Below are 113,462 nucleotides of genomic sequence, written 5' to 3'. Positions count from 1 at the left end.
CATCCGCAGGCGCCCCGCGATCTGCGCGTTGGTCGCGCCCCGCCCGATCTCGACCAGGACCTCGCGTTCTCGTCCGGTGAGGCCGCCCAGCCGGGCCAGGGCCTCGCGCCGGCGGCGGGTGCGGTCGTCCGCGGTGATCCGTGCGATGACTTGCCGGGTGACGCTGGGTGACAACATCCCGTCTCCCGTCGCGGCCAGGCGTACCGCGCGCAGCAGTTCGGTCGGCGGTGTGTCCTTCAGCAGGAAACCGCTGGCACCGGCCTCCAGGGCCCGGAACACGTCGTCGTCGGTGTCGAACGTGGTCAGCATGATCACCGGCGGTGGGTTCGTCCGGGTCTGGAGTGCCGCCGTCGCGGTGACACCGTCCATCCCGGGCATGCGGACGTCCATCAGGACGACATCCGGACGGTGCCGGGTCACCGCGTCCAGCGCGGCGCGTCCGTCTTGCGCGTCGCCGACGACGGTTAGATCGTCCGCGGTCTCCAGAATCAGCCGCAGACCCGCACGCACCAGCGCCTCGTCGTCGACGAGCAGGACCGAGATCATCGGGCTTCCACGTCCCGCGGCTCTCCCGCCGGAAGCACCACGAAATCCCTGGCGGACATCACGACCGGCAGCTGCGCCCGCAGCCGCCACCCGGTCCCGGCCGGGCCGGCCGTCAGCGTTCCACCGGCCAGGCGCACGCGTTCCGCCAGCCCCACCAACCCCACCCCGGAACCCGGCAGGTCCAGCGCCGCCTCGCTCACCGGGTTGGCCACGGTCACCGTCACCGCGTCGACCGACCGTACGACGGTCACGGTCACCTCCGCACCGGACGCGTGCTTCCGCGCGTTCGTCAACCCCTCCTGCACGACCCGCTGCACCACCCGCGCCGCCGGCGCCGGCAACGGCCCCGCACTGTCGCGCACCACCACGCGCTGCCCGGCCGACCGGGCGTCGGCGACCACGGAGTTCAGGTCCGCGTACGGCTGCGCGTCGGCCCGCAGAACACCGAGCACGCTACGCAGCTCGACGAGCGCCTCGCGGGCGGTCACCCGGATCAGCCCGGCGCCTTCCCGGACGCGTTCGACGCCACCGTCCACGGTCAGTTCCAGCGCCCCGGCGTGCAGGGCGATCAGCGAAACCTTGTGCGCCAGCACGTCGTGCATCTCCCTGGCGATGCGGTTGCGCTCCACGATACGGGCACGTTCCTCGCGTACCGCCAGGTCGGCGTCGGCCCGCTCGGCCCGCTCGCGCCACGCTTCCCGCAGTGCCCGGCGGGTGCCCAGGTGGACGCCGAGCCCGACGGTCGCGGCGGCCACGACGGCGGCGAACTCGGCGTCCCACCAGTCCAGACGCCCGGCCTTCACCGAGTTCAGGCCGCTCGCCCCGGCCCAGCCGACCACCACCAGCCACCAGACGTGGCGGCGGGATGCGTAGAGCCCGGCGGCGAACAGTCCGACCAGCAGCGGCCCCTCGTTGCCCGACAGCGCGTAACCCAGCGCTGCGATCACCACGACGGCGTACGGGTGGCTCCGGCGCCACCACGTGGCGAGTGCGGCCAGCGTGCCCGCGGCCCCGACGACCGGCAAGGGAAGCGGCGACCACGGCGTCGTGACCGCCAGCGTGGTGAGGACCAGGCAGGCGGCCACGATCAGCGCGTCACCCACCCGCTGGCGGCCGAACCAGGATCGTGCCGTTCGCCAGGACGTCAGCCGCATGGATCGCAGCATAGGCATGCCGCGCCCCGCGTCACCTGCCCCTCAGGTCTAGGCCGTACTCCGACTTTGATCGCGGTCCGGCCTCGACCGCGCGGCGATGCGCCCGGCTCGGGCCGACCGCGACACTGGCTGCGCCCTGCCCCCGGAGAAGGAGGACCTGTGCGTCTTCGAAGCGACTCGACCCCACCGTCCGCGCCTGGCGGAACACTCCCCCGGCGGCAACAGCCGGCCCGGCGAAGACCGCAGGGCGGTGCCGGCACGGTGCAGGCGCTGGTGGCGGGCGTGGTGGGGCTGGGGTTGGTGGCGGGCGTGTTGGGGGCATTGGTTGCGGGCGTGGCGGGCGTGGTGTGGGCCGCCCCCGCGTACGCAGCCCCGCCCCGTTGTGCCGCACCGACCACGAGCGCGGCCTCCGCGTACTTCGAGTCCGTGATGCCGGAACAGTTGCGTAGGACGGGGACGCCGGGAGCGGTCGTGTCGGTGGTCTCCGGTACAGACGTCGCATACGCCCACGGCTTCGGTCACGCCGACGTGGCTGCCGGCACCGGGATGGATCCGGAGCGGACCCTCGTACGTATCGCGTCGATCACGAAGTTGTTTACGGCGACGGCGGTGATGCAGCAGGTCGAAGCCGGTCGACTGGACCTGGACGCGGACGTGAACTCGTACCTCACCACGTTCCAGATCCCGCAGACCTACCCGCAGCCGATCCGGCTGCGTGACCTGATCGACCACACCGCGGGTTTCGAGGATCGCCTCATCGGCACCGGCGCCCGCACCGCCGACGGCGTCGTGCCGCTGGGCGAGTACCTGGCGAAGAACGTCCCGGCGCGGATCCGGCCGCCCGCAGTGGTGCCGGCGTATTCGAACTACGGGGCGGCACTGGCCGGTTATCTCGTGACGCAGGTCAGCGGTGAGCCGTGGGACGCCTACGTGCAGCGGCATCTGCTGACGCCGCTGGGCATGACGCACAGCACCGCGTCCGAGCCGTTGCCCGCGGCGCTGGCCCCCGACCTCGCGAAGAGCTACGGCGAGGGTGGCGCGCCGGTGCCGTTCATGTTCGACCAGCTCACGCCGGACGGCTCGATCAGCGCGACGGCATCGGACCTGGCGAAGTTCATGATCGCGCAGCTCGGCCGGGGCGAAGGCATCCTGAAGCCGCAGACGGCCGCGCTCATGCGGACCCGGTCGTTTCCCGCGGATCCCCGGGTCGGTGGGTACGCGCACGGCTTCATGGACCGGGTGCTCAACGGGCATCGGGTGCTCATGCACGGCGGCGACTGGGAGGGTTTTGAAAGCGTGCTGGTGCTGGTGCCGGACTGCCGGCTGGGGCTCTTCCTGTCGGTCAACTCGCTGGAGGGGGCCGGCGCGCTGAACGAGGTCGTTCACGGGTTCCTCGACCGGTTCGCGCCCGGATCGCCGCCGGCGGTGTCCGGGTCGCAGCGCGCCGTGGTGCCGCAGGCGGGCTTCTACGCCCCGGCCCGGCGTAACGTCACCGGCATCGAGAAACTGCTCACATTGCTCGATCCGGCGCGTCTGACGGTGACCGACGCCGGAGCGCTCCGGTTCAGGGAAAAGACGTGGACGCCCCAGGGTGACGGTTCCTACCGGGCCGGCGACGACCGTCTGGTGGTCGTGGACGGGGGCCGGTACGTGATGACCGACGGGGCCGCGTTCGAGCAGATCAGTGGCGCGCAGACGTTGCCGGTCAACCTCGCGGTGCTGGCCGGATTCGTGGTCGTGGCGCTCAGTGCGCTGGTGGTGCCAGGTGCCTCGGTGGTACGCCGGGTACGTGGCCGTGCCGACGGCGCACCTTCGTGGCGGCTGTCGCGCGGGTTGGCGGCCCTGGCGATGGTGCTGGGGCTCGGGTTCCTGGCCGGGCTGGCAACCGCCCTGTCCGGCAGTACCAGCACGTTTCTGCCCGGCGCGCCGGCGGGCCTGCGCGCCCTGCTCGTCGTACCGATCGTGGTGTTCGCGCTGGGGCTCGGTGCCGCCGGCACCGCGATCACCGGCTGGCGTGAGGCATCCGTCGCGGCACGCGTCCACCAGGGGGTGCTGCTGGCCGGGGTCGGGGCCCTGGCCTGGTTCTGCTGGCAGTGGAACCTGATCGGCTGGCAGTTCGGCTGAGGGGTCGCCGCGGCGGCCGTCCTCCCCGAACGGAGAAGGTCCCCAGCTTCACGCTGGGGACCTTCGGCGGCGTTCGGGGGGATCAGCCCAGCGGGCTGCTCATCTTCGCCAGGTCGACGAAGGACTGCCAGGTGCCGGGGGTGAAGCGGAGGGTGCCGCCGTCGCGGTCCTTGGTGTCGCGCACCAGCACGACGCCCGGCAGGTTGTCCGCGACCTCGACGCAGGACCCGCCGTTGCCGCCGGACCTGGTCGACTTCCGCCACTGTGGGGTCGTCATCGGCTCCATGACTTGGCCACCTCCTTGATCAGTTCGATGGACTGCCGGCGGGAAAGCGCCTCGTTCCGCACGATCTCCCACGTCCTCGCGAGCCTAGCAACGTCGGCGGGCGCATCGACAGTCTTCGCGTTGAGCTGGTTGTCCGCGTGCGCCACCCGCGCGCCGTCGGGCAGCTCGGCGATGATGAACTGACCGGCCAGCCCCAGGTACATGCCGGCGTCGACCGGCACGACGTGCACCTGGACGTGCTCCCGCGTCGACTGTTCGGCAAGGTGGTCGAGCTGTTCCGCCATGAGCCCCGGCTGATCGAGCACGGGCCGGCGCAGCACGCTCTCGTCCACCACGGCGATGAGCTGCGGCGGGCGCTCGCGCTCCAGGATCTCCTGCCGGTTGAGCCTGGACGCGACGATCCGCTCCACCTCGTCGGCGGTGAACCGCCCGCCCGCCAGCGTCGCCCGCGCGTACCGCTCGGTTTGGAGCAGGCCCGGGAGGTACGACAGCTCGAACCACCGCAGCGTGGTCGCCTCGCGCTCGAACTCGATCCATTCGCGCAGCCAGACCGGGTCGGCGTCCAGTTTGGCCAGCTCGCGGAGCATCCGGCCGAAGCGGTCGCCGAGCTGGTAGTGGTCGTCGACCGCCTTCATGTACTCCTTCGTCGGCGGGCGTCCCCCCGTCTCGACGGAGCTGACATGCGAGCCGGAGTAGCCGATGGCCCGGCCGAACTCTTCCTGGCTGGTCCCGAGCGACGCTCGGAACAGTCGCAGCTCCCCGAGCACGTAAGTCGTGGCAGTGCCCACCCATCCCCCAGTTTCGGCTCGTCCTCGTCGGCGTGTCCCGCACGCCCGCCCGGTCAGGCCGCTGACCTGCGCGGACCGGGCGAGCGCGTATCGAGAGTAACGGCACCCTCACCAGACTGTCACCACGCGGATTCGCTTTCGGCCCTGAGGCGGAGGCGAGTTCTGCGCCGGGGGTCGCCCGGCCCTTCCGCGAGCTGGCGACCCCCACCTACACCACGAGGAGGGGAAGGAAATGAGCCCTGAACGGGGACAGGCGTCGAGAGTGCACCCGCTGGTCACCGCCGGCGACGTGCTCACCCTCCAACCGTGCGACTACTGCATCGGGCAGACGGTGCTGTCGCTGCGGGTCACCCACGTTCCCCGGTACGCGAACTTCCTGGCGTCGCGGTGGGTGCGGCTCGAAGGGCTGGAGCTGCGCCCCGACGGAACGCCGTGGCGCGAGCGCGTCGTGATGGTCCGGGTGCAGGCCATCATCGACGGCCCGACGGCCCGCCCGGGGCCCGAGACGCGGGAGCGGTGATGGCCGCACACCCACCGAGGTACGCGGGCGGCCCGTGCTTCGTCTGCGGCGAGCCGTGGCCGTGCTTCGAGCGGCAGTTGTCGACTCTCGTGGAGTTCGCCGGCCGGGGCGAACTGCTCGTGGCGTACATGGGTGACTGGTACCGCCTGGGGGTCGAGGAGCGTCAGCGGCGCGGCCTGCCACCCGACCCGGACATGGAGCTGCGGCACCTGGGGTGGCTCGACATGGTCCTGCCCGCGCAGGGCGAACAGCGCAGCGGTGATGTCTGAGGCCGCGCCGCCCACCGGTCACGCGGACTTCGGCTCAGCCGAGGCGTCGCGCGTGATCGGCGGCGGCGTTAATAAGGGGCCCTTCCTCTACCGAAAGCGTTAACAAGGTGCCCTTCCTTGCAGGGTCAGCGGGCGCCGAGGTGGGCCAGCAGGTCCTGCCGGGTGAGCACGCCCTTGGGCTTGCCGTCGACCAGCACCAGCGCCGCGTCGGACTTCTCCAGCAGGGCGACCGCCTCGCTGACCGGCTGGCCGCCGCCGATCATCGGCAGCGGGTCGGCGGTGTGCCGCTCGATGGTGTCGTGCAGGTGCGCCTGGCCGGTGAACAGGGCGTCGAGCAGGTCCTTCTCGGCGACCGAGCCGGCCACCTCGCCGGTGACCACGGGCGGCTCGGCCTTGAGCACCGGGAGCTGGGAGACGCCGTACTCGCGCATGTAGTCGATGGCGTCGCGGACCGTCTCGGTGGGGTGCACGTGCACCAGCTCGGGCAGCCCGCCGGGCTTGCCCGCGAGGGCGTCGGCGACGGTCGGCTCGGTGCCGGAGTTGTCGAGGAAGCCGTACCGGGCCATCCACGCGTCGTTGAAGATCTTCGACAGGTAGCCCTTGCCGCTGTCGGGCAGCAGCACCACGATCACGTCGTCCGGGCCGGCGTCGCGGGCCACCTCCAGCGCGGCGACCACGGCCATCCCGCAGGACCCGCCGACCAGCAGCCCCTCCTCGCGGGCCAGCCGCCGGGTCATCTCGAACGACGCCTTGTCGGAGACCTCCACGATCCGGTCGGCGACGTCCCGGTCGTAGGTGGTGGGCCAGAAGTCCTCGCCGACGCCCTCCACCAGGTAGGGACGGCCGGTGCCGCCGGAGTAGACGGAGCCCTCCGGGTCCGCCCCCACGATCTGCACCCGGCCGTCGGAGGCCTCCTTCAGGTAGCGACCGATGCCGGAGATGGTGCCGCCCGTGCCCACCCCGGCGACGAAGTGGGTCAGCCGGCCGTCGGTCTGCTTCCACAGCTCGGGGCCGGTGGTCTCGTAGTGCGAGCGCGGGTTGGCCGGGTTGCTGTACTGGTCGGGCTTCCACGCGCCGGGGATCTCCCGGGCCAGCCGGTCGGAGACGTTGTAGTAGGAGCGCGGGTCCTCCGGCGCGACGGCGGTCGGGCAGACCACCACCTCCGCGCCGTACGCCCGCAGCACGTCCTGCTTGTCCTGGCTGACCTTGTCGGGGCAGACGAACACGCACCGGTAGCCCTTGAGCTGCGCCACCAGGGCCAGGCCGACGCCGGTGTTGCCGCTGGTCGGCTCGACGATCGTGCCGCCGGGCCGCAGGATGCCGGCGGCCTCGGCGTCCTCGACCATGCGCAGCGCGATGCGGTCCTTCACCGAGCCGCCCGGGTTGAGGTATTCCACCTTCGCCAGCACGGTGGCCCGGATGCCCTCGGTCACGTTGCGCAGCCGCACCAGCGGGGTGTTGCCGATCATCTCGACGACGTTGTCGTAGTAGTGCACCTCGTTGTGCCCTTCGTTGCGGCGCCGGCGACGGCGGCCGGGCAGACGTTGATTCGACGCCCAGGGTACGTCCCGTCAGGGCACCACATGGCCCGGGATGACGGAGGCCCGGCGGACCTCCCACTCCAGGAACCGCTCGGTCTCCGCGAGCACCGCGCCAGCCAGCCAGGTCACCATCACCGCGTCGTCGGCCAGGCCGAAGACCGCCAGCGGGATCTCCGGGAGCAGGTCGATCGGCGAGACGATGTACGCCGTCGCCGCGGTCATCAGGGCCAGCCGGAGGCCGCCGTCGTACTCGCCGCGGGTGGTGGCCCGGATCATCCGGGGCAGCGCCGCCAGCCGGGCCCCCAGCGACGGGCCGCCCCGCGCCCCGGCGGTCAGCGCCCGGGCCAGCGCCGCGAACGCCGCGCCGCGCTTCAGTGTCTTCCCCATCTCCACGCCCCTTCCGACTCCACAGCGTGCCGTGTCCCCGCAAGGGGTACCCGCAACAGTCGCCTCCCAGCCAGAAACCGGGCAGTACGACGACAGCGGCGTGTCGTACCGGCGCGATAATGTCGGTGCATGGGGGTCGCTGGTTCAATCGCACCGGCCGGTCCGCGCGGGCGGTCCGCCGCGCGCTGGCAGCCCGGCCCGCGCTGGCAGCGGGCGCGGCGGCTGGCCCGCGTCGCGGCGATCGGCACGGGCGCCACCGCCGCGGCGGCCGCGGCGACGACCGGGGTCCTGCTCGGCCAGGCCCGGCAGGCCCGGCGCACCATCCCGATGGCCGAGGCGCCCCCGCCGCGCTGCGACGGCGTCTACGGCGCGAAGCTCCCCGGCCCGCCGCTGACCATGGTCGTCCTCGGCGACTCCTCCGCCGCCGGCTACGGCGTGCACCGCCGCCGGGAGACGCCGGGTTCGTTGCTGGCCACCGGGCTGTCCCGCCGGCTGCACCGGCCGGTGCGGCTGCACCGGTTCGCCGTGGTGGGCGCCATCTCCTCGGGCCTGAAGCCGCAGGTGGAGGCCGCGCTGGAGGTGTCGCCCGACGTCGCGGTGATCCTGATCGGCGGCAACGACGTCACCAACCGCACCCCGCCGGCCCTGGCGGTGCGCTACCTGGTCGACGCGGTCCGCGCGCTGCGCGGGGTCGGCTGCGAGGTGGTGGTCGGCACCTGCCCCGACCTCGGTGCCATCCAGCCGATCCAGCCGCCGCTGCGCTGGCTGGCCCGGCGGTGGAGCCGACAGCTCGCCGCCGCCCAGACGGTGGCGGTGGTCGAGGCGGGCGGCTGGACGGTCTCCCTCGGCGACCTGCTCGGCCCCCGGTTCGTCGCCGAGCCGACCCGGATGTTCGCCTGGGACCGGTTCCATCCCTCCGCGGAGGGGTATGCGGTGGCCGCCGCCGCGCTGCTGCCGACGGTGCTCTCCGCGCTCGGCGGGGTGTCGGAGCGCCGCGCCGGCCTCGCCCGGGGCGAGGGTGTCCGGTCGCTGCCGGAAGCGGCCCAGGAGGCGGCCCGGCACGCCGGCACGGAGGTCAGCGCCACCCAGGTCCGGGGCCGCGACCGCGGGCCGGGCGGGCGGTGGGCGCAGCTGCGCCGGCGGGCCTTCTTCGGCGTCGGCGCGGTGCCGCAGGCCGGCCCGGCAGCCGACTCACCCACACTGGAAGGACGGCCATGACCGAGCACGGCGGCAGGCGCGGTGGCGGTGACCGGGGGCTCGGCGCGGAGCTCGCCGTCCGGCTGGGCCGGGCGGCGGCGATGTCCCTGGTCGCCGGGACGATCGGCGGGGCGGCCGTCCTGGCCGGCGAGGCGTTCCTGGCCCGCAACCGCCCGTACGCCCAGCCCGAGCTGGGCCTGGCCCTGCGCGCCACGATCGGCCGGGCCGGCGCGCCGCCGCTGCGGCTGGTCCTGCTCGGCGACTCGTCCGCGCTGGGGGTCGGGGTGGCCCGGCTCGGCGACACCGTCGGTGGCCAGTTGGCCAACCTGCTCGCCGAGGGTCCGACCGGCCGGCGGGTGCACCTGTCCAGCGTCGGGGTGTCCGGCTCCCGCTCCACCGACCTGGCCACCCAGGTGGCCCGGGCGCTGCTCGGCCCGCGCCCCGACGTGGCGGTGGTCCTGATCGGCGCCAACGACGCCACCGCGCTGCGCAGCCCGGCCGAGGCCGGGGCCTACCTCGGGTCGGCCGTGCGGCGGCTGCGCGAGGCGCAGGTCGAGGTGGTGGTCGGCACCTGCCCGGATCTCGGCGCGGCCCGCGCGATCGCCCCGCCGCTGCGGCAGGTGGTCGGCTGGTCCGGCCGGCGGATCGCCCGCGCGCAGACGACGGCCGTGCTGGACGCGGGCGGCACGGTGGTCGACCTGGGCACCGAGACCGGCCCGGTGTTCCGGGCCGACGCCGGCACGTTCTGCCACGACGGCTTCCACCCGTCCGCCGACGGGTACCGGATCTGGGCGCACGCCCTGCTCCCGGCCGTCGCCGCCGCCGCGGACGTCGCCCCCCGCCACTGACCGGGCCCGCCCGGCGCGCGGCGGGCCGGGGTGACATTTCCCGCTGGTCGCTCCGCTTCCCGGTAGGTTACCGCCAAGTTAACGTTGGTTCATGCCGACTGAGTCGTCCCGCGATGCCGTCATCGTCGCCACCGCCCGCTCCCCCATCGGCCGGGCGCACAAGGGTTCCCTGCGCGACGTCCGCCCCGACGACCTCGCCGCCACCATCGTCCGGGCCGCCCTGGACAAGGTCCCCCAGCTCGATCCGACCGAGATCGACGACCTCTACCTCGGGTGCGGCCTGCCCGGCGGCGAGCAGGGCTTCAACATGGCCCGCGTGGTCGCCACCCTGCTGGGCCTCGACGGCCTGCCCGGCGCCACGCTCACCCGCTACTGCGCCTCGTCGCTCCAGACCACCCGGATGGCCATGCACGCGATCCGGGCCGGCGAGGGCGACGTGTTCGTCTCCGCCGGGGTGGAGACCGTCTCCCGCTACGCGCGCGGCAACTCCGACGCGCTCCCGCCGCAGGCGCAGGAGCTGGTCGGGGGCGGCTGGGAGAACCCGCGCTTCGCCGCCGCGCGGGAGCGCTCGGCGCGGCGCGCCGAGGGCGGCGCGGAGGTCTGGGCCGACCCCCGCTCCACCGGGGAGCTGCCCGACGTCTACCTGGCCATGGGGCAGACCGCCGAGAACCTGGCCCAGGCGTACGACGTGAGCCGCGCCGAGATGGACGCCTTCGGCGTGCGCAGTCAGAACCTGGCCGAGAAGGCGATCGCCGACGGCTTCTGGGCCCGCGAGATCACCCCGGTCACCACGCCCGACGGCACCGTGGTCGACACCGACGACGGCCCCCGTCCCGGGGTGACCCTGGAGGGCGTCGCCGGGCTCAAGCCGGTGTTCCGCCCCGACGGTCGGATCACCGCCGGCAACTGCTGCCCGCTCAACGACGGCGCGGCCGCAGTGGTGATCATGAGCGCCCAGCGGGCGCGGGACCTCGGCCTCACCCCGCTGGCGCGGATCGTCTCCACCGGCGTCACCGCCCTCTCCCCCGAGATCATGGGCCTCGGGCCGGTGGAGGCGTCGAAGCAGGCCCTGCGCCGCGCCGGGATGACCATCGACGACGTCGACCTGGTGGAGATCAACGAGGCGTTCGCCGCCCAGGTCATCCCCTCCTACCGGCAGCTCGGCATCGACGAGGAGAAGCTGAACGTGATGGGCGGGGCGATCGCCGTCGGCCACCCGTTCGGCATGACCGGCGCACGGATCACCGGCACGCTGCTCAACGCCCTGGACTGGCACGACAAGAGCATCGGCCTGGAGACGATGTGCGTCGGCGGCGGACAGGGCATGGCCATGGTCCTCGAACGCCTGAGCTGAGCCGCGCGTCGCCTCCCGGCGCTCGCGCCGACCGCACGGGCGGCCGGGCGGGGTCGACGCGCGGGGGGTCCTGCCACCAGGGCCGGCGGTCGGGGGTCAGAGCGCGGGGCCGGCGCGGGGCGTCAGAGCGCGGACCGGGTCGCCGTCACCTCGGCGGCGGCCCGGGTCAGCACGGCGTCGGGCGGGGCCGCCGCCAGCAGGTCGGCGGCGACCACCCGGAGCTGGTCGGGCAGGGCGAGGTCGTTGTCGAGCCGGGGCACCGCCCGGCGGGGCTGTCCCTCGGCGTCGGCGGCGAGGTTCGCGATCTCCTGCACGAGCCGGTGCACCAGGTCGGCCCGGGGCACGTTGCCGCCGCCGGCCGAGGCCGCCCAGCGCGGCTGCTGCCAGTGCCCGACCTGACGGACCAGCAGCTCCACGGCCCGGCCCAGTTCCGCTGCGCTCACCGCGCCGAGTCTACGGACGCCGGGCCGGCGTGCCCCGTGCGGTCGCCGCGTGCCCGGCGCGGCCGCCGGACGCCCGGGGCGGGGCGGCCGGGCCGGAACACGACGGCGCCCGCCGCCGCGGGATCGCGGGGCGGGCGCCGTCGAGCGACGAGGGTCAGTCGTCGCCCTGGAAGTAGCTCAGCAGGCGCAGGATCTCGATGTAGAGCCAGACCAGGCTGACCAGGATGCCGAACGCGGCCGTCCAGGAGTAGCGCTGGGGCAGCCCCATCCGGACGCCCTCCTCGACCTCCGCGAAGCTGAGCACGAAGCTCAGCGAGGCGACCACGATGCAGACCAGGCTGAAGCCGATGGCCAGCGGGCTGCCGTCGCGCAGGCCGGTGTTGACGCCGAACAGCGCCAGCACCAGGTTGATCAACATGACCGCGAACAGGCCGACCATCGCCGCGACCATGCCCCGGACGAACTTCGGGGTGGCCCGGATGACCCGCGCCTTGTAGAGCATGGCCATCAGGAAGAACACGCCGAAGCTGGCCACCACGGCCTGGAGCACGATGCCGTCGTAGAGCGAGTTGAACGCCTTGCTCACCATGCCGACGAAGACGCCCTCGACGACGGCGTACGCGATGACCAGCGCCGGGTTCGCCATCCGGGAGAACGAGATGATCAAACCCAGGACCAGGCCCACGACCGCCGCGCCGATCCAGGCCACGCCGAGCAGCGCGTCCGGGACGAGCACCCAGGCCGCCGCGGCGGACGCGCCGAGGATGCCCAGCAACACGACGGTCTTGACCACCACGTCGTCGATCGACATCGGCGTCACGGTGGGCGGCGCGGCCGGGTAGCCCGTCGCGCCCGGGTACTGCTGCGGATAGCCGGGCTGCCCGTAGGGCCCGGTCGGGGCGTACCCGGTGGCCCGTTCCCGCTCGGCCGCCTGGCCGAGTCGGGCGAGCACCGGGTTCGAAGTCTTCACTGTCAGGCCTCCCTCAGGGGGTCGTCGCACGTGAACGTGCCCTTCCAGGGTAGACGGCCCGCTCGACGCCGTGGAGATCACCGACCGGCGCAGGAGCTGTGAAGAAGCTGAGAGACCCGCCGGGACGCCCTCGCCGGCACCGGCGCGGGCACCTCCACCGGCGCGGGTCACCGTGCTGCGCGTGCCCGGGGCGGGGGTCGAACCCGCACGCCTTGCGGCAGCCGCTTTTAAGGCGGCCGTGTCTGCCGTTCCACCACCCGGGCTGGGCGGCCCCGCGCGTCGCCCACGCGCCGGTGCAGTGTCACCGTAGCGGGTCCGCCACGACCCGGCGTACCCCGGCGGCGCTCCCGCACTAGGGTCGACCCGTGAGCAGCGCAGCCCCCACGGCCCCCGACGCCGCCCCCGACCAGGCAGTCCGTTCCGACGTCCCGACCCGGGCCGCCGGCCGGTGGGCCCGGCTGCGGGCCGCCGTCGCCAGGCACCGGGCCGACCTGCTCGTCGGGCTGCTGTTCGCGGCCCTGGCGGGCTGGCTCACCCACGGGCTCTGGCCCGACCCGTCCGGCCGGGTGCTGGCGCTCAACCCCGAGGACCAGACGCTGTACGAGTGGTTCCTGGCCGTCGACTCGCGCGCCCTGCTCGGCGACTTCGGGCTGCTCACCGACCGGCTCAACGCCCCCGACGGGGTGAACCTGATGGCCAACACCACGGTCATCGCGCTCGGCGTCGCCTTCGCCCCGGTCACCCTGCTGTTCGGCGCGCCGGTCACCTTCGCCCTGCTCGCCGGGCTCAACCTCGCCGGCACCGCCCTCGCCTGGTACCTGCTCTTCACCCGCCTCCTCGGGGCGCGACCGCTCGCCGCCGCGCTCGGGGCCGGGCTGTGCGGCTTCGGGCCGGGCATCGTCTCGCAGACCAACAGCCACCTGCACATGACCGCCCAGTGGCTGGTGCCGGTGATCGTCTGGCTGGTGGTCCGGCTGCTGCGCGCGGCCGACCCGCTGGGCCGCGTGGGCCGCCCCGGCGGCACCCCGCCCGACGGCGGCGGCCACCACGGGGACGACGGCGGGCCGGGGCGGGGCGGCCCCGACCGCCGCCGCATGCTCACCTCCGCCGTGGGCCTCGCCGCCGTGGTCAGCGTCCAGGTCTTCGTCGGCGAGGAGGTGCTCTTCCTCACCGCGCTGACGCTGCTGGTGATGGCCGTCGCGTACGCGCTGGCCGACCGGGCGCTGCTGCGCCGGGCGCTGCCCGGCTTCGCCGGGGGGATGCTGGTCGCCGCCGGGCTGGCCCTGCTCGTGCTGGGCTACCCGCTGTGGTTCCAGTTCGCCGGCCCGCAGGGCGTCGCCGACGGCATGTTCAGCCCGGACTACTTCTCGGCCGACCTGGCGAGCTGGTGGACGCTCTCCCCGCTGTCGGCCGCCGGCAGCGACGAGGCGGCCCGGCTCACCACCGGCCCGGCCGAATACAACACCTTCCTCGGCTGGCCCCTGCTCGTGGTCACCCTCGGCTGCGCGGTCTGGCTGGGCCGCCGCCCGCTGGTGCTCGCCTGCGCGGCCGGGGCGCTGGTCATGGGCGCGCTGTCGCTCGGCCCGGACGTGGTCGTCGGCGGTGACCGGACCAGCATCCCCGGCCCGTACGCCCTGCTGGCGGGCCTGCCCGTGGTGGACGGCGCGCTGCCGATGCGATTCGCCCTGGCGGTGCTGCCGCTGGCCGGCACGCTGCTGGTGCTGGCCGTGGACCGGGCGCTGCGCGGCACCGGCCGGGCCCGCCGGCTGGTCCCGGCGGCGGTCGGGCTCGCGCTGCTGCCGGTCCTGCCGGCCCCCCTGCCCACCGCCGAGCGGCCGGCGCTGCCGGAGTTCATCGCGGCCGGCCACTGGCGGGAGTGCGTGCGCCCCGGCGGGGTGCTGGTGCCGGTGCCGCTGCCCACGCCGAAGGAGCCGTGGCCGATGCGCTGGGCCACGGCCGCCGACGCCGCGTTCGCCATGCCCGAGGGCTTCTTCATCGCCCCGTACGGCAAGGGCGGCACCGCCGCCATGGGCACCTGGAAGCGCCCCACGTCGTACCTGCTCAGCGAGGTGGCGAAGCGGGGCGGGCGGCCGGCGATCGGCGACCGGGAGCGGCGGCAGGCGGCCCGCGACGCCGACCGTTGGGGCGCGTCCTGCTTCGCGGTGGCCGACGGCACCCGCCACGCCGACGACCTGCGCGCCACCCTGGACCAGCTCTACGGCCCGTCCACCCGGATCGCCGACGCGTGGATCTGGCGGGTCTGACGCTCCCGCCGGTCCGGTCTGACCGCCCTGGCGGGCCGCCGCCGCGCCCGGGCCGGTCGCTCAGCGTGGGGCCGCCGCGTGCGCCGCCACCAGCCGCTGCGCGGCCGTGGCCGCCCCGTCGGCGCGGACGGCGGCGGCCAGCGCCCGGGCCCGGTCGGCGACCTCCGGGCGCAGGGCGACGGTGAGCGCCGCGACCAGCGAGTCCACGCTGGGCGGGACGGGCTCGTGCGCGCTGCCGACGCCGAGCGCGTCGACCCGGCGCGCGAAGTAGTGCTGGTCGTACACCTGCGGGACGACGACCTGCGGCGCGCCGGCCCGGGCGGCGGCGGTCGTGGTGCCCGCGCCGCCGTGGTGCACCACCGCGGCGACCCGCGGGAACAGCGCCTGCTGGTTGACCTCGCCGACGGCCAGGCAGTCGGGCTGGCCGTCCACGGCCGCCAGCGACGCCCAGCCCCGCGAGACGAGCACCCGACGCCCGAGGGCGCGGGCCGCCCGGACCAGGGTCGTGGTCAGGTGCTGGTCCACGGCGATGCTGCCGAAGCCGAAGTAGACGGGCGGCTCGCCGGCCGCCAGGAAGCTCTCCAGCTCCGGGGGCAGGGGCCGCTCGTCCGGCAGGATCCACGCGCCCGTCTGCACGACGTCGAGGTCGGCGGGGCCGGGCCAGGGCGCCAGCGCCGGGTCGGCGGCCAGCCACGGCCGGTCGGTGAACATGTGGCTGCGCACGTCACCGGCCGGGGGCAGCCCCACCGCCGCCCGCCGCGCGTCGAGGGCGGCCCCGAACGTGTCGTTGAAGTGCCGGGCGTTCTCGGCCCAGAGCGCGGCGTTGTCGGCCGTCGCGGGCGCCGGCGCCTGGCCGGACTGGGGCAACGGCGGCGGGGGGTGGTGCGGCGACGGGAAGACCGCCGGGCTCCACGTCGCGAAGACGTAGGGCAGGCCGTGCAGCTCCGCCACCGACCGGGCGGCGACCTGGAGGGCGGTCACCGCGACCACGGCGTCGCAGCCCTCGACCGCCGCCGAGAACACCTCGAACTGCACGGCGAGGGAGGCGGCCGCCAACTGCCGGACCCGGGTCGGCGAGGCCGGCGCCCTGGGCGGCTGCCGGACGGACGCGGCCGACCGACGCCATTCGGGGCCGATCGGCACGAAGGGAAACCCGAAGGACCCGATCCACTTGGCGAAGTCCGGGGGCGCGCAGAGGCGCACCTCCTGGTCGAGGGCCCTGAGCTGCATGGCCAGGGCCACCACCGGCTGGACGTCGCCGCGTGACCCGATCGCCGACAACAGAAAACGCACCGGAGCCCGCCTCTCCCCGTGAACCGGACCGGACCGGACGAGACCGGACCGGACCGGACCGGACCGGACCGGACGAGAATGGCCCCCGGGCCCGGGGCCGTCAAGGACGCCGGCACGGAGAGTGGCTGTCGGGTAGCGGACGGGCGGCGGGAGTGAGCGGCGTCACCCCAGGTGGGGCCGACCCCGCCAAGAGACGGAATCGACCCCCGCCGATGCAGCATTAAAGTGTGCCCTTGGTCACACCTCAGCCGCGCGGCTGGGACGCCTCGGCGAACTCCTCACGCGGGTCGTGCAGCTGGCCGAGCGCGACCACCTCGCGCTTGAGGAAGAACGCCAGCGACCAGTCGACCACGACCCGGACCTTGCGGTTGAACGACGGGATCCGCGACATGTGGTACGTCCGGTGCATGAACCACGCCGGCCAGCCGGTCATCTTGATGCCGTAGACCTGGGCGACACCCTTGTGCAGGCCGAGGCTGGCCACGCTGCCCGCGTGCTTGTGCTTGTAGTCCACCGGCTGACGGCCCCGGATCACGTTGGCGATGTTGTCGGCCATCCGGGCGGCCTGGCGCACCGCGTGCTGGGCGCTGGGCGAGCAGAAGTTGCCCGGCTCCTTGGTCAGGTCCGGCACCGCCGCGCAGTCGCCGGCGCTCCACGCGCCCTCGACCACCCGGTCGCCGTCGACGATTTGGAGGGTCGGCAGGCAGGTGACGCGGCGACGCTCGTCGCGCGGGAAGTCGGTGGCGTCCAGCATCGGCGACGGCTTGACGCCGGCCGTCCAGACGATCGTGTCGGAGCGGAAGCTGTCGCCGTCGGAGAGCTTCACCACCCCGTCGACGCAGGACTCCAGGCGGGTGTCCAGCCGGATGTCCATGTTCCGCTTGAGCAGCTGCTGCACCGTGTACGCGCCCATGTCCCGGTCGACCTCGGGCAGCACCCGCTGGGTCGCCTCGACCAGCACCCAGCGCATGTCCTCCGGCTCCAGCTCCGGGTAGTAGCGCAGCGCGTCGCGGGCCATGTCCTCCATCTCGGCCAGGGCCTCGATGCCCGCGTACCCGCCGCCGACGAAGGTGAACGTCAGGGCGCTGCGGCGCACCTGCGCGTCCTGCGTGGCCGCCGCCACGTCGAGCCGGTCGAGCACGTGGTTGCGCAGGTAGATGGCCTCGCCGATGGTCTTGAACCCGATGCCGTGCTCGTGCAGGCCGGGGATCGGCAGCGTGCGGGAGACCGAGCCGGGGGCCACCACGACGTGGTCGTAGGGGATCTCCCGGGTCGGGCCGCTGATCGGCTGCACCGTGGCGACCTTGCGGTCGTGCTCGATCCGGGTGACCGTGCCGGCCACCACCTTGCACCGCCGCAACTCCCGCCGCAGCGGCACCACGGAGTGCCGGGGGGAGATGTTGCCGGCCGCCGCCTCCGGGAGGAACGGCTGGTACGTCATGTGCGGCTGCGGGTCGACGACGACGACCTCCGCCTCCCGCGAGGAGAGCTTCTTCGACAGGCGAAGGGCGGCGTAGAGACCGACGTGCCCGGCACCGACGACAAGGATCCGCTTCGGATTCACGCCTACCATCTTTCCCCCGCCGGCCCCGCTAACCCCTGCCGAGACCCCCCTTTGTGACGGAGCACAACACCTGTGAGCTGCATGACGTGCATTGCCGTTCCGTCATTTGCGACGCAGCAGCCACCCCAGCAACGCGCTCACCGCCACCGCCACCAGCAACCCGGCGACCGTCACGCCGAGGTGACCCCGGTCGGGCCCGGCATCGGCGACCCGGACGAGGAGCACCCCGAGCACCGCCGAGCCGAGCAGCACCCCGCCGGCCCGGGTGAGCCAGCGCACGACCAGCTCCGGATCCACCACCGCGTCGTACGGCAGCAACGCCGCCAGCGCGGCCAGCGAGTGCGCGAGGTAGAGGGCCACCGCCACGGCGAGCAGCCGCCACAGCGCGACCGGCCGGTCGTACCCCTCGGTGGCCAGCAGCCAGCCGCCGACCGCGACGAGGGCGGCGAACGTCGGCCAGATCCGGCGCGGCCCGACCGCCGGCAGCAGCGCCACCAGCGCGAGGGCGGCCAGCGGACGGCCGGTGAGGACCTGCGCCGGGTACGCCAGCAGCAGTCCCGCCAGGGTCGCGCCGAAGATCCCGGCGCGCACCAGCAGCGGGGCCGCGCTGACCCGGTTGACCGCCGAGCGGGCCGCCCGGGCGCGTTCGGTCACCACCTCGACCGGGTTCACCGGCACCGCCCTTCCTCACCCGTCCGCCGGGCTGCCCCGTCCACCGGCCGCCCTGCCCCGCTCACCGGCCACCCACCCGCGGGGCGGTGGCGAGCCGGGCCACGTCGCGCAGCACCTGGTCGAGGCTGCCCGCGCCCGCCCAGCGGACCACCGGCACGCCGTGCTCGCGGAGCTGGCCGATCATGGTGTCCCGGTCGATCCGCCACAGCCGGAACGCCACCTCGGACCAGCCCTGCCGGCCCGGCGGCGGCAGGTCGTCCGGGAGCGTGTCCACCGCCACCACGAACCGCCCGGACCGGGCCATCCGGGCCAGCATCTGGGCGGACCGCTCGTCCAGCAGCGGGGTGAGCACCACCACCAGCGCGTCCGAGGAGAGGATCTGCGGCCCGAAGACCTGGTCGTACGGCTCGTGCGGCGACGCCTCGGCGCGCACGTCGAGCAGCCACTCCAGCAGCGTGAGGTATTGCCGGCGGCCGGTGGCGGGGCGCAGCCGGCGGGCCGCCGGGCCGTACTCCAGCAGCGCCACCCGGTCGCCCCGGTGCAGGTAGTGCTCGCCGATCGCGGCGGCGGCCCGCACGGTGGTGTCCAGCACCGACGCGGCCCCGCCGACGCCGCCGGAGCGGCCCGCCTCGGCGAGGACGTCGAGCAGGACGACCACCTCGGCGTCCCGGTCCGACAGGGTGGCGGCCACGTGCAGCTGCCGGGCCCGCAGCGACACCCGCCAGTCGACGCGGCGCAGCCGGTCGCCGGGGCCGAAGACCCGCACCCCGGCCAGCTCGCCGCCCTCGCCGGGCCGGCGGGAGTGGTGCGCGCCGACCAGGCCGGCGGCGCGGGGCATCGCCTCCACCGCCTCGAACGGCTCCGTCCTCGGGTACACCCGGAACCGGACCGGCTCGGTGATCGCGGCCCGGGAGACCAGCATCCCCCCGGCGGCGGCGACCCTCGCCCCGGCCGGGCCGATCGGGTGCCGGCCCCAGCGCCGGGCCTTCCCGGCCAGCTCCAGGTCGACGGCCGTGCCCGGGTCGACGACGGTCACGAAGGGCCGGTCCACGCCGCTGCGGGACAGGTCGACCCGGGCCCCGCCGACGCCGGCCCGCTCCACCAGCAGCCACGGCGAGACCCGGGTGCGCACCACCGCCACGTCGTAGCCGACCGTGTCCGGGTTGCCGACGCTGACCGTGCCGGTGAACTCGCCGCCCTCGACGAGTTGCCCGTCGTCCGCGGTGATCCACAACTGCGGGCCCGCCGTGGGCCGGCGGCGCAGCGCGTACGCGGTGCCGAGCGCGAACGGCACGGCCAGCACGACCAGGTCGACCCGGCCGAGCAGCACCCCGGCGATCAGCAGCAGGCCCGCCAGCAGCACCGCCCGGCCCAGCGCCCGGGTGGGCGCCCAGCCCGCCGCCTGCGGCCCCTCGGGGGTGGACACGGCCGTCAGCGCCCCGGCCGGCCGGCGGCGTAGCTCGGCAGCGCCCCGCTGGCCGGGGCCGGGGTCTGGTCGAGCACCTCCCCGACCACGAAGGACGGGTCGACGCGGCGCAGCCACATCTCCGGGCGCAGCGTGATCCGGTGCGCCAGGGCCGGCGCGGCCACCTCCTTGACGTCCTCGGGCACCACGTAGTCCCGTCCGGCGAAGACCGCCCGCGCGCGGGCCAGCAGCAGCAGCGCCAGCGAGCCGCGCGGCGACGCCCCGACCAGCACCGACGGGTGCTCCCGGGTGGCGGCGGTGAGCGCCACGATGTAGCGGCCGATGGAGTCCTCCACCACCACGTCCTCCAGCGCGACCTGCATGGCCCGCAGGGTGGCGGCGTCGACGACCGGGGTGATCTCGGCCTCCTCGCGACGGCGGCCCATCCGCCGGCGCAGCACCTCCCACTCCTCCTCGCCGTCCGGGTAGCCGAACGACACCCGCAGCAGGAACCGGTCGAGCTGCGCCTCCGGCAGCGGGTACGTCCCCTCGTACTCGATCGGGTTCGCGGTGGCCAGGACGTGGAACGGCTCGTCGAGCCGGTAGGTCACGCCCTCCACCGACACCTGCTTCTCCTGCATCGCCTCCAGCAGCGCCGACTGGGTCTTCGGGGGCGTCCGGTTGATCTCGTCGGCGAGCAGCAGGTTGGTGAAGACCGGGCCGGCGCGGAAGGAGAAGTCGCCGCTGCGCTGGTCGTAGAGGAAGGAGCCGGTGACGTCGGCGGGAAGCAGGTCGGGGGTGAACTGGAGGCGGCGGAAGTCCAGCCCGAGGGCCTGGGCGAAGGACCGGGCCGTCAGCGTCTTGCCCAGGCCGGGCAGGTCCTCCAGCAGCACGTGGCCGCCGGCCAGGATGCCGGCGAGGACCAGCTCCAGGGCCTCCCGCTTGCCCACCACCACCGAGCCGACCGCGTCCAGCACCGCCCGGGCCAGGCGGCCGACCTCGGCGGCGGGCACGGTCCGGTCCACGTCCTTCATCAGATCTTCTCCAGTTCGGCGACGATCGCCACGAGGTCGCGCGGCGACGGGGTGCGGCGGGGCGGGGTGTCCAGGAACGTCGAGAGCCGGTCGCCCAGCAGGGCGCGGGCGCGGGCCGGGTCGGACTCGCGGGTCACGCCGTGCCGCTGGCGCAGCCGCTCGTCGGCCAGCTCGCCGAGGCGGGGCAGGATCCGCTCGGCGAACCGCTCCGGGTTGCCCGCCGACCAGTCCAGTGGCCGTTCCCAGCCGTTGATCGCGGCGCGCAGCGCGTCCCGGGCGGCCCAGTGGTAGTGGCCGTCCTCCTCCCCCGCCGGGATGCGGGCCCCCGACCGGGGCGGTGGCGGCGGGGCCAGCGCGGCGGTGACCCGGCGCACGGCGAGCAGGGCGAGGACCCCGGCGACGACCACCCACAGCGAGAGCTGCAACCCGACGGCCCGCAGCCCGGCCACCACCACGGCGGTCAGCGCCCCGGCCACCAGGAGGGTCTTCAGCACGCCGCCGACCCGGCCGCCCCGGGCGGGCCGCTCCTGCGCGGGCTGCTCCTCCTCGGCGGAGCCGAGCAGGTCGTCGATGCTGGTGCTCACGCCGGGCCCCCGGCGACTGCACCCGCTCCGGCGGCCCCGGTCGCCACGGCCGTCCCGGCCGCTACCGCCGTCAGCTCGCCGCGCAGCCGGCGCAGCGCGGCCCGGGCCTGGTCGCGGGTGCGCTCGCCGACCGGCCGGGTAGCGTACCGGGCCTCCCGGTAGACGTGGGCGAACTCGGCCAGCACGTCGGCGCTGGCGATCGCCGGCACCCCCGCGTCGGGGTCGCCGCGCAGCAGGCGGGTCACCAGGTCGGTGGGGGTGTCGCCGGTGTGCCGGGCCACCCCGGCCGCCTCGGCGGCCTCCTCCAGCCGCACCCAGCAGGCGATCACGGCGGTGCGCGGGTCGACGTCGGCGTCGTCCAGCTCGACCAGGCCGGCGTCGAGCGCGGCCACCACCTCGCGGGCGGTGCCCTCGGCGGTGCGCCGCGCCCGGTCCGCCGGCAGCGCCCGGCTGGTGCGGCGGGCCACCCCGCGCAGCAGCGTCCAGCCCACGTAGCCGAGGGCGACGGCGATCGCCAGACCGAGCAGCGCCACCGCGACGGTGCCCAGCCACTCGGGGATGTGCGCGCGGGTGGCCTCCCCGGCGTCGCGCGGCTCCACCGGGATCGACGGCGGCGGCTGCGCGGTCGGGTACTCCGGCACGTACGGGATGTTGTCGGCGGCGGGCGGGATGCGGCTCGCGCCGAGCGACGAGTGGCCGGCGGCCACCGCGGCGGCGGCGAGCAGGGCCGTCACCGCGACGATCGGCCACCACCTGCGCAGCACGCTGAGGTCCATCGGCACCGCCCCACGCCCGTCAGTCCACTCCGGCCAGTTGCTTCGCCCGGGCGAACACGTCGTCCAGCATCCCCGGTGTCAGCCGCCCGGTGAACGTGTTCTGCTGGCTGACGTGGTAACACCCCAGCAGCGCCGGTGCGGCCGTGCCGGACCAGTGTGCCCCATGGCCGAACGCCGGTCGCGGGCTGGGCGGGCGCACGCCGTACACCTCGCGCAGCGTCGGCCACCACGCGGCCCAGGCGAAAGCGCCCAGCGCGACCACGACGCGCAGCGTGGGCCGGATCAGCGCGACCTCCCGGCGCAGCCAGGGCGCGCAGGTGTCCCGCTCCGCCGGGGTGGGCTTGTTGTCCGGCGGCGCGCAGCGCACGGCGGCGAAGATCCGGGTGTCGCGCAGCGCGAGGCCGTCGTCGGCGGCGACGCTCGTCGGCTGGTTGGCCAGGCCGGCGCGGTGCAGGGCGGCGAAGAGCACGTCGCCGGAGCGGTCGCCGGTGAAGATGCGCCCGGTGCGGTTGCCGCCGTGCGCGGCGGGGGCCAGGCCGAGGATGCCGATCCGGGCGTCGGCGACGCCGAAGCCGGGCACCGGCCGCCCCCAGTAGGTCTGGTCGCGGAAGGCCGCCCGCCGCGTGCGGGCGACCTCCTCCCGCCAGGCGACGAGGCGCGGGCAGGCGAAGCAGTCGGCGACCGCGCCGTCGAGGTCGACCAGGTCGGTCGCCCGCGCGGCGCGGGCGACCACCTCGTCGGGGGTACGGGCCTCAGCCAAGCTTCGCCCGGAACAGTTCGAGGGTGCGGGCCCAGGCGCTTGCCGAGGCGCGCTGGTCGAACGCCTCCGGCCGGTCGTCGTTGAAGAACGCGTGCCGGCTGCCCGGGTAGTCGTAGAGGGTGCAGGTGCCGCCGGCCGCCTCGATCGCGGCACGGGCCGTCTGCACGCCCGGCGCGGCCGAGGTGCCGTCCTCCTCAGAGCAGTGGATGATCGCCGACTTGCCCGCGTAGTCGGCCCACTCGGGGCGCATCTTCTCCCACGGCAGCATCGGGTAGAAGCCGGCCGTGGCGACGATCCGCTCCGACAGCGTCGCCGACCACAGGGCCAGGCTGCCGCCCGCGCAGAAGCCGACGCAACCGACCTTGCCCGCCACCTCGGGCCGCGCCGCCAGGTATTCCGCCGCGCCGGCGATGTCCTTCGCCGCCTCGTCCATCTGAAGGCCCATCAGCAGCCGCCGGGCCTCGTCCGGCTCGCCGGTCGACTCGCCGTGGTAGAAGTCCGGGGCGAGCGCCACGAACCCGGCCTCGGCGAACCGGTCCGCCACCGACCGGATGTGGGGCACGAGGCCCCACCACTCCTGGATCACGATGACCGCCGGGTTGGCCGCACCGCCGGAGGGTATCGCGAGATACCCCTCGCTCGTCCCGCCGTTGCTGACGAAGCTCACCATCTCGCCCATCGGCCCGTCCTCCTCGCGGTCAGTCATCGTTGGCTGGTCGCAGGGTGTTCCTACGTGCCGTGAGCCTGCCACGCCACGACCGCCGCCGGAAGACGCCCGAGCAGTGGCGTTCACCTCCTGTTTCGTTGCCGGTCGCCCGGGTCAGGCCGCCTTGCGGGTGAGGCAGAGCAGGTAGCCGGTGCTGCCCGGCTTGATGTTGTAGAAGAAGTAACCCGCCTGCCCGGGCTGGAGGAACGGCTCGCACGCCTCGCCCGTCCGCGCCTGCGCCTCGGTCTGTCCGTCGAGGCGACCGACCACCGTGTACACCGCCTCCGTCGACGTGCAGGCCACCACCTCCGCGCCGCGGGCGTCCTTGCGCTCACCCTCGGCCACGTCCGGCAGCTCGGCGAGGCAGTCACCGGTCTTCGCCTTCGCGGTCGCGTCCTCGTCGAGGGCGGCGGCCACGGCACCGCCGAGGCCGAACTTCAGCGCCGCCACCACCCCGACGGCGAGCAGCGCGGCGACCACGCCGACCACCTTGCGGACCACGGACCGCCTCGGCTCGACCTGGCCGCCCTCGGCCTGCCCGTCCTGCCCGTCCTGCCCGTCCTGCGGCTCCGCCGCGCCCGCGCCGGGCTCGTCCGCGCGCCCGCCCTGCCCGGTCTCACCCTTGACCTGCGCGCTCTCGGCCTTGACCTGCGCGGCTTCGGTCACCGCCGGGCCGTTCCCGGGCTGCCCGGACTCGGGCTGCTCGGACTCGGGCTGCTCGGACTCCCGGGCCGCGGGTGGGTCGGCGGGGCGCGGCGCGTCCTCGGGCGGCGCGGCGGGGTGCTGGGCGACCGGCTCTGGCACGGGAGTTCCTTCCGAGGGGATGGACGAGCAGACGACACCGTAGCGACCAAGATCGGAGAACGTGGTCCCGCGCGACTCGTCCGTTCAGCCATTTGTAAGGAAGGGCACCCTGTTAACGCTTTCTGTATAGGAAGGGCCCCTTCCTAACGCCCCGCACGTTGGAGCAGTCGACGGCGGGCGGGCGGTCAGCGGGAGGGCGTCGAGGTGGGTGCGGCGGTCGGCAGCGGCCCGAGCGTGGCCCCGCCGGGCGGCGCCGGAGCCGGAGCCCGCCCGGCCGGCTCGCCGGGCGGCGTCGGGGCGGACCGCCCAGCGGTCGCGCCGTCGGTCGGCGTCGGGGCCGACTGCCCTTCGGTCGCGCCGCCGGGCGGCGTCGCGGTGGGTGATGCCACCGGCGCGCCGCCGGTCGGCGTCGGGGCCTGCGGCTCGGGCGTCGGGCCGTCGGTCGGGGTCGTGGTCAGCGGCGGGGCGAGGGGCGGCGCGGGCGCCGGGCGCGCCCCGACCGGCCCGGCCTGGAAGGGCGCGTTCTCCGGGCAGTACGGGTAGACGGGCAGCGCCCGTCCCGACTCCGGCAGCCCCGCACGCTCGCACTCCGGGTAGCCGATCCGGATCGGGTTGCCGTTCTGGTCGAACAGCCGGGCATCCTCGACGAGGCGGCCCTCGCGGTCGTAGACGTAGACGTCGCTGACGTACGGCGACTCCACCGACGTGGACTCGTAGCCGGACTCGTTCCAGCCCAGCCGGTCGTCCGCGTCGACGAAGCCGACGAACGCGAAGATGGCGAGGATCGCCGTGCCGGCCCGCAGCGCGATCCGGGGCCAGCGGGTCAGCGCCGGGGTGCGCCTGCCCAGCCACACCGACCCGACCACGCAGACGCCGAGCAGCAGCAGCGCCGCCAGCGTGCTCCCGCCCAGCCTGGGCAGCAGCCCGAACGGCACGCCCGTCGTGACGACGGTGATCAGCATGGCCGCCAGGTAGCCGCGCAGCACCCACCAGGCGGGGCGGAGCAGGCGCAGGTACTCGCTCGCCGAGGCGTACCCGAGGATCGGGCCGACCCGGACGTCGGCCGCGCGCAGCCGGGCACGCACCCCGGCCACGGCGGCGGCGGCCCGCTGGTCCAGGTTGCGGGCGGCGGCGGGGCCCCCCGCGCCGGCCGCCGCGCGCAGTTCCATGGCGTACGCCTCGGGCGCGCCCAGCCGGTCGGCCAGCGACCCGTCGGACTCGGCGGCGACCTCGGCGAGGTGCTCCGGCAGGTCCTCGGTCAACTCGTCGCGGACGTGGGGCGGCAGGTCCGCCAGGGCGGCCCGGACCCGGGTCACGTAGTCCGCGATCTCCTGCTCCGTGACAGTCACGCTGCCATCCCCCGATCGTCGAGCAGAGTGTCCATGGTGGTGGCGAACGAGCGCCAGAGCTTGCCGGAGCGGGTCAACTGGTCCCGGCCGGCGGCGTTGAGCGAGTAGTACTTGCGGTGCGGGCCGGACTCGCTCGGCACGACGTACGTGGTCAGCAGGCCGGCGGCGAAGAGTCGCCGCAGCGTGCCGTAGACGGAGGCGTCGCCAACCTCGTCCAGGCCGGCTTCGCGGAGGCGGCGCAGGATGTCGTAGCCGTAGCCGTCCTCCTCCCGGAGCACGGCGAGGACCGCGAGATCCAGCACGCCTTTCAGGAGCTGCGTGGTATCCACGCATCGCACACTACTGTGCACTACGAAGTACCGTCAAACGGCACCCCGAGCCTCGAACTTGGCCGAACACGTCTACCGATTGCCATGCTCACGACCGCCCCTGGGAAGCGGGCCGGCGCGCGGGGTGTCCAACACACGCGCCGACCACGTGGCAGGGGTCACCGGGCGTTCCCGGCGCGCAGCCAGGCGAGGTAGTCGGCGGCGGCGGTCGCGGTGTCGTACCGGGGTTCGAAGCCGGTGTCCTCGCGCAGCCGGGTGATGTCGAGCCAGGTCTGCGGGCGGTCGCCGGCCGAGGGAAGCTCGCACCGGAAGCCGGGCTCGACGGACCGCAGCGCGGCGATGACGTCGGCGTTGCTGGTGGCGCGACCGGAGGCCACGTTGTAGGTCGCGTGCCGCAGCTCGTCGGTGAGCTGCAGGAGCGCGAGCGCGCGGCCGGTGTCCCTGACGTAGAGCAGGTCGAGCGCGTCCTCGGCGTGCGGCGGCGCGACGAGCCCGGAGAGGTCGGGCTCACCGCGCCGCGCTGCGGCGTGCGCGAGGGACGGCGCGGCGAAGAACGGGTCGGGCAGGTGCCCGCCGGGCCCCCAGGTGCCGGAGATCCGGGCGTTGACGATCTGGACCCCGGTGGCGGCCGACAGGTGGCCGGCGAGCAGCTCGAAGATCTTCTTGAAGGTGGGGATCGCGTGGACGTGACCCATCGGCAGGGGCATGTCCTCGGCGAGCGCGCCCGCCTTCGCGAAGCCGTAGACGCCAATGGTGCTCGCGGCCACGATGCGGCGCACGCCCCAGGCCTGCGCGGCGCGAACGATGTTGAGGTATCCCTCCAGCGACCGCGCCGACGCGTCGATCGGGTCGGCGTCGTCGTCCGACCACGGCAGGGTGACGGCGAGGTGCACGATCCCGGTGATCGGGTGCCGCTTGCCGACTGCGAGCAGGGCGTCGAGGTCGGCGACGTCGGCCTGCACGGCGTGCACGGGCAGGTCGGCGAGCGGGGCGGGCACCACGGGAGCCCGGCGTTGCAGCAGGACGCACTCCTGGCCGGCTTCGGCGAGGGCGCGGACGGTGTGGGAACCGATGAAGCCGGCGCCTCCGGTAACGAGGATCATGACAACTCCTGTCGTAGCTCTGATCGTCAGTGTTACTGACGATCAGGTTAGCCGTAACATGGGACCGTGTCCACCGACAACAGCGCCGCCGCGGATCCGCGCGACCTCCTCGGCTATCTCCTCAAGCACGCGACCCTGCGGCTCACCGCGCTGACGGACGCGGCACTGGGGCACCTCGGGATCGACAGCAAGGACTTCGGGGCGCTGCGCGTGCTGGCCCACGGCGAACCGGCCTCGCAACTACAGGTGGCACAGAAGCTCGGCGTCGACCGCACGACGATGGTCGCGCTGCTCGACGAGCTCGAACGCAAGGGCATCGTCGTACGACGCCCGGACCCGACCGACCGACGCCGCAACATCGTCGCGCTCACCGATCAGGGCCGGCGCACCTTCGACGCGGCGCAGGCCGCGTACCAGGACGCCGAGAACGCGTTCCTCGCGCCGGTCCGCCCCGGTGCGGCCGATCAGCTCCGCCGCACGCTCCAGGACCTGCTGGAACGCTGAAGAAGCGCGGCGGCCGGCGACCGGCCCGCCGGTCGGGCACGGGCGAGCGAGGCGGCCACGGGAGCCGCGCACCAGCTCGCGCTCGAACACGGATCGAGTGGCATCCGGCGCGGGCGAGGCCACTCGATCCCGGATCGAGCACGATCTCGGGCCTTTTCTTACCTGTCGATTACGCGTCGCGGCCCGGCCGAACGGGGAGAGCCGGAAGGGCCGTACCCACCGTCGGACGGCACTTCACGGCGAAGTGCCCGGCACGACGGAGGAACCCGATGGCGGGCAGCGGAAAGCGGAGACGGGTCCGGGGCAGCCGGGTGGTGGCGGTGGTGGCGGCCGTCGGGGCGGTCGGCGCGCTCACGGTCACGTTCGTCTCCGGCGGTGGGCGGGGCAGCGCCTCGGCGGAGGCCAACCTCAACGACTTCGTCCCCATCGAGCGGGTCGCCGCCAACGTGCCGACACCGCGACTGGGCCCGGACGCGTCCAGGGGCGTCTTCACCGTGGACTGCGGGACCAACCGCAACGGCAAGTTCAGCCCGGACAACCCCGTCGCCCAGCCCGGGATCCGCAACGGGGCGGAACACCTGCACGACTTCGTCGGCAACCTGGCGATCGACGCCAACACCCCCGACGCGGTGCTGGCGGCCTCCGGGACCACCTGCCGCAACGGGGACCGCTCGTCGTACTTCTGGCCGGTCGTCCGGATCGACAAGTCGGTGCGGGCCGACCTGGACCCGCAGGCGCTGGGCGCGGTGCAGCCGACGGTGTCCTGCCCCCGGGTCGCCGACCGGCTGCCGGCGGTGCCCGCGTCCGCCCGCGACAGCGTACGGCGGGACCTGGCCGCCCTCGACCGGCAGCTCGCGTCGGCCAACGGCCGGATGGCCGCCAGCCGGGGACGGATCGACCAGCGACTCAACCAGTCCGTGCTCGGCGCCCTGCGCGCCGAGCGGGCCGAGACGATCAAGCGGATCTCCCGGACGATGAGCGGTGCCGGCAGTCGTCCCCGTGGCCTCGTGTCGCTGGTGGACTGCGAGGTCAGCTACGACGGCCTGCACGCCACGCACAGCGCGGCACCGGCGACGGCCAGCGGCGCGAGCCCGGGTGTGCGGTGCCCGAGCGTCCGCGACAAGCTGCCCGGGGTGCCGGCGTCGGCCCTCGACGAGGTCAACCGCAACCTCGACCTGCTCGACCAGCAGATCGCGGAGGCGAACGAGCGGCTGGTCACCACCAAGGGCCAGGGCGGCCCGAACTTCGCGCTCAACGCGATCGTGGGTCCGTTGCAGTCCAAGCGCGTCGCCACGCTCGACCGGATCGCCATCGCCATCGGCCGCACCGCGCCCCGGCCGCAGGGGCTGGAGGCGCTCGCCGCCTGCACGCTCGACGAGCGCCCGGTGGGCGGCCAGCCGGGCGGCAACGGCGAGGGCGACAACGGCGGGAACGGCAACAACGGCAACAACGGCAACAACGGCAACGGCAGCAACGGCGGCGGGGACAAGCCGCTGCCGGAGCCGCAGGGGCCGAACCTGGAGCTGCCGAACAACACCGGCCGGATCGTGCAGCCGTCGAAGGTGCTGATCGAGTACCGGGGCAACCCGGGCGCGAAGGTCACGCCGATGCCGAGGTTCCTGCGGGCGCTGACCGGCGACGCCAAGCCCACCAGCCGGGGCCCGGCCAACGCCCGCGCCACCTGGACCTGCTCGGGCTTCGCCGACCGGCTGTCCGACCGGTACCCGATCTGCCCCGACGGCAGTCAGGTCATGCGGGTGCAGGACTTCCCCGGCTGCTGGGACGGCCGGAACACCGACAGCGAGAACCACCGGGCCCACCTGGCCTTCGCCGACCCGGCCACCGGGGCCTGCCCGCAGGGCTTCGTGGCGATCCCGCAGCTGCGGATCAGCATCGCCTACGACATCCCGCGCGCCGTGCAGCTCCGGGGCCAGTACGCGCTGGACTCGTTCCCCGAGGAGAACCACAACCCGTTCTCGGACCACAACGACTTCGTCAACGTCAACTCCGACAAGCAGATGCGCAAGATCGCGGCCTGCCTGAACGAGGGGCGTCGCTGCTCCTGACCGGTCGACCGCCCGGGCGGGCCGGGCATCAGCCTGGCCCGCCGGCCCGTCACCGAATACCGACCCGCCGGCCCGTTACCGGAGACTCCAGGCGATGCCGTCGAGGATGTCGTGCTCGCTCGCCACCACCGCGGACATGCCGGCCCGCTCCATGATCGTGCGGAGCACCAGGGCGCCCGCGCCGATCACGTCGGCCCGGCCCGGGTGCATCACCGGGATCGCCAGCCGCTGCTCGCGGGTCTTCGCCAGCAGGTCGGCGGTCACCTCCGCCACCGCGCCGTACGACACCCGGGCGTGGTGGATGCGCTCCGGCTCGTACTCCGTGAGGCCCTCGGCGATGGCCACGACGGTGGTGACCGACCCGGCGAGCCCGACCAGCGTGGCGGCCTGCCGGCCCGGCACGGCCTCCAGCGCGCGGTCCACCGCGGCGGTGATGTCCGCCTGCGCGGCGGCGATCTGGTCGGGGCCGGGCGGGTCGCCGAGCAGGTGCCGCTCGGTCATCCGGACGCAGCCGACGTCCATCGAGATCGCGGCCTCGACGCCACCGGCCCGGGTGCCGACCACGAACTCGGTGGACCCGCCGCCGATGTCGATGACCAGGTACGGCTCCAGGGCGTCGGCGGGCAGGCCGCGCACCGCGCCGGTGAAGGAGAGCCGGGCCTCCTCGTCGCCGGTGACCACCTCGGGCGCGACGCCGAGGGTGCGCTCCACCATCGCCCGGAAGTCCCCGGCGTTGGAGGCGTCCCGGGACGCCGAGGTGGCGCACATCCGCACCCGGTCGACGCCGAGCGTGTCGATCTCGGCGGCGTACGAGGCGAGGGCCACCCTGGTCCGCTCGATCGCCTCGGGGGCGAGCCGGCCCGTCTTGTCGACGCCCTGCCCGAGGCGGACGATCTCCATCCGGCGGCTCAGGTCGACCAGCGGCGCGTCCGGCCCGGCGGCCGGGTCGGGCAGGTCGGCGACCAGCAGTCGGATGGAGTTCGTCCCGCAGTCGATGGCGGCCACACGCGTCGTCACGGCAGCAACCCTACGGCAGCGGCCCCACCCCGCCGGCGGCGACGGGACCACGGGGGTCGCCCGCGGCGGGAGCACGGGGATGACCCGCGACAGGATCGCCGGGGCCGCCGGGTCGCCCCCCGGCGGCGGGCGGCGCGGGCCGGCGACCGGACCAGCTCGGGCAGCCAGCCGAGCGCGCCGACCAGCAGCAGCGCCGCCAGCAGGGGCAGCCGCCACCACCAGCGCACGGTGGCCGGGGGCGGGTCCGGCTGGTCGGCCACCCACGGGCGGGCGGTCTTCGACCAGGCGAGGAACGCGTCGCCGACCGGCAGGACGCCGAACGCGTACCGGCGGGTGGCCGGGGTGTCGACGGGCAGGCCGACCAGGTCGCCGTAGTTGGCCAGCGCGCCAGCCAGCGCGGCGTCGCCCTGGGACTGGGCCGCGCCGAGGGTGACCACGGTCGCCGACAGGCTCACCCCGAGCAGCAGCGGCCCGGAGTCCACGTCGCCCGGCCCGGCCGTGCCGTCCGGGTATTCGCGCACGGCCGGGCCGAGCCCCAGCGGGGACGCGACGAACCGCTCCCGGAAGGTCAGGTACTGCGCGCGGGCGAACGCCGGGTCGACGTCCACCAGGAACCGCTGGATGACGCTCTGGGAGGTGGCGCGGGCCACCTCGGCCGGCGCCCCGGTGGCCGGGTCGACCCGGTGCGGCAGCAGGCCGGTGCGCGGGTCGAGGCGCTGCCGCACCCCGTCCAGCCAGCGGGCCACGGTGCCGGCAAACCGGGGCGGCGGCGGGGCCTCGGTGGACGGCGCGCCGGGCGACGGCGCGGCGGGCAGCAGCGCGTCGTGCAGCCGCAGCGAGGCCACCGCCACGGTCGAGTCGACCGGCCACGCCTGCCCCGGGTACGCGGCCAGGTACGGCGTGCCGGACGCGTCGAACGCCGCCCCGATCGCGGCGGACGCGTCGGCGAACCGGGCCACCTCCGCCGGGTCCCGCCGCTCGGCCGGTTGCAGGGCGACGACACCGCCGCGCAGCCAGTTCGTCCAGCCCTGCCAGAAGATCCCGTACGCGGGGGTGAGGCCGGGGTCGAACGGGGCGGTGCCGGCCGGCGACTCCAGCCGGGCCAGCGCCCAGCGCGCCTCCCGCAGCTCGCCGGCCCGCTGCCCGGCCGGCTTGCGCAGGCCCAGCTCGACGCAGGCCAGCCCGTACAGGGCGTGGGCGAAGAACCAGCCCTCCGGGAACAGCGCCTGGGCGTCCTCGCCCGCGCCGTCGTCGAGGGCGGCGCGCAGGAAGGCGAGCTGCCGGGCCACCCCGGGCGGTTCGCCGTCCGGGCCGGCGGTGGCCGGTACGACGAGGCGGACGGCCCCGAGGAGGGCGGCGGCGGTCAGCAGCAGCGCGCAGACGCGGCGGGCGATCCCCATCCCGCCAGCCTGCCCGACGTGATCAAGAGATCAGAGGCGCAGCAGCATGCGGGTGTTGCCGAGGGTGTTGGGCTTGACCCGTTCCAGGTCCAGGAACTCGGCGACGCCCTCGTCGTACGAGCGCAGGAGCTGCTCGTACACCGGCTGCGGCACCGGTGCGCCGTCGATCTCGCGGAAGCCGAACGAGCCGAAGAAGCGGGTCTCGAAGGTCAGCACGAAGATGCGGGCCACCCCGATCTCCCGGGCCGCGTCGATCAGCTCGCCGACGATGCGGTGCCCGATGCGCCGCCCCCGGTAGGCCGGGTCGACGGCCACCGTGCGGATCTCCGCCAGGTCCTCCCACATCACGTGCAGCGCGCCGCAGCCGACGACGGCGTCGGCGTCGGCCGCGACCCGGAACTCCTGCACGTCCTCGTAGAGGGTGACCGTGGCCTTGCTGAGCAGCCGCCGGTCGTCGGTGTAGGTGTCGACGAGCCGCCGGATGCCGCGCACGTCGGAGGTGCGGGCGCGGCGCACGAGAACCGTGTCGGTGGTCATCTCACCCCACCGCCGGGACGTCCACGCACGGCCCGGCCGCCCACCACTTCTCCACCAGCGCGAGGGTCTCGTCGCCGAACGGGTTGACCCCCGGGCCCGCGCCGAGCGCGTGGCCGAGGTGCACGTGCAGGCACTTGACCCGGCCGGGCATGCCGCCGGCCGACACGCCGTCGATCTCCGGCACGTGCCCGATCGCCTCCCGGCGGGCCAGGTAGTCCTCGTGCGCCGCCCGGTAGCGGGCGGCCAGCTCCGGGTCGGCGGCCAGCCGCTCGGCCATCTCCTTCATCAGCCCTGCCGACTCCAGCCGGCTGCACGCGGCCGTCGCCCGGGGGCAGGTCAGGTAGAACAACGTCGGAAAAGGCGTGCCGTCGGCCAGGCGCGGGGTCGTCTCCACCACGTCGGGCAGGCCGCAGGGGCAGCGGTGGGCAACCGCCCGGGTGCCGCGCGGCGTGCGGCCGAGCTGGGCGGCCACCGCCGCCAGGTCGGCCTCGGTGGCCGGCTCCCGCTTCGGCGGGGGTACGGAGTCCGCCGCCGGGTCGGGCGGGGGTACGACAGTCACGGTGCCCATCTTTCGTCGGTGCGCTGGAACGGCTGCGTGCAGGAACGTCTGCGTGCGGGAAGTGGCGCGCTCACTGGCCCGGGCGGTCGGCGTTCGCGGCCCGCACGCTCGACCACAGGGTGTCGTACCAGGGATCGGGGGTCACCGGCCGGGAGGGGCCCTTCCCGCCGCCCGCGTCCCGGGCCGCACCGGCCGGGTCGTTGAGCACGATCACCGGGACCTCGCCCGGGTAGACCATGTAGAACCGCTCCCGGGCCTGGATGCGGATGTACTCGTCGTCGCGCCACTTGGCCGCCTCGGCGGCGCGCTCGGCGATGAGCTGCCGCTGGGCGGCCTGGGCCGCCTCCATCCGCTGGATGTCCGCCTGCTGGTCCAGGTAGACCCGGACCGGGTAGGTGTAGGCGAGAGCGAGCGCGATGAGCACCGCGAACAGCACGGTGGCCCGGCCGGTGAAGCGTCGGGGGTGGGGTGCGGAGAGCCGCTTGACCGTGCCACCGGCGGCGGTACGCCGGGCGGCGGCGGGACGGTTCGCGGAGCGTACCGGCTCGGTGGCGCGGGCCGCGCCGGGTGACCGGCCGGCGGCGCGTGCCTCCGCGCGGACGCCGTCGCGGACCGACGCCCGGGTGCGGGCCCCGCCCGGCCGGCCGGACTGACCCGGCCGGCGGGCGGGACGCTGACCACCCGGTGTGCGGCGCTGCTGCATCGTCACACCCCTCCCCCGAGGCCCGATGGGTGTCTCAGGCCGAACGGTAACGCGGGAACGCGCCCGCACCGGCGTACCGCGCCGCGTCGGCCAGCTCCTCCTCGATGCGCAGGAGCTGGTTGTACTTGGCCACCCGGTCCGAGCGGGCCGGTGCGCCGGTCTTGATCTGGCCGCAGCCGGTGGCCACCGCCAGGTCGGCGATGGTGGTGTCCTCCGTCTCGCCGGAGCGGTGGCTCATCATGCACTTGAAGCCGGCCCGGTGGGCCAGCTCGACCGCGTCGAGGGTTTCGGTCAGCGAGCCGATCTGGTTGACCTTCACCAGCACGGCGTTGGCGGCCTTCTCGGCGATGCCCCGGGCGATGCGCTGCGGGTTGGTGACGAACAGGTCGTCGCCGACGATCTGGACCCGGTCGCCGATCGCCGCGGTCAGGGTGGCCCAGCCGCTCCAGTCGTCCTCGGCCAGCGGGTCCTCGATGGACACGATCGGGTAGTCGCCCGCCAGCTTGGTGTAGTAGTTGCTCATCTCCTCGGCGGACTTCGCCGCGCCCTCGAACGTGTAGGTGCCGTTGTCGAAGAACTCGGTGGCGGCCACGTCCAGGGCGAAGACGATGTCGGTGCCGAGCCGGTAGCCGGCCTTGTCGACCGCCTCGGCGATCAGGTCCAGCGCGGCGGCGTTGGTGGGCAGGTTGGGGGCGAAGCCGCCCTCGTCGCCGAGGCCGGTGGAGAGGCCCTTCTTCTTCAGCACCGACTTGAGCGCGTGGTAGACCTCCGCGCCGGAGCGCAGCGCGTCGCGGAAGGTGGGCGCGCCGATCGGCGCGATCATGAACTCCTGGACGTCGACGTTGGAGTCGGCGTGCGCGCCGCCGTTGAGGATGTTCATCATCGGCACCGGGAGCAGGTGCGCGTTGGGGCCGCCCAGGTAGCGGAACAGGCTCAGCTCGGCGCTGCCGGCGGCCGCCTTGGCCACGGCCAGGGACACGCCGAGGATCGCGTTCGCGCCCAGCTCGCCCTTGTTGTCCGAGCCGTCGATGTCGATCATCTTCTGGTCGATCAGCCGCTGCTCGCTGGCCTCGTAGCCGATGAGCTGGTCGACGATCTTGTCCTCGATGTTGGCGACGGCCTTCTCGACACCCTTGCCCAGGTAGCGGTCCTTGTCACCGTCGCGCAGCTCGACCGCCTCGAACGCGCCGGTGGAGGCGCCGGACGGCACCGCGGCGCGGGCGATCGTGCCGTCGTCGAGCCCGACCTCGACCTCGACCGTGGGGTTGCCCCGCGAGTCGAGAATCTCCCGGGCGACGATTCCCTCGATGGTTGCCACTGAGTCGCTCCTCGTTTGTGTGGTTCCGGTCCGGTATGGGCCGCGACGGTGCGGCTGAGGCAGGTGTTGAACGCAGCGTATCGGGCGACGGCGCGGCGCACCGCGTCGCCCGGCGCATCCGGCGGGACGGTGCGGGTCGGACATTCCCGGATTCTCGGCCCCGAACCGGCAACCGGTTTGCGCGAGGTGGACCCGATCGACAAGGCTGGTGGCCATGCCCGCCGCCTCGACCACGTTCCGCGCGCTCGCTCTGTCGGTCATCGCGTCACTCTCGGTCACCGGCTGTCAGGCCCTCGACGACGCCGGCCAGGCGATCGGCCGGTCGGACCTGGTCAACGACTTCGCCGCCCGGCTCGACCAGGCGCTCGAACTCACCTACTCGGCCGAATACCAGCTCCCCGGCGGCCGGACCGCCACCATCACCCAGGCGCAGGACCCGGCCCGGTCGGCGTACACCTGGCCGGGCGGGAAGTTGACCGTCACCGCCGACGCCACCACCCGCTGCGAGACCGGCACGGGGAAGGCCGTCTGCACGCTGCTCGCCCCGCCCCCGCCGAACGCCCGCCCGTCCGTCGAGCTGTTCACCGAAGCCAAGCGGCGGGGCCTGGTCACCCCGCCGGTGGTGGTCGGGCTGCTCACCGAGGCGGCGCTCGACCCGCAGGCCGTCATCAAGGAGACCGACACCACCCTCGCCGGGCACCACGCCGCCTGCGTGCAGGTCGAGCGTTCGGCCGGCGACTTCACCGCCTGCATGACCACCGAGGGCGTGCTCGGCAGCTTCACCGGCGAGGTGGACGGCACGCCGATGGAGCTGGCGCTCGACCGCTACACCGACACGGTCGACGGAGCGAGCTTCGAGCTGCCGGCCGGCGCGGGCGTCGTGGACCGCCGCACCGCCAACTCGTGACGGGGGACGCCGCGGGCGCGTTCGTCGCGGGGGTACCGCACGACGGCCCGCCGCAGCCAGGTGACCTCGCCCTCGTGGTCGCCGGACGGAAGCTGCTGACCGGCCCCGACGACCGCTTCCCCCGCGTCGGCGAGCTGCCCGCCGACACCGGCTGGGTGTCGCTCGGCACGCTCGACGGCGTGCCCGCCTGGGGTACGGACGCCACCGACGGCCAGCCGCCCGAGGGCAGGTGGCGCAGCTGGCGGTCGCTGGCCGCCGCGCTGCCCGCCCCGCTGGCCGACCTGGCGGGCCGGGCGCTGGCCGTGCTCACCTTCCGCCGCACCCACCGCTGGTGCGGGGCGTGCCGGGCCGAGCTGGCCGACGTGCCGGGCGAGCAGTCCCGCCGCTGCCCCGGCTGCGACCTGTACGTGCCGATCCGGCTCTCCGCCGCCGTCCTGGTCGCCATCACCCGCCCCGGGCCGACCGGCGGCCCCGACGAGCTGCTGCTGGTCCGGCACGCGTCCGGGCCGACGGCGCTGTGGGCGCTGGTCGCCGGGTTCGTGGAGGCCGGCGAGTCGCTGGAGGACGCCGCACGCCGGGAGGTCGGCGAGGAGGTGGGGCTGGCCCTCGGGCGGCTCACCTACTTCGGCAGCCAGCCGTGGGCGCTGTCCGGGCCGGGCGTGCTGCTGGCCGGGTTCACCGCGACCGCCGCCGACACCGCCGCCGAGCCGGTCGTCGACGGCCGGGAGCTGACCGAGGCCCGCTGGTTCCCGCTCGACCGGCTGCCGGCGGAGCTGCCGCCGGCGTACTCCATCTCCCGCTGGCTCGTCGACCACGTCGCCGCCCGCCCGGCGGGCTGACCGCCCCGGCGCCGGGGGCCGTCCGGCCCTGACCGCGCCGACCCGTCGGCGGATGCTGGCCCCGGGCGGCCCGCCCACGGTGTGCACTGGCGGGAGGACGAGGTGGGGGCGGTGGCGGTGCGCGCGACCGGATCGGCGCGGGACGAGGGGCGGCTCGCGGCGACCGACGCGGCGGCGCTGACCGTCGCCGACGCCGGCGTGCGCAGGCGGGTTAGGAGGGGACCCCTGTACGACAGAATGCGTTAACAGGGGGCCCTTCCTTACCCCAAGCCGAGCAGGGTGCGGAGGTGGCGCGGGGGCGGGCAGTCGTGGGCGAGCATCGCGTCGTGCCAGTCGCGCACCGACACCCCGGCCGGGCGCAGGGCGGCGATCCCGGCGATCTCGCTGTAGCCCACGAAGTAGGTGGAGAGCTGCGTCGAGGTGAGCAGCGCCCGCCGCCACTTGCCGGCCGCCTCGCCCTCCTCCTGGAAGCCCCGGCCCGTCATCAGCGCCATCGCCTCGGCCTCGGCCAGGTCGTCGCAGTGCACGAGCTGGTCGAGCAGGGCGTTGATGGTCATCCGCAGCTGCATCTTGAGCTGCTGCAACCGCACCGGCAGCCCGCCGTAGCCGAGACCGGCCATCAGCTCCTCGGTGTAGACGGCCCAGCCCTCGACGAACGGGCCGGACCTGGCCAGCGCCCGGACCCGGGTGGGGCCGACGTGCCGGCGGGCGTGGGCGAGCTGGAGGAAGTGCCCCGGCATCGCCTCGTGCACCGTCAGGTTGCGGATCATGTGATCGTTGTATTCGCGGTAGAACGACTCGACGCGGGCCGCCGGCCAGTCGGCCGGGGTCGGCGCGATGCAGTAGAACGTCGGCACGGGCGCGAGCTCCAGCGGGCCGGGCGAGTCGCAGTAGGCCACCGCCACGCCGCGGGCGAACTCCGGCATCTCCTGGATCACGCACGGGTCGTCGACCAGCGTCACCAGGTCGTGCGCCCGGACGAAGTCCGTCGCCTCGTCGAGGGTGACCGAGGCGAGGTCGACGATCGTGTGGTCGTCGGGGTGCTCGGCGGCCAGCAGGTCGAGCGCCCGGCGCACGGTCTCGTCGTCGGCCGGGCCGCCGACCAGCTCGACGGCCGCCTCGCGCAGCTCGGCGGTGACCCGGTCGAGGTTGGCCCAGGCCCGGCGCTGCACCTCGGCGGCCCCCAGCTCGGTGTCGAGGGTGTGCCACAGCCGGGCCTCCCAGCGCCGCCGGCCCAGCCTCGGGTCCCGCCCCGGGCCGGCGTCGGCGGCCAGCCCGGCGCGCAGCCACGCCACGAACTCCTCCAGCGCGGCGATCGCGGCCGTGGCGGCGGGCTCCACCCGGTCGTGCAGCCCCGGCTCCTCGGCGAGCAGCCGGGGCACCTCGTCGCGGACCAGCGCCGCCGCGCCGGTGAACTGCCCCACCGCCGTCTCGGCGTGCACCCGGGGCACGTCGCGCAGCGTCGCACGCGCGGTCGCCAGCGCATCCGGTACGGCGGCGAGCCGCCCGGCCAGGCTGGTCAGCCGCACGTCGGCCGGGGCGAACGGGCGGGCGAGCAGGGCGTGCAGCAGCGGGGCCGGGTTGTGCCGCAGCGGGTCCCACTCGTGGTCACGGATCTCGTCGGCCTCGAACAGCTCCCGGTCGACCAGGGCGGTGAGCAGCGCGTGGTCGACGCCCTCGTCGGTGTCGAGGGAATCGGGGTCGAGCTCGGAGAGCGCGTCGGCCGCGTCCTTCAGCATCGCCCGGTCGGCGGCGACCGCGTCGGCGGAGAGGTCGGGCAGGCGGTCGTCGTAGCGGTGGTCCCCGGCGGAGCTGGCCAGCCCCGGCCGGCTCTCCAGCAACGCCTCGACGATCCGCTCGGCGAGCGGCACGAACGCTTCCATGGCCCGAACCCTACCGACCGCCCCCGACACCCGCTCCCCGGCGAGATCTTGGTACGGATCGGCCCCACTGGGGGCGCTCTCGTACCAAGATCTCGGGGAGCGGGCCGAGCCGGCCGGGCGGCCCGCTTCGCGGACCCGCCCGGCGGGGACGGCGGCGGGTCAGGGGCGGGGGGCGGTGCGCTCGGCGGCGCGGACCGCGTCGGCGTAGGCCAGGGCGGTGCGGCGCAGCGCCGCTTCCGGGTCCAGGTCGGCGGCCCGGGCCGCCACCACGGCGGCCAGCAGCTCCGCGCCGAGCCGCGCCTCCGCGTCGACCCGAGGCCCCGCGTCGGGCCGCGCCTCCGGGTCGGTCGACGGGTCGGGCCGCGCGTCGGCCGCCGGCAGCGGGACCGTCAGGCCGGCGCGACCGGCGCGGTCGAGGATCTTGGCGGCCAGGGCGAGGGCGGGCAGGCTCGGCGCGATCCCGTCGAGCACGGAGTCGCGGGCCTTCTCCGCCCGCTTGATCCGCTCCCAGTTGGCGGTGATCTCGTCGAGCGTCGTGGCCCGGTCGTCGGCGAAGACGTGCGGGTTGCGCCGGATCATCTTGTCCACCAGGCCGCCGGCCACGTCGTCGACGGTCCACCGCGCCCCGTCGGGCAGCTCCTCGGCCATCCGCGCGTGCAGCAGCACCTGGAGCAGCACGTCGCCCAGCTCCTCGCGCAGCGCGTCGGTGTCGTCCGCGCCGATCGCGTCGTACGCCTCGTAGCACTCCTCGATCAGGTAGCCGGCGAGGCTGCGGTGCGTCTGCGCCCGCTTCCACGGGTCGCCGCCCGGCGAGGCCAGCCGGTCCATCACCTCGACCGCGTCGAGCAGCCGCGCGCCCGGCGGGTCCCACGAGCCGTACATCAGCTCCAGCTCGGCCAGGCCCGGCTCGCGGGCCAGCCGCAGGCCCAGCTCCCGGGCCAGCGCCTCGTCGCCGGCGGGCCCGGCCAGCCAGACCACCGCGCCGTGCGCCGCCGCCGCGTGCAGCAGCGCCGGCACCGGCGGGCCGTCGGGCACGGTCACCTCGGCGCCCGCCGCGCGCACGGCCGCCGTCAGCCCGCTCTCCGCGCCGGCCAGCACCGGGTTTCCGCGTACGACGTCCCAGGCCGCCGCCGTCAGCAGCCCGACCGGCAGCCGGGGCGAGGTGACCAGCAGGACGACCCGGGCGGTCATCCCTGCGGCACGGCCGGTGCGGTCGGCTCCGCCGGGGCCTGCGGGGTGGAGATGTCGGTCACCGGGCCGTTCTCGTCGACGTACGGCAACGAGTAGAAGACCAGCGACTGGCCGGTGCTGACCACCGACGGGACGCCGACCGGCCGGAACCGGGGGTTGATCGACGCGCCGGCCTTCTCGGCCTCCTGCTGGAGGGCGTTGCTGAGCGCGGTGGCGGCACGCACGAAGCCGCCCTGGCTGCCGGGGCCGCCGCTCTCCCCGAACGCCTGCCGGACCTGCGCCACGGTCATCCCGGGCTGGATCGCCCCGGTCTTGGCGATGGCCTGGTAGACGGCCATGACCGCCTCGTCGCTCACCTCGGCCGTGGGCAGCTTCGCGCCGAGCGCGCCGGAGATGTCCACCCACTCGCCCCAGAGCCGGACGTACTCGGTGCTGGCCGGCATCTGGAGCTGCTGCTCCAGCTGCTCCGGCTTGACCTCGTCGGCCACCGTGACGCCCTGCTCGGCCACCACCCGCTTGCCCAGCTCGATGCTGACCAGCAGGTTGAGCACGTCCTGCCGGGTGACCGTGGAGCGCAGCTGCTCCGCCGACGGGGTCGCGCCGCCCTGCCCGGCCTGCGCCCGGATCGCGTCGGCGTACTTGGTCTGGGCTTCGTCGTAGATCTCGTTGACCCGGTCGACGGAGTATTCCGCGTCGCCGACGTACGCGGCGACGTCCGGCGCGGCCTTCCCGCACGCGGCGAGGGAGAGGACACCGAGGGCCGCGACGCTGGCGGCGGCGATGAGACGGCGAGCACGCATGACCGTCACTCTCTCATGCGCCCCCACCGGCGGTGACGCCGCCCACCACGCATCGCCGCCCCGGCCCCGCCGCCCGGCCCTGCCCACGCCCCCGCTCACCGGGCGCCCGCCCCGGCCGGCTGGGCCACCGGGGCCGGGTCGCCCAGCACGTCGGAGAGGAGCTGGGCGCACCAGTCCAGCAGCGCCTGGTCGCGCAGCGGCTCGCCGCCGACCCGGCGGGTGCTCGGCCGGGGCACGCTGACCTGGTCGAGCGCCGACTTGTAGACCGAGTCGGGGTGGTAGCGCTTGAGCCGGAGCTGCTTGGAGTCGGGCAGCGGCAGCGGGCCGAACCGGAGGTGCTTGCCCTGCATGCTCACGTCGGTGAGGCCGTAGCGGCGGGCCAGCAGCCGGAACCGCGCGACCGCCACCAGGTTCTGCACCGGGGCGGGCGGCTCGCCGTAGCGGTCCGTCATCTCGGCGACGACCTCGCGCAGCCGGTCGGCGTCGCGGGCCTCGGCGAGTTTGCGGTACATCTCCAGGCGCAGCCGCTCCACGCCGACGTAGTCGTGCGGCAGGTGCGCGTCCACCGGGAGGTCGATCTTGACATCGGTCTCCTCCTCGGGGCGCTCGCCCTTGAACGCCTGCACCGCCTCGCCGACCATCCGGACGTACAGGTCGAAGCCGACGCCCTCGATGTGGCCGGACTGCTCGCCGCCGAGCAGGTTGCCCGCCCCCCGGATCTCCAGGTCCTTCATCGCCACGTACATGCCCGCGCCCAGCTCGGTGTGCTGGGCGATGGTGGCCAGCCGCTCGTGGGCGTGCTCGGTGAGCGGCTTCTCCGGCGGGTAGAGGAAGTACGCGTACGCCCGCTCGCGGCCCCGGCCCACCCGGCCCCGGATCTGGTGCAGCTGGGCCAGGCCCAGCAGGTCGGCGCGCTCCACGATCAGCGTGTTGGCGTTGGGGATGTCGATGCCCGACTCCACGATCGTGGTGCAGACCAGGACGTCGAACTCCTTCTCCCAGAAGCCGACCATGACCTTCTCCAGGGCCTCCTCGCCCATCTGGCCGTGCGCCACCGCGACCCGGGCCTCCGGCACCAGCTCCCGGATCCTCCGCGCCGCCTTCTCGATCGACTCGACCCGGTTGTGCAGGTAGAACACCTGCCCGTCGCGGAGCAGCTCGCGGTGGATGGACGCGGCCACCTGCCGCTCGTCGTGCGCGCCGACGAAGGTGAGCACCGGGTGCCGCTCCTCCGGCGGGGTGGCGATCGTCGACATCTCCCGGATGCCGGTGATCGCCATCTCCAGGGTGCGCGGGATCGGGGTGGCCGACATGCTCAGCACGTCCACGGAGGCGCGCAGCGTCTTCAGGTGCTCCTTGTGCTCGACGCCGAAGCGCTGCTCCTCGTCGACGATGACCAGGCCGAGGGACTTGAACCGGGTCGCCGTCTGGAGCAGCCGGTGGGTGCCGATGACGATGTCTACGGTGCCGTCGGCGACCATCTCCAGCGTCCGCTCGGACTCCTTCGGGGTCTGGAAGCGGGAGAGCTGCCGGATCTGCACGGGGAACTGGCTCATCCGCTCGGCGAACGTGTTGTAGTGCTGCTGCACGAGCAGGGTGGTGGGCACCAGCACGGCCACCTGCTTGCCGTCCTGCACCGCCTTGAACGCCGCCCGCACCGCGATCTCGGTCTTGCCGTACCCGACGTCGCCGCAGATCAGCCGGTCCATCGGGACGGTCTGCTCCATGTCCCGCTTGACCTCCTCGATGGCGGCCAGCTGGTCCGGCGTCTCCTGCCAGGGGAACGCGTCCTCCAGCTCCCGCTGCCACGGGGAGTCCGGGGCGAACGCGTGCCCCCTGGACGCCTTGCGGGCGGCGTAGAGCTGGATGAGCTGGGCGGCGATCTCCCGCACCGCCTTGCGGGCCCGCGCCTTGGACTTCTGCCAGTCCGCGCCGCCCATCTTGTGCAGGGTGGGCTGCTCGCCGCCGACGTACCGGGAGAGCTGGTCGAGCTGGTCGGTGGGGACGAACAGCCGGTCGCCCGGCTGGCCGCGCTTGCTGGCCGCGTACTCGATGACCAGGTATTCGCGGGACGCGCCGTTGACGGTGCGCTGCACCAGCTCGACGTACCGGCCGATGCCGTGCTGCTCGTGCACCACGTGGTCGCCGGCCTTCAGCTCCAGCGGGTCGATGGTGTTGCGCCGCCGGCTCGGCATCTTGCGCATGTCGCGCGTCGACGTGCCCCGGCCGCCGGTGACGTCGTTGCCGGTGAGCAGCACGAACCGCGCCGCCTCGGCGACGAAGCCGCCGGTCAGGCCGCCGCAGGTGACCAGCACCTCGCCGGGGGCGGGCGCGGCCGGCACCTGCTCGACGAACCGGGCGCCGAGGCCGGCGTCGCGGATCACCTCGACGGCCCGCTGGGCGGGGCCGTGGCCCTCGAAGACCAGTGCGACCGACCAGCCGTCGCCGGCCCAGCGCTTGAGGTCCTCGGCCACCCGGTCGGTCTCGCCGTGGTAGAGCGGGGCCGGCTGGGCGGCCAGGGTCACCGCGATCGCGTCGTCGGGCGTGACGTCGACCTCGGCCGGCGCGTCCTCCCAGGGCTGCCGGGCGGGGGCCGCGTCGGCGTCGGCCAGCCCGAACGGGGCGAGGGTCCACCAGGGCCGGCGCAGGGCGCGGGCGTGCGCGCGTACGTCGGCCAGGGTCCTGAAGGCGGCGGCCCCGAGGTCGACCGGGGCCTGGCCCCCGACGGCCGCTGCGGCCCAGCTCGCCTGGAGAAACTCCTCAGAGGTACGCACCAGGTCGTGCGCCCGGGTGCGGATGCGCTCCGGGTCGCAGAGCAGCACGTGGGTGCCGGCCGGCATGCAGTCGAGCAGCAGCTCCAGGCTCTCGCTGCCGAGCAGCGCCGGGGTCAGCGACTCCATCCCCTCCACGGGGATGCCCTCGGCCAGCTTGTCGAGGATCTCGGCCAGCTCGGGGTGCTCGGCGGCCAGGGCGGCGGCCCGCCGCCGCACGGCCGGGGTGAGCAGCAGCTCCCGGCAGGGCGGGGCCCACAGCAGCGCGGCGGCCTCGATGGTGCGCTGGTCGGCCACGGCGAAGGTGCGGATCTCCTCCACCTCGTCGCCCCAGAACTCGACCCGGGACGGGTGCTCGTCGGTGGGCGGGAAGACGTCGAGGATGCCGCCGCGCACCGCGAACTCGCCGCGCTTGGTGACCAGGTCCACCCGGGCGTACGCCATGTCGGTGAGCCGGCGCGCGACCTCCTCCAGGTCGGCCTCGTCGCCAGCGGCCAGCCGCACCGGCTCCAGGTCACCGAGGCCCTTGAGCTGCGGCTGGAGCAGCGACCGCACCGGCGCGACGACCACCCGCAGCGGCCCGGTGCGCCCGTGCGCGTCGGCGGCGTCGGGGTGGGCGAGCCGGCGCAGCACGGCCAGGCGGCGGCCGACCGTGTCGGAGCGGGGCGAGAGCCGCTCGTGCGGCAGCGTCTCCCAGGACGGGAAGACGGCGACCTGCTCGGCCGGCAGCAGGCTGCCCAGCGCCGAGGCCAGGTCGTCGGCCTCCCGGCTGGTGGCGGTCACGGCGAGCACGGGCCGCCCCGCACCCCCGGCGGGGGCTCCCCGATCGGAGGCCCCCGGAGCGGTGGCCCCCGGAGCGGTGGCCCCCGGGTCGGCGGCTCCCGGGTCGGCGGCGACGGCGGCGACGGCGAACGGCCGCAGCGCCGCCGGTGCGGTCAGGTCCAGCCCGTCGACCTGCGCGGCACCGGAACGGGCCAGGTCACGCGCCCGGGCCAGCCCGGGGTCGGCCAGGGCGGCGGCGAAGAGTCCGGTGAGCAATCTGATCACTTCCCAGTGGCACGGTCACGGCACACGGCGGAGCCCCCGCGCCCCACGGGGACGGGGGGGGGTCGACAGCATCCCAGCCTATCCCCGCTTGACCGGCGACCGGGGCACGTGGTCGAGTCGGGGCATGACGGGACGACGGCGGCTGGTCGAGCTGAGCCACGTGATCAGCGACGGCATGACCACGCTGCCCGGCTGGCCGACGCCCCGGGTCACCGAGTGGCTGACCCGGGAGGCGTCCCGGGCGAACTACGCCCCGGGCACCGAGTTCCAGGTCGGGCGGATCGAGATGATCGCCAACACCGGCACGTACGTGGACACGCCCGCACACCGGTGGGCCGATGGGGCCGATCTCACCGGCGTCGGGCTGGACCGCCTCGCCGACCTGCCGGGGATCGTGGTCCGGGTGCCCGCCGGCACCCGCACCGTGGATCGTCCGCTGCTCACCCCGCACGAGGTGGCGGGGCGGGCGGTGCTGCTGCACACCGGCTGGTCCGCGCACTTCGGCACCGACCGCTACGCCGCCCCCGACGCGCCCTACCTGACCGGGGACGGCGCGGCGTGGCTGGTCGAGGCGGGTGCGGTCCTCGTCGGCATCGACTCGATCAACATCGACGACATGAGCCCGGCCGCCCGGGGCGAGCGGCCGGCGCACAGCGGCCTGCTGGCGGCCGGCGTCCCGATCGTGGAGCACCTGACCGGCCTGGACGCGCTGCCCACGACCGGCTTCCGGTTCACCGCCGCCCCGCCGATGGTGGCGGGAATGGGCACCTTCCCGGTCCGCGCCTTCGCCGTCCTCGCCGAATAGAACGTCGTCGCCTGGCCTCGCCGCACGCGGCGCGGACCGGCCTCGCCCCACCGGGGGCGGACCGGGAGATCTTGGTGCCAAACGGCCCCTTCAGGGGCCGAAAATCACCAAGATCTGCCCGATCTCTCCCCGTCAGCGACATCGCCAACGGAGACCTTGGACACTTACGGCTCCCGGGGCACCGGAACCGTCCAAGATTCATGTGGTTCCCGACGCCGCCGCTGGCGGGTCGCCAGTCAGGCAGCTCGTGCCGCAGACGAGTCGAGGCCGGTCAGCAGCCGACCGGACAGGTCGACCAGGGACCGGGACTGGGCCAGGTCGATCGGCCAGCGCTCGACGTCCGCCCCGGCCGAGAGTTCGAGCAGCAGGCCGGACGGCGGGGTGGGGCCCACGTCCATCCGCCACAGGCCGATCCGCACCTGAATGACCTCGTCGATCCGACGGGCGAACCTGCCACGGCCACCCGACGTCAACCTGGCACTACCTGTAATGCCAGGCCACCACCTGGGCGCACTTTTGATTGCCGCTTCGCACCGACCGTGATCACATGGCCTTACCTGCCACGGAAGTAAGCCCATGCCTGCGTACACGAAGAAACAGCGACTCATCGACGCCCTGACCAGCCGGATCGAGTCGGGCGAGTACCCACCGGGAGCCAAGCTGCCCTCCGGCACGGAACTGTGCGCCGAGTTCGACGTCTCCCGCCAGGTGGTCCGGTCCGCCGTCGACTGGCTGAAGGCACGCGGGCTCGTCGAGGGCGCCCCGGCGCGGGCGTCTTCGTGCGGGAGCCGGACGGTCAGTAGCGCACGCTGATCCGCCGCGCGACCGCGTCGACGACGACCCCGAGCCGGTGGAGGTGGTTGAGCAGGTTGGTGTTGTCCGAGGAGCCGAAGTAGGGCTTCGGGTTGGCCCGCAGCACGGCGTCGTCCAGGTGCGGGGTGACCGTGATCAGGTCGTCCCCGCCGGCCGTGGCGAGCACGGCGGTGACCGTCGGGTCGGCGAAGGCGGCGGTGACGTCCCGGGCCCGGTCGCGCGGGTCCGCGCCCGGGAGGCGGGTCGTCGGGTACTCGACCGGTTCCAGACCGAACTCCTCGCGCAGCCGACGCAGGCCCAGCTCGTACACGTGGGGGAAGACCGCCGACAGCCCGGCGGAGGGTGACACGACCGCGACCCGGTCGCCGGGCCGGGGCTTCGGCGGACAGCGCAGCGACTCCAGGATCGGACGCTACCGGCCGCCACCACCGCTTCTCGCCCCCGCGACGGCAAGGCCGGCGAACCACCTCATCCGGTTCATATCGCCCCCTAGGCTGGCCGTGTGGAGGAGGAGCCGGACATCCCGGTGCGCGCGTGGCTGCCCCGCACCGCCGCGCTGCTGCTCGGCACCCTGGCGCTGGCCACGGCGTTCATCGCCGCCTACGTGGGGGCGCTGCACCACCCGACGCCGCGCGACGTGCCCGTCGGGGTGGTCCTCGGCGACCAGCGCGCCCAGGCGGTCATGGCCGCCGTGCGCCGCGAGACCGACAAGATCGAACCCGTCGAGTACGACGACCCGGCCGCGGCCGACGACGGACTCACCGCCCGCGAGGTGTACGGCGTGCTCACCTCCACCCCCGAGGGCGGGCTGCGCCTCACCACCGCCAGCGCCGCCGCGCCCGCCGCCACCGAGGTGGTCGACCAGGTCCTCGCCGAGGCCGCCCGGCGGGGGAACCTGCCGCTGGCAGTCACCGACGAGGTGCCGGTGGAGCAGAGCGACCCGCGCGGCCTCGTCCCGTTCTACCTCGCGGTCGGGTACGTCCTCGGCGGCTACCTCGCCGCCACCGCGCTGGGCCTGCGCGCCGGCACCGCGCCCCGCAGCCTCGCCCGCGCCGGGCTGCGGATCGCCGCCCTCGCGGCGTACGCGGTGGTGCTCGGCGTGGCGGGCGCGCTCGTCGTCGGCCCGGCGCTGGGTGTCTGGCACCACGACGTGCCGGCCGTGGCGGCGGTCGGCGCGCTGGCCGTCTTCGCCGCCGCCATGATCGCCGCCGCCGTGCAGGGCTGGCTCGGGCTGCTCGGCACCGGGATCGTCATCCTGCTGCTCGTGGTGCTCGGCAACCCCGGCTCCGGCGGCATCTACGCCCCGGAGTTCCTGCCCACCTGGCTACGCGGGATGCACCGGTGGAACGTGCCCGGGCTCACCACCGACCTGATCAAGTCGGCGGTGTACTTCGACCGCCGGTCGATGGGCTGGCCGCTGGCCGGGCTCGCCCTCTGGGTGGCGGTCGGCGTCGTGGGATTGCTCACGGCCACCCTCGTCCGGGGCCGGCGCGCCGCCGCCCGCCGCGCCGCCCACAGGCCCCCCACCAGCAACGATGCGCGCCCCGCCGGGTGAGCACGGTTAGCAGGGGCCCCCTGTACAACAGAATGCGATAACAAGGGGCCCTTCCTTCCGAAGGGGGCGGCGCGGATACGATCCAGGGAGTCGGACAGCGCTGTCCTTCGTCCCCGGCGTAAGGAGCGCACCCGTGACCGACCAGCACGACCACGACGGCCCGGACGCCGCACTGCGGGCCGACATCCGCCGCCTCGGCACGCTGCTCGGGCAGACCCTCGCCCGGCAGGAGGGCCGCCCGCTGCTCGACCTGGTCGAGGAGATCCGGGCCCAGGTCCGCGCCGATGCCCCGGCCGCCGCGCAGCGCCTCGGCGGGCTGGATGTGACCACCGGCACGAAGCTCGCCCGTGCCTTCTCCACCTACTTCCACCTGGCCAACATCACCGAGCAGGTGCACCGGGCCCGCGACCTGCGCCGCCGCCGGGCGATCCAGGGCGGCTGGCTGGACCAGGCGGCCAAGATGATCGCCGAGCGCGGGGTGCCGGCCGAGGAGATCGCGGCGGCGGCCCGCCGGCTCGCCGTACGCCCGGTCTTCACCGCCCACCCGACCGAGGCGGCCCGCCGGTCGATCCTGTCGAAGCTGCGCGCCGTCGCCGACGAGCTGGACGCCGAGACGGCCAACGCGATCCTCTACGGCGCCAGCGACGAGGGGCCGGCCAACCGCCGCCTGGCCGAGCTGCTGGACCTGATGTGGCAGACCGACGAGCTGCGGCTCGACCGGCCGGACCCGACCGACGAGGCCCGCAACGCCATCTACTACCTGCGCGATCTCTACGCCGAGGCCGCCCCGCAGGTGCTCGACGACCTCGCCGACACGCTGCGCACCCTCGGCGTGGAGACCTCCCCGACGGCCCGCCCGCTGACGTTCGGCACCTGGATCGGCGGCGACCGCGACGGCAACCCGTTCGTCACCCCGCAGGTCACCGGCGAGGTGCTGCGCATCCAGCACGAGCACGGCATCGCGGCCACCGAGGCGGCGATGGAGCACCTGATCAACGAGGTGTCCGTGTCCCGCCGGCTGCGCGGGGTGTCGCTGGACCTGTCGGCCAGCCTCGCCGCCGACCTGGACGCGCTGCCCGAGGTGGCCCCCCGGTTCCGCCGGGTCAACGCCGAGGAGCCCTACCGGCTGAAGGCCCGGTGCGTGAAGGCGAAGCTGGCCAACACCCGGGAGCGGCTGCGCCGGGGCACCCCGCACGTGCCGGGGCGCGACTACCAGGGCGCGGCGGAGCTGATCGCCGACCTGGACCTGCTGCGCGCCTCGCTGGCCCGCAACGCCGGCCAGCTCACCGCCGTCGGGCGGCTCGCCTCCACCATCCGCACGGTGTCGGCGTTCGGCCTGCACCTGGCGACGATGGACGTGCGGGAGCACGCCGAGAAGCACCACGAGGTGCTCACCCAGCTCTACGCTGCCGTCGGCGAGGTGGCCGACTACCCGGCGCTGACCCGCCTGGAGCGCACCAAGCTGCTCGCCGACGAGCTGACCGGCCGCCGGCCGCTGTCGACGCTGGACACGCCGCTGACCGAGAGCGCCCGCAAGACGTTCGACGTGTTCGCCACGATCCGCGAGGCGCAGGACCGGTTCGGCTCCGAGGTCATCGAGTCGTACATCATCTCGATGACCCTCGGCGTCGACGACGTGCTCGCGGCGGTGGTGCTGGCCCGCGAGGCCGGGCTGGTCGACGTGCACAGCGGCCGGGCCCGGATCGGTTTCGTGCCGCTGCTGGAGACCCCCGCCGAGCTGAACGCCGGCGGCGAGCTACTCGACGAGCTGCTGTCGCTGCCGGCCTACCGGTCGCTGGTGGCGGCCCGGGGCGACGTGCAGGAGGTGATGCTGGGCTACTCCGACTCCAACAAGGAGGCGGGCATCACCACCAGCCAGTGGTCGATCCACCGGGCCCAGCGGGCGCTGCGGGACGTGGCCGCCCGGCACGGCGTGCACCTGCGGCTGTTCCACGGGCGGGGCGGCACCGTCGGGCGCGGCGGCGGCCCCACCCACGAGGCGATCCTGGCCCAGCCGTACGGCACGCTCGACGGCGCGATCAAGGTCACCGAGCAGGGCGAGGTCATCTCCGACAAGTACACGCTGCCGGCGCTGGCCCGGGAGAACCTGGAGCTGACCATGGCCGCCGTGCTCCAGGCGACCCTGCTGCACACCGCGCCCCGGCAGCCGGCCGAACAGCTGGAGCGCTGGGACGCGTCGATGGACGTGATCTCCGACGCGGCGTTCCGGTCGTACCGGTCGCTGGTGGAGGATCCGGACCTGCCGGCCTACTTCTGGGCGTCCACCCCCACCGAGCTGCTCGGCGCGCTGAACATCGGCTCCCGCCCGGCGAAGCGGCCCAACACCGGGGCCGGCCTGTCCGGCCTGCGGGCCATCCCGTGGGTGTTCGGCTGGACGCAGACCCGGCAGATCGTCCCCGGCTGGTTCGGGGTCGGCTCGGGGCTGGCGGCGGCGCGTGAGGCCGGGCTGGAGGACGTGCTGGCCGAGATGCACCGCAACTGGCACTTCTTCGGCACGTTCCTGTCGAACGTCGAGATGATGCTGACCAAGACCGACCTCGGCATCGCCCGCCGGTACGTGGAGACCCTCGTGCCGAAGGGGCTGCACCCGATCTTCGAGAAGATCGAGCAGGAGTACGAGCTGACCAAGCGGGAGGTGCTGGCGGTCACCGCCTCGCCTGCCCTGCTGGAGAACTCGCCGGTGCTCCAGCGCACCCTCGCGGTGCGCGACACCTACCTGGAGCCGCTGCACCACCTCCAGGTGGCGCTGCTGCGGCAGTACCGCGACTCCGGCGCGGCGGGTCGGGCGGTGGCGACGGCCCCGGGCGGGCGGCGGGCCCCGAGCGACGGCACGGCGCTGGAGCGGGCGCTGCTCACCACGGTCAACGGCATCGCCGCCGGCATGCGCAACACCGGCTGAGGTGCAAGGAAGCCCCCTGTTAACGCATTCCGCATAGCAGGGGGCCCTTATTAACGCCCGCCGGCAGGCGGGGCCGGAGCGGCGTCAGAAGTCGCCGCCGCCGAAGTCGCCGCCACCGAAGTCACCACCGCCGAAATCGCCGCCGCCCGAGAAGTCGCCCGCCGTGCCGTAGTCACCGCCACCGAAGTCGCCCGCGGTCGCGTAGTCGCCGCCGCCGAAGTCGCCCCCGAAGTCCGCGCCGTCGCCGAAGCCCTCCTGGTAGCCGGCCTCGTAGCCGGGGTCGGCGAACGCCGGGGAGAAGAGCGCGTCGGCGATCAGCATGCCGCCGAGCACGCCCGCGCCCGCGCCGAGCGCCGTCTTCCACCACGGGGTCGAGTACCAGCCGGCCGGCACGGGGCGGCCCTGGTAGCGGCCGCCGGGGTAGTAGTAGGGCGTGCCCTGGCCGGGCTGCGGGCCGGCCCGGAACGTCTGCCCCTGCACGTTGACCTCGCGCTCGCGGGTGAGCTGGCCGGTGCCCTGCGCGGAGGCCAGCGGCGGCAGCTCCGGGCCGGGGTCGATGCCGAGCGCGACGCGGGCCGCGCGCGCGTACGCCAGCCCCTCCAGGGCGGTCTCCCGGGCCAGCCGGTACTGGTGGACGGTGCGGGCCTGCTCCAGCTGGCTGCCCGCCGCGTTGTAGCGCTCACCGGCGTCGACGAGGGCCTGCCGCACGGCCGGGGAGTCGCCGTGCAGGTTCATCACCTGGCCGCCGAGGCGCTCGTACCAGCGCTGGGCGTCGGCGCGCACGTCGGCCAGGCTGCGCGCCTCGCGGGCCGCGCTCTCCCGACGCCACCAGACGAGACCGCCGACGAGCAGCGCCACGAGGATGACCGCGAGCAGAAATTCCATGCCTTGAAAAGTACCCGGGGCGCGCCCGTCGTACGCGTTTGGCAAGCTCTGGTGATGAGCTTCTCGACGCTGGCCGTGGTGGTGCTCTGCCTCGGCGCGGGCGGCGCGCTGGGCTGGTTCGCGGCCCGGTCCCGGTCGGCGACGGAGATCGCCCGGCTGGAGGCCACCCTGGCCGCGACCCGGGAGGGTGAGGGGCGGCTGGAGCAGTCGATGCGCGCGCTGAGCTACGAGGCGACCGCGCAGTCGCAGGAGGCGGTGGCCCGGGCGGTGGCCCCGCTGCACGAGACGCTGCGCCGCTACGAGTCCCGGGTCGCCGAGCTGGAGCACGCCCGGGTCGACGCGTACGCCGAGCTGCGCGAGCAGGTCCGCGCGATGGGCGCGGTCTCCGGCGAGCTGCGCACCGAGACCAAGCAGCTCGTGGCGGCCCTGCGCGCGCCGCAGGTGCGGGGGCGTTGGGGCGAGCACCAGTTGCGCCGGATCGTCGAGGCCGCCGGCCTGCTGGAGCACTGCGACTTCGACGAGCAGGTCACCGCCGCGACGGACCACCAGGGGGTACGCCCCGACCTGGTGGTCCGGCTGCACGGTGGCCGCTCGGTGGTGGTGGACGCGAAGGCGCCCTTCGACGCGTACCTGACGGCGATGGAGGCCCGTGACGAGCGGGGCCGGGACACCCACCTCGACGCGCACGCGCGGCACCTGCGGGCGCACGTCGACGCGCTGGCGGCGAAGACGTACTGGGCGGCGTTCGACCAGACCCCGGAGTTCGTGGTGCTGTTCGTGCCGGCCGACCCGTTCCTCGACGTGGCGTTGCAGCGCGACCCGACGCTGCTGGAGCACGCGTTCGCCCGCAACGTGGTGCTGGCCACCCCGGCGACCCTGGTGGCGCTGCTGCGCACGGTGGCGTACTCGTGGCGGCAGGAGGCGCTGGCCCGCAACGCGGTGGCGGTGCACTCGCTGGCCCGCGAGCTGTACGGGCGGCTGTCCACGCTGGGCGACCACGTCGGCAAGCTGGGCGGGGCGCTGGGCGGGGCGGTGACCGCGTACAACCGGGCGGTCGGCTCGTTGGAGGCGCGGGTGCTGGTCAGCGCCCGCAAGCTCGCCGAGCTGGGCGTGTCGGACCGGGAGCTGGCCGCGCCGCCGCAGGTGGAGGTGGCCCCCCGGCAGCCGCAGGCCCCCGAGCTGCTCGGCGGGGTCGAGGGGCCTGACCTGCGGCTCGACCGCCTCGCCGGACCGTCCCCAGTGGACCCGTCGACCCGCCCTTGATAGCAGCACACATGTGACAATGCGCGCCTATGCATGTCACGAAGTGGTCACAACGTACCGGCCGGTAGTGACACCGGACACAGCCAGCACAAAGGATTTCGCTCACGCGCGCCCTGTGACTTCAGGGCCCTGTTCTCTGGAGGAAAAGAGAACGTGAGCAGACCTCGAAACCTGGGCCGGCGCACCTCCGCCGGACTCTTCGCGTCGGTCGTGGCCGCCGGTGCCATGACCGGCCTCGGTGGCGCCGCGACCGCGAGCGCCGCCCCCGCCGCCGAACCGGAGGCTCCGCAGGCCACCGCCGTGGAGACGCTGGGCGCCCACGACGCCAAGCTGCTGAGCGAGGCCGAGGCGAAGCACGCCGAGACCGTCACCCTGATCGTCGCCACCGACAAGGGCGAGGCGAAGGACGTCGCGGACGCGGTGCGGCAGCTCGGCGGCACGGTGAGCAGGCGCTTCGACTCCATCGGCTACGTCCTGGCGAAGGTCCCCACCGCGAAGGTGCTCAGGGCCGCCACGCTTCCCGGCGTCGCCGCGGTCGACCTCGACGAGACCATCCAGCTCCCCGATCCGGCCCCGGAGGCCGCGCCGGCCGGCGCGAAGGCCGCCGCGCAGGGCGGGACCCTGGCCGGGCCGGGCGTCGACACCGGCGCGGTGAACCCGTACATGCCGACCCACGAGACCGGCGCGGAGGCGTTCAAGGCCGCCCACCCGGCGTGGGACGGCCGCGGCGTCACCATCGGCATCATGGACTCCGGTGTGGACCTCGACCACCCGGCGCTCCAGACCACCACCACCGGCGAGCGCAAGATCGTGGACTGGGTGACCGCCACGGACCCGCTGGAGGACGCCACCTGGCGCGCGATGATCACCGAGGTGTCCGGCCCGAGCTTCACCGCGGGCGGCGCGACGTGGACCGCCCCGGCCGGCGCCTACCGGTTCAACACCTTCCGCGAGTCGATCACGGCGGCCAGCGACCCCGAGGGCGACGTCAACCGTGACGGCGACACCACCGACACCTTCGGCATCCTCTACGACCCCACGACCCACGACATCCGGGTCGACGCCAACGGCAACCGGGACTTCACCGACGACCCGGTGATGCGCCCGTACAAGGAGAAGTTCCAGGTCGGGCACTTCGGCACGGACGACCCGGCCACCCCGGTCCGCGAGCAGATCCCGTTCGTCGTCGAATACCGCGAGGACGTCGACACGACGCCGGTCGGCGGCCCCGGCCTGGTCGACTACGTCAACATCGGCATCGTCGAGTCGACCCACGGCACGCACGTCGCCGGCATCACCGCCGCCAACGACATGCTGGGCAACAACGCGTTCGACGGGGCGGCCCCCGGCGCGAAGCTGGTCTCGGCCCGGGCCTGTTCCTGGGGCGGCGGCTGCACCGCCGCGGCGCTCACCACCGGCATGGCCGACCTGGTGATCAACCGCAGGGTCGACGTGGTCAACATGTCGATCGGCGGCCTGCCGGCGCTCAACGACGGCTCGAACGCCCGCTCCCAGCTCTACAACGAGCTGATCAACACGTACGGCGTGCAGCTGTTCATCTCGGCCGGCAACTCCGGCCCCGGGCTGAACACCGTCGGCGACCCGTCGGTGGCCGACAACGTGGTCAGCGTCGCGGCGAGCATCAGCAAGGACACCTGGCTGGCCAACTACGGCTCGGTCGTGCGCAAGGGCAACGCCCTGTTCAACTTCTCCTCGCGCGGCCCGCGCGAGGAGGGCGGCTTCAAGCCGAACATCGCGGCCCCCGGCTCGGCGATCTCCACCGCGCCGACCTGGCAGGCCGGCAACCCCGTACCCGAGGCCGGCTACCCGCTGCCGCCGGGCTACCAGATGCTCAACGGCACCTCGATGGCCGCCCCGCAGGCCGCCGGCGCCGCCGCGCTGCTGCTGTCGGCCGCCAAGGCGACCGACAAGGGGGTCACCCCGGCCGCGCTGCGCCGGGCCGTCTACACCTCGGCCAAGCCCATCGCGGGCGTCGCGACGTACGCGCAGGGCTACGGCATGTTCGACGTGCCGGGCGCGTGGGCGCTGCTGGCCAAGGGCGTGCAGACCCGGTCGTACGTCTCCGACGCCCCCGTCTGCACCGAGCTGTCGGCCAACCTGACCCGCTACGACAAGGCCACCGGCACGTTCGTGCCGAACCCGCACCGGGGCACCGGCGTCTACAACCGCTGCGCCCTGGCCCAGGGCGGGCAGCCGCTGAAGAAGTCCAAGACGTACGAGGTGAAGGTCACCCGCACCAGCGGCCCCAACAAGAGCCTGCTGCACACCGTGACGCTGCACGGCAACGACGGCACCTTCAGCGCGCAGAAGCAGGTGTGGCTGCCGCTGAACAAGACCCTCACCATCCCGGTGAAGGCCAAGCCGAAGACCGCCGGGGCGCACGGCGCGCTCCTGGTGATCGACGACCCGGCCACCTCGGTGGTCGACTTCGAGGTCTCCACCGTCGTGGTGGCGGGCACCGACGTGGCGAAGCCGGCGTACTCCTTCTCGGCCGAGGGCTCGGTCGAACGGAACAGCTCCACCTCGTACTTCGTGACGGTGCCGGCGGGCGCGGGCGCGATCCAGGTCAACCTGTCCGGCATCGCCACCGGCTCGCAGACCCGGTTCATCGCGATCAACCCGTACGGCGTGCCGGTGGAGAGCACCGCGAGCACCGCCTGCTACACCAACTTCTCCGACGCCGCCGCCTGCAAGCCGCAGGAGCGGGACTACCAGAAGCCGATCGCCGGGGTCTGGGAGTTCGAGGTGGAGTCGCGGCGCACCTCGCCCGCGCTGGACAACCCGTACCAGCTCCAGGTGCGGGTGCAGGGCGTCACGGTCTCGCCGGCCGTGGTCGAGCTCCCGTCGGTCACCGCCGGTGCCCCGACCCAGGTCTCCTGGAGCCTGGCCAACGCCTTCGGCCCGGTCGCGGTGACCGGGCAGGGCGGCCCGCTGGCCAGCGTGCACGCCGAGCGGCCCACGATCGCCGAGGGCGCGCAGCAGGAATACCTGGTCGAGGTGCCGGCCGGCGCGGCCAGTTTCACGGCCCGCATCGGCAACACCGCCGACCTGGGCGCCGACCTGGACCTGTTCGTCTTCCGGGGCACCACCGAGGTCGGCCGCTCGGCCGACGGCGACTCGGAGGAGGCGGTGACGCTGACCAACCCGCCGGCCGGCACCTACCGCGTCCTGGTCGACGGGTACGCCGTCGACGGGCCGGGCACCAGCACCGCCTACGACTACCGGGACTCGTTCTCGGCGGCGTCGCTGGGCACGCTGACCGCCCCGGCCACCCCGCTCTCCCTGCCCAACGGGGCCACCGCCGCCCTCACCGGCACGGTGACCGCACAGTCCGCCCCGGCCGCCGGTCGCGCCCTCTACGGCGACCTGGCCGTCACCACCACCGAGGGCGCGGTCGTCGGCCGCGGCTCGGTCTCGATCGGCGCGGTCAACTGAGCCGCGCCGCCTGACCACCCTCCGCCTCACCACAGGAGCCCGTCCCCGCCCACGGCGGGGGCGGGCTCCTGCCGTCGGCCGCCGCCACACCGCCCGGGGCCACCGCGCACCGGCCGCCAACGGGCAGCCCGCGCGGCTCGCGGGTCAGCCCCGGCGGGCGGACTCCACGACGAAGGGGATGCCCTGCTGGCAGGTGGTGAGCAGGTCGGGCTGGGCCCGGCCGGTGACCTCGACCTTGGCACCGGCGGCCAGCACGTCCGCGGGGCCGCCGACGAGCTGGTAGCCGTCCAGCAGGCGACAGCCGGGCTCCACGCCCGCCTCGACGGTGCCGGTGAGCGTGGTGGCCCCGACGCCCGGCGGGACGCTGGGGCCGCCCGGCTTCGGCGGGAGGCTCGGGCGGCCCGGGGGCGTCGAGCCGGACGGGGCGACCGGGTCGGCCGGGTCGGCGCTGGGCGTGTCGGTCACCGCGGCTCCTCCGGAGGGGCTGGGGGCGGGGCTGCCGTCACCGGCGCCCTGGCCGCCGCAGGCGCTCAGGGCCGCGCAGGTGACCAGCGCGGCGACGATGGTCCGAGGAGTCTTCATGCCGATCAGACGCTGCCCGCCGCTGATCCGTTCCCCGGCCGCACGGCGCGGCACGGACCGGAACGGAGCGGGGCCGGGGCGGACCGGACCGGCACGGGCGGTCAGGCGCGGGCCGCGGCGGCGGCCTTCATGTCGCGCTTGAGCTCCTGCGGCAGCGAGAAGGTCAGCCGCTCGTTGGCGGTGACCACCTCGTCGACGTCGGTGAAGCCCCGCGCGGCGAGGTGCGCCAGGACCTCCTGGACCAGCTCGTCGGGGACGCTGGCCCCGGAGGTCAGGCCCACCGTGCGGGCCCCCTCCAGCCAGGCGTCGTCGATCTCGTGGGCGAAGTCGACGAGGTGGCCGGCGCGGGCCCCGGCGTCCAGGGCGACCTCGACCAGCCGGACCGAGTTCGAGGAGTTGCGCGAGCCGACGACGAGCACCACGTCGCAGTCGGGGGCGATCTCCTTGACCACGTGCTGCCGGTTGGAGGTGGCGTAGCAGATGTCGTCGCTGGGCGGCGACTGGAGCAGCGGCAGCCGGGACTTGAGCCGGGCCACGGTCTCCAGCGTCTCGTCGACCGACAGCGTCGTCTGGGAGAGCCACACCACCTTGCTCGGGTCCCGCACGGTGACCTTGTCGGCGTCGTCCGGGCCGTCGACGAGCTGGATGTGTGCGGGGGCCTCACCGGCGGTGCCGATGACCTCCTCGTGCCCCTCGTGGCCGATCAACAGGATGTCGTAGTCCTCGGCGGCGAACCGCTTGGCCTCCTGGTGCACCTTCGTCACCAGCGGGCACGTGGCGTCGATCGCCTTCAGCGAGCGGGCCTTCGCCTGCTCGTAGACCTCCGGGGCGACGCCGTGGGCGGAGAAGATCACGGTGGCCCCCTCGGGCACCTCCTCGTTCTCCTCCACGAAGATCGCGCCCTTGGCCTCCAGGGTCTGCACCACGTGCTTGTTGTGCACGATCTGCTTGCGCACGTAGATCGGGGCGCCGTAGAGCTTGAGCGCCTCCTCGACGGTCTGCACCGCCCGGTCGACGCCCGCGCAGTAGCCGCGGGGCTTGGCCAGGAGCACGCGCTTGCCGGTCCGGGGAGTCGTCTCAGCCTGAGTCACCCGCCCATCGTACGTGCCGGGTCCGCCCCACCCCGGATGATCATGGGGTACGCGGACCGCCCCGCCGTCGGGGGTCGTCCGTAGGGTGGGGGCGTGAGTGCGGATGAGAGCGGGCGCAGCAGCTCCGACGAGCCGTGGCCGGTGCGGGTCGTCAGCCAGAAGGTCGGCGCGTGGATCGCCCGGCTCGGCTGGGTGTGGGTCGACGGGCAGGTGGCGCAGATCAGCCGCCGACCCGGGGCCAGCACGGTCTTCCTCACCCTGCGCGACCCGTCGGCCGACCTGAGCCTCACGGTCACCACCAACCGGGACGTCCTCGACGCCGGGGCCCCCGAGCTGCGCGAGGGCGCCCGGGTGGTGTTGCACGCCAAGCCCGAGTTCTACGCCGCCCGGGGCACGCTGAGCCTGCGCGCCGACGAGATCCGCCAGGTGGGCCTCGGCGAGCTGCTGGCCCGGCTGGAGAAGCTCAAGAAGCTGCTGGCCGCCGAGGGGCTGTTCGACCGGGCCCGCAAGCGCCGGCTGCCGTTCCTGCCGGGCCGGATCGGGCTGATCACCGGCCGCGCCTCGGCCGCCGAGCGGGACGTGCTGACCAATGCCCAACGGCGCTGGCCGGCGGTCGAGTTCCGCACGGTCAACGTGGCCGTTCAGGGGCCGGGCGCGGTGCCGCAGATCGTCGACGCGCTGAAGGTCCTCGACGCCGACCCGGCCGTCGACGTGATCGTCATCGCCCGGGGCGGCGGCGGCATCGAGGACCTGCTGCCGTTCTCCGACGAGGCGCTGTGCCGGGCGGTCTTCGCCTGCCGCACCCCCGTGGTCAGCGCCATCGGCCACGAGACGGACGCGCCGCTGGTCGACTACGTCGCCGACGTGCGGGCCTCCACCCCGACGGACGCCGCGAAGCGGATCGTGCCCGACCTGGCCGAGGAGCTGCGCCTGATCCGGCAGGCCCGGCAGCGGGTGGAGCGTGCGGTCCGCAACCTGGTCGACCGGGAGGCGCACCGCCTCGACGGGCTGCGGTCCCGCCCGGTGCTGGCCCGGCCGCAGGTGATGGTGGAGCAGCGGGCCGCCGACGTGACCGCGCTGCGCCAGCGGGCGGGGCGCACCCTGCACCACCGGCTCGGCGCGGCCCAGGACGAGCTGCGGCACACCCTGGCCCGGCTGCGCGCCCTGTCCCCCGCCGCGACCCTGGAGCGGGGCTACGCGATCGTCCAGCGCGCCGACGGCCACGTGGTGCGGTCGGCCGGCGAGGTGGGCTCGGGAGACGCGCTGCGCGTCCGCCTCGCCGAGGGCGAGCTGGCCGCCACGGTCGACGGCTGAGCCGCGCGCGACCGCGGGGCGGGATGTGCTGGGATGGGACGGATGACTGACGACGAGAAGAACGCCGGGCCGGACGAGCGGCTCAGCTACGAGCAGGCCCGCGCCGAACTGGCCACGGTGGTGGAGCGGCTGGAGACGGGCGGCACCTCGCTGGAGGAGTCACTGGCGCTGTGGGAGCGCGGCGAGAAGCTGGCCGAGGTCTGCCAGCGCTGGCTCGACGGCGCGCGGGCCCGCATCGACGCGGCCCGGCGGCAGCCGGACGCCTGACGCCGGCACGGCGGCCGAGGAGACTCGGCGGCCGCAGGGCACGGCAGCCGGCCAGGGGCTCGACAGCCGCACGGCTGGCGGCAGGGGCACGGCTGCGGGGCGGCACACGCCGCCCCGACAGGCACGCGCCGGCGTCAGTTGAACAGGTTGTACAGCTCGCTCGGGGCCTCGACCACCTGGTCGGCCGGCGGGCGCTGGGCGGCCGTGGCCGCGCCGTAGTCGGCGTACGTGATCCGGATGTCCTGGGCCTTGTTCTGCCCCGCCGCCGGGATCTGCACGACCAGCTCGCTGAGCCGGCCCTGCGGGTCCAGCTTGGCGGTGAACGGCACGGACTGGGCCTGCTGCCCGAGGGCCTTGATCAGCTCGGCGTTCAGCGAGCCGGCCTCGGCGGCCTTCGACACGTCGATGGTGCCCGCGTACGCGCCGTCGCCGGTCTGCCGCACCTCGGTGACGCCCTGGGTCAGCACCTCGCTGCCGGCCGGGTCGACCTTCTCGAAGTCGAAGCCCAGGTTGCGGTTGCCCTTGATCCGGCTCTGGTCGAGGTGCTGGTACTTGCCGAGGTTGAGGCCCTGCACGCCGGGCAGCTTGGCCGCCTGGCCGCCGAGGTCGAGCTTGACCCAGCTGTCCGGCTTGAGGTGCACCAGGTCGAGCTTCATCGAGACGTCCGAGGAGGCGTCGCCGATGCTCAGCTTGATCTGGGCGCTCTGGCTGGGCTGGTGCACCTGCCCCTCGGCGGTGGTGCCGACGCCGGTCATGGTGAACCGGAAGTTGCCGTTGCGGATCTCGTTCGTGGAGTTCAGCAGGGCCTGCTTGGCGTCGGCCGTGCCGGGCGAGGCGCTGCCGGGGGCCGCGCTGCCGGAGACCGTGGGGGACGCGGAGGCCCCCGCCTCGCCGGTCCCGGTGCTGTCGCAGGCCGCCAGACCAGCAGTGAGCAGCGTCGCGGCGAAGACCGCCGCGCTGAAGCGTCGAATGGTCACGTGCACCTCTCCAAGTGGGTCGTCCGGTCCGCGCGGGCGCCGGAAGGGAACGTCTGCTTCTGTTCCCTTTCTGTTCCCTGTCGCCGGGTTCCGCAATCCCCGCCCGGTCCGGCCGACCCGCCGTCCGTCGGTGGGGACGGCGGATGCCGCCCCCACCGCGCCGGATCAGCCCTTGAACATCTCGTAGACGTCGTCGGAGGCCTCGACCACCAGGTTCGCCGGCGGCTGCGGCACGGCGGTGGCGGCACCGTAGTCGGCGTACGTGACCTTCAGGTCCTGCGCCTTGGCGGAGCCGGCGGCCGGCACCTTGACGAGGAACTCGACGAGCCGGCCCTGCGCGTCGAGCTTCGCGGTGAACGGCACGGCGCCGGCCTTGTCCGCCAGGCCCTTGACGATGTCGGCGTCGAGCACGTCCGAGTCGGTGACCTTGGTCGCGTCGAGGGTGCCCTCGTACGTGCCCTCGCCCGTCTTCCTCACGTCGGTGACCGCCTTGGTCAGCGCCTCGCTGCCGGCCGGGTCGACGTCGGAGAAGTCGAACTGGAGGTCCTTGGCGTCCTTGATCTTCGAGCGGTCGAGGTGCTGGTACTTGCCCTTGCGCTCCTTCGCCCCGGGGATCGCGTCGACCATCGGGCCCGTCAGGTCCAGCTTCACCCAGCTCTCGGTGTCGATGAAGACGAGGTGCATGTCCATCGAGAAGTCCTCGGTGGCGGCGTCGCCCCCGGTCATCTTCATCTCGGCGCTCTTCGACGGCATGTGCACCGTGCCGCTGCCGTCGAACTCGCCGCCGCTGATGGCGAAGGTGAAGTTGCCCTTGCTCAGCTCCCTGGTGGAGGCGAGCAGCGCCTCCTTGGGGTCGGCGGGCGCGGCCGGGGCGGCGGCCCCACCGGCGGCCGGCTCGGCGGCCGGCGAGTTGTTGCAGGCGGTCAGGCCGGGGACGAAAAGGGCGGCGGCGAGGATGCCGGCGCTCCACCGTCGAATGATCACGTCGTTCTCTTTCCGGAAAGGCTGCCCGGCCGTATCGCGCGGCCGGGGTCGAGCCGGGGCCGCCTAACGGAAAGGTCGGACGCCCGCCGTCCCCCGCCGTCCCCGGCCCGCCGCCCCGATCGAATCACTTTGCGTGACAGCCGCCTAATCATCCAGGGCGAGCGGTCGAGCTGACTCCCCGTAGCGCCCCGCCGCCTCACCAGACACAACCCGCCCCCTTTGCTCTGCACCCACGCACGCATCACGTCTACGAGCTGGACAAACGTGCGGCGGCCGGAGCGGACGAGACGGCACCCGCGTCGCGCTGCGTAACCGTTGCGTATTGGGGTGCAGAGCAAAGGGGTACACGGGTCAGGTAGGTCGCCGAGCGGCGACAACTACTCCGCGTGACGCGCGCTCGGCGGCGGCGCGGACCAGGTCGAGCCCGGAGCGCCGCTGCCGTGGACCACACGGCACGGCAGCACAGCACGGCAGGCCAAGAGGGCCCCGCGCGCCGCGGACGGGCGCAGGGCCGCGTGACGCGACACGGCGCGGGGCCGCGGGACACGGTGTGGCGCGGTGCGGTGTGGCGCTGGCTAGGCCGTGTTTCGTAGGGCGCGGAGCCATTGGTTGATGGCGGCGATGGTGAGGGTGGCTTCGTAGCGCACGGCGAGTTTGTCGTATCTGGTGGCCATGGCGCGGTGTTGTTTGAGCTGGTTGATGCCGCACTCCACGGCGTGACGCAGGCGGTAGACCTCGGGGTCGAAGGCGGGCGGGCGTCCGCCTTTGGACCCCTTGGCCTTGCGGTGTGCATCCTGGTCGGTCTTGCTCGGGATGCATGCTCGGATGCCGCGGGATCGGAGGTGGGCTCGGTTGGCTTTGGACGTGTACGCCTTGTCGGCCAGCACCATGTCGGGGCGGGTCCGGGGCCGGCCGCCACCGGCACGCATTACGCGGATCCTGGCCAGCACGGGGATGAACTGTGGGCTGTCGCCGCGTTGTCCGACGGTCACCACCATGGCCATCAGTTTGCGGCCTTGCTCGCAGGCCAGATGGGTCTTGGTGGTCCAGCCGCCCCTCGACCGGCCGAGCCCGTGATCTGCCGGTTCGGTCTGCACACCACCGGGGGGCTCCTTCTGCGCCTGACCGTCGCGGCGGGCCCCAGCGGCGTGGTGATGGGCACGGCTGATGGTCGAGTCCACGCTCACCGTCCAGCCGATCAACCCCGCCGCGTCCGCCAGGGCCTGCAACGAAGTGAGGATCTGCGCCCAGACGCCGTCACGCTGCCAGCGCCGAAACCACCGGTACAAGGTCTGCCAGGGCGGGTAGTACGCGGGCACGTCCCGCCACGGTGACCCGGTCCGGACCCGCCACCGGATCCCGTCGATGATCACTCTCATGGTCCATCTGCGCGGCCGAGCATGACCCGTTCCCGCAGGCAGCAGCGGCTCGAGTACCGCCCACTGCACGTCGGTCAGGTCATGCCGCCTCGCTGCCGCTACGCTCGGCACGAGGTCTCCGGTGTGAAGTTCTAGCTTGGTCGCTGAACCAACTACCGGAGACCTCTCCCATTAGCGACCACCGCCACGCCGTCGACCGCTACGAAACACGGCCTAGCTCACCGAGTCGGCGAGCCGGCGCAGCTCGTTCTCCCGGGCGTCCCCGACGACGATCACCGTGCGGCCCGGTTCGAGCAGCACCAGGGCCTGCTCGTTGCCCCGGGCGGTGTAGCGCTGCCAGTTGCGCCCGCCCACCTCGGTCGGGCCCTGGGGTTGCCCCTCGGCCGTCAGCTCGGCCGGCAGCAGCCGCTCCGGCGGCACGTTGCTCTGCACCAGCTGGGCGCCCCGCCCCTCCGGGGTCAGGTAACCGATCCGCAGGTTCGACCCGCCCTCCACCGTGCGGTAGCTCGCGCTGACCGTCCGCCAGTCGTCGTCGAGCCCGGCCGGCTGGCTCACCGGGAACGCGTTGGCCGCCCGGGCCTGCTCCACGGCGGGGGCCGGGTCGACGGTGCTCGGCTGGTCGCCGCCGAGGAAGCCCCGGTAGAAGGCGAGCAGCAGGGCGATCGGGACGAGCAGGACCAGCAGGGAGATCGCCATGTCCTTCGGCGACCGCTCCGACCGGGCCTTCTCCCGACCGGGCGGGCCCGGTGTCGGCTCGCTCTGCGTCGGCTGGCTCGGCGTCGACGGCGTCGGCTCGGCGGGGCTGGGCTCGGCGGGCTGGGCGGGATCCACCCGGCTATTGTTCCAGCCCCGGGTCGCTCCGCCGCGAACCGCCACCGCGGCAGTGACCGGGGTGATACGTCCCACGCCCGGTTGCCGGGAAGGCGGCCACCAGCGCCCCGGCCCGGCGATAGGTTGATCAGCGTGTGAGGATCAGCGGCAGAGCCGGCGGCGGCGACGGCCGCAGGCCGCCGGTCCACCCCGCAACGTCGCGAGGAGGAGGCCGTCATGACGAGCACGAGGACGCGTACCCCCCAGGATCTCGACCGCAACCTCGCCCTCGACCTGGTCCGGGTCACCGAGGCGGCGGCGATGGCCGCCGGCCGGTGGGTCGGGCGGGGCGACAAGGAGGGCGGCGACGGGGCGGCCGTCGACGCCATGCGCAAGCTGATCAACTCGATCCCGATGCGGGGCGTCGTGGTGATCGGCGAGGGCGAGAAGGACAACGCGCCGATGCTCTTCAACGGCGAGGAGGTCGGCGACGGCACGGGCCCCGAGGTCGACGTCGCTGTCGACCCGATCGACGGCACCACCCTGATGAGCAAGGGCATGCCCAACGCGCTCGCCGTCCTCGCGGTGGCCGAGCGGGGGGCGATGTTCGACCCGAGCGCCGTGTTCTACATGGAGAAGCTGGCCGTCGGCCAGGAGTACGCCGACGTGGTCGACATCAACGCCGGGGTGGCCGAGAACCTGCGCCGGATCGCCAAGGTCAAGGGCACCGACGTGTCCGAGGTCACCGTCTGCGTGCTGGACCGGTCCCGCCACGACGACCTGGTCACCCAGATCCGCCGCACGGGGGCGGGCATCCGGTTCATCTCCGACGGCGACATCGCGGGCGCGATCGCCGCCGCCCGGGGCGAGTCGGACGTCGACGTGCTGATGGGCATCGGCGGCACCCCGGAGGGGATCACCGCCGCCTGCGCCCTCAAGTGCATGGGCGGCGTCATGCAGGCCAAGCTCTGGCCGCGCGACGCGCAGGAGCGGGAGAAGGCCCTCGCCGCCGGTCACGACCTGGACCGCGTGCTGTTCACCGACGACCTGGTCACCGGCGACAACTGCTTCTTCGTGGCGACCGGGGTCACCTCCGGCGACCTGCTGCGGGGCGTGAGCTACCGGGCCGGCGGGGCGTACACCCAGTCGATCGTCATGCGCTCGAAGAGCGGCACGATCCGGGTGATCGACTCGTACCACCGGCTGGAGAAGCTGGCGCTGTACTCGGCCGTCGACTTCGACGGCCGCCCGCTCGCCGAGCAGGAGTGACGGCCACCGGGACCGCGTCCCCGCCGACCCTGCCGACCGCCCGCCGGATCACGGGCGTCGGGTTGGCCACCGCTTCCGGGGTCGCCGTCGCCGTGCAGTCCCGGATCAACGGCGAGCTGGGCGTACGCCTGGCCGACGGGATCGCCGCCGCCGTGCTCTCGTTCGGCGTGGGCCTGCTGGTGCTGCTGGTGCTGGTGCCGGCCACCCCCGCCGGGCGGCGGGGCCTGGTCGCGCTGCGGGTGGACCTGGCCGACGGTGCGCTGCGGCCGTGGCAGTGCCTCGGCGGCGCGTGCGGGGCGCTCTTCGTGGCCGCCCAGGGGCTGACCGTCGGCGCGCTCGGTGTGGCGGTGTTCACCGTGGCGGCGGTCGCCGGACAGTCCGGCAGCAGCCTGCTGGTCGACCGGGCCGGGCTCGGCCCCGCCGGCCGGCAGCCGGTCACCCCGAACCGCCTGGTGGGCGCGGCGCTGACCGTGCTGGCCGTGGTGCTGGCCGTCGGCGGCCGGCTCGGTGACCCGGGCACGCTGGGCCTGGCGCTGCTGCCGCTGCTGGCGGGGGTGGGCGTCGCCTGGCAGCAGGCGATGAACGGCCGGGTCCGGGCAACCACCGGCAGCGCCCTGGCCGCGACGCTCGTCAACTTCGCCGTCGGCACCGCGGTGCTGCTCGCCGCGTTCGTGGTGGAGGTGACCGTCCGGGGCCTGCCGGGCGGCGGCCTCCCGGCCGAGCCGTGGCTCTACCTGGGCGGCCCGGTCGGCATCGTCTTCATCGCGGTGGCCGCCGCCGTCGTGCGGTTCACCGGGGTGCTGCTGCTCGGCCTGGCCACCATCGCCGGGCAGGTCGTCGGGGCCGCCCTGCTGGACGTGGCGCTGCCGACCACGGCGTCGCACCCGGGGGTGCACACGCTGCTGGGGGCCGCGCTCACCCTGTTCGCCGCGCTGCTGGCCGCCCTCGGCCCACCAGCCCGCCGGTAAGGAAGGGCCCCCTGTTAACGCCTCCGGTAGAGAAGGGCACCCTTCTCACCACAGCAGCCCGCCGCCGCAGCAGCCCGGTCAGCGCAGCGGGCGACGGGGGGCGGAGGCGGGGGCGGCGCGCAGGGCGGCGACGGTCTGCGCGAGAGCGCTGCCCAGCGGGGTCGGCTCGATGCCGAGCGTGGCGGTGGCCGCGGTCGAGTCCATCAGGAAGGGCCGGTCGAACTGGTAGGCCGTCTCCCGCAGCTCCCGCACGAACGGGTTGACCAGCCCGCCCAGCCACAGCGCCGGGTACGGCAGCCGGGTGAGCCTGGGGGCGGGGGCGTCGGCCAGGGCGGCGGCCCGCGCGGCCAGCTCACGCGCGGAGACGGCGGGCGGGCTGGGCACGTGCCAGGCCCGTCCCCAGGCGCGCTCGACGGCGGCGACCCGCACGAGGGTGCGCGCGACGTCGTCGACGTACGTCCAGGTGTGCGGGGCGTCGAAGTCGACGGGCAGCACCACCCGGCGTCCGTCGAGCACCCGGGGCAGCAGCATCATCGGCACCGACAGCGCGCCGACGCCGAGGTAGTCGGAGCCGCGCACCTCGGTCACCCGGACCCGCCCCGCCCGGTGGGCGGCGACCGCCTCGGCCCACATCCGGTTGCGGACCTGCCCCTTCGTGCCGCCCGCCGCCGGCGGGATGTCCTCGGTCATCGGCCCGTCGACCGGCCCGTACCCGTAGAGGTTGCCGACCGTGGCGAGCACGGCCCCGGCGCGCCCGGCGGCGGTGAGCAGCGCGGCGGCCAGCGGCGGCCAGTCCGTCGCCCAGCGGTGGTAGGCCGGGTTGGCGCAGTTGTAGAGGGCGACCGCGCCGTCGGCGAGCGCGGCGAGCCGGTCCGGGTCGGCGGCGTCGGCCGCGACCCGCTCGACGCCCGGGTGCTCCGGGCCGGTGCCGCGCCGGGTGACCACCCGGACCCGCTCGCCGGCGGCCGCGAGGAGGTGGGCGGTGGCGGTGCCGACGGGTCCGGCGCCGACGATCACATGCAGTGGCATCACAGGTCACCCTTCGAATCGGGGGTACGAAACGAGAGCATCGCTCTCGATCTGCTGCACCCAGCATGGCCGTCGGGCGCCCCGCGCGTCAAGAGCACCGATCTCTAAATTGATCCGCGCTCTCCCACGTGGCAGAGTGGGGGCATGCCCGCCCCCTCGATCCGCGCCCGCGTACGCGCCGAGATGCTCGACGAGATCAAGGCCGTCGCCCGCCGCCACCTCGCCACCGACGGCGGCAACCTCAGCCTGCGCGCGGTCGCCCGGGACATGGGCATGGTCTCCTCTGCCCTCTACCGCTACTTCCCGAGCCGCGACGACCTGCTCACCGCGCTGATCGTCGAGGCGTACGACGCGCTGGGGGCGGCCGTGGAGGCGGCCGACGCGGGCGCGGACCGGCTCGACCCGCGCGGGCGCTGGCACGCCGCCTGCCGGGCGGCCCGGGGCTGGGCCCTGGCCCACCCCGCCGAGTACGCCCTGCTCTACGGCAGTCCGGTGCCCGGGTACGCCGCGCCGGACGACACGCTCGGGCCGGCGATGCGCCCGCCGGCAGTGCTGCTCGGCATCGTCCGCGACGGGCTGGCCGCCGGCCGCATCGCCGCCCCCGACCCCGGCGAGCTGCCCGAGCCGCTGCGGGCGGACCTCGCGGAGATCGCCGCCGCACTCGCCCCGGGGCTGCCCGAGGCGCTGCTCGCCCGCTGCCTGGCCGGCTGGACGCAGCTGTTCGGGCTGATCAGCTTCGAGTTGTTCGGCCGGATCGACCGCACCCTGCCGCACCGCGCCGAGTATTTCGAACACCAGACCGGCCTGCTGGCCGACCTCATCGGCCTGCCCCGCTGACCGGGGCGCGGTCAGGGGGCGTCGGAGGAGTGGCCCGGGAAGAGGTGGGCGGACGGGTCGATGGCGACGGCGGCGTTGTTGACCGCCGTGGCGGCCTCCCCGAAGCCCGTGGCGATGAGCCGCACCTTGCCCGGGTATTCGGTGATGTCCCCGGCGGCGAAGACCCGGGGCAGGTTCGTGGCCATCGCGCTGTCCACCAGGATGTGCCGGCGGTCCAGCCGCAGCCCCCACTCGGCGATCGGGCCGAGGTCGGCGGTGAACCCGAGGGCGGCCACCACCGTGTCCACGGGCAGCGTCTCGGGGGCCGCCCCCTTCACGGTGATCTCCGCGGCGGTCACCGCGCTGTCGCCGTGCAGCCGGGTGACCTCGGCGTTGACGACGATCCGCACGGCCGACCGCTGCACCCGGGCGACGGTGGCGGCGTGGGCCCGGAACCGCTCCCGCCGGTGCACCAGGGTCACCGAGCGGGCCAGCGGCTCCAGCGCCAGCGCCCAGTCGAACGCGGAGTCGCCCCCGCCGACGATCAGCACGTCCCGGTCGGCGAGCGCGGCCGGCTCCGGCACGAAGTAGACGATCCCGGAGCCGGTGAAGCTGTCGGCGACCGGCAGCGGACGCGGGGTGAAGCTGCCCAGGCCGCCGGTGACGACCACCGCCCCGCAGGTGAGCTGCTCGCCACCGGCGAGGCCGAGCACCGGCCGGCCGTCGGTGTGCGACAGCTTTTCGGCCCTGGTGCCGAGCAGGTATCTCGGCTGGAACGGCGCGGCCTGGGCGACCAGGTTGGCCACCAGGTCCCGCCCCTTGACGGCCGGGAACCCGGCCACGTCGAGGATCAGCTTCTCCGGGTACATCGCGGTGATCTGGCCGCCGGCCTCGGGCAGGGCGTCGACCACGGCGACGGAGAGCCCCCGGAACCCGGCGTAGTACGCGGCGAACAGCCCCGTCGGGCCCGCACCGATCACTGCGACATCGACCTCGGGCATAGCGTACCGTCGCTTTCCGCTCACGGATCAACGCGTGCTGAAGCCGACGGTAGGCGCGCGCCGGGTCCGGATCAAGCACCGTCCCATGCCGGACGTGGGCGGGGCGCGGCCCGGCACCGGGTGAGAAGGGTGCCCTTCTCTGCCGCAGGCGTTAACAGGGGGCCCTTCCTTACGCCCGCAGGGGCGGGGTGTCCAGGTCGTACGGGTCGTCCTCGGCCCGGCGTCGCCGGAACAGGATCGCGGCGACCACGCCGCCGACCAGCCCGAACAGGTGGCCCTGCCAGGAGATCTGCTCGTCGGTGGGGAGGATCCCGAGCAGCTGCCAGCCGTAGAGCAGGCCGACCAGCAGCACGACGGCGAAGTTCCACCAGCTCCGCTCGACCACGCCCCGGGTGAGCAGGACGCCCAGGTAGCCGAAGATGACGCCGCTGGCCCCGACCACGACCGAGTTGGGTGAGCCGGTGAACCACACGCCCAGCCCGCTGACCAGCACGATGACCAGGGTGGACCACATGAACCGGCGGAATCCGGCGGCGAGCACGAAGGTGCCGAGCAGGATCAGCGGCACGCTGTTGCTGTAGAGGTGGTTGAAGTCGGCGTGCAGGAACGGCGAGAAGAGCACCCCGTCGAGCCCGTCGATGTGCCGCGGGATGATGCCGCCGGCCAGGTCGAGGTCGATGCCGAGACCGGCGTCGAGGGCCTCGACCAGGAAGAGCACCGGCACGACGGCGCACATGGCGACGAAGGCGCGGCCGATCGAGGCGTAGAAGGCCTCGGTGCCGAAGCGTCGCGGGTCGCCGCCCGGGGGGCCGTCGTGCAGGGTCATGTCCAAACAGCTATCAGCATTCCCGCCCGACCGCCACCCGGGCGGCGGGACCGTCGGGAAACGACGACGGCGGGGTGGGCGCCGGGGAGGCGCCCGCCCCGCCGTCGCGGTGCGCGGTCGAGCGGTGCTCAGCGGATCAGTACCAGCCCTCGCTCTGCGACTGGCTCCACGCCGAGCACGGCGAGCTGTAGCGGCCCTTGATGTAGCCGAGGCCCCACTTGATCTGGGTGGCCGGGTTGGTCTCCCAGTCGTCGCCGACCGAGGCCATCTTGCTGCCCGGCACCGCCTGCGGGATGCCGTGCGCGCCGGACGAGGAGTTGTGCGCCCTGGGGTTCCAGCCGCTCTCCTTGGTCCAGAGCTTGTCCAGGCACGGGAACTGGTCGATGCCGAATCCGGCGTCGATCATCAACGCGCAACCGATCTTCCGGTTGCCGCCGTACTCGTTGCACGAGGCGGGGATCGGGCCGTCGTACGGCTTGCTCGCCTTGGCCGCCGCCTTCTCGGCGGCCTCCTTCGCCGCGGCCTCGCGCTCGCGCTTGCGGGACGCCGCCTCGGCCTCACGGGCCCGGTCGGCGGCCTCCTTGGCCGCCGCGGCGGCACGCTTCTCGGCCTGGTACTCGGCGGCCCGCTTCTCGGCGGAGACGATCCGGTGCTGGGCCTGCCGCTCGCGCTGGTAGTCGAACTCGGCCTGGTCCACCTGGAGGCCGACCTGCGCGGTCAGGCCCTGTTGCTGGGTTTCCCGGTCTTCGCCCAGATAGAAGCCGCCGGCAACGCCCACGGAGAGCAGCGCGACGGCGGCGGTACGGGCGCCGAACCGGCTCCACAGCCGACTCACGAAGTGGTCCCTTCGTCGGGGGCAAGGACACGGCGCGACCCTGGCCCGAGGAGGGACCCGGCCCGCGCCGTGAGCGCCCCGACCCTGCCGGTCGCAGCCGACGCACTCGCCCGGGCCGCTCCCCGCCGTCGGGTGCCCGACGGGAACGGATGATCTTGGCGGTGCGTGGACGCTCGATGGACACCATTGCGCACAGTGAGGCTGATGGGAAACCACCAGCCCCAATTGTGATCTGGGCCACAGGCAGAATCACGCTAAAGGGTGACTAGACAGGCATGATCTCGGTCAGAACGGGATCTCCTCCAACAGATCCGTCACCATCGCCGCGATCGGCGACCGCTCCGAGCGGTTGAGCGTGACGTGCGCGAACAGGGGGTGCCCCTTCAGGGTCTCGATCACCGCGGTCACGCCGTCGTGCCGGCCCACCCGCAGGTTGTCCCGCTGGGCGACGTCGTGGGTGAGCACCACCCGCGACCCCTGGCCGATCCGGGAGAGCACGGTGAGCAGCACGCCCCGCTCCAACGACTGGGCCTCGTCCACGATGACGAAGGCGTCGTGCAGGCTGCGGCCCCGGATGTGGGTGAGCGGCAGGACCTCCAGGATCCCCCGGGCCATGACCTCCTCCAGCACGTTCTCGTGCACCACCGCGCCGAGGGTGTCGAAGACGGCCTGCGCCCAGGGCGACATCTTCTCCGTCTCGGAGCCGGGGAGGTAGCCGAGCTCCTGGCCGCCGACGGCGTACAGGGGGCGGAAGACGATCACCTTCTTGTGCCGGCGACGCTCCATCACCGCCTCCAGGCCCGCGCACAGCGCCAGCGCCGACTTGCCGGTGCCGGCCCGCCCGCCCAGCGAGACGATCCCGATCGACTCGTCCAGCAGCAGGTCGAGGGCGACCCGCTGCTCGGCCGAGCGGCCGTGCACGCCGAACGCCTCCCGGTCGCCCCGGACCAGCCGGACCGTCTTGTCGGGCAGCACCCGGCCGAGGGCGGAGCCGCGCCCGGAGTGCAGCACCAGACCGGTGTGGCAGGGCAGCCCCGCCGCGCCGTCCAGGTCGAGGGTCTCGCCGGCGTAGAGCGCGGAGATCTCCTCGTCGCCCAGCGCCAGCTCGGACATCCCCGTCCAGGTCGGGTCGCTGGCCTGGCCGTGCCGGTACTCGTCGGCGCGCAGCCCGACCGAGGCCGCCTTGACCCGCAGCGGCATGTCCTTGCTCACCAGGGTCACGTCGCGCCCCTCGGCGGCCAGGTTGAGCGCCACCGAGAGGATCCGGGCGTCGTTGGACTCGTTGCGGAAGCCGGGGGGCAGCACGCCGTCGTCGGTGTGGTTGAGCTCCACCCGCAGGGTGCCGCCGGCGTCGTTGGCGGGCACCGGCCGGTCCAGCCGGCCGTGGCGCACGCGCAGCTCGTCCAGCATGCGCAGGGACTGCCGGGCGAACCAGCCGAGCTCGGGGTGGTGCCGCTTGCCCTCCAGCTCGGAGATCACCACGAGGGGCAGGACCACCTCGTGCTCGGCGAACCGGTGGAAGGCCGCCGGGTCCGAGAGCAGGACCGACGTGTCCAGGACGAACGCCTGGCCGGCTGGTCGGGGCTCCTCGGGCTCGACCGGGGTCGCCGCGCGGCGGCTCCGGGTGGCACGGCGGGTCGTGGCAGTCGCGGCCGGGGTCTGGTCGGCACCGGCGGGGGTACGGCGAGTCGTCACAGGCCTGCTCCGGCGGATGGGCACCCGGCCACCCGCGTTCCGCCTCGTCCGGTGCCCGGGGACACGGGGTCGGATGCGGGCCCCGTGCGCGAGGTCGCAGATCCGGGCTGGCCGGCTGGCCCGGGGGAGATCCCGCGCCATGACTAGACGCTAGCCCCGCCACGGCGTCCCGGCTAGAGGTTGACCCGTGGATCTCGGGAGTCGGACCGGTGGACGGGCACGGCGGACCGGCCGGGATGCATGCCCCCTGCGCGCATCCCGGCCGGTGGCACCACCGTCACCGGTCCGAGGTGGCCCCCGCCGGTGCGCGTCCGCCGGGACGGCGCACCGGGTCGTCGGCGGGCTCAGTTCTGCCAGCGGACCAGGACGGCCGGTTGCCGCCCGCGGACCGCCGCCGGGGCCCCGGACGCCGCCCGGACGCCGACGCCCGCCGTGGCCGCGACGACGCCCGCCGGGCTCGCCGGCGGGCCGGGGACGGGCGCGGCGGAGGCGGCGAAGGCGGAGCCGGTGTACGTGGTGCCCTGCCGCGCGCTCGGCCCGGAGCGGACGGCCGGCGGAGGGCCGGCGAGGGCCGAGGCGATGGCGGCCTGGGCCTCGCGGCGGCGGTTCCAGGCGCCCCGGTCGCCGTCGAAGTAGCCCTGCCGGTAGCCGAACCGGTAGCCGATGCGGTAGCTGAGCTGGCCGTGCAGCCGCCCGGCGGCGTAGCTGGCCGAGCCGAGGACGAGGACGAGGACGACCGCGACGAAGGGGCTCACCGCTCCTCCGGCCCGGTGCCGGAGGGGTCGGCGTCGGTGCGGTCGACGCCGACATCGGTGGGATCGGCTCCGGCGTCGGCGGGGTCGGCGACCAGGAGCCGCTCCAGGTCGTCCGTGCTGACCTCCTCGACCAGCTCGACGCTGATCCGGCAGCCGTCCAGCACCAGCTCGGCGACGGAGCAGCGCCGGATCTCGCCACCGGCGTCGTAGACCCGGACGCTGAGTTCCGGGCAGTTGAGGTGGGTCCGCCAGGCGTCCCACTCCGCCCGGTCGCCCACGTTGAGCGACAGGTAGCGGCAGCCGCGGGCGAGGTAGAGCCGCCAGGGGGCGCTCAGTCCCGCGGCCACTCCCTCCGCGACCAGGCCGAACGCCTGCTCACGGGTGGCGAGTTCGGTCACCGCGCCCCCCTGAGGACGGGGAAGGGACGCAGGTGAGCACCAGTCGTCTCGTGCACGTGACACACGGTAAACTGTCCCATGGGCGTGACAGTATCAGCTTTTCGTCCCATTACCCCGACACTGACGCACTCCTATCCTACGCAGGTGATACGCCGTGGAATCGCCCTCACGAACGGCCACTGGCGACCGGTTACGCGTGTCTCATTCACGTGACAACAGCGCGCCCGGCGTCCCCAGTGGATCCGGCTGGCCGTACCGTCACGGGGTGACCGAGAGCGCTCACGCCCGGAAGATCGCCTTCGCCGCCTTCGTCCGCCGGGCCCTCGACGACGCCCGGGCCATGCGCGCCTGGAGCGGCACCGAGGTCTCCCGCCGCACCGGGGTCTCCCGGCAGACCATCAACCGCTGGGTACGCGGCGACTGGGCCAGCGACCCCGAGGCCGAGCGGGTGGTCGCCTTCTGCGAGGGGCTCGGGCTCAACCCGACGACCGCCTTCGCGGCGCTGGGCTGGGAGCGCGCCGCCGCCCAGCGGGCGGCCACCGCACCGCCCCCGATGGACCCGGACGTCGAGGCGCTGCTGCGCCGGCTCGTCGACCCGAACGTCTCGGACGCGGAGAAGTTCCACATCCGAGAAACCATCAGATACCTCGCGTATCGCCCAAGTCTCCCGACAGATGTCCGAAAAAGGGGTAATCGGGCGGGCTAGTTCCTCAGATGGCGAAAGAACGGCGGCCCGTACCCAATCGTTTCGCTCCGGGGCCGGAACGGGCACGCTAGCGTCCTATCCGTACTGCCTGGGCTCGTCATCGGCGGGGGGCGGGACAAGGCCGAACCCAGCCCTGCGGGACAGAAGGAGGGGTCTGTCCATGACCCTGAAGTGGTTCGCAGTCGTGGTCGCGGCGGTCGCGCTGACCTCGGCCCTGACCGGCAACGTGGTGATCGGCGTCGTCGGCGGCGGGGAGCTTCCCGTGGTCGCCAACCTCCTCGCCCTCACCACCGCCGGCACTGCGGTCGTCCTGGCCGTCGTCGCCGAGCTGCACGAACGACTCGACGACCGGGTCAGCGCGCTCACCGAGTTCCTGGTGGCCCGGCTCACCGAGATCGAGACGCGCACCGGCGACCGCAACGCCGGATTCGTGGAGGGTTACCTGCTCAGCCACGGCCAGGACGCCGACGTCCTGCCGTTCGGACGCCGGGGCCGGGGGGCCGCCGAACGCTGACCTGTTCCTGGCCGTAGCGCCCCGTCTCGACCACGAATGAGTGGCCCGCGCCGGGGTACGCTGTCGCGCGTGCCGCCGTTGAATCTGGGCAACCAACAGCCGAAGACCCCGCTGGATGCCGACCAGGCCTGGCAGGCGACCGCCGGCCGGGCGTCCGACACCGTCCTCTTCTTCGACTTCGACGGCACACTCGCGCCCGTCGACGACGACCCGACCGCCGTGCAGCCCGCGCCGAAGGTGCTGGCCGCGATCGAGGCCCTCGCGCCGCTGGTGCGCCGGGTCGCCATCGTCTCCGCCCGCCCGGTGGAGTTCCTCCGCGACCACCTCGGCGGGCTGGCCGGCGTCGACCTCTACGGCCTCTACGGCCTGGAGCACAGCCACTCCGGCGGCGAGACCGTCACCGAGCCCGCGGCGCTGCCCTGGGTGCCGACCATGCAGGAGCTGGCCGACCTCGCCCGCGCGGAGCTCCCGCCGGGCGCGCTGGTGGAGTTCAAGCGGCTCTCCGTGGCGCTGCACTGGCGCACCGCGCCCCAGCTCCGCGAGGTCGTCCAGGAGTGGGGGCAGGCCCAGGCCGAGCGGCTCGGGCTGCGCGTGCAGGCCGGGCGGATGGTGCTGGAGATCAAGCCCCCGGTCGACCGCGACAAGGGCATGGTGATCGGCGAGGTGGTCCGGGACGCCGGCGGGGCATGGTATTTCGGCGACGACGTCTCCGACATCAAGGCGTTCGCGGCGCTGCGCGCCCGGTCGGCGGCGGACCCGGAGTTCCTCGGGGTCTGCGTGGCGGTGGCCAACCCGGAGACCGGCCACGAGGTCGCCGAGGCCGCCGACCTGACCATCGACTCCCCCGCCGCACTCGGCGACTTCCTCACCGAGGCCCTCCCCCGGCTCAGGTGAGCCGGGCCCGCCCGGTCGGGGCGGGCACCACCGGGGGCGGCTCAGACGCCGAAGCGGCGCTGCCGGGTGGCGTACGAGCGCAGGGCGCGCAGGAAGTCGACCCGGCGGAAGTCGGGCCAGTTCAGCTCGCAGAAGTAGAACTCCGAGTGGGCCGACTGCCAGAGCATGAAGCCCGACAGGCGCTGCTCGCCGCTGGTCCGGATGATCAGATCCGGGTCGGGCAGGCCCCGGGTGTAGAGGTGCTCGGAGATGTGGTCGACGTCGAGGGTCTCGGCCAGCTCCTCGATGGTGCCACCGGCCGCCGCGTGCTCGTGCAGCAACGAGCGGACGGCGTCGGCGATCTCGCGCCGGCCGCCGTATCCGACGGCGATGTTGACCTGCGCGCCGCCGGTGCGCTGCCGGGTGCGTTCCTCGGCGGCCTTGAGCGCCGTCGCGTGGTGCGCCGGGAGCACGTCGAGCGCGCCGACCATGCGCAGCCGCCAGGGGTTGCCCTCCTCGGCCAACTCGGTCGACAGGTCCTCGATGATCTGCAACAGCGGGTCCAGCTCCTCCGCCGGGCGGGACAGGTTGTCCGTCGACAGCAGCCACAGCGTCACGTGGCCCACGCCGGCGGCGTCGCACCAGCGCAGCAGCTCCTTGATCCGCTCCGCGCCCATGCGGTGCCCGTCGTTCGGGTCGACGAAGCCCATCTCCCGAGCCCAGCGGCGGTTTCCGTCGCACATGACGCCCACGTGCCGGGGCACCGGCTTGCCCGCGAGCGTGGCCGTCAGCCGCCGCTCGTACACGGAGTAGAGGAGATTCCGCAGAGTCATCACCTTGCAGAGTAGCGACCCCGCGCGCGCTTCAGCCCTCCGGTGGCCGATGCCGCGCCGAGAGACCGGCACCGATCATCGCGAGGGTCCGCGCGTCCAGCCGGCCGTCGCCGAGGCCCAACTCGACGACGGTGCCGAAGACCCGCTCGTCGCGCCGGGCCGCCCGCACCGCCGCGTCGACGACCCACCGGCGGCGGGCCAGCCAGGCCGCGGCCGAGCTGTGCCGCAGGTGTACGCCGAGACGGCGGCGCAGCGCGGCGGTGTAGCCGGCGGCGGCGTGGGCGGGGTCGCCGGCCGCCGCCGCGCCGGCCAGCGCGCCGGAGAGCAGCGCGTAGAAGATGCCCTCCCCGGTGAACGGATTGATCAGCGACAGCGCGTCCCCGGCGAGCAGCAGCCGCCCCCGGCCGGGCGGCGGGCGGTGCGTGGACAGCGGCAGGTGGTGGGCGCGCAGCCCGGTCACCGTCGCCGGATCGGTGCCCGGCAGCAGCGCGGCCAGCCGGTCCACCAGGTGCGCCCGGGTCAGCGGCTCGCCGCGCAGCACCTCCCCGTACCCGACGTTCGCCCGCCCGTCGCCGATCGGGAACGACCAGGCGTACGCCGGCCAGCGCGGGCCGGAGGTGACGATGAGCTGCTCGGGCGGGCCGGGACGGGCCGGCGCGTACCCCCGGATCGCCAGGGCCAGGTGACGGTCCGGGTTCACCGGGTGGCCGAGCGCCCGCCGCACGACCGACGCCGCGCCGTCCGCCCCGACCACGGCCCGCGCGGCGAGCTCGCCGTCGAGCACCACCCGCCCGCCGCGCTGCTCGACCCGCCGCACGGCGTGCCGACGCAGCTCCGCGCCGGCCGCGACCGCCGCCGCCACCAGCCGGGCGTCGAACACCTCCCGGGGCACCGTGTACGCGGGCCGGGGCAGCGCCCGCGCCACCGCGTCGCCGCCGGGGCCGACCAGCCGGATCCGGGGCAGCGGGGCGTACCCGTCGACGGCCCCGGCGACGCCCAGCCGGGCGAGGACGTCCAGCGCGTGCGCGGCGACGCCGTCCCCGCACGCCTTGTCCCGGGGGAAGTCGGCCCGGTCCAGCAGCAGCACCCGGGCGCCGGCCCGGCGGGCGGCCAGCGCGGCGGCCACCCCCGCCGGTCCCGCCCCGACCACCGCCACGTCGTACTCGTCTCCCACGGCGTCTCCCCCTGTCCCGCGCGGCTCAGCCCGGCGTCGGCGTGGCCTCCGCCCGGCCGGCGCGCCACAACCCGTACAACGCCAGGACGGCGGCGGCGAGCAACGGGGCGCCGTCGCGGACCAGGCCGTCGACGCCGAGCAGCCACCAGCACAGCGGCAGGTCCACGGCGAGCACGCCGAGGGTGATCGCGACCAGCAGGCGGCGGGCCCAGCGCCGGCCGCGCAGCAGGAAGGCGGTGCAGAGCAGCACGGCGTAGCTGACGGCGATCCCGGCGGCGAACCAGAACAGCACGGCGGGGACGACGGCCGGCCGGCCGTCGAACACGACGCCGACGGCCACCAGGGCCGGGACGAGCATCAGCGGGCTGTACGTGAACGCGGCGGCCCGGCTGGTCAGCAGCCAGCCGGTGACCGGGGGCCGTTTCGGGGCGACCTCCCGCCAGGCGATCGTCCCGCCCTCGACGACGAGGCCCCTGCGGTGCCGGACCAGGTGACCGGCGACGGCGTCGGAGCGGTAGAGCAGCCAGACGACGGCCACGCAGAGCCCGGTGAGCAGGGCGAAGCCGAGCAGCCCCGGCAGCGGTGGCACGCCCTGCCTCGGCACGACCAGGCGGCCGACCGCGAAGACGGTGGTGACGGCGAGGATCAGCCCGAACGGCCGGGCCAGGGCGCGGCCCCGGCGCACGTGCCCGATCAGCAGGAGGAAGCCCAGCGAGCGCAGCATCGCCCAGCCGGTGCGCACGGCCAGCCCGAAGCCCTGCTCCGGGGCGTACCACCAGTTGAGCAGCTCGACCACGACGGTGGCCGCCGCCGTGACGGCCAGCAGGGTGGTCAGGGCCCGGACGGCGGACGGCCGCCGGACCTCGGTGGTCACGGCGGCCGTCCTCATGGCATCCGATGGTGCCCGGTGCGGGCAAGCGTCACACCTGTCGGCGGGGCTGTTCCTGGTCGAGCCGGGCGCGCAGCGCGTCGAGCTCGGCCCACAGGACGCCGGGCAGCTTGTCGCCGAACTTCTCGAACCACTCGGTGACCAGCGGCAGCTCCTCGCGCCACTCGTCCGGGTCGACCTTCAGGGCGATCCGGACGTCCTCCGGGGTCATGTCGAGGCCGTCGACGTCCAGCGCGTCCTGCGCCGGGACCATGCCGATCGGGGTCTCGACGGCGTCGGCGCGGCCCTCGATCCGCTCGATGATCCACTTGAGCACCCGGGAGTTCTCGCCGAAGCCCGGCCAGAGGAAGTTGCCCTCGGCGTCCTTGCGGAACCAGTTGACGTAGTAGATCTTGGGCAGCTTGGCCTCGTCGCCGTCGGTGCCCTTGCCCATCTCGATCCAGTGCCGGAAGTAGTCGCCGGCGTGGTAGCCGATGAACGGCAGCATCGCCATCGGGTCGCGGCGCACCACGCCGACCGCGCCGGACGCGGCGGCGGTGGTCTCCGAGGACAGGGTCGCGCCCAGGTAGACGCCGTGCACCCAGTCCCGGGCCTCGGTGACCAGCGGAACGGTGTCCCGCCGCCGGCCGCCGAACAGGATCGCGTCGATCGGCACCCCGTTGGGGTCGTAGTAGTCGTCGGCGAGGATCGGGCACTGCGTGATCGGGGTGCAGAACCGGCTGTTCGCGTGCGAGGAGAGGCCCTCGCTCTGCGGCGTCCAGTCGTTGCCCTTCCAGTCGACCAGGTGCGCCGGCGGCTCGCCCATGCCCTCCCACCAGATGTCGCCGTCGTCGGTGAGGGCGACGTTGGTGAAGATGGAGTTGCCCCGGTCGAGCGTGCGCATCGCGTTCGCGTTGGTCTTCCAGTCGGTGCCCGGGGCGACGCCGAACAGGCCGTACTCCGGGTTGACCGCGTAGAGCCGGCCGTCCGGGCCGAACCGCATCCAGGCGATGTCGTCGCCGATGGTCTCGACCTTCCAGCCGGGGACGGTCGGCTCCAGCATGGCCAGGTTGGTCTTGCCGCAGGCCGACGGGAACGCCCCGGCGACGTGGTAGACCTTCCCCTCCGGCGAGGTGATCTTGAGGATCAGCATGTGCTCGGCGAGCCAGCCCTCGTCCCGGCCCATCACGCTGGCGATGCGCAGCGAGTAGCACTTCTTGCCGAGCAGCGAGTTTCCGCCGTAGCCGGAGCCGTAGGACCAGATCTCCCGGGTCTCCGGGAAGTGCGAGATGTACTTCGTCTCGTTGCACGGCCACGCCACGTCCTGCTGGCCGGGCGCGAGCGGGGCGCCGATCGAGTGCAGGGCGTGCACGAACTCCGCGTCGTCGCCCATCGCCGCCAGGACCTTTGCGCCCATCCGGGTCATGATGCGCATCGAGGCCACCACGTACGGGCTGTCGGTGATCTCGACGCCGAACATGGGGTTCTCGGCCTCGACCGGGCCCATGCAGAACGGGATGACGTACATGGTGCGGCCGCGCATGCAGCCGCGGTAGAGCTGCGTCATCGTCCGCTTCATCTCGGCCGGCGCCATCCAGTTGTTGGTGGGGCCGGCGTCCGCCTCGTCGACGGAGCAGATGAACGTGCGCTCCTCGACACGGGCGACGTCGGAGGGGTCGGTGCGGGCGTAGAACGAGTTCGGCTTCTTCTCCGGGTTGAGCCGGATCAGGGTGCCGTTGGCGACGAGTTCGTCGGTGAGGCGACGCCACTCCTCGTCGGACCCGTCCACCCAGACGACCCGGTCGGGAGTGGTCAGTTCCGCTACCTCACGAACCCAGGTGAGCAGTTTGGGGTGGGACGTCGGGGCCTGATCGATCCCCCGAACGGTGGCCGGAGCAACCATGACACATCTCCTTGTGGTCGACGCTGACCGGTCTGTGGCATGCACGAGCGGTGACGGCGCGAGGCGTCGCCTTCGTGGAAACCTGGGATTGGCCTCAGCGTAAACCGGGCGACGTCGCGAGTCAGTGGGACTGGTTGTGAAGAACTGCACAAGGTGCGGTCACGCTGCGGCATCGCGATCTGATACCCGCTTTCACGCGCAGTTTCACGCAAATTCCTCCGCGACCTTCGCCGAGCTCCGGGCCCTGCGGGAACCGGCGGGCCGAGCGCGACGGGTGGTGCTGATGAGAGTTCCGGTGACATCGGCGAACCGGCGACGGAATGCGCGAAACTGTGCGCGGATGCGCATTCCCGAAACGATCCGCGAATAACGGCCCGAGCAGTTACGCTCCGTTCGCTCCCGGCCCGCCCGGGCACGCCACCGCCGCCGCCCGGTCGCAGCTACCCGCCCGCGCAGCGGGCAACCGGTACGCTCAGCGGGTGGCCGCGACGATGACCGGTGACCAATCAGGGTCCCCGCCGACCCGACCCGGCATCGTCCGTGCCCTCATCGACCGCTTCGGTCACCTGATCCGCGAGCTGAGCAAGTTCGCCACCGTGGGCAGCGTCGCGTTCGTCGTCGACATCGCGCTGTTCAACTACCTCGCCAACGCCAGGGGCATCGAGCAGGTCACCGCGAAGACGATCTCCACGGTGATCGCCGCGAGCGTGGCCTTCCTCGGCAACCGGTTCTGGACGTGGCGGCACCGCCAGCGCTCCAACCCCGCGCGCGAGTACGCGCTGTTCTTCTTCTTCAACGGGGTGGGCATGGGCATCGCGGTGGCCTGCCTCGCCATCAGCCGGTACGGCCTGGGCGCCATCTGGCCCGGGGTCTTCCAGACCGCCCTCGCCGACAACATCGCCAGCTTCGTCGTGGGCACCGGGCTCGGCACGCTGTTCCGGTTCTGGTCGTACCGACGGTTCGTCTTCGCCGAAGCGGGAACCCCGATGGTCGCGGAAGCGGGAACCCGGACGGCCACGGAGGCGGCGACCGACCGGGATCCTCCGGCGTGACCCGCCGCCCATCTCGTCCGGCCGGACCGGCCCGGCCCGCCCACTCGCCTAAGGTGTTGCGCATGCGTCTTGTCCGTCTGCTGCCTGAGCGCTGGCAGAAGTTCATCCACGAGGCGCTCAAATTCGGCGTCGTCGGCGGCATCAACACCGCCATCAATTACGCCGTGTTCAACGCACTGGCACTAACGGTGTTCCGCGACGGCCAACTCAAGGCGACCGTCGTCGCCACCATCGTGGCGACGATCACGTCGTATCTGATGAACAGGCACTGGACGTACCGGGACCGCCCGAAATCGGCGCTGCGGCGCGAATACGCCCTTTTCTTCCTGTTCAACGCGACCGGCCTGCTCATCGAGCTCGGTGTCCTCGCGGCGGCCAAGTACGGCCTCGGCATGACCAGCCTGCTGGCCCTCAACGTGGCGAAGACCGGCGGCGTGCTGCTGGCCACCCTGTTCCGCTTCTGGTCCTACCGGACGTTCGTCTTCCAGCCCGCACCCGCCGAACCGGCGGCCGACACCTGGCACACCATCCCGCGCGACGAGTGGGACACGATGGCCGAGCTGGACCCGGTGGCCGAGCTGGCCGAGTCCGTCACCGAGCTGGAGGAGTCCGAGCCGAAGCCGGGCCCCGCCGGGCGACGGCCGGCGGTCCACCCCGACGAGCCCGTCACCGCGTACGGGGTCCCGACACCCGCCCAGGGCCGGCCCGCGCCGGCCGACGCGGCGCTCGGCAACGCGCTCGACGGCGACCTGGCGGCCGAACTCGCCGAGGAGCTGCACGCCGGCACCCGCCGACGCCGGCGGTGAGTGAGGTGACCGAGGTGACCGAGATGACGACCGCGACCGCCGCTCCCGAGCCGACCGCTGCTCCCGAGCCGACCGCAGCCCCGGAGCCGACAGCGGTACCCGCACCGGCCACAGCGCCCGCACGGAACGCGGCTCCCGCACCGGGCCCGGCTCCCGCAGCGAGCGTGGCTCCCGCACCTGTCACGGCTGCCCCGCCGGCCGTGGCTGCCCCGCCGGCCGTGGCTGCCCCGCCGGCCATGACTGCCCCGCAGGCCGTGGCTGTCGCAGCGGCCACGGTTCCCGCGCCGAGCGCAGCCGGCGGACCGGCGGGCCCAGGCAGCCCCGCGGGCGCGAACGGCCCGACGGGCGCAGGCGGACCGGCGGGCCCAGGCGGACCGGCGGGCCCAGGCGGACCGGCAGGCGCAGGCGGACCGGCAGGCGCGAACGGACCAGCCAGCGCCAACGGCCCGGCGGGCACGAACGGCCCGGCAGGCGCGAACGGGCCGGCGGGCCCGCCGGAGGTGACCGGGCCGGCCCGGTCGGGCACCGGCGCGCCGGCCGAGCTCTTCTTCGAGGACCTGACGCCCGGGCGCACCTTCGACCTCGGCGAGGTGCGCGTCGACGGCGCCGAGATGGTCGCCTTCGCCCGCCGGTTCGACCCGCAGTGGTACCACGTCGACGCCGAGCGCGCCGCCGCGAGCCACCACGGCGGGCTGATCGCCAGCGGCTTCTACACGGTCAGCCTCTTCATGCGCGCGTACGTCGACCACGTGCTCGCCCGGGCCGCAGCGGACGCCTCCCCCGGCCTGGAGGAGCTGCGCTGGCTGGCCCCGGTCCGCGCCGGCGACCGCCTGGCGGCCCGCCTGGACGTGATGGGCGCCCGCCCCTCCACCGCCCGCCCCGGGCTCGGCACCGTCAGCCTCAGCGGCACCATGTTCCGCCTCGGCCCCGACGGCCAGCCGGCCCAGGAGGTGCTGCGCACCCGCTTCCGCGGCTGGTTCACCCTCCGGCCCGGCTGACCGTCCCCGGCTGACCGTCCCGCGCCCGTCACGGCCTGCTGTCACGCGCCCTGCCCGTCACGGCCTGCTCGACACGCGCCCTGCCCGTGACGGCGCCCGGCCGTCCCGCGACCGGGCCGGCCTGGCCGTCCTGTCTCCCGTGCGGCGGCGGGGTCAGGCCGACGGGTCGCGCAGCGGCTTGCCCTCGCGCATGTCCGCGAGGATCTCGCGCATCTCGCCGTCGCCGAGGGAGTGCTTGTCGTGGTGCGCCTCGACCAGCTCGTACAGCTTGGTCTGGACCTTGTCGACGTGCGGGACGTCGGTGAGCACCGACTGCCCCCGCTCGCCGGCCGACTCGATGGTCAGGGTGCCGCAGCCGAGCAGCCGCTCGACGAAACGCTGGCTCATCGCGTGGTCGTTGATCCGGGTGAGCGGGATGTCCCGCCGGTCCCGGGAGAGGACGCCCTGCTGGAGCAGCACCCGTTCGTTGGTGAACAGGTAGTGGGTGCTGCGCCAGACCAGGAACGGCCAGAGCCCGAGCCAGAGCACCAGCACCGCCGCCAGCCCCGCGAGGACGTACAGCGCGACGGTCGCGGCGTCGCCGTCCGGGAGCAGGATCCAGCCCGCCACCACCGCCGCGACGGCGAGCACCAGCACCAGGACCGGACGCACCACGGCCTTCCAGTGCGGGTGCAGGTGCAACACGACGTGCTCGTCCTCGGTGAGCACGTCTTCGGGAAACGCCACGCCGAACCTCCTCGCCAGAAACGGACGAGCTGACCGTAGCGGGTCGACGCCCCCGCGCGGATCAACCGGTGCGGTGGTTCCCGCGCGTGCCGTGCGGCGACCGCCTGCGGTGGGGCGGGCCTGCGGCCCCCGCCGGCCCGGGTGTGAGAAGGGAACCCTTCTCTACCGTAGGCGTTAACAAGGGGCCCTTCCTTTCACCGCAGGTGCAGGACGTCGCCCGCCGCCAGGGTGCGTGGGCCGGCCGGCGTGTCGACCAGCAGCCGGCCGTCGGCGTCCACGCCGGTCGCGGTGCCGGTCACCTCCTGCCCGCCGGGCAGCAGCACCCGCACCGACCGGCCGACCGTCGCGCAGGCCGCCACGTACGCCTCACGCAGGCCGCTGGCCACCGCGTCGCCACCGGCGCAGCGCCATCGGTCGTACCAGTCGGCGACGGAGCGCAGCAGGGCGCGCAGCAGCGGGTCCCGGTCGGTGGCGGCGGCACCGGCGAGCTGGAGCGAGGTGGCCGGCAGGCCGGTCGGGTTCGCCGGCAGCTCGTCGGCGCGCAGGGTGACGTTGAGGCCGATGCCGAGGACGATCGCCGAGGGCTGCTCCGGCGTCGGGCCGGGCACCGCCTCGGCCAGGATGCCGGCGCACTTGGCGTCGCCGATCAGCAGGTCGTTGGGCCACTTGAGGGCGGCGTCCAGCTCGGCGAGCCGGGCCACCGCCTCGACGAGCGCGACGCCGGCGAGCAGCGGCAGCCAGCCGTACCCGGAGGCGGGGACCGCCGGCCAGCCGCGCTCCGCGACGGCCTCGCCGGGCCGCAGCAGCACGCTGGCCGCGATGCCGGCGCGGGCCGGCGACTGCCAGACCCGGTCGCGTCGCCCCCGGCCGGCGGTCTGCCGCTCGGCGACCACCACGAGGCCCTCCGGCTCGCCGGACCGGGCCGCCTCCGCCACGTCCGCGTTGGTCGATCCGGTCTCGGCGCGCAGCTCCAGCCGGGCCCACGGGCCGTGCGGGGCGGTCAACGCGCGGCGCAGCCGGGCCGCCGACAGCGGCGGGCGGTCCAGGTCGGTGTACGGCGAGCCGGGCATCCCGCCAGCCTACGGCCCGCGTGCCCACGGCGGCGGACGCCGCCCGCCCGACGGCCGGCGCCGCCGGCCGCGTCCGGTGGCGACTGCCCGCTCGCTCGGCGGCGGGTGCCGGCCCCGCTCGGCGGCGGGTGGCGGCGGCTTCGCTGGGTGGCGGGCCTGGTCCGGCGCGGTTACTGAGGCGTACTGCACACCGTCGGCCACCTGAACCATCGTTATATTCCGTGGGTGACCAACGAGACCGGGATCAACATCCACAGCACGGCGGGCAAGCTGGCGGACCTGGAGCGACGGGTCGACGAGGCGGTGCACGCCGGGTCGGCGCGCGCGGTCGAAAAGCAGCACGCCCGGGGCAAGAAGACGGCGCGGGAGCGGATCGAGCTGCTGCTCGACGAGGGGTCCTTCGTCGAGCTGGACGAGTTCGCCCGGCACCGGTCCACCAACTTCGGCCTGGACCGCACCCGCCCGTACGGCGACGGGGTGATCACCGGCTACGGCACGGTCGACGGCCGGCAGGTCTGCGTCTTCGCGCAGGACTTCACGGTCTTCGGCGGCTCCCTCGGTGAGGTCTTCGGCGAAAAGATCGTCAAGGTGATGGACCTCGCCATGAAGATCGGCTGCCCGGTGATCGGCATCAACGACTCGGGCGGGGCCCGCATCCAGGAGGGCGTGGCGTCCCTCGGGCTCTACGGCGAGATCTTCTTCCGCAACGTGCGGGCCAGCGGCGTCATCCCGCAGATTTCCCTGATCATGGGCCCGTGCGCGGGCGGCGCGGTCTACTCCCCGGCGGTCACCGACTTCACCGTGATGGTCGACCAGACCTCGCACATGTTCATCACCGGCCCCGACGTGATCAAGACGGTCACCGGCGAGGACGTGGGCATGGAGGAGCTGGGCGGGGCCCGCACCCACAACGCGCGCAGCGGAAACGCGCACTACCTCGGCGCGGACGAGGACGACGCGATCGAGTACGTCAAGGCGCTGCTGTCGTACCTGCCGTCGAACAACCTGGACGAGCCGCCGGTCGTCGACGCCCCGGCCGACCTGGCGGTGAGCGACGCCGACCGGGAGCTGGACACGCTGATCCCCGACTCGGCCAACCAGCCGTACGACATGCACCGGGTCGTCGAGCACGTCCTCGACGACGGGGAGTTCCTGGAGGTCCAACCGCTGTACGCGCAGAACATGGTGGTCGGCTTCGGCCGTGTCGAGGGCCGCCCGGTCGGCGTGGTGGCCAACCAGCCGATGCACTTCGCCGGCACCCTCGACATCGCCGCGTCGGAGAAGGCCGCCCGGTTCGTGCGCACCTGCGACGCGTTCAACATCCCCGTGCTGACCTTCGTGGACGTCCCCGGTTTCCTGCCCGGCACCGGCCAGGAGTGGGACGGCATCATCCGCCGGGGCGCGAAGCTCATCTACGCGTACGCCGAGGCGACCGTCCCGAAGGTCACCGTGATCACCCGCAAGGCGTACGGCGGGGCGTACGACGTGATGGGCTCCAAGCACCTCGGCGCGGACCTGAACTTCGCCTGGCCGACCGCGCAGATCGCGGTGATGGGCGCGCAGGGCGCGGTGAACATCCTGTACCGGCAGGAGCTGGCCGCCGCCGAGGACCCGGCCGCCGTGCGCGCCGAGAAGATCGCCGAGTACGAGGACACCCTCGCCAACCCGTACATCGCCGCCGAGCGGGGGTACGTCGACTCGGTGATTCCGCCGCACGAGACGCGTACCCAGATCGTCCGGGCGCTGCGGGTGCTGCGCACCAAGCGCGAGACGCTCCCGCCGAAGAAGCACGGCAACATCCCGCTCTAGGTGCACGTGGGGCGGCGGACGTCAGCAGGCCGGGTTGGCGGCGAGGCACATCCGGCGGGCCGCCGCGCGGCCCAGTTCGAGCAGCTCCGTGTCGCTCGCCCGGCGGTCGGCCGCCGGCAGGTCGAAGTTGAGCCCGCTCGCCGGCACGATCACGGTGACCAGGTCACCGACCCTGACCAGCAGCAGGGTCTCCGTCGACGGTTGCAGATCGAGCGGCTTCCCCGTCGCCACGTCCACGGGAGTCGACGAGGTGCGCTGCACGACGACGGCCTGGTCGCCGGCGAAGTCGGCCGCGGCGGCCCGCCAGGTGTGCGTCACCGAGACCGTGACAGGCCCGCCGACCCATTGCATCGGCCGCGACTCGTGCCAGGTGTCGCAGGCCGCCATCGTCGCGGCCAGGTCGACGAACAGCCGGGTGGCGGCCCTCGGGGGCAGGCGGTAGACGTCCTGGGTGAGGACCCAGAAGCCGCCCGGCTGGTCCTTGTCGGGCGCGGCCCTCTGGAGCAGGGTCTGCGACCGGGAGTACCGGGACACGGGCGGCTCCGCCGCCAGCCCCCTCTCCCCGGCGCACGACTGGAGCAGCGGGTCGATCCGGATCGGCTCCTGGAGCCCCGAGTCGCCCAGCCGCACGTCGCTCGGCACGCCCACCTCGGTCGGGTCCAGCAGGGCCTCCTGCGGGATCTCGGCCCGGCCGGCCGGCTCCGCGCCGTTCGAGGAGAGCCGCTGGCCCGCCGGTGGCGCGAGGTGCCCGGCCCGGCCGCCGGCCGCCACGGCGAAGGCCGAGAGCACGGCCAGCACGGCGGTCGCCGCCGCCAGCGCCGTACGCCGGCTGCGGCGGCGGGCCCGGGCGCGGATCTCCGCCGGTTCGAGCCAGCGTACGTCCCGCAGGTCCCGCCGCATCCGTTCGACGAACGCCAGGTCGGCCAAGTGGTCCACGTCGTGGTCGTCACGCATCGGCGGCCTCCTCGAGGTCAGAGACGGCGAGCAGCCCGGCGAGCGCGGTGCGCCCCCGGGAGAGTCGGGCCTTCACGGTGCCGACCGGGGCGGCGGTCTCCCGCGCCACCTCGGTGACGGGCATGCCGAGCAGGTAGTACAGGGCGAGGGCGGTGCGCTGCTCCTCCGGGAGCTGACGCAGCGCGGCCACCACCGCGACGGTGTCGGTGCTCGGCGCGGGCGTGCTGTCGTCGACGCCGTGCCGCAGGTACGCCCGCGCGCGGCTGCGCAGGCTGCGCCACCGGCTGACCGCGATGCGGGACGCGACGACACGGACCCAGGCCTCGGGGTCGTCGTAGCCGGCCACCGTGGACCAGCGTTGCCACGCCCGGATGTACGCCTCCTGCACGGCGTCCTGCGCCTCGGCGAGGTTGCCGGTGAGCGCGTAGACGAAGCCGAGCAGCCGTTGCCGGCTGCCCCGGTAGAACTCGTCGAACCCGTCGACTTCCGGCATCCGTTGTCTCCCCCGCGTCCTGTCGCAGGGGACACGCGCGGGACGGGTCGGTCGGTTGCCCGGTCGGCCCACCGGTTCCCGGCGGCCCAGCGCCCGGTCGGCCCGCCCGCTCCCGGCGGTGCGCCGCCCTGGTCGACCCGCCCGTTTCCGGCGGTGCGCCTCCCCCCGGCCGGGTCGGGCCGTCAGACGGTCAGGCCGGCGTCGGTGAGGATCGGGCCGGCCAGCAGTGCCGCGCCGACGGCCAGCGCCAGCAGGTTCACCAGCGCGAACAGCGCGACCCAGAACAGGGGCGGGAACGGGGTGAGCCGGGCCAGCTGGTCGGCGTCGGACTCCGGCATCCGGCCCCGGGAGCGCAGCCGTTGGAGCTCGACGACGGGCCGTACGCCGCCGAGGAGCAGGAACCACACCGACGTCCAGGCGAAGGCGGCCTGGACGTCCGGCGAGGCGTACCAGGAGACGGCGAGCACCACCCCGCCGGTGGCCAGCAGCGACACCACGCCGAAGGCGTTGCGGACCATGACCAGCATGGCCAGCAGCAGCGCCACGGCGATCCAGAGCAGCAGGGTGATCCGGTTGCCGCCGAGCAGCCAGGCGCCGGCGAGGCCGACCAGCGACGGCGCGACGTAGCCGGCGAGCAGGGTGAGGATCATGCCGGGACCGGTGGGGCGACCGGCGGAGAGGGTCAGCCCGGAGGTGTCCGAGTGCAGCCGGATGCCGTGCAGCCGGCGGCCGGTCAGCAGGGCGGCGAGGGCGTGTCCGCCCTCGTGCGCGATGGTGACGGCGTTGCGGGCGATCCGCCAGGGTAGCCGGGTGGCGACCACGGCCAGCGCCACCGCGGCGGTGACGACGACGAGCAGCGGCGGCGGGTCGGGCTGCGCGGAGAACAGCTTGTCCCAGAGCGTGCCCAGCTCGTCGATCGCCACCATGGGGCGCGAGCCTACCGGCCCCGGCCGGGTCCGGGTCGCACCGCGCGGCAGGATGAAACTTTCCTTTGGACACCTTGTGATCTAGGGCAACTAGCTCCAAAGATGGATGTCAATCGAATGGCGTCCCTCTGGAGGAACCCATGATCCGTACCGGATTCACGCTGCGCCGACTGATCGCGGCGGGGATCACCGCCGTAGCGGCAGCGGCCACCGCCCTCGTCGCCACGACGGGCCCGGCGGCCGCCGCCACCACCGCCGGCGTCGACGTCTCCCACTACCAGGGGTCGATCAACTGGACGAGCGTCCGCAACGCGGGCATCGAGTTCGCGTTCATCAAGGCCACCGAGGGCACGAGCTACAAGGACCCGAACTTCAACGCCAACTACGTCAACTCCTACAACGCCGGGGTGATCCGCGGGGCGTACCACTTCGCCCGGCCGAACATCTCCTCCGGCGCCACCCAGGCCAACTACCTGGCCAGCAACGGCGGCGCGTGGTCGGCGGACAGCCGCACCCTGCCGGCCGCGCTGGACGTCGAGGCCAACCCGTACAGCGGCGGCACCTGCTACGGCCTCAGCACGTCGGGGATGCGCAGCTGGATCCAGGACTTCCTGAACACCTACCGGTCGCGCACCGGCCGGTACGCGGTCATCTACACCACCACGAGCTGGTGGAACCAGTGCACCGGCAGCTGGACCGGCCCGTGGGCGAACCACCCGCTGTGGCTCGCCCGCTGGTCGAGCACCCCCGGCACCCTGCCGGCCGGCGCGCCGGTCTGGAGCTTCTGGCAGTACACCGCGTCCGGCAGCGTCTCCGGCATCAGCGGCAACGTCGACCGCAACTACTGGAACGGCGACCGCAGCCGGCTCATCGCCCTGGCCAACAACACCTGATCCGCACCACTATCCGCCCGACTGTCGCGGCACGCCCGTGGCGGTGGTCGGCGGCAGCGGGATCGACTGCGACCGTACGGTCGGCGGTCGGTCCGGCTGCCGCCGGCTCGTCACTTCCCGGCGTTCACGATCGGCGCTCGCCTCCCGGCCGGGGTCTACACCCGGCGCGCGTCCACCAGGCGCGGGTTGACGGCCCGCGCCGGCATCGCGTCCTCCCGGGCCACCGTGGCCCGCCGCGTCAGGCGCCAGGCGGCCACCCCGGCGACGGTGGCCGCCACGACGCCCACCGTCACGAGAAGCACCGGAAGGCCCGCGCTGACCAGCAGCAGCACCACGTCACCGAGCGCGACGAGCATCCACAGTGCCAGCCGGGGCCGCGCGTCCCTGCGTCGGTATCCCATGTCGCACCTCCTTGCGTCGTCCGGGATCAGGTACCCCGTTCGATGCAAGGTCATGCGAGCGACTTTCACGGCGGCGGGAATCGCCTGCTCAGCGGGCCGGGCGCGGCAAGCGGACGACCCGGCCGGGCGCTCAGTCCTTCCGGTCCGGCTCGAAGCCCTCGGCGATCCGGTCGAAGTCGGCCAGCCGCGCCTGCCAGTCCTTGTTGGCCACCTCCCAGCGGAAGGCGTACCCCCGGTTCTTGGCCGTGACGAAGCCCCGGTTGCGGACGTGGATCCGGGTGTTGTCGCGGGTCTCCAGCCACTCCCAGTCCGCGCACGTCTTGTAGTAGTCGCAGCGCTCGATGCTGAGATACTGGTAGCCGTTGACGTAGTTCTTCCGGGCCGGTTCCTGCCGCTTCCAGTCGGCGTAGGCGTCGTCCAGCGGGGTGCTCGTCCACTGCACCAACAGCTCGCCCACCCCGTCGCGCTCGTCGAACACGATGGTGTTCTGCCCGACGCTGCGCCGCACCCAGCCCTTCGGCAAAGGCAGCGAGAAGCCCGCCGGGTCCTTGTGCAGGACCCAACCCTCGGGCAGGGCATTCGGGTCGACCGACGGGCTCGCCGACGGCGTCGGGCTGGGTGGCGCGGCGCTGCTGGTGGCCGGCGCGGGCGAGGTCGGCGCGGCGGCCGACGGCGTCGCCGAGGACAGGCCCGCCTGCGGATCGCCGGGCTTTGGGTCGTCGTCGCCCCGGCCGAGCAGCGGCACCGCCACCAGCAGGCCGAGCAGCAGCACCGCGACGAGCGCGCCGACCAGCAGGTTGCGGCGGCGGCGCTCGGGCTGCGTACCGGAAACGACCGCGGCCCGGCCCGTCGACGAGGATGGCGCATCGGCGGCGGCCGGCAGCACCGACGTCGGCGCGCCCCGCCCGCGGGCCCGGTCGGCCCACCCGCGCGACGGACCGGCCTTCTCGCGCGGCGCCCCGGTGTCCTCCGGCGACCGGTCGGCCGGGGCGTCGGAAGCGTCGGCCTGGTCGCGCGGCCGGTCGGCCTGGTCGCCGGAGGACCCGGCCCGCTCCACGGACGATGCCGGCGACGCGGACGACGCAGGCGACATGGGGGGCGATGCGGGCGACACGGGCACGGCGGGGCCCGGGTCGACCCGGGTGTCGTCGACCTGCCCGGCCGGGGCGGCGTCGACTCCGTCGACCGCGCCCCCGGTGCCCGTGACCTCGCCGGAACCGGCCTCGTCGGCCTCCTCGGCCGGTGGCTCCTCGCCCCCGTCGACCGACGCCCCCGCGACCCGGTCGGCGCCGGTCGCGGCGACCGGACCGGGAAGCTTCGCCGTGGGGTCGGCCGCCCGCGCGCCGGTGTCCGCGACCTTCGCCGTCGGCGCGGCGTCCGTGCCCGACGCCGGCGGGTCGACCTTCGCGGTCGGCGCGGCGTCCACTCCGGGCGAGGGAACCTTCGCGGTCGGCGCGGCGTCCGTGCTCGGCGGGGAGACCTTCGCGGTCGCGTCGTCGCCGGCCACCGCCGCGCCGCCCGCGACCAGGCCACTTCCGGGGGTACGCGGCGCGGGCGGCACGACCGGCCGGCTCGTGCGCTGCTCGGCGGGGCGCGGTGCGGGCACCACCGGCGGCCGCGGCTCGCGCGGCCCGTTGGGCCCCGGCCGGCGTACGCCGTCGAGCAGCGAGATCGTCCTGGAGCGCCGCCCGGCGGCCTTCCGCAGCAGCCGCTCGGCCACCTCGGCGTCGATCCGTTCGGCCGGATCCTTGCGGAGCAGCCCGTTGAGCACCGGCTTCAGCGGGCCGGCGTTCCGCGGCGGCGGCATCGGCTCGGTGGCCAGCGCCGCCAGGGTGGCGATCGCCGACGGCCGGGCGTACGGCGACTTGCCCTCCACCGCCGCGTAGAGCGTCGCGCCCAGCGACCAGAGGTCGGCCTCCGGCCCCGCCGTGCCGTCGCGCGCCCGCTCCGGGGCGATGTACGCCGGGGAGCCCAGCACCATGCCGGTGCGCGTCACGTTCGGGTCGCCCGGGATCGTCGCCAGGCCGAAGTCGGTCAGCACCACCCGGCCGTCCGTGCCGAGCAGCACGTTGCCCGGCTTGACGTCCCGGTGCATCACGCCGGCCTTGTGCGCCGCGTTCAGCGCGCCCAGCACCCCCAGGCCGATCTCGACCGCCTTGGCCGGCGACACCGGCCCGTCCTCGGCGAGAGTGTCCTGAAGGGACTTCGACGCCACGTACTCCATGACGATCCACGGGTCGCCGTCGGTGCGCAGCACGTCGAAGATCCGCACCACGTTGACGTGGTTGAGCCGCGCGATCGCGCGGGCCTCCCGCAGCGAGCGCTCCCGCATCTCGCGGCGCTCCTCGGGGGTGAGGCTGGGCGGCGGGACCAGTTCCTTGATCGCCACGTCCCGGTGCAGCACCTCGTCGCGCGCCTTCCACACCCGACCCATGCCGCCCTGGCCGAGCGGCGAGAGGAGCCGGTACCGGTCGGCGACAAGTTGGGGAAGCGCGTTCGACATCGGTGGAGACGGTACCCGGCGGTTGCCCGCCGCACACCGCCGGCACGCCACTGTGCGACGAAGGTCAAGTTCGCGACGCGTACGCTGGAGGCATGTCTGCCGATGAGCCGCTGTTCCGGGTGACCCGGGGCGTGCCGACCGCCGAGGAACTGGCCGCGCTGGTCGGCGTCATCGTCGCCCGGACCCGCCCCACCGCAGCCCCCGAGCCGGCCGCGCCGTCGGCCTGGGCCCGCAGCGGCCGCCCCCGTGGCGCTGCTCTCGCCGCCGGGCCGGGCGCCTGGCGCGCCTCCGGTCTGCCCCGCTGATCCTCCGGCCGCCCTGCGGCGCGCCCCGCCGCCGTCGGGGACTCCCGGAGGTCGTCGACACCGGTTAGCCTCACTCAGGGAAACGGTGTCGTGACGGGTCGGGAGGGCCGATGATCCCTGAGGAGGACCGCCCAGCGCCCTGGTTGAGCGGCTACGGCAGCATCGAGGCCGACATCCGCCAGATGCGCGAGTTCGCCGACAGGCTCCAGGCGGAGGTCGAACGGAACTACGCTCCGCACCTGTCGTACATCGCGGACGACATGAAGGCGCAGATCCCCAACCCTGCCGACGCCTTCGTCGAGCTGGTGCAGTTCCTCAAGGCGCACAACGAGACCCAGCAGGCCACCGCCACGATGGTCTGGTCCGTCGGCGGGGCCACCGGCCACCTGGCCGCCGCAGCCGGCCGGATCGCCACGCAGTACGCCGACTCCGACGCCTTCTCGGCCGCCCGCGTCTCCGACGTGGAACGGGCCCTCGCCGACCCCGGCGGGACCGGACAGGGCCGACCCAGGCCAGCGCTGCCCGATCCGACCGGCCCGGACAGCGGGCCGGGGCAGGCGGTGCTGCCATGATCGAGCGGGGCAGCGGCCGGACGTCCGGCCTCACCGACTGGCGACTGATGGACCTGCTGAGCATGTGGGCCTGCATCCAGGACCACGACACCGCCGGGCACTGGAAACAGGTCGCCGGCTGGCGCAAGGTCTGCGACCTCGCGCGGGCGCACCTGGGTCGGCTCAAGGAATACCGGCGCGGCCTCGCCGAGGCGTGGCCCCCGGCGACCAACGCCGCCGCCCGGGCGTACCTCGGCGAGCTGGACGACCTCATCGACAAGGTGCAGCGCACCCACGACGCGGCGGCCGCGAACTACGACGCCCTCGCCGCCGCCACCCGGGCGATCAGCAGCGCGCGCACCGAGCTGAAACCGCTGCACGACGAGTACGTGGAGAAACTCCAGCAGAAGCGGACGTACGAGGCGACCGCCGCCGACCCGAAGGCGGCGATGGGCGCCCGCGTGCCGGACAAGCCGGTGACCGACGCCGACCTGGAGCGACTCAACGTCCAGGCCCGGAACCTGATGTACGGGTTGAGCGGCGAACTACAACAGGCCCAGGTAATGCTCCGCCAACCTCCGACCTCACCCAAGACACCCCGACAGCCAGATAATCCTGACATTTATGTCGACAGCGTGCCCATTATTCCACCAGTAGCGCCAGTCCCCCTAACAGCATCAAGGCCAGAAATAATCCACAAATCCATCAATAGAGCAACCCCCTCATTTCCGGCACCTCCAGGCATAGGCCCTGTGCTTGGTGGAACAACTTCCCCCTCGACCTTGAACAATCAATCCTTGCCTCAAGGAACATCGAACAAGCCAACCAGTTCACCACATTCTGTTGGAGTACCGCCCACCCTCCCATCCGCCCTAGTCCCCCTTAGGTCCGACCCAACTAAAAGTGGACCCGGACAGTTCAGCGTTCCAGCTCGCCCGACCGCCGGAGGAGCCGGCAGCAATCCACCCACGAACCCGAATCGCCCCCTACCCCCTAGCGGACTCATAGGGGGCACGCCGGGGGCGCATACCGGACAGTCCGGAGGAAGCTCAGCTTCTCGCAGAGTCAACCCTATCGGTGGTGTCATCGGAGGCGGCGGCGCTGGCACCACTCCGACAGGAGCAGCGGGCTCTAGGCCCGGAGGCGGTCGTGGCGCTCAGATTGCAGGCATGCATAGCCTGACCACCCCCAACAGCGGCACTCAACCCTTCGGAACTACACCTCGACAGGAGGGCACCCGAAGAAGCCCCGAGGGAGATCGAGCCTGGGACCCCGATCACCCCTGGGAGACTATTAATGGCGTTCGACCTGTCGTTAGACCGACAGATGATGATGGGCCCATAGATCCCGGCCCAGCTATCGGCCTTGATCGGTGAATCGCCACATGGCAGCCGGCTTAACACTGGCATTAGCAATGATTGGCGGCACAGCACCAGCCCTCACCGGCAAGGCAGAGGCAGAGGCCATCCGGGATGGAGCAAATCGGATCCGGAGTGATCAGTGGCACCTGCGCTTCCTGAAAGCCACTGAAGCCCATAAAATCGCTCAGGGATCTGGAGTCATTGTCGCCGTTCCCGACACCGGAGTAGATCCCCATCCCGACCTTGAGCGAAACCTGTTACCCGGGACAGATATATCAGAAGACGGAGATGGCCGCATAGACAACGACAGTCACGGTACGGCTATGGCTGGACTCATCGCAGCACACGGGCAGATAACAGGAGTCGGCGCCCTCGGCATCGCCCCGGAAGCCAAGATTCTCCCCATACGATCGAAGCAGATTGACGGCAAAGGCGACACCGAAGACCTAGCCATCAGCATCGAATGGGCCAGCCGCCACGGCGCTGACGTAATAAGCATCTCCGCAGTTGCCGGTGCCAGCCAGCGACTTCAGCGGGCCATTCGAACCGCACTTCAAGCAGATATCGTTATTGTCGCCGCCGCCGGCAACAAACCATTCGATATCGGCGTCGGCTATCCCGCTTCGGAGGAGGGCGTTCTAGCAGTAGGCGGCATTGACATGGCAGGGAATATTGCAGCGGTGTCGGTTGCAGGATCCGCCATCGACATTACCGCCCCAGCAGTAGATATTTATAGCACCAGCTATGAGGGGAAGTACTCCAAAGGGACGGGTACCTCCAGTGCCACTGCGATAGTCGCGGGGGCCGCTGCTCTTGTCCGGTCCAAGTACCCCGACCTGCCGGCCTCTGAGGTCGTCCACCGCCTCACCGCCACCGCCGTCGACAAGGGGCCGCCCGGTCGTGACGACGAATACGGCTACGGCGTCGTCGACCTGGTCGCGGCGCTCACGGCAGACGTACCCCCGGTGGGTTTCGAGTCGGCGACGGCGGGTGCGCCGGGCGCGACCGGGCCGACCACGGCGGCGGTCGCGGAGCCGGCCGGCGGGGGCGACGGCGGGGCGACGGCGCGTGGACTGGCCACGTTGGGGGTCATCGTGGCGGCTGCGGGAGCCTGGGCGCTGGTGGCGCGACGGCGGCGGGCGAGTGACGACCCGCCACCGCGGATAAGCCGATGAGCCGTGAGCGGTCACGCCATGTCGGCGACATGGGGGTGTCCCACCCGCCTGGATACCGCAATGTCGCCGACATGAAGTCGATCAAGGCGGCCGACGTGAAGTCGGTCAAGGCGGTGGAGGGGGTCACGGCCAGCCAGCGGCGGCGCAGGTGAGGGAGGCGGTAGCGTCGGCGGCGTGTCGAACTCGATTGCGCTCCGACTCGTGCTCGCGTCGGCGAGCCCTGCCCGCCGCAAGCTTCTCCATGCCGCCGGCATCGAACCCGACGTGCTGGTCAGCGGGGTCGACGAGTCACAGGTGGTCAGCGAACGGGCCGAGGAGCTGTGCCTGGAGCTGGCCCGTCTGAAGGCACAGGCGGTCGTCGGCCGGCTGCGGCCCACCGCCGACGAGCGGACGCTGGTGCTCGGCTGCGACTCGGTGCTCGCCTTCGACGGCGAGATCCTCGGCAAGCCGGCCGACGAGGCCGACGCGACGCGGCGTTGGGAGCGGATGCGGGGGCGCAGCGGGGTGCTGCACACCGGGCACTGCCTGATCGACGTCATCCACGAGACGCGCGCCGAGGCGGTCGCTTCGACCACCGTGCGGTTCGCCGAGGTCAGCGACGAGGAGATCGCGGCGTACGTCGCGACGGGCGAGCCGCTCGCGGTGGCCGGCGCGTTCACCATCGACGGGTTGGGAGGGGCGTTCCTGGAGGGGATCGACGGCGATCCGGGCACGGTGGTCGGGCTCTCCCTGCCGCTGCTGCGTCGTCTTCTCGGTGAGCTGGACCTGCGGATCATCGACCTGTGGACGAAGGTCGCACCGGGCGGCCAGGAGGTCGAGGCGCTGGGTACGGTCCGGTCATGACGACGAAGTCGCTGCCGCTGACCCCGGAACTGCACGCGTACGTGGTGGCCCACGGATCGGCCCCGGACGAGGTGATGCGGGACCTGGTCGAGGAGACCCTCGCCGCGCTGCCCGCCGAGGCGAGGATGCAGGTGGCCCCCGAGCAGGCCGCGTTCCTGACGTTCCTCACCCGGTTGGTGGGGGCGCGGCGGGCGGTGGAGGTGGGCACCTTCACCGGCATGTCCTCGCTGGCGATCGCGCGAGGGCTGGCCGAGGGCGGGCAGTTGACCTGCTTCGACATCTCGGCGGAGTACACGGACGTGGCGCGGCGGTACTGGACGCGGGCCGGGGTCGACGACCGGATCGAGCTGCGGATCGGGCCGGCCGGGGACACGCTGCGCGAGTTGCCGCACGAGCGGCACCTGGACTTCGCGTTCATCGACGCGGACAAGGTCGGCTACCCGGTCTACTGGGCGGAGCTGGTGCCGCGCATGCGCCCGGGCGGCATCGTCGCGGTGGACAACACGCTGCGCGGTGGTCGGGTGCTCGCCCCGAGCAACGCCGACGACCGGGCCGTCGCCGCGTTCAACGACGAGGTGATGGCCGACGTCCGGGTGGAACCGGTGCTGCTGCCGATCGCCGACGGGCTGACCCTGGCCCGGGTGCGCTGACGACGGCCCTCGGCCGACTGATCGCTCCCGCTCACCGACGCTCAACGTGCCCCGCCACACCCCGATCACGCTGGGGTGCGGCGGGGCACGTTGTTAGGAGGGGGCCCTTCCTATACCGAAAGCGTTAAGCAGGTTGCCGTAAGTCCTGTCGGTAAGCCGGTGGGTTGAGGCTCGTCGTGCGGTGTGGACCTCGCTGGGTTTGCATGGAGTTTGCAGACAACGTGCAAACACCAGCGAGGCCACGATCAGTATGCGACCGCCACAGACCTACGCCAACCCGACTGACGCCGAGTACCAGGACCTACTCACCGTGCTGCACCACCAGTGGCGCGTTGCCCTGCGGGCGGTGGTGATCCTGCTCTCCGCCGACGGCATGTCCCCGGCCGAGATCGCCGAACTCCTGCACTACGACGATCCGGTCACTGTGCGCCGATGGATCCGGCGACACCACGCCGAGGGCCTGCCCGGCCTGCCCGACCGGCCCCGATCGGGTCGCCCCCGCCACGGCAGCGCACGCCTGGGCGAACGCATCCGCGCCCTCCTGGCCACCCCGAAAGCGTGGACCACCATCCGCATCTGGCGGGCTCTGGGACGCCCCGCGATCAGCCTGCACACCACCTACCGGCGCATCCGCGAACAGGCCCGATGGCGCCGGCCCCGCCTGATCGCCCGGACCGACCCCGACCACGACACCATCTGCACCCGCATCCGCGCCCACCTGCGGACCCTGCCCGCCGGCACGGTCCTCCTGGCCGAGGACGAAACCTACCTCGAACTCCTGGCCAAGGTCCGCGCCTGCTGGCAGCCCCACGGCCTACGCCACCGCATCCTCACCCCCGGACGCAACCAACGCCGCAGCATCTACGGCGCGGTCAACCTCACCACCGGCACCTTCCACCACCACCCCAGCGTCAAAGCCGTCTCCGAGGTGTTCTGCCACTTCCTGCAACACCTCCTCGACACCTACCCCCACGCCCCCGCCGTCGTCGTCCTCTGCGACAACGACACCACCCACACCAGCCGCCACACCCGAACATGGCTCGACCAGCATCCCCGCCTCCACCTGATCACCGGCGCCCGCTACAGCCCCCAGGACAACCCCGTCGAACGCATCTGGGCCGCCCTGAAACACCACATCGCCAACACCGCCGTCACCACCCTCAACGACCGACTCCGACAAGCCCACACCTTCTTCCACCACCGCACACCCGACCAGAACCTCACCACCGCCGCACCCTGGACCAGCCCATGGCTACCCCACAATTACCGACAGAACTTCTGGCCAGGCGCTTAACAAGGGGCCCTTCCTTGCACGCGTCGCGCGCATTGCGCGCGTCGCGCAGCTCAGCGGACGCTGCGGGCGAACTGGCGGGCGGCCCAGGCGACGCCGGCGGCGGCCAGCACCGCGATGATGCCGAGGCCCTGCCAGACCTTGTCGTTGCCGAGGTCGCCGGCGAACAGGGCCCGGGTGCCGTCGACGGCCCAGGAGAACGGGTTCCACTCGGCGATGCCCTGGAGCCAGCCGGGGGCGAAGGTGAGCGGCAGCAGGATGCCGGAGAGCAGCAGCACCGGCTGGGCGACGGTGTTCATCAGCGGGGCGAGCGCGTCCTCGCTCTTGACCTTGAGCGCGACGCCGTAGGAGACGGCCGAGGTCATCAGCGCGATGAGGGCGAGCATCAGGTACGCCAGCAGCAGGTCGCCGATGAACACGCGCAGCTCGAACAGGAGGGCGAGCACGGTGATGATGACGGCCTGGGCGAGCAGGGACACGACGTCGCGCAGGGACCGGCCGAGCAGCAGCGCGAGCCGGCTGACCGGGGTGACCCGGGACCGTTCGATGACGCCGGCGCGCAGCTCGGCGATCAGGCCGAAGCCCTGGAAGAGGCCGCCGAAGATGGCCAGCAGGACCAGCAGGCCGGGCACGAAGATCTTGTACGCCTCGGCCTGGGTCGGCGCGTTCAGCGCCGGCTTGAGCAGCGGGGCGAAGAGGATCAGGTACATCACCGGCTGGAAGACTCCGACGAAGACCCAGACCGGGTTGCGGAGCAGGAGCCGCGTCTGGCGTTGGAAGACGAGCCAGGTGTCGCGGGCGAACTTCATGATCGACTCCGGGGAGGTCAGGACTCGCGCAGCGAGCGGCCGGTCTTGGTGAGGAAGACGTCGTCGAGGCTGGGGCGGTGCAGCTCGATGGAGTTGAGCGCGACGCCGGCGTGGTCGAGTCGGCGCAGGACCTGCGGGATGGCGGTCGCCCCCTCGTCGACGGTCAGCCGCAGGCCGCCGCCGTCGACGGTCTCCAGCTTGACGATGTACGGCTCGACGTCGAGCAGTTGGGCGGCCTGCGGGGTGGCGGCGACGTCGAGCCCGACGAGCAGCACCTCGCCGGAGATCTCGTGCTTCAGGCCCGTCGGGGTGCCCTCGGCGACCACCTCGCCGTGGTCCATGATCGCGATCCGGTCGCAGAGCGCGTCGGCCTCGTCGAGGTAGTGCGTGGTGATGAAGACGGTCATCCCCTCGGCGCGCAGCCGGCGGATCTCGTCCCACATGTAGGCGCGGCTCTGCGGGTCGAGGCCGGTGGTCGGCTCGTCGAGGAAGACGATGCGCGGGTCGTGGATGATGCCGAGGGCGATCTCGACGCGGCGGCGCTGGCCGCCGGAGTAGGTCTTGCACTTGCGGTCGGCGTACTCGGTGAGCTGGAAGGCGGCGAGGGCGCGTTCGGCGCGACGGCGGGCGTCGGCCTTGCCGATGCCGTACATCCGGGCGTGCAGGACCAGCTCCTCGCGGGCGGTGGAGTCGTCCCAGGTGCTGCCGCCCTGGGCGACGTAGCCGATCCGGCGGCGCACCTCGGCGGGGTCGCGCAGCAGGTCGGCCCCGGCGATGGTGGCCTGGCCGCCGTCGGGGGCGATGAGGGTGGCCAGCATCCGCAGGGTGGTGGTCTTGCCGGCGCCGTTCGGGCCGAGGAACCCGAAGATCTCCCCCTCGGCGACGTCAAGGTCGACGCCGCGGACGGCGTCGACGGTCTTGTGCTGTCGACCGGCACGGGAGCGGAACGACTTCCGCAGCCCTCTGGTCTCGATCATCTTCGCTCCTGGTCGTCCTTGGCCGGACGGGCCGGCTTCCCCCCGGGGACGCCACGCCACACGGGTGACCCCGACACTCCCGGCGAGGCTAACGCGATATAGCTTTTATAGTCAACTTTGACTATCGCGGCTCGGCCGCCCCCTCCCCCTCGGCCGCTCCCTCCCCGAGGTGCCAGTCGTCCCGTCCCGCCAGCCCCTCCGGCAGGTACGGCACGCCGGCCTCGATCCGGTCGGCGACCCGCTCGCACCAGTCCGCCTCGGCCTCGCCCTTGGCGATCCACAGCTCGTACGTCCAGCTCACGCCCGCCGGCTTGGAGTCACGGATCCAGGCCGACGCCATCGAGGCGCGCATGCTCTCCACGCCGGCCCGCAGCACCTGCCCCCGACTGCGCAGCGCGGCTGCCGCCTCCGGCCTGGGCAGCGCCGGCAGGAACGCGAACGCCGCCATGAACGGGTCGTTCGTCTGATGATTGCCCCACCACAGGTCGCGCAGCAGGGTCTCGAACTCGTCGACCCCCTTCGGGGTGATCTCGTACGTCGTCCGGGCCGGCCGGACGCCGACCTGCTCGGTGGCGACCTCGCGCAGCAGTCCCTCCTCACCGAGCTTGCGCAGCGCGTGGTAGATCGAGCCGGGCTGCACGTTGGCCCACTTGTCGGCGCCCCAACTGAGCAGCTCGCGGCGGACGTCGTAGCCATGCACCGGCTGCATCCACTTGACCAGGCCGAGAATCATCATCCGAGTGGCAGACACCGGAGAAGCGTATTAGGCAAGTTTGACTATGGGCGGCGGGACAGTGCCGCATCCCACACTGAGCGATCGTTAGGGCCGCGACCTCGGCCGATAAACTCCCCGTCAGTAACATCCCGGGAGGAGCCACCAGGTGCGCAAGGTACTCATCGCCAACCGAGGCGAGATCGCCGTCCGCGTCATCCGCGCCTGCCGCGACGCCGGCCTGGGCAGCGTCGCCGTCTACGCCGACTCCGACCGGGACGCGCTGCACGTCACCCTCGCCGACGAGGCGTACGCCCTGGGCGGCGACACCGCCGCCGAGACGTACCTGCGGATCGACAAGCTGATCGCCGTCGCCGCGCAGGCCGGCGCGGACGCCGTCCACCCCGGCTACGGCTTCCTCTCCGAGAACGCCGACTTCGCCCAGGCCGTCCTCGACGCGGGCCTGACCTGGATCGGCCCGACCCCGCAGGCGATCCGCGACCTCGGCGACAAGGTCACCGCCCGGCACATCGCCCAGCGGGCCGGCGCGCCCCTGGTCCCCGGCACCCCGGACCCGGTCGCCGGCCACGAGGAGGTGACCGCGTTCGCGGTCGAGCACGGCCTGCCCGTGGCCATCAAGGCCGCCTTCGGCGGCGGCGGTCGGGGCCTCAAGGTGGCCCGCACCCTGGAGGAGATCCCGCACCTGTTCGAGTCGGCCACCCGCGAGGCGGTCGCCGCGTTCGGCCGGGGCGAGTGCTTCGTCGAGCGGTACCTCGACCAGCCCCGGCACGTCGAGGCGCAGGTCCTCGCCGACCAGCACGGCAACGTGGTCGTCGTCGGCACCCGGGACTGCTCGCTCCAGCGCCGCCACCAGAAGCTCGTCGAGGAGGCGCCCGCGCCGTTCCTCACCGACGCCCAGCGCGCCCAGATCCACGACAGCGCCAAGGCGATCTGCCGGGAGGCCGGCTACCACGGCGCGGGCACGGTGGAATACCTGGTCGGCGCGGACAGCACCATCTCCTTCCTGGAGGTCAACACCCGCCTCCAGGTCGAACACCCGGTCACCGAGGAGACCGCCGGCATCGACCTGGTCCGCGAGCAGTTCCGCATCGCCGACGGCGAGCGGCTGCGGCTGACCGAGGACCCGACGCCGCGCGGGCACGCCATCGAGTTCCGGATCAACGGCGAGGACCCGGGCCGCAACTTCCTGCCCGCGCCCGGCACGGTCACCGCGCTGCGGCTGCCCACCGGCCCCGGCGTCCGGGTGGACACCGGCATCTCGGCCGGCGACGTGATCGGCGGCAACTTCGACTCGCTGCTGGCCAAGGTGATCGTGACCGGCGAGACCCGCACCGAGGCCCTGGAGCGGGCCCGGCGGGCGCTGGACGAGATGGTCGTCGAGGGGATGGCCACGGCGCTGCCGTTCCACCGCCTCGTGGTGCGCGACCCCGCGTTCACCGCCGCGCCATTCACCGTGCACACCCGGTGGATCGAGACGGAGTTCGACAACACCGTCCCGCCGTTCGCCGCCGTCGCCGGCCCCGCCGAGGGTCCGGCCGAACGGGAGACGGTCGTGGTCGAGGTGGGCGGCAAGCGGCTGGAGGTGACGCTGCCCGCCGGCCTCGGCGCGGGCACGGTCGCCGCCGCGCCCGCCGCGCGGAAGCCGGCCCGCCGGGGCGGCGGGGCCAAGGCCGGCGCGGCGGTCGACGGCGACGCGCTCACCTCGCCGATGCAGGGCACGATCGTGAAGATCGCCGTCGCCGACGGGGACACCGTCGCCGAGGGCGACCTGGTCGTCGTGCTGGAGGCGATGAAGATGGAGCAGCCGCTGCACGCGCACAAGGCGGGTACCGTCAGCGGGCTGTCCGCCGAGGTCGGCGCGGTCATCACCGCCGGCGCCCCCATCTGCACGATCGCCTGAGGCGTAAGGAAGGGCCCCCTGTTAACGCATTCTGTATGGGAAGGGCCCCTTCCTAACACCCTGCGCGCCGCCGCGCGGCGGGCACGGCGGCGGGCACCGTGGGCAGGGCAGCGGCGGGCGCAGGGCAGCGGCGGGCGGGCTCGGGCTTGGGCTTGCGCGGACCCGCACGGGGGTGTTTTCCGTGCCCAGCGCGGGCGGCGGGGCCGGGGTGCGGCGATGATGGCCGGGTGCGGTTCCTTCATGGCGCGGTCCCCGCGCACGACCTGACCTACAACGACGTCTTCATGGCCCCGGCCCGTTCCGAGGTCGGCTCCCGGCTGGACGTCGACCTGGCCACCTCGGACGGCACGGGCACCACCATTCCCCTGGTGGTGGCGAACATGACGGCGGTGGCCGGCCGGCGGATGGCCGAGACCGTCGCCCGGCGCGGCGCGATCGCCGTGATCCCGCAGGACATCCCGATCGACGTGGTGGCCAACGTCGTCGGCTGGGTCAAGCGGCGGCACCTGGTGCACGACACGGCGATCACCCTCGGCCCCACCGACACCGTCGGCGACGCCATCCACCTGCTGCCGAAGCGGTCGCACGGCGCGGTGGTGGTGGTCGACGAGACCGGCCGACCCCTGGGCGTGGTGACGGAGGCGGACACCCTGGGCGTGGACCGGTTCGCCCAGCTCCGGCACGTGATGTCGACCGAGCTGCACACGGTGCCGGCGGACGCGGACCCGCGTACCGGATTCGACCGGCTCTCGGCGGCCCGACGGCGACTCGCGCCGGTGGTGGACGGCGACGGCCGCCTCGTCGGGGTGCTGACCCGCAAGGGCGCGCTGCGCGCGACCCTCTACCGGCCGGCGGTGGACGGCCGGGGCCGGCTGCGGATCGCGGCGGCCGTCGGCATCAACGGCGACGTCACGGGCAAGGCCGCCGCGCTGCTGGAGGCCGGGGTCGACACCCTGGTGGTGGACACCGCGCACGGGCACCAGGAGCGGATGATGTCCGCGCTGCGGGCGGTGCGCAAGCTCGACCCGGGCGTCCCGGTCGCGGCCGGCAACGTCGTCACCGCCGACGGGGTACGCGACCTCGTCGCGGCCGGCGCCGACATCGTGAAGGTGGGCGTCGGACCGGGCGCGATGTGCACCACCCGGATGATGACCGGCGTGGGGCGGCCGCAGTTCTCGGCGGTGCTGGACTGCGCGGCGGCGGCGCGGGAGCTGGGCCGGCACGTCTGGGCCGACGGCGGGGTGCGGCACCCGCGTGACGTGGCGCTGGCGCTCGCCGCCGGCGCGTCGAACGTGATGATCGGCTCCTGGTTCGCCGGCACCTACGAGTCCCCCGGCGACCTGTACGCCGACGCGGACGGCCGGCGGTACAAGGAGAGCTTCGGGATGGCCTCGTCGCGGGCGGTCAGCGCGCGCACGGCCGAGGACGGCGCGTTCGACCGGGCCCGCAAGGCGATCTTCGAGGAGGGCATCTCCTCGGCCCGGATGTACCTCGACCCGGACCGCCCCGGCGTCGAGGACCTGATCGACGAGATCGTCTCCGGGGTGCGCAGCGCGTGCACGTACGCGGGCGCGCGCAGCCTGGCCGAGTTCGCGGAGCGGGCGTTGGTCGGGGTGCAGAGCACGGCCGGCTACACCGAGGGGATGCCCCTCCCGACGAGTTGGTGACCCGCGTTTCCTTCCGCCCGCGCGCCCGATCGATTACTTGGCGAGCAGACTATTGCCGGATGCTAACTTTTACCCATGGAGCACGTTTCGCCCGCCTTGCCGGCGGGCGCTCGCGTGCCCGGGGCCCCGGCGGGCGCTGGCGTGCCGGGGGCCCAGGCGAGCCCGGCGGACGGCGCGACGCCGGGCAACGGGGCTGCTGACCGGCAGCCGGCGGACGGCGCGACGCCGGGCAACGGGGCTGCTGACCGGCAGCCGGCGGACGGTGCGACGCCGGGCAACGGGGCTGCTGACCGGCAGCCGGCGGACGGTGCGACGCCGGGCAACGGGGCTGCTGACCGGCAGCCGGCGGACGGTGCGACGCCGGGCAACGGGGCTGCGGGCCCGCAGGCGGCGGACAGCGAGACGGTGGTGGCCCTGCGCGACGTGCTCCGGGTCGCCGGGGACATCCGCGCCGCGCTGGGCCGGCGGCTGGGCGTCGGGGCGACCGACGCCGCCGCGATCGACCACCTCGTCGCCAGCACGGAGCCGCTCGGCCCCGTGGAGCTGGGCAACCGGCTGGGCATCCGGTCGGCGTCGGCGACCACGCTGGTCGACCGGCTGGTGCAGGCCGGGCACGTGGCGCGCGCCCCGCATCCGCGCGACCGGCGGAGGCTGTGTCTCCAGGTGACCGACCACGCCGCCGCGCAGGTGGTCGAGGCGCTGCGGCCGATGCTCGCCGGGGTGGAGCGGGCGGTCGGTCGGCTCTCCCCGGAGCAGGCGGCGGCGACCGCCGCGTTCCTGCGGGAGACGGCCGAGGTGATGCGCGAGTACGCCGACGCCACCCCGGCCGAGCCGACGCAGCGCCGCGCTCCGCGCTGAGCCGGGGCACCGGCACGCTCCGCGCCGGGCCGACGTCAGCGAAGGAGGCGACGTCCGCGCCGGGCCGACGTCAGCGAAGGAGGCGACGTCAACCGACGAGCCACCGGGCCGGCGTCAGTCGAAGAGGCGGCGGATGACCGTGCGGGCGGCGGCTTCCGGGTCCGGGCCGGTGCGGGGCGGGAGCGCGCCGGCCAGCCAGAGGGTCGCGAATCCGTGCACGATCGACCAGGCGGCGAGGGCGTCCGAGTCCTGGTCCGGGGCGGTGGCGTGGCGCGGGAGTGCGGCCACGCCGGCCCGCAGCGCCGCGCCGGCCCGCTCGCGGGCGGCGGCCACCTCGGGGTCGTCGTGCCGGTAGAGCTCCGGGCGGAACATCACCTCGAAGTGGGCCCGGTGCCCGACCGCGAAGCGGACGTACGCGACGCCGGCGTCGAGCAGGTCGCCGGCCCCGCACAGCGCTGCGGCCAGCAGGTCGAAGCCCTCGACGGCGAGCGCGGTGAGCAGCCCCGCCTTGTCGCCGAAGTGGTGGGCGGGGGCGGCGTGCGAGACCCCGGCCCGGCGGGCCAGGTCGCGCAGGCTCAGGGCCGCCGGCCCGGCCTCGGTGATCGCCTCGACGGCGGCGGCGAGCAGGGTGCGGCGCAGGTCACCGTGATGGTAGCCACGCGGTCCGGTCATAGGCGAAGCCTAACTTGTCATTGACAAGATAGCGAGCCCGGCGCAATCTAGGCAGTGACAAGTTCCCCCTGACCGAGGAGGCCTCGTGGCACCCCTGATCGCTCTCGTCGCCGGCTTCGCCGCGGCCCGGCTGGCCGGGCTGCTCGGCGTGGACGCCCTGGACGGCTGGCACCCCGCGCTGCGGGTCGGGCTGGCGACCCTGTTCGCGCTCACCGCGTCCGCCCACTTCACCGCCCGCCGGGCGGACCTGATCGCCATGGTGCCGCCCCGGCTGCCCCGCCCGGAGCTGCTGGTGACCGTCACCGGCGTGCTGGAACTGGCCGGAGCCGTCGCGCTGCTCGTGCCGGCCACGGCGGGATGGGCGGCGGCCGGGCTGGGGCTGCTGCTGCTCGCCATGTTCCCGGCCAACGTCTCGGCCGCCAGGCGCGGGCTGACCCTGGCCGGCCGGCCGGTGACCCCGCTCGTTCCTCGCACGTTGCTCCAGGTGGTCTTCCTCGCCGGCACGACCGCCATTTTGTTTGGGGCCTGACTATCAGGGGGCTAACATGAGCGCATGGACCTGATCGGGCTGGGGGACGTGCCGCTGGGCCGGCTGCTGGTGACCGCCGGCCACGTCGTCGGCCAGCGGTGGAACCGCTACCTCGCCGAGGAGCACGGCCTGACCCAGGCGGGCATGGTCACCCTGCTGACCCTGGCCCGCCACGGCGAGCTGCCGCTCCGGGCGGTCGCCGAGGCGGGCTTCATCCGCCCGGCCACCCTCACCGGCATCGTCGACACGCTGGAGCGCGACGGCCTGGTCGAGCGGCAGCGCGACGACGCCGACCGGCGCAGCGTGCGGCTCGTCCTCACCCCCGCCGGCCGGGAACGCATCGCCGCGCTCACCACACTCATGCAGTCCGGACGACCGCTGACCTCGGTCGACGCCGATCCGGCGAAGGCGGCCGTGATCCGGCAGTTCCTGCTGGAGGTCATCGGCAGCGGAGAGGAACCAGACATGACGAACCCCGACACGAGACCGGAGACCTCTGCGTGCTGATCCGGCTGCTCCGCGCGTACCTGCGCCCCTATCGCCGGCCGCTGGCGGCGGTGCTGGCGTTCCAGTTCGTCGGCACCATGGCCTCGCTCTACCTGCCGAGCCTCAACGCCGACATCATCGACCAGGGCGTCACCCGGGGCGACACCGGCTACATCATGCGCACCGGCGGCTGGATGCTGCTGGTCAGCCTGGTGCAGATCGCCTGCTCCATCGCCGCGGTCTACCTCGGTGCGCGCACGGCGATGGGCTTCGGCCGGGACGTCCGCGCCGAGATATTCGCCCACGTCAACCGGTTCTCCGCCCGCGAGGTGGCCCGCTTCGGCGCGCCCTCGCTGATCACCCGCAACACCAACGACGTGCAGCAGGTGCAGATGCTCGTGCTGATGAGCTGCACCGTCCTGGTCGCCGCGCCGATCATGAGCGTCGGCGGGGTGGTGATGGCGCTGCGCGAGGACATCGGGCTGTCCTGGCTGCTGCTGGTCAGCGTCCCGGTGCTGGCGCTCGCGCTCGCGCTCGCCCTGATCATCCGGCGGATGGTGCCCGGGTTCCGGCTGATGCAGACCCGCATCGACGTGGTCAACCGCGTGCTGCGCGAGCAGATCACCGGCATCCGGGTGGTCCGGGCGTTCGTCCGGGAGCCGTACGAGACGGAGCGCTTCGACCGCGCGAACGCCGACCTCACGGCGACCGCCCTGCGCACCGGCCGGCTGACGGCCCTGGTCTTCCCCATCGCGTTGCTGGTGCTCAACGTCTCCAGCATCGCCGTGCTCTGGTTCGGCGCGGCACCCGTCGACGCCGGCCAGGTCCAGGTCGGCGCGCTCACCGCCTTCCTGCAATACCTCATGCAGATCCTGATGGCCGTCATGATGGCGGCCCTCATGATGATGATGATCCCCCGCGCCGCGGTCTGCGCCGAGCGGGTCGTCGAGGTGCTGGACACCGAATCGACGGTCGTCCCCCCGGCCGCGCCGGTGACCGAGGTGCCCGACCGGGGCTCGCTGGAGCTGCGCGGCGTCCGGTTCCAGTATCCGGGGGCGAGCGCGCCGGTCCTGCACGACATCTCGTTCACGGTGACCGCCGGGCGCACCACGGCCGTCATCGGCAGCACGGGGGCCGGCAAGACCACCCTGCTCACGCTGGTCCCCCGGCTGGTCGACGCCACGGCCGGGGCGGTGCTGGTCGACGGGGTGGACGTGCGTGACCTCGCCCCGGACGAGCTGTGGCGGCGGATCGGGTTGGTGCCGCAGCGGCCGTACCTGTTCAGCGGCACGATCGCCAGCAACCTGCGGTACGGCAACCCGGAGGCCACCGACGCCGAGCTCTGGGCGGCCCTGGAGGTCGCCCAGGCGCGCGACTTCGTCGCCGAGCTGCCCAAGGGGCTGGACGCCCCGATCGCGCAGGGCGGCACCAACGTCTCCGGCGGGCAGCGGCAGCGCCTCGCGATCGCCCGCGCCCTGGTGCGCAAGCCGGAGATCTACCTGTTCGACGACTCGTTCTCGGCGCTCGACCTCGGCACCGACGCCCGGCTGCGGGCGGCGCTGCGGCCGGTCACCAGGGACGCGGCGGTGGTGATCGTGGCCCAGCGGGTCTCCACGATCGTCGACGCCGACCAGATCATCGTGCTTGAGGACGGGGGCATCGTCGGGATGGGCCGGCACGCCGAACTACTGGAGAACTGCCCGACGTACGCGGAGATCGTCGCGTCCCAGCAGACCGCGGAGGTGCCGGCATGACGGCCCTGCCGGACCAGCGGCCCACCGGGGCGACCCGGGCGGAGGCGGCCACGCCGAAACGGCTGCCTCCCGGCCGCCAGCGCGGCGGCCCGCCGTGGATGGGCGCGGGCATGCCGGCCGAGAAGTCGATCAGCTTCGGGCCGTCGGCCCGGCGACTGCTGCGCCGGTTGCGGCCGCACCGCCTCCAGCTCGTCGCCATCGTCGCCCTCGCGGTGGTCGGCGTCGCGCTCAGCGCGTACGGGCCGAAGGTGCTCGGCCACGCCACCGACCTGATCTTCCGCGGGGTGCTCGGCCGGCAGCTCCCGGCCGGGGCCACCGCCGAGCAGGCCGTCGCGGCGGCCCGCGCGGCCGGCAACGACAACTTCGCCAACATGCTGGCCCGGATGGACGTGGTGCCCGGGGTCGGCATCGACTTCGCCGCCCTGGGCCGGGTGCTGCTGTTCGCCCTCGCCCTCTACGTGGCGGTCAGCGTGCTCATGTGGTGGCAGGGCTGGCTGCTCACCGGGGTGGTGCAGCGCACGGTGCTGCGGCTGCGCGCCGACGTCGAGGACAAGCTGAACCGGCTGCCCCTGCCGTACTTCGACCGGCAGCCCCGGGGCGAGCTGCTCAGCCGGGTCACCAACGACATCGACAACATCTCGCAGACCCTCCAGCAGACGCTGAGCCAGTTGCTCACCTCGCTGCTGACCGTGGTCGGCGTCCTGGCCATGATGTTCTGGATCTCGCCGCTGCTGGCGCTGGTCGCCCTGGTCGCCGTGCCGCTGTCGGTGGTGGTCACCGGCGCGATCGCGAAGCGTTCGCAGCAGCGGTTCATCGACCAGTGGACGCACACCGGCCAGCTGAACGGCCAGATCGAGGAGGCGTTCACCGGGCACGAGCTGGTGAAGGTCTTCGGCCGGCAGCGCGAGGTGGAGGCCGCCTTCACCGCCAAGAACGAGGAGCTGTTCCGGGCCAGCTTCGGCGCCCAGTTCATCTCCGGCATCATCATGCCGGCGATGACCTTCATCGGGAACCTCAGCTACGTCGCGATCGTCGTGGTCGGCGGGCTGCGGGTGGCGTCGGGCACGATGAGCCTCGGCGACGTGCAGGCGTTCATCCAGTACTCGCGGCAGTTCACCCAGCCGCTGACCCAGGTCGCCTCGATGGCCAACCTGTTGCAGTCGGGGATCGCCTCCGCCGAGCGGGTGTTCGCGGTGCTCGACGCCGAGGAGCAGAGCCCCGACCCGGCCGTGCCGGCCCGGGTCGCCGACCCGCACGGCCGCGTCGAGTTCGACCGCGTCTCCTTCCGGTACGAGCCGGACAAGCCGCTGATCACCGACCTGTCGCTGGTCGCCGAGCCGGGGCACACGGTGGCCATCGTCGGGCCCACCGGCGCCGGCAAGACCACCCTGGTCAACCTGGTCATGCGCTTCTACGAGCTGGACGCCGGCCGGATCACCCTCGACGGGGTCGACATCACCACCCTGCGCCGCGACGACCTGCGCGGCCGGATCGGCATGGTCCTCCAGGACACCTGGCTCTTCGGCGGCACGATCCGCGAGAACATCGCGTACGGGCGGCCGGGCGCGAGCGAGGAGGAGATCGTGGCCGCCGCCCAGGCCACGTTCGTGGACCGCTTCGTGCGGAGCCTCCCCGACGGCTACGACACCGTCATCGACTCGGAGGGCAGCAACGTCAGCGCGGGCGAGAAGCAGCTCGTCACCATCGCCCGGGCGTTCCTGGCCGAGCCGTCGCTGCTGATCCTCGACGAGGCGACCAGCTCGGTGGACACCCGCACGGAGGTGCTGCTCCAGCGGGCCATGGCGGCGCTGCGTTCCGACCGGACCAGCTTCGTCATCGCCCACCGCCTGTCCACCATCCGCGACGCGCACCTGATCCTGATGATGGAGAACGGCCGCATCGTCGAGCAGGGCACCCACGAGCAGCTGCTGGCGGCGCAGGGCGCGTACCACCGGCTCTACCAGGCCCAGTTCACCCAGCCGGACCCGGTCGCCGTCGGCGAACCGGGACCCAGGCCCGTCGCGGTCCAGGGCTGAGGGTCGTGACATTGGCGGGCCGCCGGCACGGGACCTGCCGGCGGCCCTGGCGGCCCGGACGTCGGGAACGAGGGCCCGACGTGCGGGGCCGCGCCCCGACAACGGTACGCCGCTCGTCACGGACGCGCCGACCGCCTCCACCCGTTCGGGGAGGTTACCGGCGCGCCGGCCGTGTCGGCGGTCACCCGCGGCCGGGGTGGGCTGCGGCGACGCCGGGCAGGCCGGCAGGCTCGGTGCATCCGATCGGCCGGACCCGGCGAGGTGGGAGTCGTGCCTGAGCTGCTGACCAACGTCGCCTCGCCGCTCTGGGCCTATCTGGTCCTGCTCGGCCTGCTGGCGGTCGACGCCTTCGTGCCGGTCGTACCCACGCAGGTTCTGATGATCACCGGCGGCGCGCTCACCGTGTACGGCGGGCTGAGCCTGCCGGTGACCATCGGCGTCGGCGCCCTCGGCGTCTTCGTCGGCGACCTCGCCTGCTACCTGCTGGGCCGGCGCGCGCCGGACCGCCGGCCGGCGACGACCACCGCGCCCGGCCGGGCCCGCCGGATCGCCGGCCGGGTGACCCGGGGGCTGCGCCAACCGGGGCCGCTGGTGATCCTGCTCTGCCGCTTCGTGCCCGGCGGCCGGATGGCCGCCTGCTTCGCCGCCGGCCGCAGCCGGTACCCCTACCGGCTGTTCATCACGTACGAGGCGCTGGCGGCGGCCGGCTGGGCCACCTACGGGACGCTGATCGGGCACCTCGGCGGCACGGCGCTGACCGAGTCGGCGTGGCAGCTGCTGGTGATCGCCGGGGCCGCGGCGGCCGGCTTCGCGGCGGCCGGCTGGGCGATGACCGCCTTCGGCACCCGCCGCGCCCGCCCCGAACCCCCGACCGACTGACCTGGCGCGCCTCCCACCTTGCCGAATAAGTCGAACTTATATTCGTGAGGTATGGGACGTGAGGCTGCATCCCGAGGTCGAGACATGGTTCTTGCTGCTCTGCCGCTCCGATCCGGCTAGCGCCGACCTGGTCAGCGAGGCCATCGATCTCCTTGCCGAACACGGCCCGGCACTGGGCCGCCCGTTGGTCGACCGCCTCAAGAGCAGTTCCTTCCATCACATGAAAGAACTGAGGCCCGGCTCAGGCAAATCGACAGAGGTGCGGATGATCTTCGCCTTCGACCCTCGGCGGGAGGCGGTGTTCCTGGTGGCCGGAGACAAGTCGGGAAGTTGGCAGAGCTGGTACCGGACGGCCGTACCCTTGGCGGACGAGCGATTCCAGGAACACCTGATCAGCCTGAAGGAAGCGCAACGATGACCGGTGGAGCGGATTGGCGGGACGTCAAGGCCAAGGCCCGGGAGATCGACCCCGAGTGGGAGCACCCCGAACGAGTGGCCCGGCGTGAGGAGCTGCGCGAACGGATGCTTGCCAAGGTCAGCGGCGCTCAGCTGGCCGAGATCCGCAAGCAGCTCGGCCTGACCCAGACGCAGCTCGCGGAGGCCGCGGGGCTGTCCCAGGCACGGATCAGTCAGATCGAGAACGGCCAGCACACCAGCCTGGAAAGCCTCCGCGCGTACGTCACCGGCCTGGGCGGACACCTCGACGTGGTCGCCCGGATCGGAAACATCCGACTCGACGTCGCATGAAGCCACCGGGCTGACCACGAGGGGTGCCGGGAGAGAGCCGGCTCGGCTACTCCAGCTCGTGGAGCATGAGCTGACGGGCCGCCTCGGTGATCGAGCCCGACAGGCTCGGATAGATGGTGATGGTCTGGGCCAGCTCGTTGACCGTGAGGTTGTTCTCCACCGCCATCGTGATCGGCAGGATCAGCTCGCTGGCCTTCGGGGCCACCACCACGCCGCCGATCACCTGGCCGCTCGCCGGGCGGCAGAACAGCTTCACGAAGCCGTCGGCGAGGTCGTCCATCTTCGCCCGCGCGTTGCCCGACAGCGGCAGCATCACCTGACGGGCCGGGGTCCGGCCCGCGTCCACCTCGTCCTGGGAGACGCCGACGGTGGCCAGCTCCGGGTCGGTGAAGACGTTCGCGGCGACCGTGCGCAGCCGCAGCGGCCGGACCG

General features: G+C 73.8%; 110 protein-coding genes, 1 tRNA gene and 1 pseudogene (2 of these 112 only partly in view). 47 read left to right on the top strand and 65 right to left on the bottom strand.

All coding sequences use genetic code 11. From position 1 onward, the window contains the following. A protein-coding gene (locus O7633_RS25310) for a response regulator transcription factor (protein ID WP_278132123.1) crosses the window boundary here: on the bottom strand, positions 1-546 show its 5' portion. Its footprint begins 108 nt before the window's first position; 546 of the gene's 654 nt are visible here — the first part of the coding sequence; its start codon is at positions 544-546; its stop codon lies off the left edge, out of view. Further along, positions 543-1,700: a histidine kinase gene (locus O7633_RS25305; RefSeq protein WP_278132122.1), complete on the bottom strand. Its 1,158-nt coding sequence runs from the start codon at positions 1,698-1,700 to the stop codon at positions 543-545. The genes O7633_RS25310 and O7633_RS25305 overlap by 4 nt, the downstream gene beginning before the upstream one ends. A 66-nt stretch (positions 1,701-1,766) precedes the next feature. Between O7633_RS25305 and O7633_RS25300 the strand changes: the two genes are divergently transcribed. Beyond that, the gene (locus O7633_RS25300) at positions 1,767-3,824 is read left to right on the top strand and encodes a serine hydrolase domain-containing protein (protein ID WP_282324155.1); all 2,058 of its coding nucleotides are present in this window, start codon (positions 1,767-1,769) and stop codon (positions 3,822-3,824) included. Positions 3,825-3,906: 82 nt separating this feature from the next. Here the strand turns inward: O7633_RS25300 and O7633_RS25295 are convergent, their stop codons facing one another. Beyond that, positions 3,907-4,101, bottom strand: a complete 195-nt coding sequence (locus O7633_RS25295; protein WP_282328644.1) for a DUF397 domain-containing protein — start codon at positions 4,099-4,101, stop codon at positions 3,907-3,909. After that, the gene (locus O7633_RS25290) at positions 4,098-4,898 is read right to left on the bottom strand and encodes a helix-turn-helix transcriptional regulator (RefSeq protein ID WP_282324154.1); all 801 of its coding nucleotides are present in this window, start codon (positions 4,896-4,898) and stop codon (positions 4,098-4,100) included. The genes O7633_RS25295 and O7633_RS25290 overlap by 4 nt, the downstream gene beginning before the upstream one ends. A gap of 232 nt (positions 4,899-5,130) precedes the next feature. Here O7633_RS25290 and O7633_RS25285 point away from each other — a divergent pair, with 232 nt between their 5' ends. Beyond that, positions 5,131-5,418 carry a hypothetical protein gene (locus O7633_RS25285; RefSeq protein ID WP_278132117.1) on the top strand — a complete coding sequence of 96 codons (288 nt, stop codon included), beginning with the start codon at positions 5,131-5,133 and terminating at the stop codon, positions 5,416-5,418. Further along, on the top strand, positions 5,418-5,687 hold the full coding sequence (locus tag O7633_RS25280; RefSeq protein ID WP_278132116.1) for a hypothetical protein: 270 nt from the start codon (positions 5,418-5,420) through the stop codon (positions 5,685-5,687). Before O7633_RS25285 ends, O7633_RS25280 begins: the two co-directional genes overlap by 1 nt. Before the next feature lie 125 nt (positions 5,688-5,812). Here the strand turns inward: O7633_RS25280 and O7633_RS25275 are convergent, their stop codons facing one another. Together O7633_RS25275 and O7633_RS25270 are read right to left on the bottom strand one after the other, a co-directional pair. Continuing rightward, positions 5,813-7,183 (bottom strand): cystathionine beta-synthase, encoded by a 1,371-nt coding sequence (locus tag O7633_RS25275; RefSeq protein WP_074476650.1) that lies wholly within the window; start codon positions 7,181-7,183, stop codon positions 5,813-5,815. Between the two features lie 75 nt (positions 7,184-7,258). Continuing rightward, a complete protein-coding gene (locus tag O7633_RS25270) occupies positions 7,259-7,615 on the bottom strand; it encodes a YkvA family protein (RefSeq protein WP_043963969.1) in 357 nt (118 codons plus the stop codon). A 129-nt stretch (positions 7,616-7,744) separates the two neighbouring features. Between O7633_RS25270 and O7633_RS25265 the strand changes: the two genes are divergently transcribed. From O7633_RS25265 to O7633_RS25255, 3 genes are all read left to right on the top strand, one after another. After that, a complete protein-coding gene (locus tag O7633_RS25265; protein WP_282324152.1) occupies positions 7,745-8,833 on the top strand; it encodes an SGNH/GDSL hydrolase family protein in 1,089 nt (362 codons plus the stop codon). 80 nt (positions 8,834-8,913) lie between these two features. Next, complete coding sequence (locus tag O7633_RS25260; RefSeq protein WP_282328643.1) at positions 8,914-9,660, top strand: SGNH/GDSL hydrolase family protein; 747 nt, start codon at positions 8,914-8,916, stop codon at positions 9,658-9,660. Between the two features lie 91 nt (positions 9,661-9,751). Then, on the top strand, positions 9,752-11,014 hold the full coding sequence (locus O7633_RS25255; RefSeq protein ID WP_178063416.1) for an acetyl-CoA C-acetyltransferase: 1,263 nt from the start codon (positions 9,752-9,754) through the stop codon (positions 11,012-11,014). 122 nt (positions 11,015-11,136) lie between these two features. Here the strand turns inward: O7633_RS25255 and O7633_RS25250 are convergent, their stop codons facing one another. The 3 genes from O7633_RS25250 to O7633_RS25240 form a co-directional block, all read right to left on the bottom strand. Continuing rightward, positions 11,137-11,457, bottom strand: coding sequence for a hypothetical protein (locus O7633_RS25250; RefSeq protein WP_282324151.1), 321 nt, complete (start codon positions 11,455-11,457; stop codon positions 11,137-11,139). A 154-nt stretch (positions 11,458-11,611) separates the two neighbouring features. Beyond that, positions 11,612-12,427, bottom strand: a complete 816-nt coding sequence (locus tag O7633_RS25245) for a Bax inhibitor-1/YccA family protein (protein ID WP_043961937.1) — start codon at positions 12,425-12,427, stop codon at positions 11,612-11,614. Positions 12,428-12,609: 182 nt separating this feature from the next. Further along, positions 12,610-12,690: transfer RNA gene (locus tag O7633_RS25240), tRNA-Leu, on the bottom strand. Positions 12,691-12,792: 102 nt separating this feature from the next. On the opposite strand from O7633_RS25240, the gene O7633_RS25235 reads away from it, so the two are divergent. Then, complete coding sequence (locus O7633_RS25235) at positions 12,793-14,691, top strand: hypothetical protein (protein ID WP_282324149.1); 1,899 nt, start codon at positions 12,793-12,795, stop codon at positions 14,689-14,691. Positions 14,692-14,751: 60 nt separating this feature from the next. Here the strand turns inward: O7633_RS25235 and O7633_RS25230 are convergent, their stop codons facing one another. The 13 genes from O7633_RS25230 to O7633_RS25170 form a co-directional block, all read right to left on the bottom strand. Continuing rightward, the gene (locus tag O7633_RS25230; RefSeq protein ID WP_282324148.1) at positions 14,752-15,984 is read right to left on the bottom strand and encodes a glycosyltransferase; all 1,233 of its coding nucleotides are present in this window, start codon (positions 15,982-15,984) and stop codon (positions 14,752-14,754) included. Positions 15,985-16,228: 244 nt separating this feature from the next. Further along, positions 16,229-17,548 carry an NAD(P)/FAD-dependent oxidoreductase gene (locus tag O7633_RS25225; RefSeq protein ID WP_282324146.1) on the bottom strand — a complete coding sequence of 440 codons (1,320 nt, stop codon included), beginning with the start codon at positions 17,546-17,548 and terminating at the stop codon, positions 16,229-16,231. A gap of 102 nt (positions 17,549-17,650) precedes the next feature. Beyond that, entirely contained in the window at positions 17,651-18,220 is a 570-nt protein-coding gene (locus O7633_RS25220; protein WP_282328642.1) for a hypothetical protein, read from the bottom strand. Between the two features lie 61 nt (positions 18,221-18,281). Continuing rightward, the gene (locus O7633_RS25215) at positions 18,282-19,655 is read right to left on the bottom strand and encodes a DUF58 domain-containing protein (protein ID WP_282328641.1); all 1,374 of its coding nucleotides are present in this window, start codon (positions 19,653-19,655) and stop codon (positions 18,282-18,284) included. Further along, positions 19,652-20,659 carry a MoxR family ATPase gene (locus tag O7633_RS25210; RefSeq protein ID WP_282324145.1) on the bottom strand — a complete coding sequence of 336 codons (1,008 nt, stop codon included), beginning with the start codon at positions 20,657-20,659 and terminating at the stop codon, positions 19,652-19,654. The genes O7633_RS25215 and O7633_RS25210 overlap by 4 nt, the downstream gene beginning before the upstream one ends. Continuing rightward, a complete protein-coding gene (locus O7633_RS25205) occupies positions 20,659-21,243 on the bottom strand; it encodes a hypothetical protein (RefSeq protein ID WP_178063409.1) in 585 nt (194 codons plus the stop codon). Before O7633_RS25205 ends, O7633_RS25210 begins: the two co-directional genes overlap by 1 nt. Further along, entirely contained in the window at positions 21,240-22,019 is a 780-nt protein-coding gene (locus O7633_RS25200; protein ID WP_282324144.1) for a DUF4129 domain-containing protein, read from the bottom strand. Before O7633_RS25200 ends, O7633_RS25205 begins: the two co-directional genes overlap by 4 nt. A gap of 19 nt (positions 22,020-22,038) precedes the next feature. Continuing rightward, complete coding sequence (locus O7633_RS25195; protein WP_311774372.1) at positions 22,039-22,779, bottom strand: uracil-DNA glycosylase; 741 nt, start codon at positions 22,777-22,779, stop codon at positions 22,039-22,041. Next, a complete protein-coding gene (locus O7633_RS25190) occupies positions 22,772-23,458 on the bottom strand; it encodes a dienelactone hydrolase family protein (RefSeq protein WP_074476660.1) in 687 nt (228 codons plus the stop codon). Before O7633_RS25190 ends, O7633_RS25195 begins: the two co-directional genes overlap by 8 nt. Positions 23,459-23,599: 141 nt before the next feature. Next, a complete protein-coding gene (locus O7633_RS25185; RefSeq protein ID WP_282324143.1) occupies positions 23,600-24,289 on the bottom strand; it encodes a hypothetical protein in 690 nt (229 codons plus the stop codon). Between the two features lie 185 nt (positions 24,290-24,474). After that, entirely contained in the window at positions 24,475-25,638 is a 1,164-nt protein-coding gene (locus O7633_RS25180; protein ID WP_282324142.1) for a hypothetical protein, read from the bottom strand. Further along, a complete protein-coding gene (locus tag O7633_RS25175) occupies positions 25,635-25,967 on the bottom strand; it encodes a PadR family transcriptional regulator (protein WP_036374274.1) in 333 nt (110 codons plus the stop codon). The genes O7633_RS25180 and O7633_RS25175 overlap by 4 nt, the downstream gene beginning before the upstream one ends. A gap of 158 nt (positions 25,968-26,125) precedes the next feature. Then, positions 26,126-27,070 (bottom strand): NAD(P)-dependent oxidoreductase, encoded by a 945-nt coding sequence (locus O7633_RS25170; protein WP_282324140.1) that lies wholly within the window; start codon positions 27,068-27,070, stop codon positions 26,126-26,128. Between the two features lie 66 nt (positions 27,071-27,136). Here O7633_RS25170 and O7633_RS25165 point away from each other — a divergent pair, with 66 nt between their 5' ends. Next, positions 27,137-27,574 carry a MarR family winged helix-turn-helix transcriptional regulator gene (locus tag O7633_RS25165; RefSeq protein ID WP_282324139.1) on the top strand — a complete coding sequence of 146 codons (438 nt, stop codon included), beginning with the start codon at positions 27,137-27,139 and terminating at the stop codon, positions 27,572-27,574. A gap of 269 nt (positions 27,575-27,843) precedes the next feature. Then, positions 27,844-29,640 (top strand): DUF1996 domain-containing protein, encoded by a 1,797-nt coding sequence (locus O7633_RS25160; protein ID WP_282324138.1) that lies wholly within the window; start codon positions 27,844-27,846, stop codon positions 29,638-29,640. A gap of 75 nt (positions 29,641-29,715) precedes the next feature. Here O7633_RS25160 and O7633_RS25155 read toward each other — a convergent pair whose 3' ends face one another. From O7633_RS25155 to eno, 6 genes are all read right to left on the bottom strand, one after another. Further along, entirely contained in the window at positions 29,716-30,645 is a 930-nt protein-coding gene (locus O7633_RS25155; protein ID WP_282328640.1) for a Ppx/GppA phosphatase family protein, read from the bottom strand. Positions 30,646-30,653: 8 nt separating this feature from the next. Beyond that, positions 30,654-32,057 (bottom strand): hypothetical protein, encoded by a 1,404-nt coding sequence (locus O7633_RS25150; protein WP_282324137.1) that lies wholly within the window; start codon positions 32,055-32,057, stop codon positions 30,654-30,656. Positions 32,058-32,087: 30 nt separating this feature from the next. Further along, on the bottom strand, positions 32,088-32,594 hold the full coding sequence (locus O7633_RS25145; RefSeq protein ID WP_178063402.1) for an amino-acid N-acetyltransferase: 507 nt from the start codon (positions 32,592-32,594) through the stop codon (positions 32,088-32,090). 1 nt (position 32,595) lies between these two features. Next, entirely contained in the window at positions 32,596-33,153 is a 558-nt protein-coding gene (locus tag O7633_RS25140; protein WP_074476798.1) for a DUF501 domain-containing protein, read from the bottom strand. A gap of 70 nt (positions 33,154-33,223) precedes the next feature. Further along, the gene (locus tag O7633_RS25135) at positions 33,224-33,856 is read right to left on the bottom strand and encodes a septum formation initiator family protein (protein ID WP_282328639.1); all 633 of its coding nucleotides are present in this window, start codon (positions 33,854-33,856) and stop codon (positions 33,224-33,226) included. A 34-nt stretch (positions 33,857-33,890) separates the two neighbouring features. Beyond that, positions 33,891-35,174 (bottom strand): phosphopyruvate hydratase, encoded by a 1,284-nt coding sequence (gene eno, locus O7633_RS25130; protein WP_282324136.1) that lies wholly within the window; start codon positions 35,172-35,174, stop codon positions 33,891-33,893. 214 nt (positions 35,175-35,388) lie between these two features. On the opposite strand from eno, the gene O7633_RS25125 reads away from it, so the two are divergent. Beyond that, positions 35,389-36,081, top strand: a complete 693-nt coding sequence (locus tag O7633_RS25125) for a hypothetical protein (protein WP_278132077.1) — start codon at positions 35,389-35,391, stop codon at positions 36,079-36,081. Next, positions 36,078-36,920, top strand: coding sequence for an NUDIX domain-containing protein (locus tag O7633_RS25120; protein WP_282324135.1), 843 nt, complete (start codon positions 36,078-36,080; stop codon positions 36,918-36,920). The genes O7633_RS25125 and O7633_RS25120 overlap by 4 nt, the downstream gene beginning before the upstream one ends. Before the next feature lie 260 nt (positions 36,921-37,180). Here O7633_RS25120 and O7633_RS25115 read toward each other — a convergent pair whose 3' ends face one another. The 4 genes from O7633_RS25115 to mfd all read right to left on the bottom strand — a co-directional run bounded on the left by O7633_RS25115 (position 37,181) and on the right by mfd (position 44,603). Then, entirely contained in the window at positions 37,181-38,803 is a 1,623-nt protein-coding gene (locus O7633_RS25115; RefSeq protein WP_278132074.1) for a DUF885 domain-containing protein, read from the bottom strand. 159 nt (positions 38,804-38,962) lie between these two features. Further along, on the bottom strand, positions 38,963-39,994 hold the full coding sequence (locus tag O7633_RS25110; protein WP_278132072.1) for a nucleoside triphosphate pyrophosphohydrolase: 1,032 nt from the start codon (positions 39,992-39,994) through the stop codon (positions 38,963-38,965). Next, positions 39,991-40,794: a hypothetical protein gene (locus tag O7633_RS25105; RefSeq protein ID WP_282324134.1), complete on the bottom strand. Its 804-nt coding sequence runs from the start codon at positions 40,792-40,794 to the stop codon at positions 39,991-39,993. The genes O7633_RS25110 and O7633_RS25105 overlap by 4 nt, the downstream gene beginning before the upstream one ends. A 95-nt stretch (positions 40,795-40,889) precedes the next feature. Further along, entirely contained in the window at positions 40,890-44,603 is a 3,714-nt protein-coding gene (gene mfd, locus O7633_RS25100; protein WP_282328638.1) for a transcription-repair coupling factor, read from the bottom strand. A 133-nt stretch (positions 44,604-44,736) separates the two neighbouring features. On the opposite strand from mfd, the gene O7633_RS25095 reads away from it, so the two are divergent. Continuing rightward, on the top strand, positions 44,737-45,417 hold the full coding sequence (locus O7633_RS25095; protein WP_278132069.1) for a cyclase family protein: 681 nt from the start codon (positions 44,737-44,739) through the stop codon (positions 45,415-45,417). 236 nt (positions 45,418-45,653) lie between these two features. Here the strand turns inward: O7633_RS25095 and O7633_RS25090 are convergent, their stop codons facing one another. Beyond that, complete coding sequence (locus O7633_RS25090; RefSeq protein ID WP_278132068.1) at positions 45,654-45,836, bottom strand: hypothetical protein; 183 nt, start codon at positions 45,834-45,836, stop codon at positions 45,654-45,656. 157 nt (positions 45,837-45,993) lie between these two features. On the opposite strand from O7633_RS25090, the gene O7633_RS25085 reads away from it, so the two are divergent. Then, complete coding sequence (locus O7633_RS25085) at positions 45,994-46,230, top strand: winged helix-turn-helix domain-containing protein (RefSeq protein WP_348776302.1); 237 nt, start codon at positions 45,994-45,996, stop codon at positions 46,228-46,230. 25 nt (positions 46,231-46,255) lie between these two features. On the opposite strand, the pseudogene O7633_RS25080 reads toward O7633_RS25085, so the two are convergent. After that, positions 46,256-46,633: pseudogene (locus tag O7633_RS25080) on the bottom strand (LD-carboxypeptidase); the annotation flags it as partial. A 99-nt stretch (positions 46,634-46,732) separates the two neighbouring features. On the opposite strand from O7633_RS25080, the gene O7633_RS25075 reads away from it, so the two are divergent. Together O7633_RS25075 and ppc are read left to right on the top strand one after the other, a co-directional pair. Next, the gene (locus O7633_RS25075) at positions 46,733-47,785 is read left to right on the top strand and encodes a hypothetical protein (RefSeq protein WP_278132065.1); all 1,053 of its coding nucleotides are present in this window, start codon (positions 46,733-46,735) and stop codon (positions 47,783-47,785) included. A gap of 133 nt (positions 47,786-47,918) precedes the next feature. Next, positions 47,919-50,705: a phosphoenolpyruvate carboxylase gene (gene ppc, locus O7633_RS25070; protein ID WP_278132063.1), complete on the top strand. Its 2,787-nt coding sequence runs from the start codon at positions 47,919-47,921 to the stop codon at positions 50,703-50,705. A gap of 84 nt (positions 50,706-50,789) precedes the next feature. Here ppc and O7633_RS25065 read toward each other — a convergent pair whose 3' ends face one another. Continuing rightward, positions 50,790-51,590 carry a hypothetical protein gene (locus tag O7633_RS25065; RefSeq protein ID WP_282324132.1) on the bottom strand — a complete coding sequence of 267 codons (801 nt, stop codon included), beginning with the start codon at positions 51,588-51,590 and terminating at the stop codon, positions 50,790-50,792. A gap of 54 nt (positions 51,591-51,644) precedes the next feature. Here O7633_RS25065 and O7633_RS25060 point away from each other — a divergent pair, with 54 nt between their 5' ends. After that, the gene (locus O7633_RS25060; RefSeq protein ID WP_282324131.1) at positions 51,645-52,853 is read left to right on the top strand and encodes a DNA recombination protein RmuC; all 1,209 of its coding nucleotides are present in this window, start codon (positions 51,645-51,647) and stop codon (positions 52,851-52,853) included. Positions 52,854-53,006: 153 nt separating this feature from the next. Continuing rightward, a complete protein-coding gene (locus O7633_RS25055; protein ID WP_282324130.1) occupies positions 53,007-56,309 on the top strand; it encodes a S8 family serine peptidase in 3,303 nt (1,100 codons plus the stop codon). 144 nt (positions 56,310-56,453) lie between these two features. Here O7633_RS25055 and O7633_RS25050 read toward each other — a convergent pair whose 3' ends face one another. Both O7633_RS25050 and O7633_RS25045 read right to left on the bottom strand, forming a co-directional pair. Continuing rightward, positions 56,454-56,891: a hypothetical protein gene (locus tag O7633_RS25050; RefSeq protein WP_282324129.1), complete on the bottom strand. Its 438-nt coding sequence runs from the start codon at positions 56,889-56,891 to the stop codon at positions 56,454-56,456. Positions 56,892-56,992: 101 nt separating this feature from the next. Beyond that, positions 56,993-57,982, bottom strand: coding sequence for a 4-hydroxy-3-methylbut-2-enyl diphosphate reductase (locus O7633_RS25045; RefSeq protein ID WP_282324128.1), 990 nt, complete (start codon positions 57,980-57,982; stop codon positions 56,993-56,995). Positions 57,983-58,075: 93 nt separating this feature from the next. Between O7633_RS25045 and xseA the strand changes: the two genes are divergently transcribed. Continuing rightward, on the top strand, positions 58,076-59,296 hold the full coding sequence (xseA, locus tag O7633_RS25040; RefSeq protein WP_282324127.1) for an exodeoxyribonuclease VII large subunit: 1,221 nt from the start codon (positions 58,076-58,078) through the stop codon (positions 59,294-59,296). A 42-nt stretch (positions 59,297-59,338) separates the two neighbouring features. Beyond that, the gene (locus O7633_RS25035; protein WP_178063387.1) at positions 59,339-59,563 is read left to right on the top strand and encodes an exodeoxyribonuclease VII small subunit; all 225 of its coding nucleotides are present in this window, start codon (positions 59,339-59,341) and stop codon (positions 59,561-59,563) included. Positions 59,564-59,697: 134 nt separating this feature from the next. Here O7633_RS25035 and O7633_RS25030 read toward each other — a convergent pair whose 3' ends face one another. From O7633_RS25030 to O7633_RS25015, 4 genes are all read right to left on the bottom strand, one after another. Then, positions 59,698-60,540: a hypothetical protein gene (locus O7633_RS25030; protein WP_282324126.1), complete on the bottom strand. Its 843-nt coding sequence runs from the start codon at positions 60,538-60,540 to the stop codon at positions 59,698-59,700. Between the two features lie 165 nt (positions 60,541-60,705). Then, complete coding sequence (locus O7633_RS25025) at positions 60,706-61,524, bottom strand: hypothetical protein (RefSeq protein WP_282324125.1); 819 nt, start codon at positions 61,522-61,524, stop codon at positions 60,706-60,708. Between the two features lie 575 nt (positions 61,525-62,099). Further along, positions 62,100-63,014, bottom strand: coding sequence for an IS5 family transposase (locus tag O7633_RS25020; RefSeq protein WP_282324124.1), 915 nt, complete (start codon positions 63,012-63,014; stop codon positions 62,100-62,102). A gap of 102 nt (positions 63,015-63,116) precedes the next feature. Beyond that, entirely contained in the window at positions 63,117-63,734 is a 618-nt protein-coding gene (locus O7633_RS25015) for a DUF4245 family protein (RefSeq protein WP_282324123.1), read from the bottom strand. 216 nt (positions 63,735-63,950) lie between these two features. Here O7633_RS25015 and glpX point away from each other — a divergent pair, with 216 nt between their 5' ends. Next, entirely contained in the window at positions 63,951-64,982 is a 1,032-nt protein-coding gene (gene glpX, locus O7633_RS25010; protein ID WP_043961901.1) for a class II fructose-bisphosphatase, read from the top strand. Beyond that, entirely contained in the window at positions 64,979-65,950 is a 972-nt protein-coding gene (locus O7633_RS25005; RefSeq protein ID WP_282324122.1) for a DMT family transporter, read from the top strand. Before glpX ends, O7633_RS25005 begins: the two co-directional genes overlap by 4 nt. Positions 65,951-66,028: 78 nt before the next feature. Here O7633_RS25005 and O7633_RS25000 read toward each other — a convergent pair whose 3' ends face one another. Continuing rightward, on the bottom strand, positions 66,029-66,979 hold the full coding sequence (locus O7633_RS25000) for an NAD-dependent epimerase/dehydratase family protein (RefSeq protein WP_282324121.1): 951 nt from the start codon (positions 66,977-66,979) through the stop codon (positions 66,029-66,031). Between the two features lie 144 nt (positions 66,980-67,123). On the opposite strand from O7633_RS25000, the gene O7633_RS24995 reads away from it, so the two are divergent. Further along, positions 67,124-67,816 (top strand): TetR/AcrR family transcriptional regulator, encoded by a 693-nt coding sequence (locus O7633_RS24995; protein WP_178063382.1) that lies wholly within the window; start codon positions 67,124-67,126, stop codon positions 67,814-67,816. 11 nt (positions 67,817-67,827) lie between these two features. Here O7633_RS24995 and O7633_RS24990 read toward each other — a convergent pair whose 3' ends face one another. From O7633_RS24990 to O7633_RS24965, 6 genes are all read right to left on the bottom strand, one after another. Next, positions 67,828-68,796 carry an NAD(P)/FAD-dependent oxidoreductase gene (locus O7633_RS24990; protein WP_282324120.1) on the bottom strand — a complete coding sequence of 323 codons (969 nt, stop codon included), beginning with the start codon at positions 68,794-68,796 and terminating at the stop codon, positions 67,828-67,830. A 169-nt stretch (positions 68,797-68,965) separates the two neighbouring features. After that, positions 68,966-69,622: a rhomboid family intramembrane serine protease gene (locus O7633_RS24985; protein ID WP_178063381.1), complete on the bottom strand. Its 657-nt coding sequence runs from the start codon at positions 69,620-69,622 to the stop codon at positions 68,966-68,968. A 136-nt stretch (positions 69,623-69,758) separates the two neighbouring features. After that, positions 69,759-70,457, bottom strand: coding sequence for a lytic transglycosylase domain-containing protein (locus O7633_RS24980; RefSeq protein ID WP_282324119.1), 699 nt, complete (start codon positions 70,455-70,457; stop codon positions 69,759-69,761). Positions 70,458-70,742: 285 nt separating this feature from the next. Further along, positions 70,743-72,152 carry a PhoH family protein gene (locus O7633_RS24975; RefSeq protein WP_278132035.1) on the bottom strand — a complete coding sequence of 470 codons (1,410 nt, stop codon included), beginning with the start codon at positions 72,150-72,152 and terminating at the stop codon, positions 70,743-70,745. A gap of 344 nt (positions 72,153-72,496) precedes the next feature. Further along, on the bottom strand, positions 72,497-72,907 hold the full coding sequence (locus tag O7633_RS24970) for a hypothetical protein (RefSeq protein ID WP_282324118.1): 411 nt from the start codon (positions 72,905-72,907) through the stop codon (positions 72,497-72,499). Beyond that, a complete protein-coding gene (locus O7633_RS24965; protein ID WP_282324117.1) occupies positions 72,904-73,305 on the bottom strand; it encodes a hypothetical protein in 402 nt (133 codons plus the stop codon). Before O7633_RS24965 ends, O7633_RS24970 begins: the two co-directional genes overlap by 4 nt. Before the next feature lie 265 nt (positions 73,306-73,570). Between O7633_RS24965 and O7633_RS24960 the strand changes: the two genes are divergently transcribed. From O7633_RS24960 to otsB, 3 genes are all read left to right on the top strand, one after another. Continuing rightward, a complete protein-coding gene (locus O7633_RS24960) occupies positions 73,571-74,011 on the top strand; it encodes a helix-turn-helix transcriptional regulator (RefSeq protein WP_282324116.1) in 441 nt (146 codons plus the stop codon). A gap of 160 nt (positions 74,012-74,171) precedes the next feature. Further along, complete coding sequence (locus tag O7633_RS24955) at positions 74,172-74,525, top strand: hypothetical protein (protein WP_278132031.1); 354 nt, start codon at positions 74,172-74,174, stop codon at positions 74,523-74,525. Positions 74,526-74,594: 69 nt separating this feature from the next. Beyond that, complete coding sequence (gene otsB / locus O7633_RS24950) at positions 74,595-75,419, top strand: trehalose-phosphatase (protein ID WP_282324115.1); 825 nt, start codon at positions 74,595-74,597, stop codon at positions 75,417-75,419. Positions 75,420-75,460: 41 nt separating this feature from the next. Here otsB and O7633_RS24945 read toward each other — a convergent pair whose 3' ends face one another. Genes O7633_RS24945 through O7633_RS24930 form a run of 4 tightly spaced genes read right to left on the bottom strand, consistent with a single transcriptional unit; the run spans position 75,461 to position 80,176 of the window. Next, the gene (locus O7633_RS24945; RefSeq protein ID WP_074476700.1) at positions 75,461-76,231 is read right to left on the bottom strand and encodes an isoprenyl transferase; all 771 of its coding nucleotides are present in this window, start codon (positions 76,229-76,231) and stop codon (positions 75,461-75,463) included. A 31-nt stretch (positions 76,232-76,262) separates the two neighbouring features. Then, positions 76,263-77,405 carry a geranylgeranyl reductase family protein gene (locus O7633_RS24940; protein WP_282324114.1) on the bottom strand — a complete coding sequence of 381 codons (1,143 nt, stop codon included), beginning with the start codon at positions 77,403-77,405 and terminating at the stop codon, positions 76,263-76,265. Between the two features lie 25 nt (positions 77,406-77,430). After that, positions 77,431-78,294, bottom strand: coding sequence for a hypothetical protein (locus O7633_RS24935; RefSeq protein ID WP_282324113.1), 864 nt, complete (start codon positions 78,292-78,294; stop codon positions 77,431-77,433). Positions 78,295-78,325: 31 nt separating this feature from the next. Beyond that, positions 78,326-80,176: a phosphoenolpyruvate carboxykinase (GTP) gene (locus tag O7633_RS24930; RefSeq protein WP_282324112.1), complete on the bottom strand. Its 1,851-nt coding sequence runs from the start codon at positions 80,174-80,176 to the stop codon at positions 78,326-78,328. A gap of 491 nt (positions 80,177-80,667) precedes the next feature. On the opposite strand from O7633_RS24930, the gene O7633_RS24925 reads away from it, so the two are divergent. The 3 genes from O7633_RS24925 to O7633_RS24915 all read left to right on the top strand — a co-directional run bounded on the left by O7633_RS24925 (position 80,668) and on the right by O7633_RS24915 (position 83,032). Further along, positions 80,668-81,228 carry a GtrA family protein gene (locus O7633_RS24925; protein ID WP_074476704.1) on the top strand — a complete coding sequence of 187 codons (561 nt, stop codon included), beginning with the start codon at positions 80,668-80,670 and terminating at the stop codon, positions 81,226-81,228. 62 nt (positions 81,229-81,290) lie between these two features. After that, on the top strand, positions 81,291-82,034 hold the full coding sequence (locus tag O7633_RS24920; protein WP_282324111.1) for a GtrA family protein: 744 nt from the start codon (positions 81,291-81,293) through the stop codon (positions 82,032-82,034). Positions 82,035-82,534: 500 nt separating this feature from the next. Then, the gene (locus tag O7633_RS24915) at positions 82,535-83,032 is read left to right on the top strand and encodes a MaoC/PaaZ C-terminal domain-containing protein (protein ID WP_063838593.1); all 498 of its coding nucleotides are present in this window, start codon (positions 82,535-82,537) and stop codon (positions 83,030-83,032) included. A gap of 153 nt (positions 83,033-83,185) precedes the next feature. Here the strand turns inward: O7633_RS24915 and O7633_RS24910 are convergent, their stop codons facing one another. Beyond that, positions 83,186-83,758: a PH domain-containing protein gene (locus O7633_RS24910; protein ID WP_178063371.1), complete on the bottom strand. Its 573-nt coding sequence runs from the start codon at positions 83,756-83,758 to the stop codon at positions 83,186-83,188. 194 nt (positions 83,759-83,952) lie between these two features. Then, on the bottom strand, positions 83,953-84,828 hold the full coding sequence (locus O7633_RS24905) for a biotin--[acetyl-CoA-carboxylase] ligase (RefSeq protein WP_282324110.1): 876 nt from the start codon (positions 84,826-84,828) through the stop codon (positions 83,953-83,955). 225 nt (positions 84,829-85,053) lie between these two features. Between O7633_RS24905 and O7633_RS24900 the strand changes: the two genes are divergently transcribed. Beyond that, entirely contained in the window at positions 85,054-86,637 is a 1,584-nt protein-coding gene (locus O7633_RS24900) for an acyl-CoA carboxylase subunit beta (protein WP_282324109.1), read from the top strand. A 21-nt stretch (positions 86,638-86,658) separates the two neighbouring features. Here the strand turns inward: O7633_RS24900 and O7633_RS24895 are convergent, their stop codons facing one another. The 3 genes from O7633_RS24895 to O7633_RS24885 all read right to left on the bottom strand — a co-directional run bounded on the left by O7633_RS24895 (position 86,659) and on the right by O7633_RS24885 (position 89,010). After that, positions 86,659-87,591 (bottom strand): hypothetical protein, encoded by a 933-nt coding sequence (locus O7633_RS24895; protein WP_282324108.1) that lies wholly within the window; start codon positions 87,589-87,591, stop codon positions 86,659-86,661. Then, positions 87,584-88,084, bottom strand: coding sequence for a SigE family RNA polymerase sigma factor (locus O7633_RS24890; RefSeq protein WP_074476710.1), 501 nt, complete (start codon positions 88,082-88,084; stop codon positions 87,584-87,586). Before O7633_RS24890 ends, O7633_RS24895 begins: the two co-directional genes overlap by 8 nt. Positions 88,085-88,266: 182 nt before the next feature. Beyond that, positions 88,267-89,010, bottom strand: a complete 744-nt coding sequence (locus O7633_RS24885) for a M50 family metallopeptidase (RefSeq protein WP_074476711.1) — start codon at positions 89,008-89,010, stop codon at positions 88,267-88,269. A gap of 140 nt (positions 89,011-89,150) precedes the next feature. Here O7633_RS24885 and O7633_RS24880 point away from each other — a divergent pair, with 140 nt between their 5' ends. Next, the gene (locus O7633_RS24880) at positions 89,151-89,903 is read left to right on the top strand and encodes a GH25 family lysozyme (RefSeq protein ID WP_043961879.1); all 753 of its coding nucleotides are present in this window, start codon (positions 89,151-89,153) and stop codon (positions 89,901-89,903) included. 155 nt (positions 89,904-90,058) lie between these two features. On the opposite strand, the gene O7633_RS24875 is transcribed toward O7633_RS24880, so the two are convergent. After that, the gene (locus O7633_RS24875) at positions 90,059-90,304 is read right to left on the bottom strand and encodes a hypothetical protein (RefSeq protein WP_074476713.1); all 246 of its coding nucleotides are present in this window, start codon (positions 90,302-90,304) and stop codon (positions 90,059-90,061) included. A gap of 130 nt (positions 90,305-90,434) precedes the next feature. Beyond that, entirely contained in the window at positions 90,435-92,807 is a 2,373-nt protein-coding gene (locus tag O7633_RS33185; protein ID WP_348776301.1) for a protein kinase, read from the bottom strand. A 92-nt stretch (positions 92,808-92,899) separates the two neighbouring features. Here O7633_RS33185 and O7633_RS24865 point away from each other — a divergent pair, with 92 nt between their 5' ends. Both O7633_RS24865 and O7633_RS24860 read left to right on the top strand, forming a co-directional pair. Further along, complete coding sequence (locus O7633_RS24865) at positions 92,900-93,112, top strand: acyl-CoA carboxylase subunit epsilon (protein WP_278132000.1); 213 nt, start codon at positions 92,900-92,902, stop codon at positions 93,110-93,112. A 110-nt stretch (positions 93,113-93,222) separates the two neighbouring features. Continuing rightward, the gene (locus tag O7633_RS24860) at positions 93,223-93,684 is read left to right on the top strand and encodes a hypothetical protein (RefSeq protein ID WP_282324105.1); all 462 of its coding nucleotides are present in this window, start codon (positions 93,223-93,225) and stop codon (positions 93,682-93,684) included. A 292-nt stretch (positions 93,685-93,976) separates the two neighbouring features. Here the strand turns inward: O7633_RS24860 and O7633_RS33180 are convergent, their stop codons facing one another. Then, on the bottom strand, positions 93,977-94,135 hold the full coding sequence (locus tag O7633_RS33180) for a hypothetical protein (protein WP_178063363.1): 159 nt from the start codon (positions 94,133-94,135) through the stop codon (positions 93,977-93,979). Between the two features lie 942 nt (positions 94,136-95,077). On the opposite strand from O7633_RS33180, the gene mycP reads away from it, so the two are divergent. From mycP to O7633_RS24830, 5 genes are all read left to right on the top strand, one after another. After that, entirely contained in the window at positions 95,078-96,199 is a 1,122-nt protein-coding gene (mycP, locus tag O7633_RS24850) for a type VII secretion-associated serine protease mycosin (protein WP_278131995.1), read from the top strand. Continuing rightward, positions 96,196-96,351 (top strand): hypothetical protein, encoded by a 156-nt coding sequence (locus O7633_RS24845; protein WP_282324104.1) that lies wholly within the window; start codon positions 96,196-96,198, stop codon positions 96,349-96,351. Before mycP ends, O7633_RS24845 begins: the two co-directional genes overlap by 4 nt. Before the next feature lie 22 nt (positions 96,352-96,373). Next, positions 96,374-97,042 carry a Maf family protein gene (locus tag O7633_RS24840; RefSeq protein ID WP_278131992.1) on the top strand — a complete coding sequence of 223 codons (669 nt, stop codon included), beginning with the start codon at positions 96,374-96,376 and terminating at the stop codon, positions 97,040-97,042. After that, positions 97,039-97,692 carry an O-methyltransferase gene (locus O7633_RS24835; RefSeq protein ID WP_278131990.1) on the top strand — a complete coding sequence of 218 codons (654 nt, stop codon included), beginning with the start codon at positions 97,039-97,041 and terminating at the stop codon, positions 97,690-97,692. The genes O7633_RS24840 and O7633_RS24835 overlap by 4 nt, the downstream gene beginning before the upstream one ends. Before the next feature lie 250 nt (positions 97,693-97,942). Continuing rightward, positions 97,943-98,986: an IS630 family transposase gene (locus O7633_RS24830; protein ID WP_282323418.1), complete on the top strand. Its 1,044-nt coding sequence runs from the start codon at positions 97,943-97,945 to the stop codon at positions 98,984-98,986. Positions 98,987-99,036: 50 nt separating this feature from the next. On the opposite strand, the gene O7633_RS24825 is transcribed toward O7633_RS24830, so the two are convergent. The 3 genes from O7633_RS24825 to O7633_RS24815 all read right to left on the bottom strand — a co-directional run bounded on the left by O7633_RS24825 (position 99,037) and on the right by O7633_RS24815 (position 101,505). Continuing rightward, positions 99,037-99,792, bottom strand: a complete 756-nt coding sequence (locus O7633_RS24825; RefSeq protein ID WP_282324103.1) for an ABC transporter permease — start codon at positions 99,790-99,792, stop codon at positions 99,037-99,039. A 17-nt stretch (positions 99,793-99,809) separates the two neighbouring features. Continuing rightward, positions 99,810-100,769, bottom strand: coding sequence for an ATP-binding cassette domain-containing protein (locus O7633_RS24820; RefSeq protein ID WP_074476720.1), 960 nt, complete (start codon positions 100,767-100,769; stop codon positions 99,810-99,812). A 121-nt stretch (positions 100,770-100,890) separates the two neighbouring features. After that, positions 100,891-101,505 carry a PadR family transcriptional regulator gene (locus tag O7633_RS24815; RefSeq protein ID WP_282328637.1) on the bottom strand — a complete coding sequence of 205 codons (615 nt, stop codon included), beginning with the start codon at positions 101,503-101,505 and terminating at the stop codon, positions 100,891-100,893. 145 nt (positions 101,506-101,650) lie between these two features. Here O7633_RS24815 and O7633_RS24810 point away from each other — a divergent pair, with 145 nt between their 5' ends. The 3 genes from O7633_RS24810 to O7633_RS24800 all read left to right on the top strand — a co-directional run bounded on the left by O7633_RS24810 (position 101,651) and on the right by O7633_RS24800 (position 105,927). Beyond that, positions 101,651-103,402, top strand: coding sequence for a biotin carboxylase N-terminal domain-containing protein (locus O7633_RS24810; RefSeq protein ID WP_282324102.1), 1,752 nt, complete (start codon positions 101,651-101,653; stop codon positions 103,400-103,402). 227 nt (positions 103,403-103,629) lie between these two features. After that, positions 103,630-105,069 (top strand): GuaB1 family IMP dehydrogenase-related protein, encoded by a 1,440-nt coding sequence (locus tag O7633_RS24805; protein WP_278131984.1) that lies wholly within the window; start codon positions 103,630-103,632, stop codon positions 105,067-105,069. Between the two features lie 405 nt (positions 105,070-105,474). Beyond that, on the top strand, positions 105,475-105,927 hold the full coding sequence (locus O7633_RS24800) for a MarR family transcriptional regulator (protein WP_278136334.1): 453 nt from the start codon (positions 105,475-105,477) through the stop codon (positions 105,925-105,927). A gap of 114 nt (positions 105,928-106,041) precedes the next feature. Here the strand turns inward: O7633_RS24800 and O7633_RS24795 are convergent, their stop codons facing one another. Beyond that, complete coding sequence (locus O7633_RS24795) at positions 106,042-106,599, bottom strand: TetR/AcrR family transcriptional regulator (RefSeq protein ID WP_282324101.1); 558 nt, start codon at positions 106,597-106,599, stop codon at positions 106,042-106,044. Positions 106,600-106,684: 85 nt separating this feature from the next. Between O7633_RS24795 and O7633_RS24790 the strand changes: the two genes are divergently transcribed. The 7 genes from O7633_RS24790 (at position 106,685) to O7633_RS24760 (ending at position 113,030) form a co-directional block, all read left to right on the top strand. Further along, on the top strand, positions 106,685-107,128 hold the full coding sequence (locus O7633_RS24790) for a DoxX family protein (protein ID WP_282324100.1): 444 nt from the start codon (positions 106,685-106,687) through the stop codon (positions 107,126-107,128). Between the two features lie 24 nt (positions 107,129-107,152). Continuing rightward, the gene (locus tag O7633_RS24785; RefSeq protein WP_074476726.1) at positions 107,153-107,635 is read left to right on the top strand and encodes a MarR family transcriptional regulator; all 483 of its coding nucleotides are present in this window, start codon (positions 107,153-107,155) and stop codon (positions 107,633-107,635) included. After that, complete coding sequence (locus tag O7633_RS24780) at positions 107,629-109,368, top strand: ABC transporter ATP-binding protein (protein WP_282324099.1); 1,740 nt, start codon at positions 107,629-107,631, stop codon at positions 109,366-109,368. Before O7633_RS24785 ends, O7633_RS24780 begins: the two co-directional genes overlap by 7 nt. Further along, a complete protein-coding gene (locus tag O7633_RS24775; protein WP_282324098.1) occupies positions 109,365-111,404 on the top strand; it encodes an ABC transporter ATP-binding protein in 2,040 nt (679 codons plus the stop codon). The genes O7633_RS24780 and O7633_RS24775 overlap by 4 nt, the downstream gene beginning before the upstream one ends. A gap of 270 nt (positions 111,405-111,674) precedes the next feature. Then, positions 111,675-112,283 carry a DedA family protein gene (locus O7633_RS24770; protein WP_074476729.1) on the top strand — a complete coding sequence of 203 codons (609 nt, stop codon included), beginning with the start codon at positions 111,675-111,677 and terminating at the stop codon, positions 112,281-112,283. A 58-nt stretch (positions 112,284-112,341) separates the two neighbouring features. Then, entirely contained in the window at positions 112,342-112,701 is a 360-nt protein-coding gene (locus O7633_RS24765) for a type II toxin-antitoxin system RelE/ParE family toxin (protein WP_282324097.1), read from the top strand. Then, positions 112,698-113,030, top strand: coding sequence for a helix-turn-helix transcriptional regulator (locus O7633_RS24760; RefSeq protein WP_074476807.1), 333 nt, complete (start codon positions 112,698-112,700; stop codon positions 113,028-113,030). Before O7633_RS24765 ends, O7633_RS24760 begins: the two co-directional genes overlap by 4 nt. Before the next feature lie 46 nt (positions 113,031-113,076). On the opposite strand, the gene O7633_RS24755 is transcribed toward O7633_RS24760, so the two are convergent. Continuing rightward, positions 113,077-113,462 carry the end of an NAD(P)H-quinone dehydrogenase gene (locus O7633_RS24755; RefSeq protein ID WP_178063352.1) on the bottom strand. 1,018 nt of this gene lie beyond the right edge of the window, so the window shows 386 of its 1,404 coding nt (coding positions 1,019-1,404); its start codon lies off the right edge, out of view; it ends in the stop codon at positions 113,077-113,079.

It is taken from the genome of Micromonospora sp. WMMD712 (assembly GCF_029581295.1).
GTDB lineage: Bacteria > Actinomycetota > Actinomycetes > Mycobacteriales > Micromonosporaceae > Micromonospora > Micromonospora carbonacea.
This window is presented reverse-complemented; position numbering and strand designations above follow the sequence as displayed.

Excerpts from the sequence above, each read along its gene's own strand:
- O7633_RS25305 (WP_278132122.1), bottom strand. The coding sequence starts at position 1,700 with ATGCGGCTGACGTCCTGGCGAACGGCACGATCCTGGTTCGGCCGCCAG.
- O7633_RS25295 (WP_282328644.1), bottom strand. The coding sequence starts at position 4,101 with ATGACGACCCCACAGTGGCGGAAGTCGACCAGGTCCGGCGGCAACGGC.
- O7633_RS25285 (WP_278132117.1), top strand. The coding sequence starts at position 5,131 with ATGAGCCCTGAACGGGGACAGGCGTCGAGAGTGCACCCGCTGGTCACC.
- O7633_RS25280 (WP_278132116.1), top strand. The coding sequence starts at position 5,418 with ATGGCCGCACACCCACCGAGGTACGCGGGCGGCCCGTGCTTCGTCTGC.
- O7633_RS25270 (WP_043963969.1), bottom strand. The coding sequence starts at position 7,615 with ATGGGGAAGACACTGAAGCGCGGCGCGGCGTTCGCGGCGCTGGCCCGG.
- O7633_RS25265 (WP_282324152.1), top strand. The coding sequence starts at position 7,745 with ATGGGGGTCGCTGGTTCAATCGCACCGGCCGGTCCGCGCGGGCGGTCC.
- O7633_RS25260 (WP_282328643.1), top strand. The coding sequence starts at position 8,914 with ATGTCCCTGGTCGCCGGGACGATCGGCGGGGCGGCCGTCCTGGCCGGC.
- O7633_RS25255 (WP_178063416.1), top strand. The coding sequence starts at position 9,752 with ATGCCGACTGAGTCGTCCCGCGATGCCGTCATCGTCGCCACCGCCCGC.
- O7633_RS25210 (WP_282324145.1), bottom strand. The coding sequence starts at position 20,659 with ATGAAGGACGTGGACCGGACCGTGCCCGCCGCCGAGGTCGGCCGCCTG.
- O7633_RS25200 (WP_282324144.1), bottom strand. The coding sequence starts at position 22,019 with ATGGACCTCAGCGTGCTGCGCAGGTGGTGGCCGATCGTCGCGGTGACG.
- O7633_RS25190 (WP_074476660.1), bottom strand. The coding sequence starts at position 23,458 with ATGGGCGAGATGGTGAGCTTCGTCAGCAACGGCGGGACGAGCGAGGGG.
- O7633_RS25170 (WP_282324140.1), bottom strand. The coding sequence starts at position 27,070 with ATGATCCTCGTTACCGGAGGCGCCGGCTTCATCGGTTCCCACACCGTC.
- O7633_RS25160 (WP_282324138.1), top strand. The coding sequence starts at position 27,844 with ATGGCGGGCAGCGGAAAGCGGAGACGGGTCCGGGGCAGCCGGGTGGTG.
- O7633_RS25150 (WP_282324137.1), bottom strand. The coding sequence starts at position 32,057 with ATGGGGATCGCCCGCCGCGTCTGCGCGCTGCTGCTGACCGCCGCCGCC.
- O7633_RS25145 (WP_178063402.1), bottom strand. The coding sequence starts at position 32,594 with ATGACCACCGACACGGTTCTCGTGCGCCGCGCCCGCACCTCCGACGTG.
- O7633_RS25135 (WP_282328639.1), bottom strand. The coding sequence starts at position 33,856 with ATGCAGCAGCGCCGCACACCGGGTGGTCAGCGTCCCGCCCGCCGGCCG.
- O7633_RS25125 (WP_278132077.1), top strand. The coding sequence starts at position 35,389 with ATGCCCGCCGCCTCGACCACGTTCCGCGCGCTCGCTCTGTCGGTCATC.
- O7633_RS25115 (WP_278132074.1), bottom strand. The coding sequence starts at position 38,803 with ATGGAAGCGTTCGTGCCGCTCGCCGAGCGGATCGTCGAGGCGTTGCTG.
- O7633_RS25110 (WP_278132072.1), bottom strand. The coding sequence starts at position 39,994 with ATGACCGCCCGGGTCGTCCTGCTGGTCACCTCGCCCCGGCTGCCGGTC.
- O7633_RS25105 (WP_282324134.1), bottom strand. The coding sequence starts at position 40,794 with ATGCGTGCTCGCCGTCTCATCGCCGCCGCCAGCGTCGCGGCCCTCGGT.
- O7633_RS25095 (WP_278132069.1), top strand. The coding sequence starts at position 44,737 with ATGACGGGACGACGGCGGCTGGTCGAGCTGAGCCACGTGATCAGCGAC.
- O7633_RS25085 (WP_348776302.1), top strand. The coding sequence starts at position 45,994 with ATGCCTGCGTACACGAAGAAACAGCGACTCATCGACGCCCTGACCAGC.
- O7633_RS25065 (WP_282324132.1), bottom strand. The coding sequence starts at position 51,590 with ATGGAATTTCTGCTCGCGGTCATCCTCGTGGCGCTGCTCGTCGGCGGT.
- O7633_RS25060 (WP_282324131.1), top strand. The coding sequence starts at position 51,645 with ATGAGCTTCTCGACGCTGGCCGTGGTGGTGCTCTGCCTCGGCGCGGGC.
- O7633_RS25050 (WP_282324129.1), bottom strand. The coding sequence starts at position 56,891 with ATGAAGACTCCTCGGACCATCGTCGCCGCGCTGGTCACCTGCGCGGCC.
- O7633_RS25035 (WP_178063387.1), top strand. The coding sequence starts at position 59,339 with ATGACTGACGACGAGAAGAACGCCGGGCCGGACGAGCGGCTCAGCTAC.
- glpX (WP_043961901.1), top strand. The coding sequence starts at position 63,951 with ATGACGAGCACGAGGACGCGTACCCCCCAGGATCTCGACCGCAACCTC.
- O7633_RS25000 (WP_282324121.1), bottom strand. The coding sequence starts at position 66,979 with ATGCCACTGCATGTGATCGTCGGCGCCGGACCCGTCGGCACCGCCACC.
- O7633_RS24995 (WP_178063382.1), top strand. The coding sequence starts at position 67,124 with ATGCCCGCCCCCTCGATCCGCGCCCGCGTACGCGCCGAGATGCTCGAC.
- O7633_RS24990 (WP_282324120.1), bottom strand. The coding sequence starts at position 68,796 with ATGCCCGAGGTCGATGTCGCAGTGATCGGTGCGGGCCCGACGGGGCTG.
- O7633_RS24985 (WP_178063381.1), bottom strand. The coding sequence starts at position 69,622 with ATGACCCTGCACGACGGCCCCCCGGGCGGCGACCCGCGACGCTTCGGC.
- O7633_RS24955 (WP_278132031.1), top strand. The coding sequence starts at position 74,172 with ATGACCCTGAAGTGGTTCGCAGTCGTGGTCGCGGCGGTCGCGCTGACC.
- O7633_RS24945 (WP_074476700.1), bottom strand. The coding sequence starts at position 76,231 with ATGACTCTGCGGAATCTCCTCTACTCCGTGTACGAGCGGCGGCTGACG.
- O7633_RS24935 (WP_282324113.1), bottom strand. The coding sequence starts at position 78,294 with ATGAGGACGGCCGCCGTGACCACCGAGGTCCGGCGGCCGTCCGCCGTC.
- O7633_RS24930 (WP_282324112.1), bottom strand. The coding sequence starts at position 80,176 with ATGGTTGCTCCGGCCACCGTTCGGGGGATCGATCAGGCCCCGACGTCC.
- O7633_RS24925 (WP_074476704.1), top strand. The coding sequence starts at position 80,668 with ATGACCGGTGACCAATCAGGGTCCCCGCCGACCCGACCCGGCATCGTC.
- O7633_RS24920 (WP_282324111.1), top strand. The coding sequence starts at position 81,291 with ATGCGTCTTGTCCGTCTGCTGCCTGAGCGCTGGCAGAAGTTCATCCAC.
- O7633_RS24905 (WP_282324110.1), bottom strand. The coding sequence starts at position 84,828 with ATGCCCGGCTCGCCGTACACCGACCTGGACCGCCCGCCGCTGTCGGCG.
- O7633_RS24895 (WP_282324108.1), bottom strand. The coding sequence starts at position 87,591 with ATGCGTGACGACCACGACGTGGACCACTTGGCCGACCTGGCGTTCGTC.
- O7633_RS24890 (WP_074476710.1), bottom strand. The coding sequence starts at position 88,084 with ATGCCGGAAGTCGACGGGTTCGACGAGTTCTACCGGGGCAGCCGGCAA.
- O7633_RS24885 (WP_074476711.1), bottom strand. The coding sequence starts at position 89,010 with ATGGTGGCGATCGACGAGCTGGGCACGCTCTGGGACAAGCTGTTCTCC.
- O7633_RS24880 (WP_043961879.1), top strand. The coding sequence starts at position 89,151 with ATGATCCGTACCGGATTCACGCTGCGCCGACTGATCGCGGCGGGGATC.
- O7633_RS24875 (WP_074476713.1), bottom strand. The coding sequence starts at position 90,304 with ATGGGATACCGACGCAGGGACGCGCGGCCCCGGCTGGCACTGTGGATG.
- O7633_RS33185 (WP_348776301.1), bottom strand. The coding sequence starts at position 92,807 with ATGTCGAACGCGCTTCCCCAACTTGTCGCCGACCGGTACCGGCTCCTC.
- O7633_RS24865 (WP_278132000.1), top strand. The coding sequence starts at position 92,900 with ATGTCTGCCGATGAGCCGCTGTTCCGGGTGACCCGGGGCGTGCCGACC.
- O7633_RS24860 (WP_282324105.1), top strand. The coding sequence starts at position 93,223 with ATGATCCCTGAGGAGGACCGCCCAGCGCCCTGGTTGAGCGGCTACGGC.
- mycP (WP_278131995.1), top strand. The coding sequence starts at position 95,078 with ATGATTGGCGGCACAGCACCAGCCCTCACCGGCAAGGCAGAGGCAGAG.
- O7633_RS24845 (WP_282324104.1), top strand. The coding sequence starts at position 96,196 with ATGAGCCGTGAGCGGTCACGCCATGTCGGCGACATGGGGGTGTCCCAC.
- O7633_RS24835 (WP_278131990.1), top strand. The coding sequence starts at position 97,039 with ATGACGACGAAGTCGCTGCCGCTGACCCCGGAACTGCACGCGTACGTG.
- O7633_RS24830 (WP_282323418.1), top strand. The coding sequence starts at position 97,943 with ATGCGACCGCCACAGACCTACGCCAACCCGACTGACGCCGAGTACCAG.
- O7633_RS24825 (WP_282324103.1), bottom strand. The coding sequence starts at position 99,792 with ATGAAGTTCGCCCGCGACACCTGGCTCGTCTTCCAACGCCAGACGCGG.
- O7633_RS24820 (WP_074476720.1), bottom strand. The coding sequence starts at position 100,769 with ATGATCGAGACCAGAGGGCTGCGGAAGTCGTTCCGCTCCCGTGCCGGT.
- O7633_RS24815 (WP_282328637.1), bottom strand. The coding sequence starts at position 101,505 with ATGATGATTCTCGGCCTGGTCAAGTGGATGCAGCCGGTGCATGGCTAC.
- O7633_RS24795 (WP_282324101.1), bottom strand. The coding sequence starts at position 106,599 with ATGACCGGACCGCGTGGCTACCATCACGGTGACCTGCGCCGCACCCTG.
- O7633_RS24785 (WP_074476726.1), top strand. The coding sequence starts at position 107,153 with ATGGACCTGATCGGGCTGGGGGACGTGCCGCTGGGCCGGCTGCTGGTG.
- O7633_RS24775 (WP_282324098.1), top strand. The coding sequence starts at position 109,365 with ATGACGGCCCTGCCGGACCAGCGGCCCACCGGGGCGACCCGGGCGGAG.
- O7633_RS24760 (WP_074476807.1), top strand. The coding sequence starts at position 112,698 with ATGACCGGTGGAGCGGATTGGCGGGACGTCAAGGCCAAGGCCCGGGAG.